The organism is Vibrio sp. Vb1166 (assembly GCF_033338695.1).
In the GTDB taxonomy this organism is placed as follows: domain Bacteria; phylum Pseudomonadota; class Gammaproteobacteria; order Enterobacterales; family Vibrionaceae; genus Vibrio; species Vibrio alginolyticus.
In genome coordinates, this window is sequence record NZ_JAWOTE010000011.1 from 57,246 (window position 1) to 160,145 (window position 102,900).

The window sequence follows — 102,900 nt, forward strand, 5'->3', positions numbered from 1 at the left end:
CTTCTGGGTTAACGAACTCTGGCTTAGAAGCAGCAACGTGCATTGCAACGTGCTTAAGAGTTTCTGCGTCGCCTTCACCAGCAACAACAACACCGATTTTCTCACCGTGACGGTAAGAAGCGATTGCAGTGCCTTGAACGTATTCTACGCGACGGATAGTGATGTTTTCACCGATTTTAGCTACTAGAGCTACACGTGCGTCTTCGAATTGTGCTTGTAGTTCTTCAACAGAAGCTTTTGAAGCTAGAGCTGCAGCTGCAACTTCTTCTGCGAATGCAGTGAAGTTACCGTCTTTAGCAACGAAGTCAGTTTGGCAGTTAACTTCAAGAAGAACAGCAACGCCGTTTTCTTCTTTGATGATGATTGCGCCTTCAGCTGCAACGTTACCAGCTTTCTTAGCTGCTTTCGCTGCGCCAGATTTACGCATGTTTTCAATTGCTAGTTCGATGTCAGCGTTTGCTTCTACAAGCGCTTTCTTACATTCCATCATGCCAGCGCCAGTACGCTCGCGAAGTTCTTTAACTAGAGCAGCAGTTACAGTTGCCATTCTGTCTTCCTCGTTTGATTCGAAATAAGGTAAAAAACAGGGGCCTAACATTGTCGGCCCCCATTGCTAACTATAACTTAGTTTATGCTACACAAAGGTTTCACATAGACCAAGTGTGACACAGAGCCGCTATTATTCAGCTTCTACGAAACCGTCTTTTTCAGCAACTGCAGCTACGTCTTTGTTACGACCTTCAGATACTGCTGAAGCAGCAGCGTTCAGGTATAGCTGTACAGCGCGGATCGCGTCGTCGTTACCTGGGATTACGTAGTCAACGCCGTCTGGGTTAGAGTTAGTATCTACCACAGCGTATACTGGAATACCTAGGTTGTTAGCTTCTTTAATTGCAATGTGTTCGTGATCAGCGTCGATTACGAATAGAGCGTCTGGTAGGCCGCCCATGTCTTTGATACCACCAAGAGATTTCTCTAGCTTCTCCATTTCGCGAGTACGCATTAGAGCTTCTTTCTTAGTTAGTTTGTCAAAAGTACCGTCTTGAGATTGAGTCTCTAGTTCTTTTAGACGCTTGATAGACTGACGAACTGTTTTGTAGTTTGTAAGCATACCGCCTAACCAGCGGTTGTTTACGTAAAACTGGTTGCTTGCGATTGCAGCTTCTTTAACAGCTTCAGATGCAGCGCGCTTAGTACCTACGAATAGAACCTTACCTTTCTTCTCGCCAACTTTAGCTAGTTCAGCTAGAGCGTCGTTGAACATTGGTACAGTTTTTTCTAGGTTGATGATATGAACTTTGTTACGAGCGCCAAAGATGAATGGCTTCATTTTTGGGTTCCAGTAACGAGTCTGGTGACCGAAGTGAACACCAGCTTTTAGCATATCGCGCATTGATACAGTTGCCATTTTAAAATCCTCTATGGGGTTAGGCCTCCACATTCCCCATAACTCCGACCAAGCTTCTGCTCAGCACCCCGGAATATGTGACGGAATGTGTGTGATTTAAAGATAAAAGGTTATTCGGATGAAGCTTGCTTCGCCGCTTAACTTTGCTAAACGAAGAGAACAGTCCTCTATTCCGGCGCGCTTTATACCATATTTTAGCTCACTGTGGCTAGTAAAAATTATTTCTTCACCGAGCCACTTTCTCCTATTTATAAGCAAAACTTTAAACATATGATCGAATTAAGAATGATGCATATTCCTATCTAACTTGGGTTAACGCCCCGATGTCTGATAGAATGCGGCCATTCGCACGTTTACGTGCTTAGGAATAAGTAGAGAAAGCCAATGTCAATCAAGATTAAAACTGCTGAAGAAATAGAACGCATGCGCATTGCGGGCAAGCTAGCCGCAGAGATTCTAGAAATGATCGAACCACACATCAAAGTTGGTGTGACGACAGAAGAGTTAAACAAAATCTGTCATGAGTACGCTCTAGAAAAAGGCGCATACTCTGCTCCGCTTGATTACCATGGTTTCCCTAAGTCGATCTGTACTTCAATCAACCATATCGTATGCCACGGTATTCCAGCGGAAAAAGACGAAATCGGTAGCAACGGCCAAATGAAGCCGGCGGTACTAAAAGATGGCGACATCTTAAACGTTGATATTACCGTAATCGTTCCAAATGATGAGAATGCCGATCTGAGCGTGCGTCCTCAGGGGTACCATGGTGACACTTCTAAGATGTTCCTAGTCGGTGATGTTTCGCCTGCAAACAAACGTCTGTGCATGGTAGCTCAAGAAGCACTGTATGTTGGTATGCGCACCGTTAAGCCAGGTTCAACGGTTGGTGACATCGGTACAGCTATCGAGAAGTACATCAAAGAGAACAACAAGAACAATCCTCGCAACAAGTTTTCTATTGTGAAAGACTTCTGTGGTCACGGTATCGGCGATGAGTTCCATGAAGAACCACAAGTGGTTCATTACAAGAACAAAGACCGCCGCGTATTAAAAGAAGGCATGTGCTTTACTATTGAGCCGATGATTAACGCTGGTAAATTTGGTTGCTCTGTTGATGCACAAGATGACTGGACTGTTTACACGGGCGACGGCAAGAACTCTGCGCAATGGGAACATACCATTGTAGTAACAAAAGAAGGTTGTGAAGTACTAACGCTTCGTAGCGACGATACGATTCCTCGCCTAATGAAAAACGCGTAAAGCTGACGACCACTCGTTGTTTACTATATCCCTGCTTCGGCGGGGATATTTTTTATCTGCCGCAAATTTGTTAGATTGTTATTAGATTAGCTTGCACGGATGGCAAATATGACACTTCAGTCCCCTCTTACCTTTTCCGATGAACAAATCAATATCGGTGAACTCAAACAAGAATTAGAGAAGCTTAGCTCTAATCAAAACCAAGAGTTTCTCAATCATCATCCGGTAACAAGCTTGGTTTTAGCCAGAGCTGAATATATGGATCTGCTTCTCAATCGTTTGTGGCAACATTTTGGTTTCAAGGATATTTACAACATTTCCCTAGTTGCCGTTGGTGGCTACGGACGAGGCGAGCTGCATCCGCTCTCCGATATCGATATTTTGATTCTGTCGAACAATAAACTGCCAACCGCGTTAGAAGCAAAAATCAGCGAATTCATTACGCTGTTGTGGGATTTAAAACTCGAGGTCGGACACGCTGTTCGCACCGTTACTGAATGTGCTGAAATTGGTAAAGCCGATCTAACGGTCGCGACAAACCTGCAAGAAGCGCGACTGCTGTGTGGAAGCGAGGACACCTTTCAGGCACTGAAGAAAGTCGTGTTATCAGACTCCTTCTGGCCAAGTGAGACGTTTTACCGCGCTAAAATTCAAGAGCAGCGCGAACGCCATGCGCGTTACCACGACACGACCTACAACTTAGAACCGGACATTAAATCAACCCCTGGCGGGCTACGCGATATTCATACATTAAGCTGGGTCGCTCGACGTCACTTTGGTGCGACTTCATTGTTGGAAATGAGCCGATACGGATTTTTAACTGACGCAGAATACCGAGAATTGGTTGAATGTCAGGACTTCCTTTGGCGAGTACGTTTCGCTCTGCACATGGAGCTTCGCCGCTATGACAACCGCTTGACCTTTGCTCATCAAGCACAAGTTGCGGAAAACCTAGGCTACGTCGGAGAAGGCAACCGAGGCGTAGAAATGATGATGAAAGAGTTCTACCGCACGCTTCGTCGTGTGGCAGAGCTCAATAAAATGCTACTCAAACTCTTTGACCAAGCGATCATTAATGGTGGGGCGACAGAAAGTGCCGAGATTCTCGATACGGACTTTCAACGTCGCGGTTCTTTAATTGAAGCGCGGAAACCCGCATTGTTCCAAGCTCGCCCAGAAACTATTCTGGATATGTTCTTACATATTGCTAACGACTCAACTATTGAAGGGGTGAGCCCACCAACGCTGCGTCAACTGCGCACCGCTCGCCGTCGGCTCAACAAGTTTTTGCACACTATTCCTGCTGCACGTGAAAAGTTCATGGCGTTATGTCGTCACCCTAATGCTCTGCACAAAGCATTCAGCCTCATGCACCGATTAGGGGTTATGGCGGCCTATTTACCGCAATGGAGTCAGATTGTTGGTCAAATGCAGTTTGACTTATTCCATGCCTACACAGTTGATGAACACAGTATTCGCTTACTTAAACACATCAACACTTTTAGTGACCCAGAAAATCATGCGAAGCACCCAATTTGCTGTGACGTCTACCCACGGATGCAAAAGAAAGAGCTGCTGATTATTGCCGCTATTTTCCATGACATCGGAAAAGGTCGTGGCGGCGATCACTCGATTATCGGTGAAGGAGAAGCGTACGACTTCTGCATTGAGCATGGCTTATCGAAGCCCGAGGCCAAACTTGTCGCTTGGTTGGTAAGACATCATCTATTAATGTCTGTCACCGCACAGCGCCGAGACATTTATGATCCCGATGTCATTACCGAATTTGCCAAAAAAGTCAGAGACGAAGAATCTCTCGATTATCTTGTATGCCTGACAGTTGCAGATATTTGTGCAACCAACCCAGAACTTTGGAATGCTTGGAAACGAACTTTACTTGCGGAGCTGTATTACTCCACACAACGTGCTTTACGCAGAGGGCTAGAGAATCCTGTCGATGTGCGTGAGAGAATTCGCCACAATCAACAAATGGCCTCCGCAATGCTGCGCAAAGAGGGGTTTGCAGCGCGCGAAATTGAAGTATTGTGGCAACGCTTCAAAGCTGACTACTTCCTTCGTCATACCCATACGCAAATCGCGTGGCACTGCGAACACTTACTTCGCATGGAAGATCCGACTAAGCCTTTGGTGTTGATCAGTAAAAAAGCCACTCGTGGCGGCACTGAGGTGTTTGTATATACGAAAGACCAGCCTGCTTTATTTGCGACGGTCGTGGCGGAGTTAGATAGGCGTAATTTTAATGTACACGACGCGCAAATCATGACCAGCAAAGATGGGCACGTGATTGATACCTTTATGGTACTCGATCAACATGGCGAAGCGATCGATGAGTCTCGTCACGCCGCGGTGATTAAACACCTCACTCATGTACTGGAGGCAGGCCGACCAACCAAGATTAAAACGCGCCGTACTCCGAACAAACTTCAGCACTTTAACGTGAAAACCAAAGTCGACTTCTTACCAACCAAAGGTAAAAAACACACTTTAATGGAGTTTGTCGCGCTAGACACACCTGGGCTGTTGGCCAAAGTAGGCCGTACTTTTGCTGATTTAAATATCAACCTTCACGGTGCCAAAATCACCACCATTGGTGAGCGAGCAGAAGACTTGTTTATTTTAACCAGTGATGCAGGGGGAAGATTAAGTGAAGAACAGCAAGATGAGCTAAGAGAGAGATTGATCGAAAAGTTATCTGATGAGGTCGCAGCTTAGATCAAACCTGCCAATCTTTTCGGTTCAGGGCGAGAGCGATCTTGCCCACAAGTTAAGCATTTTGGCTAAATATCAGCTATCTAGCTCATACATAGGCTGCTACAGTTATATCAATATCAATTCGATGTAATAGAGGTAGCCTATGTATCCCCACCTCACTGGTTTGGGTATTCACGACCCTAAGCAGATTGAACGTTATTCCCTACGCCAAGAAGCACACAAAGACGTACTCAAGATCTATTTCCACAAGCAAAAAGGCGAACTGTTCGCTAAAAGCGTTAAATTCAAATACCCGCGCCAAATCAAAAATGTTCTTGTGGACAGTGGCAGTCACAAATATAAAGAAGTAACGGAAATCAACCGTAACCTCACATTAGTCATTGATGAACTGAATAAAATCACTAAGCCAACGAAACAACCTGAGGTTGATGTAAAAGAGAAAATTCTTTCAGACCTTCGTCATTTAGAAAAAGTCGTTTCGAGCAAGATCGCAGAGATCGAAGCGGATCTTGAAAAACTAAAGTAAAACGTTAAGTCTTAAATATTAAAAAGGGTTAGCATTGATGCTAACCCTTTTTATTTGTACTCAATCATTATCTAGATCTAACTGCGCCGATTATCGGTTCATCCCACTCAAATCGAGTAAACAATTGCTGCCAAGTTTCATCAAGATTGGCCGTCATGACAATCTCTTGATCGGTAAATGGATGGACAAACCGTAACTCTGAAGCATGCAGTAGCAAACGATGAGAATCAAACTCTGTGCGATACAGCTTGTTGTGCTTTCCATCCCCGTGCGTTGTATCACCCACGATCGGATGGCGTAGATGTGCCATATGACGACGAAGTTGGTGCTTACGCCCCGTTTTAGGTTTCATCTCAACTAAGCAATAACGCGTTGTAGGAAATTTACCCGTCGAATAGGGAACCTCCACTTTAGCCAACGGCTTATATTCCGTCACCGCTTCTTGCGCTTCTTTTTCTTGTGAAGCGAACTTATCAGCAATCTTGTCTAACTCCACTTTGAGTGCGTAATCCAAGACGCCCTCTTCCTCAATCCAACCGCGTACTATCGCGTGGTATGTCTTTTCCATTTTATGTTCAGCAAACATCGGCATGACTTGTGATGCGACTTCACTCGACAAAGCAAACACGAGCACACCAGATGTTGGACGATCCAGACGATGCAATGGGAACACATGCTGACCAATTTGGTCGCGCAAAGTTTGCATGACAAATTGAGTTTCGTGTTTATCTAACCAACTGCGATGCACTAACATGCCGGCAGGCTTGTTGACCGCTACAAAATATTCATCCTGATAAACGATCTCCAGCTCAACTGGTTCTGAAGATCGCGCTATTTCTTGTTCTAGCATTCGTTTACTTACACAGTTCGTCAATGGTTCGGATTGTAACAAGCAGCTCTGCGAACTGCGGTTCCTGCTTCCACGCTTCTGAAAAATAGGGCTCGAGAGAAAACCCTCTTGGCAATGGTTGGTTGTTTTCCACTAGCACGTGCATTCTGTCTATAAAGATCCACTGCAACCACTCATGAGGATGCAATGTATCAATCGCAAATGGCTCCACGCTTTGTAAGGCTTGCTCTGAAGGCCTAGTGTGTTGCCACAACTTATGTTCTTTAAGCTGCGTTTCAAGTTGGTGAAGTAAGTCGACCAATTGAGTATTTGTTACCATTAATTCTATCTCGAACCTTGAATTAGCCGAGAATGATACCATTTCTTGTGAAAAGAACGTTAGGACGTCGTATTTAATGGAAAACATTCAAACCCTCACTCAACTGTTGAACAACAGCCGCTGTGATTATCAAATCTTCGATCTTGGTCGTCGTATCAAAACCATCGCTAAGAAAGAGTTTGCCGATGTAGAAAAAGGTCAAGCACCGTACCCATTCCCAATGCAGCGTAAAGCACACCTTGCCATCGCGTACTGGAATGAACAAAAGCAACCTTGGATTTGGTTTCTAAAGTTTGAATTGGACGAGCGCGGTTTGTTAAAGCAATCAGATATCGGCAATTTCATTAAATACGTAGTGGAAGCCATGGGAACACGCCTCAATGGTGATATCTCTGAAGAGCAACAGCAAAAGCTGTCTAATAACCCATATACGTTCAAACCTTCCGAAGACAAAATGGCCGTGTTTCATAGCCAGGTCCGCGCGAACCTCGATCTTCCTACCAGCCAATATTATGAGCACACTCAGCATTACTTTTCAGGTGGTTTAGGCTGGGATAATTGGCAAACCGTAGGTCTGCAAGGGATCACCGACATGGCCGCTCGTTTGGACAAAGAGCAAAACGGGGTAATGATACGCAAAGCGTTGAACCACCTACCAAATGAGCCACTTTATGCCCTATTAGGTGCGCTTGAGCATGTAGAGCTTCAAGAGCGTTTAGCAGAACGTATCGCGGAAAAGGCACAGCAAGAAATCGCAAGTAGCGAACCTGATCTCTTCCTACTTTCAGCACTTATCCGAGCCCTTGCTGGTGCGCCAACAGAAGTCGCCTCTCCAGTATTAGATGCGATATTGCATAGCCCTCGTTTAAGCCATCAGGAGGTATTGATTGGTGTGGCGGGTCGCGCTTGGCACTTACTCGCCAATGAAAAGGTAGCAGAACAGTTTTTGCTGCGTTTAGCTCAAACCGGTAATCAAGCCCTATTTAATCAGTTATTTGCCGATTTAGTGATGCTGCCAGAGTTAAGAATGGTGTTATTGCCTTTGCTGCATTCAAACCCATCAGAGGAACTAGCAAATGCGCTAGTAAGCTTACAACAAGCAACAAAAAGCTAAGAAAGGTTCAGGAATGATTGGTGATCTTTTAGCAATTTTAGGGCTCTGCTTTTTCTGTTACCTGTTTTGGCAACAGCGTCGCCAAGCCGAACTCGCAAAAGCGGCCATCACGCGTAAATGTGAGCAATTGGATCTCCAATTAATCAGCATCGCCTTTGGTGCCCATAAACTAAAAACGCCAGACGGAGTCTGGCGTTGGCATACGGTGTATCAATTTGAGTTTTCATCTCTTGGTGACGATTGCTACCAAGGAGAGTTAACCATGGTCGGTTTCAGGCCGCAGAACTTTCACCTACCACCGCATCGCTTGTAAATTCCATTTCAAAGTAAGGACCATATACATCCTTACTTTCTTTTGTTTTAACAAATCCCAGCTTTTTCAGTACCGCCATAGAAGCTTGATGATTGCTATTCACGTTAGCTTTCACCTTATTCAAGCCCAACTCCCGGTACGCTTTGGGGAAAAATGCTTTTAGTGCTTCTGTTGCTAACCCTTTACCCCAATATGATTTATCAAAAATAAACCCTAATTCAGGTTCGGAATCGAGATTAGCAATGAACACGTGCCCCATATAGTCACGACTGGTGCTCTCTAGCACTGCCATACTATAAATGTTCTCATCATCCAGTATTTTCTCAAACATCTGTTTGGCAGACGCAACTGTATACGGACCATTCAATTCAGCACGGTTTTTCGCACAGCAATTCAGCATGACGAATTCTAGTTGCAACGACTCATTGTAGGGTAGAAGAAGCATTCTTCTGGTTACTATGGCCACATCTGTTCCTTGATTACAACAAACTTAATCTATCCGCAGATCACAAACTCGATGAGCTGAACATGCTCAATGATTGCGGGCATAACACCTTGTAGAGAAGCCGAAAGTTAAACCAACTGGTTGGAAAGGATATTGATCTGAGTTGTTTTTTATTAAGTGTTATTAGGAATTTATATATTTTGTGATATTGATATCCCCAAGTAACATCGAGATGCTTAATTCAATGAGAACACTGGATATCGTTTTTATATAAGAAAGACCCCGACACATAAGTATCGGGGTCATGGTCTTACTCGCAGCAGTCCGGCTACTAAAAGTGCTCCATGCATCATCCATAATAGTGGCTGATTCCGTCAGCTTATTCCTTACGTCGCCGTCCTAGCGGTGTCCTTATCATCCTGACTGCTAACATTCCTCGTTAGCACACGTCACTTGTTCCTTGAGCGGTGTCCCTTGCATCTTCCTGATGCTGTCCATAACCTCAATCCTAGAGGGGTCCATTGTCTATCCTTAGTCATCAACATCCTATTGATGATCGTATCCTTACAATGTCCTACGCTCCATGCTTGATTAATCATCCTGACCAACCAAATCGTCTTCCTGACGATAACCAAATCCTTGGTGCTTTCCTGTTCCATGTCTGCTTCCTGCTGACAACTCTCAATTTACGCCTTTTCCAAAAATAGACAATCTATCCAAGATAAATATTTGGCTCTCACATTGGTTAACAAGTTGTTAAATCATTATTTATCAGAAACTTAAGCTCTTCAGCTTCTCTTTTTCCGCTTACGAAATCGTTTTCTCTCACAACCTATGTAAGAGATCTCTCACACTACACTCTCCAAAATGCCATTCGCCAAATCAGCGCACTCAACGTATGATGATAGATATATCGTTGTTAAGGATTAAAAATGTTAACTCAAGACGTTACTAAAGAATTAGAAGCGGCAATGGAACAGTTGCAACAACAAGGAAAAGAGCCAACCGTAGCGTTAGTGAAAGCACGATTGAAAACGCCAGTTCCAATGCCAGCGTTAATCACCGCAATAAAAAGTTGGAAGAGTGCTCAACGCGTACCCAAGGTTGAAATCGCAGCACAGCACCACACCGATAATGATCGTCTTGAAGCCCTAGAACGCACCGTAAAAATGCTAGTCATTCGTATTGAAGAGTTAGAAGCGAAACTCAGTGAGAAATCATCATGAAGTTATGGGTAGATGCAGACGCGTGTCCGAAAGTTATTCGCGAAACCATTGTGCGTGCCGCCGAGCGTACAGGGATTGAATGTACGTTTGTCGCTAACCACGTTGTCCCTGTGCCGAAAAGAGACAACATCCACTCGCTACAAGTCCCTGCGGGATTTGACATCGCAGACAACGAAATCGTCAAGCGTGTAGAAGCCAACGATTTGGTGATCACGTCAGATATTCCGCTTGCAGATGAGGTTATCTCTAAAGGCGCTCAAGCCCTCAGTTCTCGTGGTGAGCTCTATACAAAAGACACCATCAAAGCTCGCCTAAATATCCGCGACTTTATGGAAACCATGCGTTCAAGCGGAATTCAGACTGGTGGGCCCGCCGCGCTTTCTCAAACCGATCGACGCGAATTTGCAAACCATTTGGATCGTATTTTGGCGAAATTTAAGAAGTAACCCTCACTCTATTCAAATTGAGCCAGCAAATCAAAGCCTGGCTCATTCCTGAAAATTCATTCTCAGCATTGCACCCAAAGCGTGCTCTTACTCCCATTTGTTTTGTTCTGTTTGTTTTTCATCTCGCTCGCCATAGCTTCAATATGCAACGTGGTTTATTTTGAACGACGTTTTTAATAAGTGTATAGAGAATAATGGGCTTTAACATCGTTTCCAGTGGAAGCTACCTGCCAACGAATCAATGGTCTGATCGAGAGATGGATCGCTTCCTAAAATTAGCGCCAGGGACCTGCCGAAATAAATTCGACGTTGAATATCGTCATGTAGCCAATACAAAAGAGACCGCTATTTACATGGCAATGCAGGCAATAGAGCAGTGTTTAGGAAACACACATACCTTAAGCTCCGTTGATCTTCTTATCTACGCTAGCGGCACACACCACCAGTCTCTACCCTACGACGCCTCAGCGGTTCTCGCCGCGTTAGACGCTCCAACATGGCTAGAAAGCTTTGATTTGAACAGCACCTGTTTATCCTTTCTCTCTGCGCTTGATCTTGCTCAGAGTCTATTCTTAGCAAAACGGTACCGTCGGATTCTTATTGTCACCAGCGAACTCGCCACTGGCATCACACTGAATCGAAATTTTACGCTCAAACCAGAAGTTGCAACCTTATTCGCGGACGGTGCCGCCGCATTTTTGCTCGAAGAACACGACGATGATGGATTGCTCACCAGTCACTTTGAAACGCATCATACCGGGTATTCATTTTGTCAAATTAAGGGCGGAGGTAGTCATATCAACCCGCATACCTCCGAGCATCAAGCCTATTTAAAAAGTTGCCAGTTTGAAATGGAGGGCAAAGCACTCTTTAAACATGTGCGTAAAGCCTTACCAGCGTTTCTAAAAAAAGGGTTTGACGCCTCTCCGGTAACACTCAGCGATATTGATTATTTTCTTCCTCATCAAGCCAGCGCGCATGGATTAAAAAAACTGCCTTCACTCACCGGGCTACCAACAGAGAAAACCGTTAATCACTTTTCGACTTTGGGAAACCAAGTCGCCGCCTCACTCCCAATTAACTTACACTGGCTGCGTAATCAGCCAGAAACCGCAGGAAAACATGTGTTATTAGCTGGCACCGCCGCAGGGTTGTCACTAGGGATGGGAGTGCTAAAACTATGAAGATATTGGTCACTGGTGGCAGCGGGATGTTGGGTAGCGCAATTCTGAGAATGTTTCACCAGCAGCATGAACTGCATTTTACAGCACGAAACACAGTCATCGCTAAACAACTCGCCGAGCAATTCGATGTTATCCCACATATAGTCGATTTAAGAGACCACTCAGCAGTTCATGCGGTATGCCAAGGTATGGATGCAATCATCCATTGTGCCGCTCTCTCAAGCCCATGGGGAAAGTGGCAGGCGTTTTATCAAGCCAATGTAGATGCCACCAAAAACCTCGTCAATGCGGCTAATACGCATCAAATCTCGCGTTTTATCCATATTTCGTCCACCAGCGTCTACTTTGACCATCAAGACCGTTGGAATATTAGAGAAACCGACGCCATAGCTTCATACTGGTGTAATGATTACGCACACACAAAATATCTATCAGAAATTGAAGCCGTAAAAGGTCGAAGTAAAGCGATCATTTTAAGACCGCGTGGCATTTTTGGACCCAATGATCGCGCGATTATCCCAAGAGTGCTTAAGGCGATAAAAAACAACACTCTGCTTCTGCCATCGGGTAGAAATCCTGTGGTTGATCTGACCTATGTCGACAACGTTGCCCATGCAGCGATGCTCGCTTGCACTCAGGCAGACCGACTTCAGCATGGTGATGTGTTCAACATTTCCAACAACGAACCAATGCCAATTGAGACTGTTCTGCAAGCTTTATGTGAGGGGTTAAACCTAAAAGTAACGTTACAATCATTACCATACGGTGTGGTATCACCATTATTAAAGCTCAGTGAGCAAATACGAAGGCACTTACCACATCAGCCAGAACCAAGGCTCACCTCATACAGCGCAGGATTGTTTAACTATCATCAAACTCTGGATATCAGCAAGGCTAAACAAACACTGAATTACCAACCGCTTTTTTCAATTCAAGAAGGAATACAGCAGTATGCAAACTGGTCTAAAAATAAAAATCTTTGAGGCTGGACACTGCGTACACCCAGGCTTTGTTGTCAAACCAGGTTCTGGTATCAAGCCTAGAGCATTTCCGGCAGCCGTTGCGTTAATTCAGCACCCAACACAAGGCAACATCCTGTTTGACACGGGATATCACGAGCATTTTTTTAGCGCGACTCGCCCCTTCCCTGAACGTTTTTATGCTTGGACAACACCTTGTCGCTATAAAAAAGAACACGGAATTGTTGCGCAGTTAGCAAAAGAAAGTCTCAAACCTCATGATATTGAACACTTAGTACTCTCCCACTTCCATGCTGATCACATTGCTGCCGTGTCTGAGTTTTCCCACTCTCAATTGCATTGCCAACAAAAAGGGGTGGATGCAATTACTAAAAGTGGTCGAATTGGAGGCGTAAGAAAAGGATACCTAAAAGCTCTACTTCCTCCACAACTTGAATCTAACTTATTCATTCATAGTGATTTTTCTGTACCAATCAGCCAAATTCTTCCTCAGTGCCAAGGTGTTAATTTGCTCTGTAAAGACATGTTCGACGATGGATTTATTTATATGGTTAGCTTGCCAGGCCATGCAGCTGGCCAAGTGGGCTTGCTGGTTAAAAGAGACCAAGGTTGGCTATTCTTACTCGCCGATGCATGCTGGTTAATCGAGAGCTTGAGTGAAAATATTGATCAGCATTGGCTGGCGAACATGCTTTGCGATGACACAAAGGCCTATAAAAACACCCTCTCCGAGTTGAGAAGTTGCTACCAACAAACCCACCACTTTGTTCGCTTCGTGCCTTCACATTGTCAGGAAACTATCCAGCAGCTAATCAAAGAAGGGTGGATGAAGTGATAACGCTTATCTCAGAATTCTGGCGAACCCGCTACCGCCCTTTCGGTTCAAGGGAACAAGTCGAAGCGTGGCAGCAACAACATTTAACGCAGCACCTGGATTGGGTATGCTGTCATTCACCGTATTACCGCTCACTTCAAGGTGCAGCACTTAGTGATTTCCCTATCATGAATAAGCAAACCATGATGGAGAACCTCTCGGAGTTGAATACTAAAGGCTTAGATGCTGAACAGCTAATGCAACAAGCACTCGACGCAGAACAGTCACGCAACTTCGCCGCTTCGAAAGTTGGCGATGTTACTGTTGGGCTTTCCTCGGGCACATCAGGCATGCGCGGGTTGTTTCTTGCTGACAAACAGGAAACGCAACTATGGGCTGGCAATATATTGGCTCGCCTGTTGCCCAATCTATGGCAAAAACACCGAATTGCGCTAGCCTTGCGCGCCAACAGCCCACTGTATAAATCCGTCGCGAAAGGGCCTGTAACATTTTTTTATGCCGATTTAACCAAACCTTACCAAGAATGGATAAAAGAGCTGGATGAGTTCCAACCCACGCTTTTGGTTGGTAGTGCGCAAGCTCTTCAGCTCTGCGCCCAGTTCAGCGGTCAATTTGGTCAACCCGCAATTCAACCACAGCGGATCATTTCTGGTGCAGAAGTCCTAACTGAGAGTGACCGTCACTTTATTTCTCAACGGTTCGACAGCGAACTCCATGAAGTCTATCAATGTACTGAAGGTTTTCTTGCATGTACTGATCAGCATGGACAAATGCGCTGGAATCAGGATGTTGTTTACATCGAAAAACATTGGCTGAATACCGAACGTACTCATTACAGCCCAATTATCACCGATTTTCGTCGTAAAACTCAGCCCATTATTCGTTATCAGCTCGACGATATTATTGAGAATAAACAGGATAATGGCGTATTTGAACCTCTTGGCGCGATTGCCGGACGATGTGGTGATCGCCTCACGCTAAACGCAAACCACGTCCCAGTGACGGTGTTACCAGATCTCATCTACCGCGCTATAACACTATCTGCCAAAGGTCGCGTGGATTACCGAATCACCCAAACAGGGTCACAAGCCATTCAAATTGAAGCGGATGTTCACCACCATCGGGTTATACACCAAGCCTTGATAAAGTTGTTTGACCAATTGCGGCTTGATCCTGTCAGATTTAGTTACCGCCCTGCGCCTATTTGGACGCCAATGAATAAACAACGACGTGTGGTGAACATATGCGGGTCTTAATCACCGGAGCCCGAGCACCAGTTGCACTAGAGTGGGCAACCATGTGTATGCATCATGGGCATGAAGTAATTCTCACCGATTCGCTAAAAAAGCCTCTGGGATCGTTTTTGCGAGGTATCGAGTCTTATATACCCACCGCTTCACCTCGATTTGCGTTTCCCAACTATCAACAGCAGATCCTAAAAATCATTACTCAGATGCGTATTGATATGGTGATACCCACTTGTGAAGAAGTGTATTACTTGGCTCATGTTGCCAAACAATGCCCAGAAGTAGATTTTTTTCTGCCCAATGTGGGACTACTCAATGCCCTGCACAACAAGTTGACCGTCTTTGAACAGCTTCAAGGTTTGCCAGAAATCACACTTCCAAAAACTCGTTTGGTCGCTGATAAAAGTGAGATTGAAATTAATAAGAGAACCGTTCTAAAGCCCGTTTACTCTCGGTTTGGCGGGCAAGTCATAAGAGATGTGACGACTCAGTCTATTTCTGCCGCCACGATATCGCCCCTTTACCCTTGGGTTCAGCAACAAAAAATCCATGGGACTCCGGTGTGTAACTATGCCATTTTTGAACATGGTGACCTTAAAGCACACCAAGCTTATGTGCCGAAATACTGTGTAAACGGCTCGGCCGCCAGTGCTTTTCAGCCGATCTCGTGCGAACGACTAGATAGATTTATCGCAGCTTTTGGTAAACGTCATACTTATCGTGGGCAAGTGTCGTTTGACTTCATCAAATCACAAGATGAGCTCTACGTGATTGAATGTAACCCAAGAGCCACCAGTGGTTTGCACCTACTCTCGTCTCGATGCAACCAACGGCTTCCTAATATGGAGTTTACCAGTCCTTCCGAGCAGCGATTGCATCATTTAGGTCCAATAACACTCATCGCGGAAGGTGGATTATCCCTATTTAAGGCTCGAACTTGGCAAGATTGGTGGTCTGGAGTAAATGTAATGCAACAGCATAACTTGCCGGTAGGGAGCCAAATCCAGAGTGTGTTTGAATTACTCCGGTTGGCTAGGCAGAACAAGACGAAGTGGAGCGACGCTTCTACCGTTGATATTGAGTGGAATGGAGAGGCATTGAACTCATGACGCTTTCCTCTCAAGAATGGCATCAAACCTTTATCATTCTTATGCAGTCAAATCCTATTGATGAATGCACCGCAAGCTTTGGTTGCTACTATATCGATGACGTTGCCATTCCCTACTCCGTAACACCAAAAATACCAAACAACTGTTATGCCGTGTCCCCTATGACACTGCTTAGTGGCTACGCCGAAGAAGAGCTTCACAAAGTCAAAAATATGGCTGTTCGATGGGTATGTAAGCGACTTATTAATATGACTAAGCCAGTCTTATCATTGGCTGGATTGGATCAAGTCCAAACGCTCAACAATCAGTGCTTGTCCACCAATATGTATAACGAACAATGGAAATCCTTAAATCTCGATGAACTGCGTCGCGTCGCACTCGATAAACATCCCACCTTTCCCTTGGTGCTTCGCTCCCTCAACCAGCGTCAACAATCACGCTTTATTCAGCGATTAGAGCAGCAGCAATGGCAAAGCTTGGTAACACGACAAGTGTATTTACTTGATGATTGGCAAGCGTTCAGCTTCAACCGAGATTTAACGAAAGACTTCAAACTGCTTAATGATAAAGATTGGCAGTTTAGGCCACTGACCACTGATGAAGAGTTTCAGCGTGCCAAAGAGTTATATGACATGCTTTACCTTGATAAATACAGCCTCAATAACATACAGTTTTCAACCCAATATTTAAAACAGGCGAGCCAGAACAAATTAGTACAGTTAGTGGGACTGTTTTATCAAGAAGAGATGCTGGCTACGTTAGGCATTGTAGAAATTGATAATGATATGACTTGCCCAATTTTTGGCTACGATACCAATAAGCCACAACGCCTCGCATTGTATCGTCGAATATCGGCCTATACCATCCGCCACGCAATGATATTCCAGCGTCGCTTTAATATGAGCTCAGGTGCTCCGGCTTTTAAACGCAACAGAAAAGCCCGGCCAGAAATTGAATTTAGCTATGTTTATATTGCGCACTTACCTTGGTACAAACGCATAATTTGGAAAAGCTTATGCTGGCTCACTCAGCACTTTTATCGCCCTTTGTTGATGCGTTTTCAGCTATAAACCGACATCTATAATCAGGTAAGCCTGCGTACACAGTCTCAATCGATAAAAAAGCCTGCGACGTTCGCAGGCTTTTTATAATGGAGCTGTGTGAGGTAACCGTTTTCTACGGTGTGTAGTATGTTGCTGCGCCAGGGCCTACTGGTAAACCAAATACGAATACCCATAGGTAGAACAGCACACTCCAACCTACAATGAAGCAGATTGAGTAAGGTAGCATGGTCGCGATCAGCGTACCGATACCTAAGTTCTTCATGTAACGAGTCGCTACGGCAAGAATCAAACCAAAGTAGCTCATCATTGGAGTAATGATGTTTGTCGTCGAGTCACCAATTCGGTAAGCAGCCTGAATCGTTTCCGGTGCATAACCAACAAGCATCAACATAGGAACAAAAATCGGAGCCGTTACTGCCCACTGTGCCGATGCCGAACCAATCATTAGGTTGATAAATCCACACATCAGGATGAAGGCAAAGAACAACATTGGGCCAGTTAAGCCAATTTCTTGCAGGAAGCTAGCGCCAGCAACCGCGAATACCTGACCGAAGTTAGTCCATTTAAAGAAAGCAACGAACTGAGCCGCAAAGAAAACTAATACAATGTACATGCCCATAGAAGACATAGATTTCGCCATTGCATCAATTACATCGCGATCCGTCTTCATCGTGCCAACAACTTTACCAAACACAAAGCCTGGAATAGCAAAGAACACAAAGATGAATGCCACGATACTTTTCAGGAATGGTGAACCTGCAATTGTACCTGCATCAGAACGTAGAATGCCGTCTTCTGGAACAACCGTCCAAGCAAGCAGCGCTGAAACAACCAGTACAGCAACACCTGCTAGTTTTAGGCCTTTCTTCTCAATGTCTGTTAAGCCACCCATTTTGTCGTTCGACAAATCTTCTGAGGCTTCTTCTTCACTGTATTTGCCAAGCTTTGGCTCAACAATTTTTTCAGTAACAAACGCACCTGTGATTGCAATGAAGAATGTCGACACAAACATGAAGTACCAGTTAACTTCTGGACCAACAGTGTAAGTTGGGTCAATCATTTGCGCCGCCGTTTCAGTAATGCCTGACAACAGCGGGTCAACCGTACCAATAAGTAGGTTTGCTGAGTAACCACCAGATACACCAGCGAACGCCGCAGCAAGACCGGCAAGTGGGTGACGACCTAAAGAATGGAACAGCATTGCAGCCAGTGGAATAAGTACCACATAGCCAAGCTCTGATGCCGTATTTGAAATGATACCCGCGAAAACGACCGTCACTGTTACCATGCGTTGTGATGCACCCATGACTAAGCCACGCATTGCTGCAGATAGCAAGCCTGAGTATTCAGCAATAGCAACACCCAACATCGCAACCAATACCGTACCCAAAGGTGCAAAGCCGACAAAGTTTTTCACTAGATTGGTAACGATTAGTTCAAGGCCATCAGCGTTAAGCAAGCTAACGACATGAATCATGCCATCCGCGGCACGACCTTTTGCACCCTCAGGACGAGGATCAACTACGGAAACTTCGAAGTATCCTGCAATACCCGACATCACCAGAATGGCTAAACAGAAAATGGCAAATAGTGTGATCGGGTGGGGTAATAAGTTCCCCAAATATTCGACAGTATCCAAAAAGCGCGTAAACAGCGGCTTCTTAGGCGAGTTTTGCTTAATTGAATCAGATGAACTCATCTGTTCCCTCCTTGTTTTTATTCCTATGCAAATGTGACAAAAATGTCAAAAAGCGTGCGAAGGGTACTTGAGTAGAAGGTCAAATAAAAGCCCTAAATGTTACAAACTGTGACGAACGGAGGAATTTATAACCAACATTGAATAAAAATGTAGATATTTCATCCATGTAAGATAATTAACTCAACATTATCAATTAAACAAAACCATAAGTTAGATATATGCAGGCTGATTACTTTTGCACAGCTTTGAATCTCGGGTTCGTTTTACAAATGACATAAAGACGCCCTCTCCGTTTTACAATCTGGCAATCCGGATGACGACTTTTTGCACTTTTTAATGATTTTACTACCTTCATGATTTATTCCTTTTCGCTCTTAAATTGACCAAAACGACGGTTGAAGTTCGCAATGCGACCTTCGGTTTGTACAACGCGCTGTTTACCGGTGTAGTACGGGTGAGAAGCTGACGACACATCTAACGTAAAGTAAGGGTAAGTTTTGCCATCTTTCCATTCGATGGTTCTCTCCGTTTTCAACGTAGAACCAACGACAAAGTACTTATCTGCACTGGTGTCGTGGAACACCACAGGACGATATTCAGGGTGGATTCCTGGTTTCATAATACTTTTCCTTTCAATTAAATTGTTATGTTATAACATTTTAATTAATAATCATTATCAACAAGAAAAGCAAGAGAAATTTGTGATACTTTTCATCTCAATGAATTCTTAGAGATGTCCACCATGTATTCCATCGAACCCATCGGCGTCATTGAGACACCGTACAAAGAAAAGTTTGCAGTTCCGCGCCAACCACGCTTAGTACCAGAGGCTAAAGCACGCGTAAAACTGTTAGGTGCAGCAAATAGCCCTGAAGCAGTGCGTGGGCTAGAACAGTTCTCTCACGTTTGGTTGTTGTTTCTATTTGATCAGAATCTGGAAGCTGGTTGGAAACCAACTGTACGTCCGCCACGATTAGGCGGCAATGAACGAATTGGTGTCTTTGCCTCGCGCTCGACTTTCCGTCCAAACGGAATCGGAATGTCAGCCGTTGAAGTGAAAGGAGTCACTAAGCAAGGCGATCATATCTATCTTGATTTAGGCAGTGTAGATCTCGTGGATGGGACACCGATTGTGGATATTAAGCCTTATATCCCCTATTCGGATTCTATTTCGGAAGCACAAGGCGGATACGCAGACCAAGAGCCAGAAAAGTCACAAGTCACCTTTTCTGCTCAAGCATTAGCAACGATAGAAAATCGATCCGATACTGACTATGTAAGATCAGTCATTGAACAAGTTCTGGCACAAGATCCTCGCCCTGCATATAAGAAAAACAAGCCGGACGACAAAGAATATGCGGTAAATTTGTTCGACTTGAACGTAAAGTTCACAGCAACAAGCAACTTAATAACGGTTACCGCTATTGAAAGCTTTTGACAAACGCAATTGGCTGATATTATAGACGGCTAACAAATTTCCCTTTCGGGAACTCCCATACTCCTGCTTATTCAAGCTTGAGTATCTAACTTAAATAAACGGATAAATTTAATGCGTACCAGTAATTATCTTCTTTCTACTCTGAAGGAGACTCCAAACGACGCAGAAGTAGTGAGCCACCAGCTCATGCTACGTGCAGGTATGATCCGTAAGCTGGCTTCAGGTTTATACACCTGGCTACCTACTGGTCTACGTGTACTGCGTAAAGTCGAAAACATCGTTCGTCAAGAAATCGACAATGCAGGCGCAGTCGAAACTTTGATGCCCGTTGTTCAGCCGTTTGAACTATGGGAAGAGACAGGCCGCAGCGAAAAGATGGGCCCTGAGCTACTTCGCTTTACTGACCGTCATGTTCGTCCGTTTGTACTTAGCCCAACCGCTGAAGAAGTGATCACTAGCCTTGTTCGCAATGAAGTGAGCTCTTACAAACAGCTTCCGCTAAACCTGTACCAAATCCAAACTAAATTTCGTGACGAACGACGCCCACGTTTTGGCGTAATGCGTTCACGTGAATTCTCAATGATGGATGCATACAGCTTTGACATTGATAAAGACGGACTACAAAAGTCATACGACGCAATGCACGATGCTTACTGTAAAGCATTCGATCGCATGGGTCTGGATTACCGTCCTGTACTTGCAGATAGCGGTGCTATCGGTGGTAGCGGCTCTCAAGAGTTCCACGTACTGGCTGAAAGCGGCGAAGATATCATCGCATTTTCTAGCGAGTCAGATTACGCGGCAAACATTGAAAAAGCAGAAGCACTAGCTCCAGCCTCTGAGGCTGCGGCACCAACACAAGAAATGACGTTGGTTGATACGCCAAACGCGAAAACAATCGCTGAATTGGTTGAGCAGTTCGAACTACCAATTGAAAAAACAGTGAAAACACTGTTTGTGAAAGCATCTGACGAAGTTGATGCGCCAATCATCGCGCTTATTATTCGTGGTGATCATGAACTGAACGAAGTGAAAGCAGAAACCCTTCCTCAGGTTGCAGCTCCACTGGAAATGGCATCTGAAGAAGAAATTCGTGCGCTTATCGGTGCAGGCCCTGGTTCACTAGGCCCTGTTGGCCTTAAACTGCCGTTCATTGTTGACCGCAGCGTTGCGGTAATGAGCGACTTCGGTGCGGGCGCGAACATCGATGGCAAACACTACTTCGGTATTAACTGGGGTCGTGATGTAGAGCTTGGCCAAGTTGAAGACCTACGTAACGTTGTGGAAGGTGACCCAAGCCCATGTGGCAAGGGCATTATCCAGCTTAAGCGTGGTATCGAAGTTGGCCATATCTTCCAACTAGGTAACGCTTACTCCGCAGCGATGAACTGTGGTGTACTGGGTCCTGATGGTAAGAACGTCATCCTAGAAATGGGTTGTTACGGTATCGGTATCACTCGCGTAGTAGCGGCTGCTATTGAACAAAACCACGACAAATACGGCATCATCTGGCCAGATGCAATCGCACCATTCCAGGTAGCGATCGTTCCAATGAACATGCACAAGTCAGAAGAAGTGAAAGAAGCCGCTGAGAAATTGTACGCTGAGCTAACGGCAATGGGCATCGAAGTGCTATTTGACGACCGAAAAGAACGCCCAGGCGTAATGTTCTCTGACATGGAGCTTATTGGTGTACCGCATACCATTATTATCGGTGACCGCTCAATGAAAGAAGGCAACTTCGAATACAAGAACCGTGCTACTGGTGAGAAAACAGCAGTCGCAATGACTGACATTGTTGAGCACGTAAAAGCTCAACTAAAGTAAGCACTCGACGAGTTCGCATTTGAAGTAGTTTCAAATAGTTAAAAAGGGTTGGCTTCGGTCAGCCCTTTTTTATTACAGCTCAACGCCCTCCCTCGACCTTTTTCGAACTATTCACTTTGTTAATCTTTGGTTCAGCTTCTTGCTATTAAACTGATTTCATCATCTAAAGGAGGTCAGTTATGGATTTAAAAAGTCTTCTAAACCAAGCACTCAAATCAGACTTACTTAAGCAAGGTGCAGATGCATTGGGCAAACAAACCAACAACATCAAATCCTCATCAAATTCAAGTAGCCTAAAAACGCTAGGAGCAGGTGCTGTAGGCGGAGGCCTCATCGGTATGCTGATGGGCTCAAAGAAAAGTAAAAAAATGACTAAAAAAATAGGGTCAAGCGCATTAAAAGTCGGTGGCGCAGCTGCGCTTGGAGCCTTGGCCTACAAAGTGTATAACGACTGGCAAGCCAAGCAATCCGGTCAAGGTGTTCAAGAAACCTTTGACCCCGATGACAGTAAACACAGTGTCTTAATTTTAAAAGCAATGATTGGAGCTGCAAAAGCTGATGGTCACGTTGATGAAGAGGAAATGGCGCGCATTGAACAAGCTCTCGCGGATATGGGCGCAGATGAGCACGTTCGTCACCTCGTTCAGCAAGAGTTAAACAAACCGCTTGATCCTGCTGAAATTGCTAATCAGGCGACCTCTCCTCAACAAGCGTCAGAAATTTACCTGGCGTCTTTGATCGTCGCTGATGAACAAAACTTTATGGAAAAAGCGTATCTGCAAGAACTAGCGAAACAACTTCAACTTTCACCAGAAGTCACTCAGCAGTTAGAAGCACAAATGCAGTGATTAAATCTCGCTCAAGCAAACCTTCAACTTGAGCCAAAACAACTCTGTACTTTGAGTTTCAAATCCGCTGTGTGTATATTGAGATAAGTTATCATTTAGTGGAAAGAAAACATGCAAGTATACGGCTGTTGTGAACTGGTTCGTGAGCTTTATGCTCAGATTGGTAGTGGCGATCAAGCTTATATTCCCCAAGCAATTTCATGTGCAGTTAAAGCACTGAACGATGTTGCGGCGGATGAGTCTCTGCCTAAAGAAGTGCGTGAAAAAGCGGCATTTGCTGCGGCAAACCTACTGATTTCAGATTTTGAGGATAAGTAATGAATCTAGCGAACTTTGAATCCATGGACCCTGTCATGCTGATGAGCATTGTGAATATGAAGCTACGCGATGACTTCGGAGGTGATCTGGACAAACTGGTGGCTTTCTTCGATATCGAGCGCACAGCACTGGAGACAAAACTGGCTTCTGCTGGTTTTGACTTTCTTCCAGAAGCAGGACAATTCCGTTAATCAACACCATTCTTGGCGGATAACCGAAACGAGAATAACCAATATGAAAAAGGGCTTGATGAGTTACCATCAAGCCCTTTTCTTTTATTCGATAGGCGTCTCGGTTAGCCAAATGAAGCCCAGATGACTGTCGCCACAAGAATTGGACATACAAACTTCACATACGCAGGCCATAACTTACCAAACCAACCTTGCGTAAACTCCGGGCAACCTTGCTCAAGCTCTTTGATTTTTGAGTTGCGATTCCATACCCAACCACCAAATAAGCAGAATAAGAGCGCAGCGGTTGGTTGTAGATATTGAGTAGCAACCGTCGCGACCATACCAAACAGAGCGCCAAAGTTATAAACAATCACCACACTGAATAAGGCAATGAGACCACCTAAAACCCAGCTCGTTGCGCTGCGCTTAGTATTGAAGCGCTCACTCACTAAAGCCACTGGACACTCTAACATTGAAATGGAGGACGTTAGCGCCGCAATCGTCAGTAATAAGAAGAACACAATAGAGAACAATTGACCAAGCAAACCTAAGCTATCAAACATCAATGGCAATACGGTAAATACCAACGTATCAGAGCTTAATAGAGAGCCATCTTCTGCATAGATTTGAACGCCCTTTTGCATTGCTACAAACATCGCTGGCATCACCACTAACCCTGCAATGAAAGCAACGGCAGTATCTACCATGGTCACGTTCATCGCCATCTTTGGTAGGTTCTCTTTCTTACTCAAGTAAGAGCCATAAATCAGCATTGAACAGCCACCGATCGTAAGCGAGAAGAAGCCCTGCCCCATTGCGGCAAGAATCAACTTGCGGTCCCATACCTTTTCGAAATCCGGCACTAGGTAATGTTTCAGACCTTCCATCGCACCGTTTTGCGTCATGATGTAAGCAAATAGCAGAGCAAACAAAACAAACAATGCTGGCATCAAACGTGTGGACCACTTCTCAATACCTTGTTTTACGCCACCTTGTACGATGAGAATCGTCAGTACATAAAAAGTAATGGTTCCGAACAAGTTACGTTCAACACTAAAGCCCTTTAGCCATTGAGTTGCAGCTTCTAACCCCATTAGATCTGTGATTGCACCCAGTAAAAAGCAGATCAACCAACCACCAACAATTGAATAAAACGCTAAGACAGCGCTTGGTACGCTTAAACCAATCCAACCCACAATGCCGCCGAGCTTTTTACCGGTAGGGTTATCAGTGATTGCACGCATACTGTCTACAGGGTTGGCTTGACCATGGCGACCAATCGCCATTTCAACCACCAGCATCGGAAATGCGACGATAAGAATCATCACCAAATAAACTAACAGGAAAGCACCGCCACCATTACTGGCTGCTTGAGTTGGGAAGCCCCAAATATTGCCAAGGCCAACCGCGGCACCTGCGGCAGCTAAGATGAACCCGAGACGAGAGCCAAAATGCTCGCGAGGCTGAGAAGAGGTTTGCTGTGTCATACTACTCACACAAAAATATCATTGAACTAGCTAACTAGTACACTATAGCAATATCCACTATTCAACAAGAGCACCTCGGTTAAATCCTCGACAGTTGAAACAATTTGTAGTCATTCAGCTTGTAAATTTTAACGTACATCTCATATTCATCACTCAAAAGCCTCGCGACTGTTGCTCGTTTTACGTGGCTGAATTTTACCAATCCTTCTGCCGTGAAGTGAGCCGAAAAATAATGAGCTCTGGTGTAAGGGACGAACTGTTCCTCGTGATACTGTGTCGAAAAGCAGAATATTGTGCTTCGCTTTTTCCCCCTAATGTCTATTTATCAGCTAGTTATTACTCTGTTCTCATTTATACCCATGATTCAAGGAGAGGAAAATGAAGGTCACCCTACTTCACGGAGCGATGGTTGTAGCACTCAGCGCCAGCTACCAAGCTCAAGCCTATAACTGTCAAAGTCTACCCGACTGGGACAGCACTGCGACTTATACATCGGGCGCTTTAGTAAAAACGCAAGGAGCCGCTTATGAGGCTGCATATTGGACGCAAGGCAATGACCCCGTGACCAACTCAGGATCTTGGGAAGCATGGAAAGCGTTAGGGCAATGTGATGGTGGAAGCAACAATTTATCACCAACGGTGTCGTTCTCCTCTCCAATAAACAACGCACAAATTCCCGAAGGCAGTGCGATCACTTTGTTAGCCAACGCAGCTGACGAAGATGGCCAAATCACACAAATTGAGTTTGTTGCAGGCAACCAAACCGTTGCTGTGGTAACTCAAGCACCATTCGAAGCTTCTTGGACAGCTATTGAAGGGATCTCGCAATTGACCGCAATTGCGACAGATAATGAGGGAGCTGTTAGCACCACGACGATTTCTATCCAAGTTCAACCACAAGTCGAATTACCGCCACCAAGCATTTCATTGACAAGCCCAGTAGGCACAGAAGTGCTTAATGTAGGCGATAACCTAACCGTAGCCGCTCAAGCTGACGATATTGATGGTGTGGTCACACAAGTTGAGTTCTTCGTAAACAATCAATCTGTCGCCATTGATACTAGCGCACCTTACGAATATCAATGGACCGCTAGTCCAGGTACATACTCGTTCAAAGCACAAGCGACTGATGATACAAACCTCGCAACGATGAGCCAAGAAGTAGCGCTGGTTATTAGTAATTCAGAAACCGGAACGGGCGGATGTGCAGATGCAGTACCTTATGTGGCAGGCACAAGTTATCAAGCTGGCGACCTGGTTTCTCACTTCAACCAAAAATATCGTTGTGATGTTGCTGGTTGGTGCTCCTCGGATGCGACATGGGCTTACGAGCCTGGTGAAGGGCTATACTGGCAAGATGCTTGGAGTGGCCTAGGTGCTTGTTCGACACCACCGCAAGTTACCATTACGGCACCAACGGATGGACAAGTCGTGCTCGCTGGCAGCAATAACGAAATCACGGCAAACGCAAGCGATGCTGATGGCACAGTCACGCAAGTTGAGTTTTTTGCGAACAACACCAGCTTAGGGGTCACCACTCAAGCGCCATATTCCGTTACTTGGAACGCCACACTTATTGGCGCTAACCAGCTTAAAGCCGTCGCAACCGATAATGATAACAACACGTCAGAGTCCCTGGTTGGTGTGGAAGTCAGCGATAAAGATTTGGTCGTCTCTCTAACTTCACCAAGCAGCGGTCAGACCACCGGATTAGGCAAAAGCCTCGCATTAAGCGCCGATGCAACGTCTTTAACTTCAGGCATTAAACACGTTGATTTCATGATCAACGGCTCTATTGTTGCAACCGATACCACGGCACCTTACACAGCCAACTGGACACCAACTGCACTTGGTAACTTTACAGTTAGCGCCCAAGCTGTGGATTTGTCAGGAAGCAATGCATTGTCTGACGCCGCAGCAATAACGGTGGTTGAACAAGTAGATAAACACCATAAACTCATCGGTTACTGGCACAATTTTGTAAATGGAGCGGGCTGTCCAATTCGTCTAGCAGATATGGCAGATGCTTGGGATGTGATTGATATTGCCTTTGCTGAAAATGATCGCAACAGTGATGGCACCGTGCACTTTAATCTATATTCAGGCGATATTTACAGCGATTGTCCAGCACTCGATCCAACACAATTCAAGCAGGACATGGCAGCGCTTCAAGCTAAAGGTAAGAAGTTTGTTCTCTCTCTTGGCGGCGCAGAAGGCACGATTACGCTGAATACCGACCAAGATGAAGCCAACTTTGTCTCTAGCCTAACAGGTCTTATCGCTGAGTGGGGCTTTGATGGTCTAGATGTGGATTTAGAGAGTGGTTCTAACTTAGTTCATGGCTCGCAAATTCAAGCTCGCCTTGGTCGTGCTTTGCTTCAAATAGAGCAAAACATGGGTGGAGATATGTACCTAACCATGGCGCCTGAGCACCCTTATGTTCAAGGTGGTTATGTGGCTTACAGCGGTATTTGGGGGGCGTACATCCCTGTGATTAACGAGACACGCAGCACGCTCGACTTGCTTCACGTCCAGTTATATAACAACGGTGGTTTGCCAAACCCATACTTGCCAAGCAGTGCACCAGAAGGCTCTGTGGATATGATGGTAGCGCAATCTAAAATGCTTATCGAAGGCTTTGAATTGGCCGACGGCACTCAGTTTGCACCACTACGTGATGATCAAGTCGCAATCGGTTTACCTTCAGGTCCTAGCTCGGCAAATTCAGGGCAGGCTCCGACACAGAATATTATCAGCGCACTAGATTGTTTAACCAAAGGCACTTCATGTGGCACCGTTAAGCCAGCGTTCAATTACCCGAATTATGCAGGAGTAATGACATGGTCTATCAACTGGGATCAGCATGATGGTTTTAACTTCTCAAAACCTGTCGGCGATAAGCTCACCGAGATGAACGCGCAATAAGCAACCAAAGAACAAGCGAGTAAAACGCAAAGAGAGCACAATAGTGCTCTCTTTCTTTATCTCATCGAGTTTTTACTTTTTAATGAGTAATTAAATCGTAAATACTCGGTAATCTTTTAGCTCAGGGATTTTCTTCAACAAATCGTCTTCTTGCCCTGCCATGTCATCCAACGAGTTACACAAGTCTTCTGCTTGTTGCTCTACCTCTTTCGAATGCTCAGCTAAACGCTCTTCTACTTTCGCGCTGAGTTCAGCCATACTCTCCGATAATGCAGTGAGGTTTATTCCCCCCTCTTCCTTCATTTTTTTCGATAAAGCATCCAACGAACTCGCTAAAAACTCTTTATTGAAGATCTCTTGTGCTTTTGCAAAGTCTTCAGTCCACCCTTGTGTCATGGACTCAAAACTTTCCGCTGGTAGAATGAAATCGCCATCTTTGTAGTAACGTGATTCAACATCAGCGAAAAAGTCCTGTACTGCGACTTTGACGTTATCAAACGCGCCAGGTGCGTCTAGGCTTTCCGCGACATCATCGATGATGTCATTTGCAAGCGCTAAACCATCACTCGCCAACTGCTTTGCTTGTGGAATATACGCGTTCATTTTTTCGCGATAGTCTTCAATTGCCGCTTTTTGGTCGGCATTGAGTTCAATTAACTCACCTTTGATGAATAGATTGTTATCTTCATCCACGACAGCTTTATCACCTGTCGTTTGGCGAATTTCCAAGCTTTGCCCATCCATACGGACTTCATTATTGATGTCCACACGACACTGCGCTGCATAACCAGTAGCACTGACCATCAGCAATGAGAGTGTAAAAAGCTTTTTCATGTCATTCTCTTTTATTTAACATTACTCGTGTTAAACATAACACTGAGTGATACATGAGATGTCAGCAAACCGTCACGACTTCGTAACAAGTTGTTTTATCTCCTATTTTCACGTCAACCTCATCACCTTCTTCTTTTCCGAACAACGCTCGACCCAGAGGAGATTTAGCTGTTAAGACAAAGACTTCCTGAGCCTGATATTGAACAGTCAAACCACCAGAGCAAGGGCCTACAAAGAAGTGCTTTTCGATCAAATTCTCATCTTCGAGAACAACGTAAGCACCAACACCAACAGGCGCATTCTTAAAGTCGCGAGTCACTAAAGAACGATATTGACGTAATTCCTCTTCACTCTCTTGGATTCGCATGGCTTGTCCATGAGCAAGATACGCGGCTTCAAGTGCTAACGTATCGTACTTATGCTCGGGAACAGTTTCTTCATCTGTCGCGGCATCGATCGCTCGCTGAGCCGATGCATGGGCAACTTGAAGTTTTTCTTCCAGATGTTGGATGATAATTTGGACTAAGTCAGCTTTGTTCATACTTTTAGGACGCGCGTTTAGTATTCGGGGTGTGTTAATGTAGCCAAGTTTACCATCAAAGAAAGGTTTCCCTATTATGCAAAGTGACTCGCTGCATCAAACACTTCAATCTGTATTTGGTTTTGACTCATTACGCCAAGGTCAGCAACCCGTTATTGAAGCCGTTATGAATGGTTACTCTGCTGCGGCAATCTTTCCTACAGGCTCGGGGAAGTCACTCTGTTATCAACTACCTGCAACCATATTACCCAACCTTACGTTGGTGATCTCTCCGTTGTTGGCGTTAATGAAGGATCAACTGAGCTTTTTACAAAGTAAAGGAATCGCTGCCGCTTCTATCGATAGCAGTCAAAGTAGAGAAGAAGCACAAAAGGTCATGGCTGGCGTGAAGAATGGACAAATCAAAATCTTGATGATTTCTGTTGAGCGACTAAAAAATGAGCGTTTTCGTGAATTCATTCGCCAAGTACCGATTTCTTTGATGGTCATTGATGAAGCGCACTGTATTTCCGAATGGGGGCATAACTTTCGTCCAGATTATCTCAAACTACCGCAATATCAACGTGAACTGAACATCCCACAGTCTTTACTTCTCACCGCAACGGCAACGCCTGCAGTTATTGAAGACATGCAAAAAAAGTTCGATATTGCCAGTGAACATATTACCGTTACAGGCTTCTACCGCTCTAATCTGGATATCTCGGTCATCCCGTGTGAGGAAACAAAGAAACAAGAACAGCTCAGTGAGATCATCGCCTCTTCACCTAAGCTTCCGACCATCGTATACGTGACGCAGCAGCAAACAGCAGAACGAGTAGCAAAGTCATTAATCCATATTGGCATTAACGCTCACGCATACCACGCTGGCATGAAAAGCGACGTTCGTGAACAAATCCAACAGCAGTTCATGGATGGCCAAATTGACTGTATTGTTGCAACGATTGCATTTGGTATGGGGGTCGATAAATCTGATATTCGACGCGTCATTCACTTCGACTTACCCAAATCAATCGAGAACTACGCACAAGAGATTGGACGTGCAGGCAGGGACGGGCAACGCTCGGAGTGCATTCTGCTAGGCAATACGTCCGGCTTAACGGTGTTGGAGAATTTTGTCTATGGTGACACACCAGAATTTACGTCAATTAACTATGTAGTCGAGCAAGCGAAAGAACATGCTCCACAATGGGAGGTAGTGCCACTGCGTTTGTCGCGTGAAAGTAATATCCGCCAATTGCCACTCAAAACCTTGTTGGTTTATTTGGAGCTACATAACGTCATTGAAGCAAAGTACAGTTACTTTGCGGAATATCGGTTTAAGTTTTTGCACGATCAGCAATTTATTGTGAATCAATTTCAAGGCGAGCGACGTCAATTTGTGGAGGCTATTTTTTCCTGCTCACAAAAAGCCAAAGTGTGGTGCCAAGTTGATCTAGAAGCGCTATGGATGAACTATCAATCGGAACGCAGCCGAGTTGTCGCAGCGCTCGACTATTTTCACCAGAACGGCTGGATAGAACTAGAGAGCAAACAACTGACGGACGTGTACTCAGTTATGCCAACCAAACAGAGCTCGGATGTTTTAATCCAACAACTGTCTGAACTGTTCCAATCCAAAGAAAGCAAAGATATCGAAAGAATCCACACCATGCTGCACTTGTTCCAGTCCGAGCACTGTTTGAGCTCACAATTGGCGAACTACTTTGCGGATCACGATGCACCAAAGCAATGTGGTCACTGCTCCGTGTGTCGTGGTCACGTCGCCACATTCACAGCACCAGAACCTGAAGATATTGAACAATCTCAAGTATCGATATGGGCGCAGGAGTTTATTCAGCTTTCCCCATCGGCCATCAGTAATGATGCCGTTGCTCGCTTCTTGTGCGGAATCAGCACTCCTTTGATTAGCCAGCTAAAAGCCTCAAAGCTAGCAGGTTATGGTGCAATGGCAAACGTAAGTTTTGAGCAGGTATTAACGCAGGTAGAAACGGTAAGGGCCTAAAAAAAGCTCAATTGACGCGCTTGGTCTTCGGGCTTGAGCATCACGTTTAAGCCTAAAAGGCGAATTTCCCGTCCATTTTGGCGTTTAAGAATATCTCTTAGCAAGATCTTGAAGTCCTCAAGCTCTAATTGCGGATGGATGTGCTCAATTGTTGTCAGTTGAAAGTCGGCAAATTTGACTTTAATACCTTGTTTAATAATCGACTTATCTGGGCTTGCACGCTCTAAACGTTTCTCGAGTTCAGGATAAAGTTTCTCCTCAATCACTTGCCAACATTCATCATAGGTTGCGATGTTCTGGCTGAATGTCCTTTCCACACCGACGGACTTTCTCTCGCGCTCAACAACGACTTCTCGATTATCAATTCCATGGCTTCGCTGCCATAAGGAGGCACCCTGACGACCAAACTGCCTCAACAACTCTCGATAGTCACTGTTTTTAATGTCCTCACATCGATAAAAACCGGCTTGGTGGAGCTTCTCAAGACTCACCTTCCCCACACCAGGAATGTTCTCTAGCGGAAGACTATCGATAACCTCTTGGACTTTCTCTGGCGGAATCACAAACTGACCGTTGGGCTTGTTCATGTCTGACGCGACCTTGGCAAGAAACTTTATCGGAGCAATGCCCGCCGATGCCGTCAACCCAAGTTCACTCCAGATATCGCGGCGAATTGACTCTGCGATCAACGTAGCGGAGCCACGGCAAGCTGTCGAGTCCGTGACATCGAGGTATGCTTCATCCAATGAGAGAGGTTCAATGATAGGCGTATAACGCTCAAAAATAGCACGAATCTGCTGAGAGACTTGCTTATATACATGCATTCTACCGGGCACAACCAACAAATGAGGACAGAGTTGCAGCGCGCGCGCCGTTGACATTGCACTGCGAACACCATATTTACGCGCATCATAATTACAGGTGCTAATCACTCCACGCTGCTTTTCATGTCCGCCAACAGCGAGTGCAATGCCACGGTAACTGGGGTTATCTCTCATCTCTACGGCAGCATAAAAACAATCCATATCGACATGAATAATTTTTCTAATTCGATCTGACATAGCCATCAAAGCACTGTTCAAAAAAACAGTATAAATCAAATCTACCTGAAGAGAAATGGGCGTGTTTAAGCGAACGTCAATCTCGAAGCATTACGTCCAATTGATCGACTAATTCGGCCCAATCTGCATCTTCTTCGATGGCTTGTTTTAGAAAGTTCGCCTGTGACATCGTCCAAAAGCTAGCTTCATGTAAAGGCGCAGAATCTCTTTTGTGTCGATGTTGATTAATAAAATCTTTCATTTCTTGAGGAGAGCTACCGAGGCCCAGTTGTTGAAATAGCTCAGCCATACCATGTTGATGCATTTCCATACTACTTTCTCCCTACGTTAGCTAAACATAATTATATAACTAAGACAGGAATAATGATGTGATGTTAACGGATGCGTGTCAAACATTTGAGTAGTTGTTCTACTTTTGGTTGACATGTGTTTTTTGATGGCGATAAGTTTAATTTTAGTTATCATTGATTTTAAACAATTAATTTTGGGGACTGCGCTTGAGTAATAAGATTCTGGTTGTTGAAGATAGTCGTGCATTTAAAAACTTTCTTTGCCAAACAATAAGCCAAGCTGGTTATGAGGTCATCGCAGCGGAAAGCTACGCGGAGGCAAAGAACTTGTTATCTTCAGCACAGGACCTCTTCTGTGCGGTTTTAGACTATTGTTTACCGGATGCTCAAGATGGCGAGATTATTGACCTCGTTTTGGAACATGGTCATCGTGTCATTGTTTTAACGGCTCGATTTCAAGAAGACACTCGCGAAAAGATGCTTGCAAAAGGCGTCCTCGACTATATTTTGAAAGACAGCATGGCGTCCGTTTCCTATCTATTACCACTCCTCAAGCGACTAACCAACAATCAACAACACAAATGTTTAGTCGTTGATGATTCACACACCGTAAGAAGACACATTGCCCAACTTTTGGAGCATCAATATATTCAGACGTTGGAAGCTGACAATGGGCAAAAAGCCCTAGAGCTTGTCGAGCAAAATCCAGATATCACTCTCGTTTTAACCGACCATGATATGCCCGTTAAAGATGGCATTACTATGGTGCGTGAATTACGTCGGAAGTGGGATAAAAATCAATTAGCCATTCTCGGCTTGTCGGGTAGTAACTCTAAGACCATGACGGCTAGGTTTCTAAAAGCAGGGGCCAATGACTTTTTATACAAGCCATTTAATCAAGAAGAATTTTTTTGCCGTATTCACCAACTGTTAGATATCAAAGACGCAACATCTGAACTGTTTAAAATGGCAAATCAAGATGCGCTAACGGGCTTATGGAACCGCCGCTTTCTGTTTGAGCAACCCCATGTAGAAAACGCTCAAAGAAACATCGCGATGCTTGATATCGATTTCTTTAAGCAAGTAAATGATACACACGGACATGAGGGCGGCGATGCAGTGTTAGTCATGATAGCGAATATTCTAAAAATCTATTTTCCAAATGATATTGTCGCTAGGCTTGGTGGCGAGGAGTTTTGTATTCAAGCCAGTGGCGACTATGACGGCTTTCTAACACGCTTAGAACAAATGAGACAGCGCATAGAAAAAACGCCAATAACTTATTTGGACAAAAACATTCTTGTGACCGCGAGTATTGGTGTAAGCAACATCGAGGGGGAGCTGGAACAACAAATAAAAGTGGCGGATGAGCGACTTTACATGGCCAAAGAGAACGGACGTAACCAAATCATTTCTTCGTCCTAATGACTATCAGTGTGGTCTTGCTCTGTAACATGAGAGAAAGAAACAACAAAACACGGTATTGGGCTCTTTCTCGGACATCTGAGCTTTGGTTAGCTGCCTAAAAATAAAGCTCAGCAGAACGCTGAGCTTTATCACTTTCTTAGTACGATTAACCAATACTAAGCAATTCTATCTTTTTCCCACGCCGCCAATTTCTCAGCACGCGCAGCCTCGCGCGCTTCACGTTTTTTACGCGCATCGCAGGGTTCTGGACAATTACACACTTTTTCGATGCCAACTGCCCCTAAGCCACCACAGCTACCTTTCACGACTTTCTTTTGGAAAATGTATCCGACAGCCATTGCAGTGATTACCGCGACAAACACAGCAAAGGTAATTAGAAATGTATTCATAAAAACATGCTCACTTCTGTTGTTATTTCTTCATGAATGGCTTGTATGCTTCCGAAGCCAACTCTTTAAAACCATCTTCCGTTTTCACAATCATGAAAACAGGAATATTATTTTCGTTCGCAATTGCCATGCCTTTGTCTTCACCTAGCACCATAAGACCAGTTGCAAGACCATCAGCAGTCATCGACGATTTATCTAATACCGTTACAGACACCACTTTATGATGAATTGGTTTGCCTGTTCGTGGATTAATAATATGAGAGTATCTCACACCATTACTCTCAAAGTAATTACGATAGTCACCACTTGTTGCAATTGCCATGTCGCCTGGTTCAATAATTTCTTGAATTGAACGTTCATCAACGGTCGGTTTTTCAATTGCGATACGCCAAGGCACACCTTCACGATTGACACCTTTGAGACGCATTTCACCGCCAACTTCGACCATAAAGTTCTGTACCCCTTCAGATTGAAGGTAGTCAGCAACCACGTCAACCCCCCAACCTTTCGCAATCGTCGATAGGTCGACGTACAAGTTAGGAAGGTCTTTGGACAGTGTATTACCATCAACAGATAGGTGGTGAATACCGGTATTTGCTTTGCGAGCAGCGAGTTCTTCATCGGTTGGAACTACATCTGGACGAGCTTCTGGACCAAACCCCCACAGGTTAACTAGAGGGCCGACCGTCACATCCAATGCACCTAAAGTAAGACCGTTAAGGCGAATTGCTTCTTTCACTACCGTTGCAGTTTGTGTCGAAACTGTAAATGGCTCGCTCGTTTGATGCTGATTAAAACGACTTAACTCTGAGTCGTCACGATAGGTCGACATTTGGTCATTAACCTCTTCCAATAAGCGATCAATTTCTGTCTGCATCGCTTTTGGCGTTGGAATACCATCTTGCTCGATATACTTGATGTTGTAAGAAGTCCCCATGGTAGGGCCACTTAAATGAATTTGATCGGCAGGCTGCTCACAGCCAGCCAAAATCAATAGAGAAGCAAATGCAACAAGCCACTTTTTCACTTGTTAACTCCCAATGTTGTTGAATTGATATGGGAAATAGGATCAATCCTTTCAATCCGATTACCTATATCAACTGTTGAGTATCAGTTTTATGTCTATAAAAAATAATGGCTAGCTCTCTTGGAGAGCTAGCCATAGATTCAATCACTTGGAGGAATTAACCACCGAAGTCATCTAGTAGGATGTTTTCATCCTCTACACCTAGATCTTTTAGCATGCCGATTACAGCAGCGTTCATCATAGGTGGACCACACATGTAGTATTCACAGTCTTCTGGCGCTTCGTGATCACGTAGGTAGTTCTCGTAAAGAACGTTGTGAATAAAGCCAGTGTAACCATCCCAGTTATCTTCTGGAAGTGGATCAGACAGTGCACAGTGCCATACGAAGTTGTCATTCTCAGCTTGTAGCATATCGAAGTCTTCTACGTAGAACATTTCACGCTTAGAACGTGCGCCGTACCAGAAAGACATCTTACGCTTAGAGTGCAGACGCTTAAGTTGGTCGAAGATGTGTGAGCGCATTGGAGCCATACCAGCACCACCACCAACGAATACCATTTCTGCATCTGTATCTTTCGCAAAGAACTCACCAAATGGACCAGAAATAGTACACTTGTCGCCTTCTTTTAGAGACCAGATGTACGAAGACATGATGCCTGGTGGTACGTCTGGGTTGTTCGGCGGCGGAGTTGCGATACGAACGTTAAGCATGATGATACCGTGCTCTTCTGGGTAGTTAGCCATAGAGTATGCACGAATGGTCTCTTCATTAACTTTAGACTCGTAACGGAAAAGGTTGAACTTCTCCCAGTCTTCACGGTATTCCTCAGGAATATCGTAGTCTGCGTATTTCACGTGGTGAGCAGGAGCTTCAATCTGGATGTAACCACCAGCACGGAAAGGTACTGATTCGCCATCTGGAATTTGTAGCTTAAGCTCTTTGATGAATGTCGCTTTGTTATCGTTAGAGATAACAGTACATTCCCACTTCTTAACGCCGAAGATTTCTTCAGGAAGCTCGATATCCATGTCAGTTTTCATTGCAACCTGACACGCTAGACGCTCACCTTCACGCGCTTCACCTTTAGTAATATGGTCAAGCTCGGTTGGTAGGATGTCGCCACCACCTGATTTAACTTTTACGCGACACTGACCACATGAGCCACCGCCACCACAAGCAGAAGATACGAATACGCCAGCACCTGCTAGAGCACTCAGTAGCTTACCACCTGGTTGTGTAACGATCGCCAGAGAAGGGTCATCGTTCACAGAAATTGTAATGTCACCTGTTGGTACAAGCTTAGACTTAGCGAAAAGAATCACTAGTACTAGTGCTAGTACGATCAGAGTAAACATCACTACACCAAGAATAATGTCCATTGACTATTCCTTAATTGTTGCGGTTTACCCGACTTACAGTTGAACACCAGAGAAAGACATAAAGCCTAACGCCATAAGACCTACAGTGATAAATGTGATACCAAGACCACGTAGACCTGGAGGTACGTCAGAGTACTTCATCTTCTCACGGATACCTGCAAGAGCAACGATTGCTAGCATCCAGCCCACACCAGAGCCGAAACCGTAAACGATCGATTCAGCAAAGTTGTAGTCACGTTGTACCATGAAAGATACACCACCGAAGATTGCACAGTTTACTGTGATCAGCGGTAGGAAGATGCCTAGCGCGTTGTACAAAGGTGGGAAGAAACGGTCTAGGACCATCTCTAGAATCTGTACAAGTGCTGCAATTACACCGATAAAGGTGATGAAGTTTAGGAAGCTAAGATCCACGCCCTCAACTAACGCGTTCTCTCTCAGAACTAGGTTGTATACCAGGTTGTTCACAGGAACAGCGATAGTCAGAACTACCACAACTGCAACACCTAGGCCGAAAGAGGTCTTAACCTTCTTAGATACGGCAAGGAAAGTACACATACCTAGGAAGAAAGACAGAGCCATGTTTTCGATGAAAATCGATTTAACTAACAGACTAATGTAATGTTCCATGACGTCCTTACTCCTTCGCTTCTACTTGTTCTGGTTTCAGAATACGGATTACCCAGATAAGGAAGCCGATTAGGAAGAATGCTGATGGTGCTAGTAGCATTAGGCCGTTAGGCTGGTACCAACCACCGTTGCTCACTAGAGGTAGAACTTCTAGACCAAATAGTTTGCCTGAGCCAAATAGCTCACGGAAGAAACCTACAGTGATAAGAACGAAGCCGTAACCTAGACCGTTACCAATACCGTCAATAAGAGATGGTACTGGCGCAGACTTCATTGCGAATGCTTCAGCACGACCCATTACGATACAGTTAGTGATAATCAGACCAACGAATACAGATAGCTGTTTAGAGATATCGTATAGGTAAGCTTTTAGCACTTGGTCTACCACGATTACTAACGATGCGATGATTGCCATCTGAACGATGATACGCACACTGTTAGGAATGTGGTTACGGATCAATGAAACAGAGAAGTTAGACAACGCAGTTACAAATGTTACCGCTAGTGTCATTACAAAAGCTGTTTCTAGTTTAGTTGTTACTGCAAGAGCAGAACATACACCAAGAACTTGTAGCGCGATTGGGTTGTTATCCAACACTGGCGCTAGGATGCTCTTTTTAACGTTTTGTGCACTAGACATTAGTTAAGTTCTCCGTCACGAACTTTTGCTAGGAAAGGACCAAAGCCCATATCACCTAACCAGAAGTCAAATGTGTGTTGAACACCATTACTAGTGAGCGTCGCTCCTGATAGGCCATCAACACCGTGCTCAGAACCTTGCGGTGCGCCGCCTTTCACGACCTTAATCGCTGGCTGGTGATCTTCATTGTACAATTTCTTGCCAATGAATTGATCGCGCCATGAAGGGTTCTCTACTTCACCACCAAGTCCAGGAGTTTCACCTTGCTCGTAGTAAGTAATAGCAGACACAGTGTTACCATCAGTTTCAACGGCTACAAAGGCATACATCATCGACCATAGTCCTTTACCGTGCATAGGCAGGATAACTTTTTGGACTTCATCTTGATCTTTTACAAGGTACACCACTGCTGTATTCGCGCGACGACGGATATCAGCTACGTCTTCTTCTGGTGTCAATGCGATTGAACGTTCTGCATCTTTTGATGCTTCACGTTGATCGTACGTAGATGCATTACCCTCAGTAAAGTTACCTGTTTCAAGGTCTACTAGACGAGGTTCGATGTACTCAGCAAATAGCTCTGGTACTTTCTTACCGTTTGCGTCAATGCCTGCAACTTCAACGATCTTTGATTGCTTATCTAGGACAGCGTTAGCTTTTTGCTTATCACGCAGACCTACTGCTGCTGTTGATACGATGATTGAACAAACAAGGCTCAACCCGATAACAACACCCAGCGTCTTTTTAATGCTGTCGTTATTACTTGCCATAGCGTGCTAGTCTCCGCTTGATGTTCTTCTCAATCACTACATGGTCGAACAGAGGTGCGAATAGGTTCGCGAATAGAATCGCCAGCATCATACCTTCTGGGTACGCTGGGTTAACTACACGGATCATCACACACATTGCACCAATCAGGATGCCGTACCACCATTTACCTTTGCTAGTAAATGACGCTGATACTGGGTCCGTTGCCATGAAGAACATACCGAATGCAAAACCACCTAGAACTAGGTGCCAGTGCCATGGCATATTAAACATTGGATTAGTGTCAGAACCGATCACGTTAAACAGAGTCGATACTGCGATCATACCGATCATCACACCCGCAATGATGCGCCATGAAGCGATTCGCATGTAAACGATCATCGCTGCACCGATCATTAGAGCTAGAGTCGATACTTCACCAATAGAGCCAGGGATGTTACCGATGAACGCGTCCATCCAAGTGATAGGAGCGCCAGTTACTGTGTTAACTAGAGCACCGTTACCACCTTGAGCCCATTGGCTAAGAGCAGTTGCACCAGAGAAGCCGTCAGCTGCAGTCCATACTACGTCACCCGAAATTTGCGCTGGGTAAGCGAAGAATAGAAATGCACGACCTGCAAGTGCAGGGTTAAGGAAGTTACGACCTGTACCACCGAAGATCTCTTTTGCTACAACAACACCAAATGTGATACCTAGTGCCGCTTGCCATAGAGGTAGCGTTGGTGGAACGATAAGTGCGAATAAGATAGAAGTTACAAAGAAACCTTCGTTAACTTCGTGTTTACGCACCATACAGAACAACACTTCCCAGAAGCCACCAACAATAAATACTGTTGCGTAGATTGGCAGGAAGTAAGTCGCACCTAGTAGCATCTTACTGCCAACACCCGCTTCCGCACCGATAGTGCCGCCAAGCATTTCTGTTAGCCAGTAGTGCCAGTTACCTGCGATAACTGTCGCTAGTTGGTCACCAGCGTACATGTGGTTAAGTGCTGCAATAGCTTGGCCACCTGCGTTGTACATACCCCAGAACATTGCTGGGAATACCGCAAACCAAACCATGATCATGATACGTTTTAGGTCAACGCTATCACGAACGTGCGAGCTTTTATTTGTTACGATACCTGGGGTGTAAAAAACTGTTGCTACAGCTTCGTACAGGGCAAACCATTTTTCGTGTTTGCCACCAGGCTCAAAATGATGCTCGATGTCTTCAAGAAACTTTTTAAGAGCCATGAAAATTACCCTTCCTTCTCGATAGTATCTAGGCATTCACGAAGTAACGTACCGTACTCGTACTTACCTGGACATACAAAGGTACACAATGCTAGATCTTCTTCATCCAGTTCAAGCGCACCCAGTGCTTGAGCACTGTCTGTGTCGCCGGCACATAGATCACGAAGCAGCAAAGTAGGCTCCATATCTAGAGGCATTACGCGTTCGTAGTTGCCAATTGGAACCATTGAACGATCACTACCATTGGTCGTCGTTGTCATATTGAACAACTGACCTTTGAATACGTGACCAAGGAAAGAGCGAGTTACCGAGAACTTATTCTTACCAGGCATTGCCCAGCCAAATAGTTCTTTTTCACGGCCTTCACGTAATACAGAAACCTGTTGATGGTAACGGCCAAGGTATGCGTGTGGACCAGTTGCATGTGTACCTGTTAGTACTGAACCAGAGATCACACGAACTTCGCCAGGCATCAGCTCGTTATCTGTTAGGTCATCTAAGCTTGCACCCATTACGGTACGAACTAGACGAGGGTTATTCACAACTGGGCCAGCTAGAGACACAACACGATCTGTGCATAGCTCACCAGTTAGGAACAGCTTACCGAACGCGATAACGTCTTGGTAGTTGATGCTCCATGCCACATTCTCTGCATTTACTGGGTATAGGAAATGCATGTGGGTGCCAGCAAGACCTGCTGGGTGAGGGCCATCGAAGACGTGTTCTTCTACGTTAGACTGTGAAGAGCGTGGCAAGCTAGTGCCAGATTTACATACGTAAACCTTGCCTTCTGTCAGGGCTGAAAGAATGTCTAGACCAGCAATGAATGCTTCTTGTTGCTCATTAATGATCAACTCAGGCTTAGCTGCTAGTGGATTAGTATCCATTGCAGTTACGAAAATAGCCTTAGTAGAAGACTCGATTGCAGGAACCTTGCTAAACGGACGAGTACGTAAAGCGGTCCATAAGCCAGAGTCAACCAACTGAGTCTTGATCACTTCACGATCTAGACCTGAAAGTTGAGCGGCTTCGAACTTATCAAATGTCACCTGCTCTTCACCTGCCACTTCAATCACTACAGATTGAAGGACACGTTTAGCGCCACGGTTAACTTCGATCACTTTACCGGCTGCTGGTGCAGTAAATTTCACGCCTGGGTTCTTTTTATCTTCAAAAAGAACTTGCGCTTTTTTCACTTCATCACCAACGCGGACATGCATGGTAGGTCGCATGCCAACGTACTCTTCGCCAAGCAAGGCGACTTTTTTGATGGTCTTACCATCATTAATCACCTGGGATGGAGTTCCTGCGATAGGAAGATCCAAGCCCTTCTTTATTGTAATCATACGCACTTGCACTACTTTTATCGGGAAAAAGATTCTTTTGATTGCGTAACTTTTAGACACGACATCAGTGTCCGGTTTTGATGTTGTTTTAAACATCAAAATCGCAACATCCTATTAAAAATCTCGTCACAAGGAATACGCGAGATTTATCAGGTGCCGTAGTCTAGCATTTTTTAGGAACTTGATGCCATGATCAATCATTAGAATAGAGGGGTTATTTCGGTAGAATCAGGTCTAAAAGGTCAAAGAATAGTCATAACTTTGACCCATCGCACAAATGCCATATTCCATACATATCTTATGGAAAAGTGATATTCATCGCCTGAAATATTCTGCAATTTCCATTCATTTGTTGAAACACTGTTAACACATTTTTTAACCAGAATTTGTGCCACGTTAACGTCCCTAAAGAATGTAAAACGAAAAAAGATGGCCTTAAGCCACCTTTCTCTGCACCTTTATATCTTGCGTTTTTAGTGACCACCACCCATACACATCGGGCTATCAGGGGCGCCATCTTGTTCACGCTTCCACTCTTCATCAGTATATGTATGAATAGCTAATGCATGAATGTGGTTGTCCAGTTCATCTGCCAAAATTTGATGAACTTGACGATGGCGCCCAATCAAACGCTGTCCCGCGAACGAATCACTCACAACAATCACTTTGAAATGACTCTCTGAGCCTGGTGGCACATTATGCATGTAGCTCTCATTAATGACTTTGAGATAGCTGGGTTGCAGCTCACTGTGTAGTTTCTTCTCTATGATTTCTTGGATCATATTCGTTCCTCATTGATGCGAATTCCATAAGTATATACCTAAGTAAAGCAGACATGCATCACTCAAACGTCACTCTCATTATTGACGCACTTTGTAGACATATTGTCTCAAGGCGCTCGACTCCATGAACATGCCTAGAGAGCAGCCATCACTGAACTCGTAAAATTTGACAGCTTTTTGTATCTCGACACGTCATCATTTGCGACAATAACACTTAATTTCTAAATCAACTTACATTTAGCTATGAAAACCGAACTGAACCTTCACGAGCGAAGCTTAACACTTCATCGTTTCCCAAAACGTAGTAACGAAACGCTACAAGCGTGGGATGCCGGTGATGAGTATCTTATTAATCATGTTGAAGAGCTTGCTTTGCCAGACAATCAAAACATCCTCGTGATTAATGACAGCTTTGGTGCCCTCTCCTGCTGGTTTTCGGAAAAGCACCATGTAACGCTAATGAGTGATTCATTCATCTCACATAAAGGTGCACAGCAAAATCTCGAGCAAAACCAGTGCAATAAAGTAGCGTTTGCCACCACGATGGACCTCGTTCCTGCCAATATTGATCTCGTCTTGCTGCAACTGCCCAAAAGTAACCGCCATCTAGTGTGGATACTAAGCCAATTAAGAAAGGCGCTACCGGCTTCCTGCCCCGTCATTGCAGTCAATAAAGCGAAAGACATTCATACTTCGACGCTAAAACTGTTTGAAAAATACTTAGGCGAAACAAAAACATCTTTGGCCTGGAAAAAGCACAGATTGGTGTTTTCTCAAGCAACAGTTGAGCCTCCGATTGAAGTAATGCCTTTCACGACTTGGCGCGTTGATGGCGAAGATATCGAACTCAAGAACATGCCAAATGTCTATTCAGGAGAAAGTTTAGATTTAGGTGCACGCTTTATGCTGCAGCACCTGCCTCAAGACCCTTCGATAGACAATGTCATCGACCTTGGCTGCGGCAATGGTGTTCTGTCTGTTAAATTTGGTCAGTTGAATCCAAATGCTCAGCTAACATGTGTTGATGAAAGTTTTATGGCGCTTGAATCAGCAAAACAGAACCTACGCGACAACCTTGGTGAAAATAGAGACATACAGTGCATAGCGAACAATTGCTTGGACGGTTTTAAACACAGCAGCAGCTCTATGGTTATGTGTAATCCACCGTTTCATCAACAACAGGCAATCACCGATCATATTGCTTGGCAAATGTTCTGCGATGCTAAACAAGTATTAAGTGAAAATGGCCGTTTACTGGTTATCGGAAATCGTCACCTCGGGTACGACGCAAAACTCAAACGTCTGTTTGGCGATAAAAATGTGAAACTTATCGCTTCCAACAATAAGTTTGTGATTTTACAGGCTACAAAAAATCCTGCTAAATTAAGCGCAAAATAAGCTTTAGCAAAATAGTTAAAAGGAATAATAAAATGAGAAAATTGGTACTTGCGGCTTCGGTTGCGTTGCTTGCTGCGTGTTCAGCCCCTCAACAACCTCAGCTGAACCTGATGCCAGAAAGCACATTGAGCACCAATCCAATTGTTCAAGGCAAGACTTACAGTTTGACCAGCAAAGATGTACGTGCAGCGCAGTACGTGGCGTTGGTGGATAACGGCCGTTCGAACATTCTTCCTCTTCATGCTAAACAGAATTTACGTATTGCGTTAGAAGAAGCATTAGAGAAGCAATTCTCATCTCAAGGTTTCCATGCGGATCTAAACAGCAACAACGCGATTGAATTGAGCGTTCAAGAAGCGTTGGTCAACGTGAAGCATTCGGTGATGGAAAATGAGATGGACGCTAAAGTTGTGCTGGAAATCACAGCAGAGACACCTGAGGGCAAGCTAGTCAAAACTTATACAGGTACAGCAAAGCGCTCTGGCACATTGAGTGCTTCTGATGCCGATATTGAAGAGACATTGAATGATGTGGTGACATTGACGCTTAAAGAGATTGCCAATGACCCTGAGCTTCGTCAATACATGCAGGAGCGTTTCTAATGTTACGCAAAGCGATTCTGTCTTTAGCATTACTCAGCTGCAGCGTTTGGGCTGGACCAAAAGTAGCGTTTGAAACGACACTTGGTTCATTTACGGTTGAGTTAAACGAAGAGAAAGCACCTATCACTGTCGCTAATTTTCTGAAATATGTAGAAGATGGGAGCTACGAAGGTACTATTTTTCATCGTATTATCCCAGGCTTCATGGCACAAGGTGGCGGCTTTAACCAAGATATGCAGATGGTGAAAACATACGCGCCAATCAAAAACGAAGGAAATAATGGTCTAAACAATGACCGTGCTACCATCGCCATGGCACGAACTAATGCACCAAACTCTGCAACTCGTCAGTTTTTCGTCAACTTAGTCGACAATGACTTTCTCAACTATGGCGCTCGACCACCAGGTTATGCTGTATTTGGTGAGGTTACTGAGGGGTTCGACGTTATCCAGAAAATGGCTCAGCAGCCGACCACGACGGTAGGCCGAATGCGTGATGTACCAGAGACGCAAATCGTCATCACCAAAGCTACACTACTTAAATAGCCAAAACGATAAGCCCTTTGAATAATCGAAGGGCTTTCTCTTTCAACGGCTTCATTTTATTGGATTGATTTATGTCTTCATTACCTTCCATCACTTGGTTGGAAACGGTAAAAAGTTACCTCGATAAACGACTCATGTGGGTTTTCATGCTGGGCTGCTCTAGCGGCTTTCCGTGGGTTCTTATCGGCTCAAACATGTCAGGTTGGCTAAAAGATGCCGGCTTGACCCTCTCCGCAATTGGCTATTTTGGTAGCGTTTTTGCGGTCTATGCGATCAACTTTCTGTGGGCACCTCTGGTTGACCGCGTGAAGCTGCCAGTCCTCTTTAGACTGCTGGGGCAAAGACGTAGCTGGATTTTCTTTTGTCAAAGTATCGTACTCGTCGCTACCCTATTTATTGCCGGCGTAAATCCAGCGGAAAACTTGGTGTTTGCGTCACTACTCGCCTTGTGTATTGCAACGGCTTCAGCGACACAAGACATCGCAATTGATGCTTTTCGTATTGATACTTTCCCAAAGTCAGAAGAGTCTAAACTGCCTCAAGCTTCTGCAATGGCGGTCATTGGCTGGTGGACAGGTTATTCACTACCGGGTTATTTAGCGTTTGTTAATGCTGATAGCGTCGGTTGGAATGGTGTGTATTACGGGATGGCGGTGATAGTCGGCATTCTAATGGTCTTTACGATTTTAGTCGGTGAACCGAAGACTCAACGCGAACAACTTCAGTCTGCCGCTGAACAACGACACAAAGAAGTGGTTGGTTCAAAAGTCGTAGCTTGGTTTACCGTGACTGTTGTAGAACCTTTCCTTGATTTCTTTAATCGCAATGGCGTCCGTGTCGCGATTACTCTGTTGCTGTTCGTTTTCCTATTTAAAATTGGCGAAGCGTTTTTGGGCAGGATGTCGATCGCGTTCTATAAAGATATTGGTTTTAGCAATGAACAAATTGGCTATTACTCCAAACTGATTGGTTGGGGAGCCACCATCTTCTTTACTTTTGTCGGAAGCATGTTCAACGTTAGGTTTGGTATTGTACGTGGATTAATGATCGGCGGTATTGCTATGTCTGCCAGTAACTTGATGTTTGCATGGATTGCTTCGGTAGGCCCAAACGAGCACTTGTACTTAGCCACGATTATTGTCGATAACTTTACGACTGCTTTCTCAACCGTCGCTTTTGTTTCATTTTTGACGATTCTAACCGGGCAAGCATTTTCGGCAACTCAGTATGCGTTGCTTGCCTCTCTAGGAAACTTCGGACGGACGACTCTTGCTTCTTTCAGTGGCGAGCTAGTGGATTATCTTAATGATTGGAGCACATTCTTCGTGCTTACCGCTGTCATGGTCGTGCCAAGCTTGATTATGTTGTACTCGCTACGACATTACTTTGATGCTCTATTGGAAAAAGCACGTCACAAGCATTAACGAAGCATATAAAAAACCACCGAATTCGGTGGTTTTTGTTTTGCGATATATAAGATAAGAGGTCTATGGGTATAACCCTTTACCAAACATATTAAATATACGTGCCACGCCTTGAGTAAAGATCATCGGCTCAGTCAATACGGTTAAACACAAGCAGTCTTCTCCGGCCTTAGTGTAAGGGCTATGCTTCACTGATGCGTCTCTAATCATCAAATCGCCTTCTTCATATTGGCCATCCTCGTCACTAAATCCGCCATGTAGGATCAATGTAGACTCCAGGCCTTTGTGCGTATGTTGAGGAATTTGCACATCTTCCCCGATGTACATTAAGCTGACACGAGCGTCTTCCCCTAGGTCAATCTGAGCACTGAAAACCTTGCCTCCGTAACTTCTCCATGACCCTACGAGGTCAGAGAAACGCGCTAGAGTTTTAGGAAGAGCGAAACTTTTTCCTGCCACATTAACAGCAGCAGGGTCGCGGATCACGATATTATCAGTCGCTGGCTCCGCATTGATGATGTCATTAAACATGTCGTCAAATTCAGAAACATACTCAGAAGGTATGTCACTTACGATGTTCGCTTGACTTGCTTCGACTTGGTTCACATAAGCTCGGCACTTGGTGCATGTTTCTAAATGGGTTGCGACCACAAGACCAGAAACTGCATCAATGCTTCCCGAAGCGTATGCTTCTAACAAGCTGTTATCTGGGTGTTTGTTCATAGTTGCTCCGTATGCATTGAATGCCTTAGCTTTTCTACTGCAAGCCTCAGCCTGGATTTTACAGTACCGAGGGGTATATCAAATAATTCCGCGACCTGTTGATGAGGTAGCTCTTCAAGATATACCGCTTGTAAAACATCTCTCTGGTTTTTCGGTAATATATCTAAAAACTTAACCACCTGTTCTTTCAACATATCTTGCTCTGGTGAATAGTGATCAACAAGATCAGGTGGATAATACTCTGACGGCCAAATGTCATCAGAATGAATGTGTAATTCCTTACCTTTCTGTTTTCTCAGCAAATCAAAACAAAGGTTTCGGATTATGGTATATATCCAAGTCGATAACGCGCTCTTTTCACCATCATAGAGGTGCGCTTTCTGCCAAACTGTCGCCATGGTCTCTTGCACCATCTCCATAGCAACTTGCTCATTACCAACATGTTTGTAAGCGAATTGCTTCAGCTTGGGTGCGTAAAAACGGAATACAAAAGCGAACGCGTCTTTGTCTCGAGCCTTCACTTTATCCATGTAATCGTTCCAATCACTGCGCCCCAGTTTTTTCGGGCTATCACTCATCATAATCGGCCTTAATTTGTGGGAGGAGTTTCCTCCTCCCATTCTTCCTAATCGGTCACGTCATCGACCAACAAGTTGAAACCACCGTTGTTCCCATCATCAATGGCAACGACTTGGTACACAACACCGTTCATTACATTGACTGGTGCTGAGTCAACCGCAACAATACTTGGGTTACCAGCCACTGTTACCGTTACATAATATGTACCTTCAGCGACATATAATCCTTGTACACTGTTTTTATACGCAAAATTAGCAATAGTTGGATCACTTCCATCTATTCCTGCACTAGTAGTGAGGTAAATATCCACCATTTCCGCTATAGGATTAGCCGCGGCGTGTGTCACATTCAATGTCGCGCTAGTCGCCACAGCGCGTCTCATATCTTCAACAACCAGAGCTTCGATATCAATCGCTGGGCTAACAACACCGACTGCATAAACACTGTAATCCATTCCACCTGCAACCATTAACCCGCCAACATCTATGATCGGATTGGTTGTTGTGCCATCCACGTAAACGTCAATATCGTAAGCGCTAGCAGCAAGATCCAAATAACCACGAATCTCTTTGAACGCTAAGTCGGCAAGAGGAGCGAAGGCCGCCCCGTTAACGTTAACATCGACGACTGGCGCTCCATCGACAAGGTGTCCGACTCTTACTTCAGCTTGGCTGCCCATATCTTCAATTATAGAAGAGCCCGAACCGTCCAACACCAAGAGTTTGACAGGTGACGTGCTATTCGAATCTCCTGTGCCGATAGCGGCAATCGTCAAGTTGGAGTTAGCCGCAAGAGATACTTTGCCCGAGTCAAAAGCAACGCTGTCTCCTACGGCAAGTCGAACTTGATACTCACCAGCTGGGATGTTCAATACGTCGGTAGAAGCTTTGTAAGCAAGGTTAGTTATTGGAGTCGCGCTAGCAAGAGCAACACCTGGCTCAGTGACATAAAGATCAACAGCAGGAACGCCTGAAGCTGCATGAACAACTTGAACATCTAGACTATTGGCATCAGCCATTGAATCGGCGCTGCGAGTCACAACTAAAGGCTCAACTGGGTTTGGCGAACCATCGGCATCGCCAACAACGAACACGTTATAATTGAGGTCGGAATCAAGATCTAGTTCTGTTTTAGGTACTACGGTCGCGGTTTCATTACCTGGGAGCTGTACATCGACCTGAATCGAATTCATCCCCTCTCGCAATTTAACGTAGCCAGATCCCACACCATAATCAACATTCGTTAAAGATGGTTTATCGTTGATCCACACATTTGCAAGCGGCGCATCAGAAGAAGCGTGCACTGCTTGTAAATTGGAATACTCGATAGTGTCACTGTCGGAGCCACACGCCGCCAGTCCTAATGTCGCAACAATAGTTAGCGCAGCTTTATTAAATCCTTTCATATCCTTGCCTCTTTGTTAGTCGGGGCTTCTATGGCTTCTGTCAGAAATTGCAACGCAGGAATACAGTCCTCTGCGCCGACTAGCTGTTCGAACAGATTGCAGTCTAGGGGTAGTAACTCAAGCCAACGCTGAGTAACCCAAGCAGAGTCATCGTAAAAACGATGCTGGTAGAGGCTTCCAAGTTGAGGAAACTCTTCATAAACATGGGATAACTGCTGGCTTAAAAAGAAGAAATCTGGTGAGTTGTCTAGATGTTGCCAATTGTCTAACCATTCAACCTCTGCATGACGTAAGCCATCCGCATCTGCACGGACGCGTTTGACAATAAAGCGTTGCTCACCAGCAACTGTAATACCAAGAAGGCCATCACTGAGTGTTTCAAAATCAACGATCCTGACCAAAGTTCCGATAGATGAAACGTTACCCACGTCTTTAGGGTCACCTTCACTTCCTACCAGGCAAACTCCAAAGCCCACATTTTGTAGGCTGCATTCCTTTACCATTCGCTTATATCGTGGCTCAAAAATGCGCAGATTCATTTTACCCTCAGGGAGTACAACTGAAGTGAGTGGGAATAACATGACTTCTTTCATTCAAACGTCCTCTTTGATTCACGGATACATACGAATCCCTTATCACTCCGATCACTAACGATTTATGTTGGTTAATCGACTGGCTTAAAAAGTCATAAAATCGCTTACGCAAACGATCCAAATCACACATTTATTGCAATCAAATGCAACAAACAAAAAGTTCCGTAAATAAAGATAATTTCGTGACACAACTCACCAAAAACGTTCAGTTTTGCACCCTTTATCACTTTCATTTGGGATTTTTATCGCTATTATTCCCGCCAATTGGAAAGCGCAGCATAGATTGCGTGTTCTGAATCATTACAAACATAGAGAGTCCCCTTATGCGTAAATCACTTTTAGCTCTTAGCCTTCTAGCGGCTACTTCAGCTCCAGTTATGGCGGCAGATTACTCTGACGGCGATATCCACAAAAACGATTACAAGTGGATGCAGTTCAACTACATGTACTCAATTGATGAAATGCCACGAGTTAAAGGCGCTGACGACAACGCTCACGATTACCTAGAAATGGAATTTGGCGGTCGCTCTGGTATTTTCGACCTATACGGTTACGTAGACGTATTTAACCTAGCGACTAAAGATAACCAAGATAAGTCAATTGAGAACGGCGCTCCTGACAAGATGTTCATGAAATTTGCACCACGTATGTCTCTAGATGCCGTAACTGGTAAAGACCTATCTTTCGGTCCAGTTCAAGAGCTATACATTGCATCTCTAATGGAATGGGGCGGTAACAACGGTGGTGTAAACAACCAGAAAATCGGTTTAGGTTCTGATGTAATGGTTCCTTGGTTAGGTAAAATCGGCCTAAACCTGTACAGCACTTACGATGGCAACAACAAAGGTTGGAACGGTTTCCAAATCTCGACTAACTGGTTCAAACCATTCTACTTCTTCGACAATGGTTCATTCATTTCTTACCAAGGTTACATTGATTACCAATTCGGTATGGATGATGATGCTGGTAACAAATTTGGTACTACCGCGTCAAACGGTGGTGCAATGTTCAACGGCATTTACTGGCACTCAGATCGCTTCGCGGTTGGTTACGGCCTGAAGGCATACAAAGAAGTATATGGCGTAAAAGACGGTCTACAAGTTGCTCCAGGTGTTGAGCTAGAATCGACTGGTGTAAGCCACTACCTAGCTGTAACTTACAAGTTCTAATTGAACCACTAAGTTTGCTCAAAAATGGCGCCTTTCGGCGCCATTTTTATTTGCTTTCCTTTTTTCCCTCATTATCCTTGCAGCAAACCTTTTTAATGAGAGCGTTTGGTGAATATCCTTATCCTCGGTCCAGGTGCGGTGGGCTCACTCTGGGCAACAAAATTTAAGCTTGCCGGGCACAATGTTTCATTGTGGGGAAGAAGTTCAGAGAGACAACAACCACTTCAGTTGGATGACACACCCGCAATCGTATTCAGTAATCAAGATATTTCCTCCGTAAATCAAGCGGACCTCATTTTGATCACGGTAAAAGCTTGGCAAGTGGAAGACGCCATTCAGCCTTTGCTCCCTCATATCAATACAGACACGATTATCATGCTGATGCACAATGGTATGGGTACTGCCTCTGCCTTGGAGAAGGTTGTGCCAAACAATCCGATAGTGCTCGCAACAACGACGCACGGCGCATACAAACCAGATAACCAACACGTATTGCATACCGGTCACGGAACAACGCAAGCGGGTGGTTATAATGACAAAGGAATGCAGTGCACTTTTCTGAAAGATGTTATGCATAATGCCCTTCCAGAGGCCATTTGGAATCCACACATCCAATCTGCGTTATGGACTAAGTTAGCGATCAACTGCGCGATTAACCCACTGACTGCGATTCTCCAGTGTAAGAATGGTGAACTTGCGAAGCCCGAGTTTAAGATACAACTCGAAAGCATCACTCAAGAACTGGTTGAAGTAATGAGTAAAGAAGGTATTGCTATCGAGTTTCGCTCTCTTTTCGATACGGTAATGCAAGTGGTGAACGCCACAGCTGAGAACTATTCTTCAATGAGACAAGACGTATTCCATCAGCGTCGAACGGAAATTGATTTTATAACCGGATACTTGTTAAAGGCTGCCGAGAAACATCGCATCAATACGCCTGAGAATTTAAAACTTTACCAACGCATCAAACAAATAGAACAAAGCTGGACAGAACAATGAGTAAGAAAATCTTAGTGCCAATCGCTCCGGGCACCGAAGAAATGGAAGCCGTCACCGTTATCGACATGATGGTTCGCGCGGGTTATGACGTTACGGTAGCGAGTGCTGCTTTTGATGGCTCATTGACGATGAAAGCTTCTCGCGGAGTCACACTAACAGCCGATTGTAAACTGGTCGATATTGCTGATGATGAGTTTGACGCCATAGCGCTTTCTGGTGGTGTTGGCGGTGCAGAAATTTTTCGTGATAGCACGGTGATGATAGAAATCCTTAAGCAGCACATCTACGAGGGAAAATTGGTCGCTGCTATCTGCGCAGCACCGGCGTTGGTATTGCAACACCATGATCTTTTCCCACAATCACTGATGACCTGTCACCCGAGCTTTCAGTCACATATCCCGGAAGAGAAGTGGCGCAGCAAACGCGTGACCTTTGATATCAACCACAACCTGATCACCAGTCAAGGTCCGGGTACAGCTTTAGAGTTCGCGATGGAAGTAATCATTCAACTCTCAGGTAAAAAACACGCATGGTCAGTTGCTGAACCAATGATCCCTCTGCCTACTCTGCACTACCACAAGCTTGGTGAAGAATAATGTTTGACGTAAATGCTGTACGCGAGCAATTTCCTGCTCTAAACCAATCCGTCAACGATACGCCCTTAGTGTATCTAGATAGCGCAGCGACAACGCAAAAACCGCAATGTGTGATTAATGTCATCAGTCATTACTACAGTGCGCAAAATGCCAATGTTCACCGTGGCAGCCATAGTTTAACGGCTAATGCCACCAGCCAATTTGAAGCGGCACGAGAACGAGTGGCAAGCTTTATTGGTGCAAACAGCTCTAAAGAGATCATTTGGACACGGGGCGCAACCGAAGCACTGAACTTAATTGCTCAAACCTACGCCCGTAGCACGTTACAACCAGGTGATGAGATCTTGATTAGCGAGATGGAGCACCACGCCAACATCGTGCCCTGGCAAATCGTGGCAGAGCAAACGGGTGCTAAAGTCATTAAAGTTCCGATGACATCAGATTGCCAGTTCGACATCAGTGCATTTGAGGCGCTTCTGTCTGACCGCTGTAAAATTGTTGCTTGCGCGCAAATAACCAACGTAACAGGCACACGCCAACCTATAGAAAAAATCACTGAACTGGCGCACAACGTTGGCGCGGTTATTGTAGTTGATGGCGCGCAAGGCATCGTACATGAGCAACTTGATTTATCGGCATCAGATATCGATTTCTACGTTTTCTCAGGTCACAAACTTTATGCACCAGCAGGCATTGGGGTTTTATACGGCAAGCTTGAACTTTTGGAAGCCATGCCACCATGGCACGGCGGCGGTAAAATGGTTGAACGCGTTTCTTTCGAAAAAACGACGTTTTCTGCACTTCCTGGAAAATTTGAAGCGGGCACACCAAACGTTGCGGGCGCGATTGCTCTAGCGAAAGCCATTGAGTGGTACCAAGGTTTTGACCATCACGAAGTAGAGACTCATCTCCATGCGCTTCAGGATAAGGCCTACCAAGCACTAAGCGCTTTGGATGACATCCATATTCTAGGCTATCAACCGAATGCCTCTGTACTGACCTTCGTAATGGACGGCGTTCATCACCAAGATATTGCGACGCTGCTCGATCAACAAGGCATTGCGGTACGAGCAGGACACCACTGCGCTCACCCATTGATGGATGCGCTAAATGTGAAAGGCACGGTACGCGTCTCTTTTGGTATTTATAACACGACGAGCGATGTGGAAAGACTCATCGCCGCCGTAGAAAAAGCCGTCGACATGCTATAACGCCAACGGTTTGATTTGGAGTAACCAACAAGGTTACTCCATCTGCCTATCCAGAGTCGCCACGCAATTTCTGCCATTTCTTTTCGCAGCATAAAGCGCTTTATCTGCATGCGCATACAAACGTTTGGTGGTTTCATTTCTGCCTATTTCCACCACGCCTACACTCACCGTGACCGGAATTTCAATCTTTTCAAATTCGAACTGACAATTTTGAATGTGGGAACGTACTTCCTCTCCTACCTCTTTCGCCGCCGACAGAGAAGTTTCTGGCAAAATAATCGCAAACTCCTCCCCTCCGACTCTTGCGAAAATTTCGTCTTTGACGAGTAAGTGAGAAACCAAATCAGCTAACGTCTCTAAGACATAATCCCCCGCATCATGACCACGTTTATCATTGATGACTTTAAAAAAGTCCAAATCAAACAATAACAACGCGGAGTGATAATCTGGAGCTTGGGATTTAATAACTTCTTCTGTGAGCTTTTCGAAAAAAACACGTCGGTTGTAGATATTGGTGAGAGCATCTATTTGGCTTTGATGGCGAAGAAGGGTTTCAACTCGGTGGCGATTGGAGATGTTGCGTGTAAGAATAAGGACAACGCGACGACCCCGGTATTTTATAGCGAGTGGGCAGATCTTGCCTTCGTAGTATAGCTCGCCTCTTGGCCCACTGTTAGCATCTATTCCCTGAATGCTGTCGGCGCACATCTTGTACTCGATCGTCACAATACTGTCTTGTTTCAGTGACCGATTTATCTGTTCGATAAACCAGTCAGCTTTATCTTTCTCGAGTACGCTGTGCAGCGTCTCACCTATCAAATTACTTCCATCGTGATAGGCTTTTTTATCTGTTCCTCCAAAAACATCAATATAGATACCATCTTCACTCAGAATAAAAGTGGGGTCTGGCATTCCGGATAACACGTCTTGCGCATGTTCCAAGGTGAATTGCATATAGGGAGGTTCCTAGCATTTGTATCTAAGTAACCCAATCGCTTCCAAGTGTGTTTCCACATTGGGGAATAGGAGCGAATGGGGCATATGTCTATTATCTAATATAGACAAATTTTAAATACAATTGAGTTTATAAAAACCAAGTGGGCAATATAATGAACCAGGATCAATAGAATGGTTAATTAACGCTAAAATAGTCGACCATTTGCATACTTTTTATCCATATGCAAAAAATATCTCAACTCAGATACAAAAAACGCCAAACAGTTAGGCTATTCGGCGTTTTTTAAGAGTTGGGAAAATGACTCGTTACACGGCGATTTGCTTAATCTGCTCTACAATAGCTTTCAAGCCATTACCACGTGACGGGCTTAAATGGGAGACAAGCCCCAGCTGATCAAAATAAGCATCAATATCAAATGCTTGAATTTGATCGGCCGTTTTACCGTCATAAGCTGCCATTACCAAGGCAATCAATCCACGGACGATACGCGCATCGGAGTCCGCACAAAAATGCCAAACGCCATCTTGCTCTTTGCTCACTAACCACACCAAGCTTTCACAACCCGAAACGGTAACTTGTTCTGATTTCAGCTCTTCTGGCATTTGTGGCAGCTTTTTACCCCACTGAATAACCTGACGGTAGCGATCTTCCCAGCCTTGAAATTGCTGCATAGTCGCTACAATGTCTTCGCTGGTGATATCTGTACCAAATGGAGAAACGGGAAAATCTGTCATGATGCGCTCTTCTTCTAGTTTACTTCTTATATTTTGAAATCAACTTCTCAACGATTCGCGATACCGCGACAAAGCCAAACGTTGCAGTTACAACAGTCGCCGCACCAAAACCGCTAGCACAATCCATACGTTTTGGGCCTTCCGCTGTCGACTTCACACCACACACTGAACCGTCTGCTTGAGGATACTTCAGCTGCTCGGTTGAAAACACGCAATCAATACCAAACTTACGAGCCGGATTCTTAGGGAAGTTATGATGACGACGCAAGGTGTCTTTGATTTTCTTCGCTAGAGGATCTTGGATCGTTTTCGTTAAATCAGCGACCATGATCTGCGTTGGGTCAACCTGACCACCAGCACCACCCGTGGTGATCACTTTGATCTTGTTGCTGCGGCAATACGCCAACAAAGACGCCTTCGCTTTTACGCTGTCAATCGCATCTAGCACGTAATCAAACTCTTTGCTTAAGTACTCATGTTGATTGCCTGGCGTGATGAAATCATCAATCAGGTTGACTTTACACTCTGGGTTGATCAATTTGACACGCTCGGCCATCACTTCAATTTTGCTTTGGCCAACGGTGCCCGTCATCGCATGAATTTGGCGGTTAATATTCGTGACACAAACATCGTCCATATCAATCAGAGTCAACTCACCGATCCCCGTACGAGCCAGCGCTTCCACCGCCCATGAACCTACGCCACCAATACCAATCACACAAACGTGTGCAGCGCGAAGAATGTCTACTTCACTGTTGCCATAAAGACGACGAGTGCCGCCAAAGCGTTGATTGTAGCTGTCAGATGCTGGGGTATCGAGTTCACGCATATTGAAGTCCAGATGATCGATAGAAAAACAAAGAGTGCGATTTATACGCACTCTTTGATGAAATGTCTAGATAAGAGAGTGTTCCTCTTTCTTGGGTCGCTATTGTAGCTTTTCTGGCGGTAAAGCCCAAGGCGCTTGAGTTGGTGAGTTTTCCAGCCCAAGTTTCCAAACTCGACCAAAATGCTTGTAGTGCCCTGCTTCCGTTCCTGCTCTCGCACCAATGCCATGATACAGATCCAAATGGTTCTGTTTTACCGCACCACCAGTGTCTAAAACGATCAGCATTCTCAGTTGATGAGCACCGCTCCACGTACCATCCGCATTCAGCAATGGTACTTCCGCCAAGATTGGTGTGCCCATTGGTAAGATAGAACGGTCACCCGCGACCGCGGCCATTGGCAACAAAGGAATACCAGCCGATCCCGTTACTGGCGCTTCCGCTTTTGGCGCAAAGAAGACGTAAGAAGGGTTTTGCTCCAACAACTCGCGTACTGTTGCGTCGTCGTTGTCCATTACCCACTCTTTAATCGCTTTGAGAGACATTTTTTCACGCGGCACTTCACCACGTTCAATCAAAATGCGGCCAATACTAACGTAAGCTTTATTATTTTTCCCTGCGTACGCGAAGTACTCCAACGTATCATCATCTTCAAAATGCACATAGCCACTGCCCTGCACTTCCATCATAAACGAGTCAATACGGTTAGGCGCATAACCTAGCACTAAACCTTGGCCATCTAATGCCCCGTTGTAGATCTCCGCACGAGTCGGACAATCTGATGAGCAGTTTGGCTTGCCATAAACTGGGTACTTAAAAATGTCGTTTGGTGTATGACGCAGCTCCATCACGGGAGAAAAGTATCCGGTAAACAGCACATTACCTTTTTTATCACCACCACCCAATTGCGCGGCTTGAATGCCAAACGCACTCAACGCACTGGTATCTCCGCTCTGTTGCGCCCACTCACTTAATCGTTGATATAGCGGTTGGTATATCTTCGCCATGGATGGTGACTTTATCACCACTTGCTCAGCTTGCTTGTTAAATTCAGTAAAATCGCGTGGTTTGTTAGACTCAACCACATCCACTTGATTGAGGATCTGAGGAAACTCACCATCAAGATATTGCTGAGCACGATCATTTTGTTGAGCACAGCCAAAGAGTAGGCTCAAAGAGATAATAGGAAGGAGTTTTTTTAACACGTGTCTTTTCCGTAAAAGAGAATAGCAAAAGGATGGCAAACAAATGCATACGGTGCAATTGAAAAGCAACGACAAAATGTTTCAACGCTAAGCCAATCCGTTTACTCGTTGTGAATTCATTCAGTTAATACAACATGATAGCAGCGGAAGAATTACGGAATTGTCCGGATTATGTTTGAAAGTAAGATTTACTGATTGAGAGATGAAATTGTGATCATCCATGTGACTCACAGACGCAAGAGATCTCTGCTTAACAGACAAAGATAAAAACGACTATCTTACCGCAATCCTTGCACGCCCCTCTAAACGGAATACAGGTAGATAATGTGCATTGGCATCCAGCTTCATTTCTGCATGCTGCTTACCCACAAAATTGAAGTGCCGCTCATTTGAACCCACTCGATACGAAAACGAATCCCCATCGAATTCAAAACTGGTCGCCACTGTAGAACCATTTACGGTAACACCGCGCTCACTCAACACAAATTCTTCACGAGCATAAGGCGCAACATCTTGCTCAACCCAGCGACCATAAATTGTCGATTTGGGAATGGGCGGATTAATGGTTCGAGTAATCAAATCACTATACAGCATGCACACGACAACGGTTCCAACTATCGCTATAAGCATGAGAGAACGCTCTAGCCACTTACGAAGCATTGATTTAGATGACGTTTTTGACAGATTTGAAGCAGTGATCGCAGCATTCTTATTAACAGCAGAAGACATGAGGTTCACGTATTGAGGAAAGACGCCACCATTGTAACCTTCCCTCTTAACGGGACCAAGAACCTACCTCAATATGTTTGTGCTTTATTCCAAAATTTCACCTTGCCACCAAGTGAATAAAAAGGCATTATTTTAACATAATTAAACAAAGGAATGGCTGTAGTGAAAATTCGTAGTACTGCTCTCGTAAAAGGATTCCGTCAATCAACACCTTATGTCAATGCTCACCGCGGAAAAACCATGGTGATCATGCTGGGCGGAGAAGCCGTCGCACACAAAAATTTTGGCAATATTATTAATGATATCGCACTCATGCACAGCCTCGGAATCAAAGTCGTGGTGGTGTATGGTGCACGTCCTCAAATTAATCAGCTGCTAGAAAAACAAGACCTCACTACGCCTTACCACAAAAATATCCGCATTACGGATGAATCAGCTTTATCTGTTGTTATGCAAGCTGCCGGACAACTTCAGCTTGCGATTACTGCGCGCCTATCAATGAGCCTCAACAACACTCCGATGGCAGGTACCCAGCTCAATGTTGTTAGCGGAAACTACATCATTGCTCAACCACTCGGCGTTGATGATGGTGTGGACTATTGCCATAGTGGACGCATTCGCCGCATTGACACCGATGCTATCAACCGCACTCTTGATCAAGGTTCAATTGTTCTGCTAGGTCCCATTGCTAGCTCTGTGACTGGCGAGTGCTTCAATTTATTATCGGAAGAAGTCGCCACCCAACTAGCGATAAAGCTGGGTGCGGATAAGCTGATTGGTTTTTGCTCCGAACAAGGTGTCATTGATGACAACGGCAATGCTGTCGCCGAGTTACTACCAATTGAGGCGGAGCATGTCATCAAAACGCTTTCTGAAAATACGTATCCTGACCTAGATTACAACACTGGGACACTGCGCTTTCTTAAAGGCTCTATTGCCGCTTGCCGTGCCGGAGTACCTCGTAGCCACTTGATCAGTTATAAAGTAGATGGCGCCTTAATTCAGGAGTTGTTCTCTTTCGATGGCATCGGAACCCAAGTTGTTATGGCGAGTGCTGAACAAGTGAGGCAAGCTAATATTGACGATATTGGCGGTATCTTAGACCTCATTCGTCCTTTAGAAGAACAAGGTGTACTCGTTAGACGCTCTCGAGAGCAGCTAGAGCAAGAGATTGGAAAATTTACCATCATCGAAAAAGACGGCTTGATTATTGGCTGTGCTGCCCTTTATCCATACCCAGAAGAGCGCAAAGCTGAGATGGCTTGCGTAGCGATTCACCCTGACTATCGTGATGGAAACCGAGGTTTGTTACTGCTCAACTACATGAAACATCGTTCTAAATCCGAAACCATTGATCAGATTTTTGTCCTCACGACACATAGTTTGCATTGGTTTAGAGAGCAAGGTTTTTACGAAGTCAGTGTCGACTATTTGCCTGGAGCCAAACAAGGGTTATATAACTTCCAGCGTAAGTCAAAAATCTTAGCGTTAGATTTATAGCTTAACCTTAAATCAGGGAGCGAAACTTAACGTTCCGCTATACCAAAACCTCAAGGTGCGGGATTCAGCTCATTAACGCTCAACCCTGCACATCGAGCTTGTTTAGGAACGAGTTTGTTTAGGAGTAAGGCCACACATAAACCCTACTCCGGACTAGCGGGTCATCATGTAAACCCAACTTAGAAATGCGCAAACCATTGCTTGATTTTTGTTCCAATTTTATCTTTTAAATATACATTTGGTTGGCTATACTCTGCTCGCTAGTGATTGGTTTTTAACCAATACGAATGGATCTAGGTGATGTAATGTAGCCTTCACCCTAAAATACTGGGCAATTGAAAAACTAGTTAGCTCCGTATTGCACACCAAGGACAGTTGTTAATCTGACTTTAAATAAGCCGAGACGAGCACTGTTATGAGAACAATCATTTGTAATTCGCTTCAAAGCTTCTGGGATATGGCTGACAATCAGTTTTTAGAAGGCCTAGACGTCCACTGTGTTTTCCCCGTAAATGACGCTATCCGAGATTTTATTCTTGCTTATCAACAGCAATACAAAATACGCAGCGTGTCTTTTACCAACGCGTTTGCAAAACATGCATAAAAGAAGACCGAGCCATAAGCTCGGTCTTCTTGTTTTAGTTAGTAAGCCGCTGTACTAACCCACTCGCACGAGTGGTTTTCACCTTAATGCCTCGCTTCAGAACATTAAGTTCGGCGTAAAGAGCTAAACGCTTTTTCGCGCGGGTAATGCCTGTGTAAATCAACTCACGGGTTAATATCGTGCTAAAGTCTGGTGGCAAAATCATCAGGGTGTAATCAAATTCACTGCCTTGCGATTTATGGATGGTCATAGCGTAAGCCGTTTCATGTTCAGGTACTCGGCTTGGCAAGACCGATTTCACACTGCCGTCAGGTAACTCGAAAAAGACTTTCAAACGCGGTTCTTCTTCACTGTCATCTCGCATGCAAATACCAATATCACCGTTATACAAACCTAAACCGTGATCATTACGCGTAACCATGACGGGTCTGCCGTGATACCAAATTTCATCCTGAACTTGAATGAACTTGCGCGCCGCGAGCGCTTTCTCGATGCGTTGGTTTAGCCCAGCCACACCGAAGTCACCTTCACGGATCGCGCACAGCAATCGGCATTGGTTGAAGGTATCTAACACTGCTTTGGCTTTGTGCGTTAGCGACTCTAGCTCTCCGGTTTTAGGATCGGTTTCCTGTTGTCCAATGCGTTTGAGGTAACGACCGTATTCCTGCACCAACGTCTGCATCATTTGGTTGTAATGTTGACTACTTAGCGCGAAATGTTCGATGTCAGAAAAGTCACGCGCCCAGACGTTATCTACGCTCGCAGCAGAACCTGAGTTAACCGCTTTTGCCAACTGACCAATGCCTGAGTGAGTGTCAAATCGGTAGCTCTTTTGCAGCATACATAAACTATCGGCAATGCTAGATGCACTGTTACCCGTATGGGCTAAAGTATCGAAACCCGTCAGTTTTGCGATGGCTGACGCCTGCTCTTTGCCATAACCCAATGCATGGAACGAACAGATATCACCCAACACAGCCCCAGCTTCAACTGAGGCAAGTTGATCTTTATCACCTAACAAAATCAGCCGCGCATGTTTCGGTAAGGCATCGACCACTTTGTACATCATTGGTAAATCGACCATCGACGCTTCGTCGATAACTAAAATATCCAAATGCAGTGGATTTTGCTTGTTGTGACGAAATTCTGCACTATTAGGAATCGCGCCCAGCAACCGATGTAAAGTGCTCGATTCAGTCGGAATTTTGGCTTTTAGCTCCGGAGAAACTGGCAGTTCTTGCACCGCTTTACCAATGGACTCGGTTAATCGCGCCGCCGCTTTCCCCGTCGGGGCCACCAGCTTGATGGTTAGATTTTTCTCTTGCGTCGCCTGTTCAATCAAAGCAGCAAGCAATTTGGTTACTGTCGTCGTTTTACCCGTACCAGGGCCACCAGAAATCACAGCAAATCGACGAGTTAACGCAACCGCCGCCGCGACTTTTTGCCAGTTCACACAAGCTGAGAGTGGCACGAGTTCATCCAGTGTTTGCAAATCTTGAACCTTGCGCGCATTGCTAAGCACGGAATCAATCGCGTGCCAATCCAACGATTCGCTTGCGACCACATCAAGGTGATCACACACCAATTGTTGACGCAACACTTGGTTGCTGCTTCCCGCTTCTACTGCTTTGCCCAACGCGTTAAACAGAAAATGGTATTGGCGTGCGAACAGATGGTTGAGCAACTCCGATAATCGCGCAAACTCTTGTGGTTGCAAGTTAACTGCGGCGCCCAGCTGATTGAGCTTTTCCGCCAGTGTCACTTCATAATGCCAATAGCGATGCAGATACAGACGCTCACCATCGAACATTAAAGGCAAGGCTTCTCCTTGCGCGCCGACCACGCTGGAATTTTGTAATACTTGAATCCAGTCTATGCCTTGCAACTGTGTGTTAAGCGCCAATGCCGACTCACCAAACAGCCCTAGCTTACTGGCTAAATCCGTAGTTTGCCCTTGTGCATCGCACAGAGACAGACAGATATGTCCTTTACCAAGCTCACTACTGACAACACCAGCGATAAACGCCAGTGCTTGGCTGTCCGACTGTTCATCATGCGTTTGAGAATCAATAAAACAGGCGAATTGGTAGTCGAGCTGACGAATAGCACCTTTGTGCGCCAAGCGTTCCAACACTACCAATAGGCTATCTTGGTCAGAATGAAGATTGTGATTTGTCGTCATTAAAGTAGCTCCATCTGCCCGGCTTGAGTTGAGCGCGTTTCAAGTACTTGACCATCAATCAAACGATCCATCTCTTGTAAGAACTCGAAAGTTGGTTTCGCGGCAAAAATGCCGTGGTCACTCTGCCCATCCATGCCGCGCAAGAACAAGTAATACACGCCACCAAAGTGCTGTTCATAATCATAATTGGCCAATCGGCTGCGTAGGAAACGATGCAGGGCTAACGCATAAATCTGGTACTGCAAATCGTAGCGGTGATCTGCCATCGCCGATTTCAGAGCCTCACCATGATAGTGCGTCACATCGTCGCCAAGATGATTCGATTTCCAGTCAAGCACGTAGTATTTACCTTGATGTTCAAACACCAAGTCGATAAAACCTTTGAGCATGCCTTGCACGGTTTGGAAACCTAAATCCCCCGCTTTCGCCGACAACGGATCGTGACGTTGAATGACTCGGTTTAACGCCGGTGCAGACAAAACTTCAATCGGCAGCAAAAATTCCATCTCCACCAAACGTTGCGACGGTGCTTTTTGATTCAGCAGCAAAGACTTACCATCCAACGGCGTTGCGAGTACGGTATCAATCAATTGCTGTAAAATAGGTAGCCACTCTTCATCGAGCTGTTCGCTTTCCATCAAGCCAAGGATGATTTGTGTATTCTCTTCCGTAGTGGCTGGCTGAGTAAATTCAACTTCCTCAAACAAGCTGTGCAGGAACGTACCCGGACGCGCACCACGAGGGAAGGTAAAAATAGAGCGCTCTGGCTCCACCAAATCCGCTTCGTCTTGCTCTTCAGATGAGTCGATATCAAAACCCGTAATCTCAATCGTGGCATCATGCTCGGCGTGATGAGAGCCTTGCTTGACCAAGCCAGAATAACTGGTGATGCGCCAGTTTCTATCGATAGGGTTTTGCAGCTCTTTCGCGCTAAGATCGTGTATTTCTTCTTGTGGCGCTACGTACTTCTCTTCGAGTTGCTGCGGCGGATCGGCCACAACGACACAATCAAGCTCGTCTTGTTGCTTTGTTAAACCTTGTTGTAAATCGTTAATGCCACCTTCTTGACCATTTTGAATCAAATAGCCAATCGCACTGCGGTGTACACCAGTTGGCTCTTTGGTCGAACGGCCATTGCGCAAAGGTGAGGCACCGATAAAACACGCATACACAGCTCGCGTTAGTGCTACGTATATCAAGCGTAAGTCTTCCGCCAAACGCTCTTTATCCGCTTGCTTCATGGACGCATCGTTGCCAGTAATATCCAGTACCGTGCGGTCATTGGCTGCATCGTAATATTTGGCTTCACTGGCTTCTCGATAGCTGAACACAAACGGCAGAAATACGAGGTCATACTCCAAGCCTTTTGATTTGTGAATAGTTACGATCTGCACTAAGTTACGTTCCGATTCTAAACGTTGGATTTGGTCATCACTGCCACCCAAACCGTTTTCCGCATCACTGATAGACTGAGCGAGCCAACGCAGTAGACCGTGATCGCTGTCCAGTTCATTACTGGCTTGTTGAAGCAGTTCACCGATGTGCATTAAATCGGTAAGCACTCGCTCACCATTTTCACCCTGTGAACTCGCGCCTTCTTCTAGTAATCGCTCGGCAATATGGCGTTTGCTGATCACCGCCCGCAGCATCGGCAGCACACCACGCTGAACCCAAAGTTTGCGATATTCTTTGAATTCGTTTACGGCGTTTTCCCACACAATTTCATCGTTATTAAGTGCATCCAAACTTGCTGCATCAAGGGCAAACAGCTCAGAGGCAAGACTTGCACGCAGCGCACGGTCATTTTCTGGAGTCAGCACCGCTTGCAGCAAACGCTGTAGATCCTGCGCCACTGAACTGGTAAACACACTGTCTCGGTTAGACAGGTACACGCTGGCAATGCCTTGTTCAGCCAGCGCTTGTTTGATCATTCGACCTTCACTACCTGTTCGAACCAACACCGCGATATCGCCCGCTTGAACCGCTTTCTGTTTTTCGCCATTCACCAGACACGCTTGCCCCTGTTGAGCCTGCGTCAAAATAGTTTGGATTTGGCTTGCAGTCGCCTCTGCCATTCGAGTCAAATACTCGCCTTTTGGTAGCGGTTTATCGTCCGCTTCTTGCAACCAATAAGTCAGCGCCGGTTGCTTTTGGCCACCCATAGTCCAAATGCGTTTTTCGGCATTGGGACTGTACTTAACGGGTAAGAACGGAATATCTGAATCATAGATAAATGGACTGTCTGGCAAAGCAAATACTTGGTTTACCGCCTGCACCATATCTGCGCTAGAACGCCAGTTGGTTCCTAACGTATAGTGGGCACTTACTTGGTTACGCGCTTTGATATAAGTGAAAATGTCTGCGCCACGAAAGCCATAAATCGCCTGCTTGGGATCACCGATCATAAACAAACCACATTCCGGATTATTCAGATAAATACGGCTGAAAATACTGTATTGAAGCGGGTCGGTATCTTGGAACTCGTCAATCATTGCGACGGGATACAAAGTACGAATACGCGCCGCTAAAAGCTCGCTTTCGTCCGTATCGATAGAAGCAGAAAGTTGCGTCAGCAAATCATCGAAAGAGAGCCACTGTTTTTGATTTTTCGCGTTGGCCAGCATTGCACGACAATGCTCAATCGCATGAGCAAGCAGTGGCGCTTTTAAGCTGATTGGATTGGCAAGAAATGTTTCAATGGCTTCAAATACCGCATGCTGCGGCGCACTGCCTTTCGGTGTTTTTTCCAACAAGACGTTTTGCGCGAATTTCTCCAGCTTGTCTGGATAATCGTAACCTGTAGTTTCCGTTGCAGCCCAAGCGCTTACCGCCTCCAACCACGTCGGCAGAGACTTTTTGTTGTAACTTCTCGGATTTACATCTGAAGACGAAATCAGCGTTAAGAAGTCATCTTGGCTTTCTCGCCACTGTGCTTTTAATTCATCAATTTTTTTCAAATTTTCAGTATGAAGATCAGCCAAACTGCCTTTCATTGCTGGAACAGAAAGGCTTAACGGCGCACCAGTTAAGTAATTGCTGATGTCAGACAACAACGCAGATGGAGAGCTCCATAGCTGGCGAATTTCTCCAGCCAAGGTAAATGGCAACGGGTAGAAATTGCGGCGCCAGTAATCGGCTACAACTTGCGCTTTTAGGTGACTTTCATCGGTCACAAACTCGTTATTAAATCGGCTGCCAGATTCAAACGCATTTTGCGTTAGCATACGTTGGCAAAAACCGTGAATGGTGTAGACCGCCGCCTCGTCCATCTGACGCTCTGCCTGCAATAAAATTTCTGCGGCTTGCTTGTGATCGTCAAACTCATTAAGCAAAGGTTGGATCACCGGGTCGGAACTCTGTCCACGCGCAAACGCGATTCGCGCATCATGGATTCTTGCCCTGATACGATCGCGTAATTCCGCAGTTGCCGCTTCGGTAAAGGTTACAACCAGAATTTGGTCGACCGTAAGCGGTACGCGATGTCGAGTTTCCGCGCTGCCATGACCAAGCAAAAGACGCAGATATAAACCTGCAATAGTGAAGGTTTTACCTGTACCTGCTGATGCCTCGATTAACCTCGCACCGTGCAGAGGAAACGTCATCGGTTCTAGTGGCGTTGGTTGAGGTTGCTCTGTGCGGTCTAACGTATGTAGAGGACACTCTGCACCTGACATTTGATCCATAACGCTGAATCTCTCCGGATTATTTACTAGGACGTATCACCTAATAAATGTGATCTATAGTTAAAAATTCTATTAATATGTTTAACAAGTTGGATAATTTAGAGCTTTGTGAGATCTTTCTCACGGTTATCCATAAGACGTACCGTTAGTATGCGCCCCACGAGATAAGCCAAACCTTTTTGGCGGCACAACTCAAATGAATTAAACAAAAGTATCATGGTCCCTCTGACCTTGTGGCCGTACAGCGAACGCCCTACAAAAAATAATGATTTTCTGGCGGCCACCCTACTCTTCCTTCTCTTTATCCAGCTGTCTTTATTACGCTTTTACATCATCAGCGTCTTGAACCGCTAAGCGCGCACCTTGCAGTACTAATGCTGTCAGCAAACGAACTTCTGAGGCCAACTCATCATTCCAAGCAGGCCAAATTCGAGAGATGTACGCATTACTGCCTTCGCCCGGGCTCATGAAGCCATCATTGAATGCGTCAGCCATTTTCTTCAAAGATTTCTCTTCGTCATCGACCCACTGACCGCGGCTAAAGCCCGCTTCAACACAAGCCAACGCCGTTTTCGGGAAATAAGGCAAAGGCTTAGTCATGCCTTCGAAAAATAAGCGAACTAATTCAGTCAGTAGCTGTTTGGCATACTGCGCATCGGCAATTTCTGGGTAGATCAAATGCAGCGCGCCTTCTTTACGATCGTAACCAATGATGTGAGTTTTCTTAGCATGACCCGACGCCGACATGGCAAGGTGATCGATCCACGCTGCAAGGTAATCCTGCGATCGAATCTTACCGCTTCGATAGCGAATCAAACCGGATTGGTAGCATTGAGTTAGCCAACCTGTTAGGCGAACGTTTTTCTCTTCGCCTTCATTTCGCTCAAACAAGGAATCAAACGTCAGGTCGATTTCCAAATCGTCTTGAGGCGCACCAGATAAAAACGCCAGTTTATCCACCAGCTCTTCCGCCTGAACTCGGTTGGTTTCAAATTCGATATCACCAAACGCCCCCACCGGCAGTTTGCCTTGCGCGCGCTGTTGACTCATAAAGTGTTTAAGCACCTCTGTTTTTTTCTCTGGCGGCATCAATGTCGCTTCAAGCAAGGTTTCTAACAGCTCATCACGCATTTGATAGCTTTCCAAACCACCTAAAACAAAGGGTTCGTCGTCTTCCATCACCGGTAGTGGCGGTTCAAAGATTACTTTTAAACGACGATTGAAAAAATACTGCACTGGTAAACGCCAGAAACGTTGCAACTCGACTAAGTCGAGCTCAAGCGGGAACGTCGCTCCTAACAGATAGTCGTCTAATGCCCGATTAAAATCACGACGAACATAGCCTTGCGATTGACTACTTTGAGTCAATGCCGCTGGAATCCACTCTTTCGCGTAGCTGGCGTGCATGCCTTGGAACGCCCTTGGGCTAAACGGCACCATGGCGTGGGTATTCACCAACGCATTTAATAAGTTGTCGCCAGACTCATCAACGGGCAACGCTTCATCACCACTTAAACAATAGTTTTGGTGACAGTATTCCATCAGCTCAGAAACCAGAACCGAAGGCACTCGCTCGGTGTTGTCTTGGATTGAACGGCCAACATAACTGATGTAGAGCGTTTGCTGTGCAGACAACATCGCTTCGAGGAATAGGTAACGGTCATCATCTCGGCGCGAACGGTCGCCCGGCTTGGTTCTTCCCGTCATCAAGTCAAAGCCTTCTGGTGGCATGGAGCGTGGGTACACGCTGTCATTCATCCCCAGTAGACAAACGGTTCTAAACGGAATAGAGCGCATCGGCATCAGAGTACAAAAGTTCACTTGACCAGCAAGGAAGCGCTGGCTGACTCGTGTGCCAGATAATTTGTTTTGAAGGTATTGGCTGATGATCGACGGCGATAACGCATCATCAAATGCGGCATCAGCTAATTGCTCTTTGAGTTGGCTGAGCGTATCGCGAATGGATTTGAGCGCCATTTCGCCTTCTAACTCAACAGAGAAGAAATCATCCAGCAGTGAAACCAAAGTCTCTCGCCAACCATCGATAGTTTGAACATGAGAAAGTTTGCTTCGATAAGTGCTAATTTGTTGGATAAAGTGTGCCAACTTGCCCGCCAGCTCTGCGCCCATGCCTTGCACTTCGTTGTACGGAGACAAACTGCCTTGCTCGGTTTCAAACAAACCAGCGGATTCTGGCATCGCGTAGCCAAGCAACATGCGTTGAATACCAAATTGCCATGTGTTTTGACGAGTTTCCGGCAGTTCAAATTCGCGTCCGGTATTGGCATCCAACCCCCAGCGAATTCCCGATTCCTCAACCCATTGTTTGGCTTGTAAGAAATCATCTTCGCTGAGTTCAAAACGCTTTAATATCGCTGGAGTTTCCAGAAGTTCGAGTAGTTCTGATGCCAAACAGCGCGTATTGGGTAAGTTCACCAACTGCATAAATGCAGCCAGAATTGGGCTCTCTTGATCGGCGGTTCGGTCAGAAATCGAATATGGAATAAAACGCTCACCCGGCGCGTTACCAAAGACCGCCTGAATCGCAGGGCTGTAAGCGTTGATGTCCGCGACCATCACGATAATATCGCGCGGTTTTAACGTTGGGTCAGCATCGAACATCGCCAACAGTTGATCATGCAGCACTTCAACTTCGCGCATCGGGCTGTGACAAGCGTGTAGGCTCAGTGATTTATCACCCAAGCTAACCACTTGTTTGTGATGACTGTTTTCAATCTGTTGATCATCTTGATGTTCTTCAAGATTGAGAATATCCGCTTGCAATTGATGGAGCAGACTGTCGCGCTCAACATCAACAAAGGCTTCGATTTCATGAGATTCCAGCTGAGACAACAGATACATATTGTCGCGCCCGAGTTTACCCATGGATGCCAACAGACTGTTTCCGACCACATCGGTGTGCAGCTCATCGATCACATTATCTTCCAGTGATCCTTTCAGTTGCTCAGTTTCACCTTGCACTTCCGAGTGATCGTCCTGCCACACAACGTGCTGACGATGTTTCGCCGCCAAACGAGCCAGATATTTGCGATCTCGAACTTCACCCCAGTAATAACGACACGGGTTGGTGAACATCAGATGCACGTCGATGTGTTCACCAATTGCTTTTAGCGCATCCATATAGCGAGGCGGCAACGAAGAAATGCCAAAAACAAACAAACGCTTGGGTAAATGGTCAAAATTGCCGTTAAAACTCTCTAACGTGTCGATAAAGTGCTCATAAAGGTTGGCACGGTGATATGGAGACTGTCCTAATGACACAGTGTGATCATACAACGCTTGCCATAAGATCGGCTGCCACGGATGCTCATCTTCCAGCTCTGGCACACTCTGCCCAGCTTCCCAACTTGCGATCCATTCCGGACGATACACCAAGTAACCATCGAAAATATCGGCAATTTTCTCAGCCAGCTGATACAGCTTAGAGTGGTCAATGTCATCTTTGAGGTACTGCGCTAACGGCGAAAACACCTCTTGGTTGAGAAGCCCCGGAAGCAAATGCATCAACTTCCACGTCATCGCTTCTTTGTTAAACGCACTGCGTTTTGGCACGTCTGGCAATACCTGCGTAAACATTTCCCAAATGAAAGTCGCAGGGAGCGGAAAATCAATGTTCGCGGCAACACCAAACTCTTTGGCCAATTCCATTTTTAGCCACTGGGACATGCCTGGACTTTGAACCAGAATTTGTTCTTTTTCGAACGGGTTTTCCAGCGGACTGATTCGAATCAGTTCGACAAGGAGTGATTTAAGAACGTCAACTTGGTTGGAGTGATAAACAGTAAACAAATTGGGAATACCGAGCGCCGATTGAAACTGTTAGCTAGCTTAGCACAGCCCCATTTAAACCCGCAGTGATCTCGCGTTCGGAAAAAACAAAAGGTTATATATCACTCAAATAGAGTATGAATCTTCTGAATTTTCATATGTCAATCAAGTCTGACATTTCCATACAAAATGTGACATTCGTCGCAACTATTCCATAATAAAAAACACTGTTTTATACTCCCTCTACCCATAATTTATAAACAAACAAAAAGTATGTTTCGCAAACTGTCTTCCAACAGCGCTTGGCTGATTGCTTTTTTTGCTTGCTTTGCAGTGTACCTGTCGATCGCTTGTTATCCTTTTGTGTTGTCTAACAATCAGAATGAACCGCTAACCTTGTTGCAAGGTTACTATTTGGTTTCGACTCAATATGGCTGGCTGGGCTTGATCGCTCTTCCATTTATGTTGTTGAGTTTATTGCTCTCTTTTCTACCGACTCGAGCATTCAAAGGTATCGTGATCGCTATCGCGATCTGTCTATTGATCATGTTTAAAGTCGATATCCTCGTTTTTCAGCAATACAAACTTCACATCAACGCCCTATTAATCCGTATGTTTTTCGAAGGTGGCGGTGATGTCTTCGATATTTCTTGGATGAGTTGGCTTATCTTCGTCAGTGAAGTTGCCGTTCTGGTGATCGGGCTCGCCTTTACCGTTTGGGTAAGTAATAAACTGGCACAAAGCCGAGCTAAGTTCGTTTTGATCAGCGTTTGGTTTGCTGTATTGCTTAGCACGCAGATGATTCATGCGTACAAAAACGCACTTTACGACGATGAAGTCAGTCAGTTTTCGAATAACTGGCCACTTTACTACCCGCTGACGGCTCGTAAATTTATTTACAAACACAACCTAGTGGATGAGAACATTGCATCGAAGAACCGCGTAGAGTTAACCAACATTGAACGTAGCTCACTCAACTATCCGCTTGCGCCGATTCAAGTGCAAAGCAAAGAGAAACAACCCAATGTTTTGTTTATCTTGGTTGACGCGTGGCGCTACAGTGATGCGACGCCGGAAGTCATGCCAAATGTCAGTAAGTTCGCTGAAAAGACAGTGAATTTCACACAACACATGAGCGGCGGCAACTCAACTCAAGCGGGTATTTTCAGCCTGTTTTACAGCTTGCCAGCGACCTACTGGGAAAGCTTTTACGCAAGTCAACGCTCTCCTGTTTTTATGGATACGCTGCAAGCAGAAGGCTACCGCATGGGCATTTTTGGCTCAGCACCGCTCACCAGTCCGCCACTCTCTCGCACGGTATTCAAAAAAGTGTCGGATTTGACCCTGAAACAAACTGGGGAAACAGCTGTCGAGCGCGATCAGCAGATAACAGACAAGTTCATCGAGTTCCAAAAGCAGGAAAGCGACAAGCCGTACTTTGGTTTTCTGTTCTACGATGCCGCCCACGGCACGGTGTTTCCTGAACCTGAATTTGCGAAATTCAAACCATACTGGGAACGCGTTGACCACATTTTGCTCAACAACGATTTTGACGCTTCGCTTTACCACAATCGATACAAGAACTCGTTGTACTACATCGACAGCTTGATTGGTGATGTGCTGAAAAACGTCGACTTAGACAACACCATTGTGGTGATTTCATCAGATCATGGTGAAGAGTTTAATGACCATAAGATGAACTATTGGGGCCACACGGGTAATTACAGTGACGTTCAAGTGCATGTGCCTCTTTACGTGTACATGCCAAATCGTCAGCCAGAGCAAGTTGATTACCGCACGACCCATTTTGACGTCGTGCCAACCATGATGAATACGCTGTTTGACGTTCAAGGCACAACGAGTTCATACAGCGTTGGTCATAACTTGTTTGATAGCTCTGCCTCTCGCGATTGGTATATTGCAGGCAGCTACTACAACTATGCATTGGTCGGCAAAGAACTGATGCTTGTGGTCAACCCTGGCGGGCACTCTCAGCAACTGAATCGCCAGTTAAAAGTCGAGAAAGAACAGAAAGTTCCTGTCGATATCATTCGTCATTCTCTGGATGAGATGTCGCGATTTTACAAAAAAGGCTAGCGTCCAACATCGACGCCGATTGAAATAAAAAAGCCTCTTGGTTGTAAGACCAAGAGGCTTTTTCCTATCTGTTATTTAAGCGTGATGAGCGTGCATCAAGCGTGGCTGAATCAACAAGTTGTTGATGTATTGTAAGGCCACATAAGAGACAACAAATGTTGCCACAATCAACTCAAGACCAGCTAAGCCTCGCACTTGTTGAACATAGTGCGCAGCCAATCCTTGCAACTCCATCCAATTCGCCATTTTAAACAGCGCCGTCGCACCGATCACCATCGGGAAGGTAAACGCTGCATAGCCAGGGCTGAATGGCAGTCTTAACAATTTAAAGAAGGCTAAGTAGATGATGGCTGTCATCAATACCGCGATACCAAATAGCATAGCGATGATCACTGGTGATGGTGTCGCAGTGACCGTTAAGTACCCTGCCAATGATAGACTTGCTGGCGCTGCCATGATTGCCATTGTTGGTTTCGCTGCATCCGGAATTTCATGGGTGAACATGAAACGGTAAATCATCATCGGCAACATGATCGCGTACGCCACCATACCAAACATCAATGCACCTTGTGCCACTGGTGCTAACATCGGGTTGCAAGAGAAAGACACATCCGCAACGATGATACCCACAGGCGGTACAAACCAACTAGGAACCATGTGGTGCAATTCAAAATCTTTGGCGCGATGGTAAACAAAGCTCACCAAGAACACGATGTGCAAAACCACCGCAATCAGCCAAAGCGCATCGCCAGCTAATGGGTAAAAATGGCCGAGAGAGTTCGATACCACCATAGTGCCCATCGCAAATGTCGGAACCACGCTGCCCACAACCGGATGAGCAAGATCTTGTCTCAACAGATGATTATGTAGCAAAAACTTGGTTGCCAATATAGCCAACAATATGCTTGCGATACCCGCACTAATCCACTGTCCGTAGCCATGTAATTCGGCGAAGTTTTCCCAACTCCAGCCCAAGCTTGCAATACCAAGAGCCAAACCCGCCATTGGAGTTGGCGCTCCCATTACTTTTGCTTTTGTTCTTTGAATCATGATGACCTCAACCAGACTCACTCTTGATGGGACGTATAATACGCTTGCACTTCGTTCCGATATATCTAATTATTTAAAACAAACGTTCAGAATTACTTAACGGTGGGGTATGGCAAGTCACATTTCTCTTAAACAACTGAAAGTGTTTACGACGATCACGCAGCACAAAACGCTCACAGCGGCTTCTGATAGTCTCTTTTTATCGAAAGCCGCAGTGAGCATGGCACTCTCAGAATTAGAAAAACAGATCGGCCATCACTTGTTTGATCGTGTTAATAACCGACTGATTTTGAACCAAGAAGGTCAAAAACTGCTACCACTGGCGGATGAGTTACTCAACCGAGCCAAAGACATCGAGAGCATTTTCGATGGTGACCAAGCGCTATCGGGCCAACTTCGCATTGGTGCCAGCGACACCATTGGCAACCAAGTCGCGCCCTATTTGCTTAGCGAATTTCGTCAGCAAACGAACCATCGTTCTCAAAGCCTGTTCATTTCTAACTCCGCACAAATCTGCGACATGCTGACCGATTACGAGTTAGACATAGCCCTCATTGAGGGCAAAACACTTCACCCTGAATTGCAGTCTACCCAGTTTAGCGAAGATGAAATGTGCGTGATTTGCGCGCCCGATTACCCAGCCGCGCACGAAGGGCCAGTAAACTTAACCGAGCTAGAAAACAGTGAATGGATATTGCGAGAGGCAGGATCTGGTTCACGCGAATTTTTTATGCGCGTTGTCGCACCGCGCTTGGAACATTGGCATGAAGCTTTTCAGCTCAATACCACCGAAGCGTTGATCAACTCAGTATCGGCAGGGTTAGGCTTAGGTTGCTTGTCACGTTTGTCTGCAGAACCTGCTATTCGTGACGGCCGCGTAAAACTGCTCGACATGCCTTTAGATATGAAACGTCGCTTCTGGTTACTGGTTCATAAAGAGAAATATCAAAGCCCATTGCTCAAAACGTTTATCGAATTTTGCCAAGATTGGGAGCGACCAACAAACCTTCCTTTGGCGGACAAATCCGCAAAGTGAAACCAAGATAGTTTAAATGCTAGTCAGTTAGTTGTACGTGTCTCTCATTCTGAGGCTTGTCGCTAGACTTGATTGGTCAAAAACTGTATAAAAAGCCAGTATCAATACACCAAATTAGGGGACCAACCATGGCTGTAATCGTCAAGTACGTGGTAGAACGCAATGGAGAAGAGAAAATGACTTTTACCTCTAAAGCGGAAGCTGACGCATACGACAAAATGCTGGATATGGCAGACGAGTTATTCTCACTGCTGGGTAAAAGTGAACTTCTAGAAGACGAAGGTAAGCAAGAAGATCTTGCAATGTTCCTTGCGCAAAACAAAGAAGAAGTGCTTTACGCTCTTGGTGCAAAACGTAAACCTGCACCAAAAAAAGCAAAGAAGCTTGAAGCTGTTGAAGAAGATAGCGAGCAAGAAGACGCTGCATAAGCCTCTTATTTGTTTAGAAAAAACGTCGCATTATGCGGCGTTTTTTTATTCCTTCCGTTTATCTCCATATATCTCTGAGAATATAAAGAACCGATTTAATATCCCAAATTGCTCTAAATTTCATGTTGCGGATTAGTGTGACTTAGATCTAGTCTAAATGGGTCCGGTGATGGGGTGCCACCGGAATCGAAAGATTCGAACCGCTGTTAAAGCTAATGACTCCTACAGAAACGAAAACAGGTCAGCCCTGTTGGAAGTGCTTTCGCTTATGTTGTGAAAGCGAGAGTTCTGTAGTGAGCAATTCAACTCTTCTCCAACCCCGCTCCTGTTTTCTCAAAAATTAAAAAGATATCCAAAATAGTTGTTAACTCAACAAGGCGACAAACGCATGAACCTCCTGAACATAGTTTTCTATTTGATGGAGCGAATAAGAGCAGTCAACGCCGTTGAGACTGACAAATAGGCTGGATATCGTACACTGGGAAAACATTATGCAATATTCACACGAAATCCAATCAATGTGCCCGATTCAACGCGGCGAGCTTCATGCATCTGCACCGATCCCTGTTGAAGGCGCAATGATCAATCCAAAAGACGTTATCGCGATTTCTGGTCTTAGCCACGGAGTTGGCGCTTGTGCTCCTCAACAAGGCGCAGCAAAACTGACCCTTAACGTCAAAAACGGCATCATCGAAGAAGCTTTGATCGAAACGATCGGCTGTTCAGGCATGACTCAATCAGCAGCGATGGCCGCAGAAATCCTAACAGGCAAAACCATTCTTGAAGCACTGAATACCGACTTGGTATGTGATGCTATTAACGTCGCGATGCGCGAAATCTTCCTTCAATTTGTTTACGGTCGTACGCAATCTGCTTTCTCTGAAGGCGGCTTAGAAATTGGTGCGGTATTGGAAGATCTTGGTCAAACTCAACGCAGCCAAGTGGGTACTAGCTACTCAACCAAAGCAAAAGGCGTGCGTTACATGGAGTTGGCTGAAGGCTATGTAACAAAACTCGCGCTAGACGAAAACAAAGAAGTGATTGGTTACCAATATCTCAACCTCGGCAAGATGATGAAAGCCATCAACGAAGGCGTATCTGCTGCAGAAGCCGCAGACAAAGCGACGGGGACTTACGGTCGTTTTGACGAAGCCGTAACTACCATCAACCCACGCCAACAATAATTGCCACCAAGAGGAAAGAGATTATGAACACTCCAATTACTGAATCTGTACGTCGCACATTAGACGAAATGCAACTTTCTTCTCTGGAAGAGGCTTACCAATACTGTATGGATCGTGGTATCGACCCTAAAGCACTAGTGATGGACACTCAACCTATCGCGTTTGAAAGCGCTGCCGATGCCTACACGCTAGGCACTGCTTTGGCGATTTTCCGCGTAGCAAAAACAGCTGAAGAAGCTGCAAACATCATCGGTGAAGGCCTTCAAGCCTGCACAAAACCAGGCAGCGTCGCAGAACAACGCCGAGTGGGTATCGGTCACGGTGCATTGGCGGCTCGTCTATTGAATGAAGAAAGTGGCTGTTTCGCTTTCCTTGCGGGCCATGAGTCATTCGCAGCGGCAGAAGGCGCTATCAAAATCGCATTGAACGTGAACAAGTCACGAAAAAATCCGTTGAAAGTTATCCTAAATGGCTTGGGTAAAGACGCCGCTTACCTAATCTCACGCATCAATGGTTTCACTTACGTACGCACTCAGTACAACTACCAAACTGGTGAGTTAGTGGAAGTAGAACGTCGCCGTTTCTCCCAAGGTCCACGTGGTGAGATCCTTTGCTACGGGGCAGACGATGTACGTGAAGGCGTGGCTATCATGCATAAAGAACAAGTGGATGTGAGCATCACAGGTAACTCAACAAACCCGACTCGTTTCCAACACCCAGTTGCCGGTATCTACAAAGCAGAGCGTAACCGTGAAGGCATGCCTTACTTCTCTGTGGCATCAGGTGGTGGTACTGGTCGTACTCTACACCCAGATAACGTGGCGGCAGGTCCTGCATCCTACGGTATCACCGATACCATGGGTCGCATGCACGCCGATGCGCAATTCGCGGGTAGCTCTTCAGTACCAGCACACGTAGCGATGATGGGCTTCATCGGTATGGGCAACAATCCAATGGTAGGGGCAACGGTTGCACTTGCAGTAGAGGTCGGTGAGCTAAGCCTCTAAGTTGATTTATCGCTTTACTATCCAAAGCCAGTAAATCCAACAAACCCAGTGTAGGGGGAGTGACTTCGGTCCTCCCCTTATTTTTTGCGATGCCCCCTTCTCCAACTTCACTGTGTCTCTGCCCAAAATCGGTCTGATAAGGCTTTTGCGACACATTTCTCATCAGACAAACATATCTATAAAAAGACAAAAGGTATCCATCTACAGACTTTCTCCATTTCCCCTCTTTAAACTCCTCAGCACTCTCTTTATGATGACTGACAACTTAATTATTTCTTGTCAGTGAACAGACGAGACACAAGACTCAACACATGGAGATCAACTATGGCTTTCTTCTCTCTAGCCTTTGGTACGGCAACTAAAAACCGCGACGGCAAAATCATCGAAGCGTTTTTCCCAAACCCAGTTCTTAACCCAAGCGAAGCGCTTGTTAACGCACTAGCAGCAGTAGCAGGTTACGAGCAAGGCAACCAAGCTATCGAGATCTCTGCAGCACAAAGCGCAGAACTGGCTGCAGCATTTGAAGCAAACGGCGATGCAGCAAACGCATCTATCGCAGCAAAAGCAGCAGAATCAGCACAACCACTTGTACTGGTTATTCTTGCAACTGACGAGCAGCCACAAAGCGTTGCTGAAGGTTTCTTAAAACTTCAACTTATCTCTAACCGCCTAGTTCAACCACACGGTACGGTACTAGACGGCATCTTCGGTCTACTGCACAACATCGCATGGACTAACGAAGGTCCAATCGACCTACCTGAACTAGCAGAGCGTCAAATCGAAGCTCGCCTAGCGGGTCGTGCACTAAGCGTAGATTGCGTAGACAAGTTCCCTAAAATGGTGGACTACGTGGTACCAACTGGTGTTCGTATCGCTGACACTTCTCGCGTACGTCTTGGCGCACACGTTGGCGAAGGCACAACAGTAATGCACGAAGGCTTCATCAACTTCAACGCGGGTACAACAGGCGTGAGCATGGTTGAAGGTCGTATCTCTGCTGGCGTAGTGGTTGGTAACGGCTCTGACATCGGCGGCGGCGCATCTATCATGGGCACACTATCTGGCGGCGGTAAAGTTGTAGTTTCTATCGGTGAAAACTCTCTACTAGGCGCGAACGCAGGTCTTGGCTTCCCAATGGGTGACCGTTGTACTATCGAATCAGGTCTGTACGTAACTGCTGGTTCTAAAGTACGCATGCTAGATTCTGCTGGCCAAGAAGTAGAAGTAGTGAAAGCACGCGATCTTGCAGGTGTTTCTGACCTACTGTTCCGTCGTAACTCTGTAACAGGTCAAATCGAGTGTCTTGCTAACAAGAGCGCGGTTGAACTGAACAGCGAACTGCATAAAAACAACTAATTCATTCGTGAATTAGCCCTACGAAAAATCCCCCAGCAGGAAACTGTTGGGGGATTTTTTAGCTTACAGCAAAATGCGTGATTACTGATTTAAAAAGCTGACCGCTTTATCTGGGAAATCAGTAAACAAACCATCCACTTTTACTTGGTTGTAGTACACATCCATCATGCCTTCAAAGCTGTCAGTGTACGCTGGAATGCGTCCTGGATCGGCGCGGAACGTGTATGGATGCACTTGCAAGCCAGCGTCTTTTGCAGCCTTCATCAACGGCTTGATGATGATATTGTCTTTGGTTGACTTATCATCCACCAGCATCGGCTTCCAAGGTCCAATTCCTTCCGCGTAACTCGCTACTTTCTTCATTCCGTCGGCTTCGAACATCCAGTCATAACTGTATGGTGTTGCCTTGTCGCCTTTGTACACCATAGTTTCGTTCCAGTCCGTGTAAGCCATAAGCTGAACGAGCTTTAAGTCCATATCCATTGCAGGCATGAGTTCACTGTTGATGCGTTGAAGTTCATTCGCATCAAAACACTGAAGGTAGACTTTGTCGTCTTGAGAGCCGTAACCGTACTGCTTCAAGACTTTAAGTACTGCTTTAGAAATCTCCTTACCTTCATGACGATGGAACCAAGGCGCTTTAATTTCTGGGTAAATACCGATGTCATAACCCAGCGTTTTGTTTAAGCCTTGGATCAGCTCAATCTCTTCAGCAAACGTCGGCACTGTGAAATCAGATTTCCACATAGGGAATCGGGTTGGATAGCCCGCTACTTTGTTGCCTTTGTCATCGATATTAAAGCCTTCGGTAACTCGCAAGGATTTGATTTCCGCCAGAGTGAAATCAATCGCGTAATAACGACCATCTTTACGTGCACGATCAGGAAAACGCTCCGCAACATCCGTTACGCGATCGAGATAATGGTCATGCAACACGACCAACTGGTCGTCTTTCGTCATTACCACATCTTGCTCTATGTAGTCAGGTTTCATTGCGTAAGCAAGTGCTTTGGCTTCTAGCGTGTGCTCAGGCAAGTAGCCCGATGCACCACGGTGCGCAATGACAAGCGGCTTCGCAATCGCACCAGCAGAAAGGCTAAGTGCTAAAAAAGTAAGACATACTGACTTTGTTTTCATTGTTATTTCCTTGATAAAGCGAAGAGGCAGTATTCCACTGCCTCTTTAAATAAATATTACGCTAGCGCTTCCTTCTCGCGCTCTTTTTGCTCGTGGTGCGCACGCTCACCTAAGAAGGCGTACATCAAACACACGATAGAAGTAATACAAGAACCCACTAAGATGATAAAGCCACCATCCCAGCCAAAGTGGTCTACGGTGTAGCCCAAAATCGCGTTTGCGGCAACTGCCCCACCCAGGTATCCAAACAAACCAGTAAGACCAGCGGCAGTACCTGCGGCTTTCTTCGGAGCGAGTTCAAGTGCGTACAAACCGATCAGCATAACCGGACCATAGATTAGGAAGCCAATTGCAATAAGCGCCATCATATCTACTGTTGGGTTGCCCGCAGGGTTAAACCAATAAACCATCACTGCAACTGTCACTAACACCATAAATAAGATACCAGCAGGTGCACGACGACCTTTGAACAATTTGTCAGAGATCCAACCACACAATAGTGTTCCTGGAATGCCAGCCCATTCGTATAAGAAATAAGCCCATGACGATTTATCTACCGAGAAATCCTTCGCTTCTTTTAGGTAAACAGGTGCCCAGTCCAGTACGCCGTAACGAATTAGGTAAACAAATGCGTTTGCAATTGCAATCGACCAAAGAAGTTTGTTGTTGAAGACGTATTTGAAGAAGATTTCCTTCGCTGTCATTTCTTGTTCATGGGACTTGTCATAGTCATCTGGGTAATCGTCTTTGTATTCTTCAATAGGAGGCAGACCACAAGACTGAGGGGTATCGCGAACCGTCATCCAAACAAACACAGCAACTAACGTGGCGAAAAATGCAGGAACATAAAATGCAGTGCGCCAATCATCATTAAATGCCCACAGGCCAAGAATAAATAGTGGACCAATCAAACCGCCACCCACGTTGTGCGCCACGTTCCAAACCGAAACGATCTCACCACGCTCTTTACGTGACCACCAGTGCACCATGGTTCGGCCACAAGCAGGCCACCCCATCCCTTGGAACCAACCGTTTAAGAAAAGCAAAATGAACATCGCAGTGACGCTACCAGTCGCCCATGGCATAAAGCCAAAGCAAAACATCACTAATGCAGACATCAATAGGCCGCCACTAAGGAAATAGCGAGGGTTGGAGCGGTCTGAAACGCTGCCCATTAGAAACTTAGAGAGACCATATGCAATGGAAACAGCTGCCAAGGCGACACCTAAGTCTCCGCGGCTAAAGCCTTGCTCGATAAGATAAGGCATCGCCAAACTGAAGTTTTTACGGACTAGATAGTAACCGGCGTAGCCAACAAAGATACCGATAAAGAGTTGCCAACGGAGGCGAGAGTAGGTGCTATCGATGCTGCCAGGGGACAGACGATCAATGTGCGCCTTAGGTTTGAATATTCCAAACATAGGAACCTCATTATTTTGTATGCGATGGTAAAAACACAAAAGGAGCGAACGAAACAAAATAAATCTTCGTTCGAAAGTTCATGAATTGTATGGAGTTAGGATTTTATTTCTGTGACAAATGTTGCACATGGATTAAATATAAGTAAATACAGTAAATTATATGAGCATTAATTAGATCATCGTTCAACTTTACTCAAGATTCGTTAATATGAAACTGATATTCAAACCTCTCACTTGAGCATTCCAATTCGAAACCTTTGAAACAAAGGCTCGAATTAGAACATAAACTAACCGTAAAAAGGGCGATTTACGCCTGCCCTACTCGCTCCGAACCAACTAATAACTAAAAAGCTGAAAAACGATCACGTTTAGCATCAAACGAAATAAAAAAAACAATTTTTATTTGAATACAAGCCGAAGCAATGATTCACAAACACAAGACATTAACAGCGTTTATTCTCTTCTCAACTCATCCTATTGGTACCAATGGGATGACGATTTTTTCTAAAAGTCCAAACATGACAGCGTATTTTTTATATCACTGCTATCCCTTGATACATTTGACATTCCGCTACTCCTTTAGGGTTAATTGCTACACAAGTTCTGTGCAATAAGTCTCCAAGCACGTAGCAGCTTCACAAAACTCCTCTTACCAGTTGTGCATTCTTTTTCACATCGGTAATTTGAGCGCTCTCAACACTGGCCTCGTGACAAATAAATTATTTTCGTTGTGTTCTTTTCCGGTTAAAAGATGCGCCATTTAACAAAAACGAAGACTTTGATTAACAAATTCATGCTCAAACGCTCACTTTTAGCGCTCGTTTATTTTCGTAAACGTTTATATATGCACAATAGTATCGTGCTAGACAGGCAAAAATGATCAAAGGACTTTTAACATGACAACGAACAAACACCCCTCTCTGCTCGGAGAATGTTTGGCCGAGTTTATCGGTACAGGACTACTTATTTTCTTCGGCGTAGGCTGTGTTGCAGCCTTAGTTCTAACAGGCGCATCATTTGGACAATGGGAAATCAGTATTGTATGGGGCTTCGGTGTCGCCATCGCTATTTACTGTACGGCTGGCGTCTCTGGTGCACACATCAACCCTGCCGTTACCATCGCACTTGCTATGTTCCATGGTTTTGATAAGGCGAAAGTGGTGCCATACATTATCGCTCAAATGCTTGGGGCATTCTGTTCTGCTGCATTGGTATACAGCTTATACAGCAACCTTTTCACCGACTACGAAATCGCTCATAACTTCGTTCGCAGCAGCCAAGATGCACTAGCAACTGCTGGTATCTTCTCAACCTATCCGCATGCCTCCCTCTCTTTCTTTGGTGCTTTTGCTGTGGAATTCGTTATCACTGCTGTGCTGATGTTTGCGATTCTGGCTCTGGGCGATGAAAATAACGGCGCAGCACGTGGCGCAATGAACCCTCTATTGATCGGTATTTTGATTGCCGTCATCGGTGGTTCACTTGGCCCACTAACAGGCTTTGCGATGAACCCTGCTCGTGACTTTGGACCGAAGCTGTTCGCTTACTTCGCAGGTTGGGATTACGCTCTGACAGGTGCTAAAGACATTCCTTACTTTATCGTGCCTTTACTTGCTCCGATTGCAGGTGCGTGTTTTGGTGGTTGGTTGTATCCAAAAGCGATTGCCGCTTACCTTCCACAACAAGGCCACGGTTGTACGATTCCAAACCAATGTGAGACGGAAGAAGAAACAGAAGAAGCTAGAGCTTAAAACTGACGTAACTCGAACATTTACTAAAATATAAATAACGAAACAAAAGGATTCTTACCATGACTGAGCAAAAATACATTGTTGCCCTGGACCAAGGTACAACAAGCTCTCGCGCAGTGATTCTTGATCACGATGCGAACATCGTAAGCGTCGCGCAACGCGAATTTACTCAGATTTATCCAGAAGCTGGTTGGGTTGAACATGATCCAATGGAGATCTGGGCAACACAAAGCTCTACCTTAGTAGAAGCTCTAGCTAAGTCTGGCATCCGTAGCGACCAATTAGCGGCTATCGGTATTACTAACCAGCGTGAAACGACCATCGTCTGGAATAAAGAAACAGGTAAACCCGTTTACAATGCGATCGTATGGCAATGTCGCCGTACTGCTGATATCTGTGAAGATTTAAAAGCACGCGGTCTCGAAAACTATGTACGTGACAACACTGGTTTGGTGCTTGACCCTTACTTCTCCGGTACCAAAGTTAAATGGATTCTGGACAATGTTGAAGGCGCACGAGAAGACGCAGAAGCAGGCAAGCTGTTGTTTGGTACTGTCGATACTTGGTTAGTTTGGAAGATGACTCAAGGTCGCGTTCACGTAACCGACTACACCAACGCATCACGTACCATGCTGTTTAACATCAACGATCTATGTTGGGATCAAAAAATGTTAGATGAGCTTGGCATCCCAGCATCTATGATGCCAGAAGTGAAGCGCTCATCGGAAATTTACGGTAAAACCAACATCGGTGGTAAAGGCGGTACTCGTATTCCTATTTCTGGAATCGCAGGTGACCAACAAGCGGCGCTTTACGGCCAAATGTGTGTTGAAGCGGGTCAAGCGAAAAACACTTACGGTACGGGTTGTTTCTTGCTAATGAATACTGGCCAAGAAAAAGTCACTTCGACACATGGTCTTCTAACAACTTTGGCTTGTGGTCCTGCAGGCGAACCAGCTTATGCACTTGAAGGTGCCGTATTCATGGGTGGAGCTTCTATCCAATGGCTACGTGATGAATTAAAAATCCTAAACGGTGCAGAAGACTCTGAATACTTCGCGACAAAAGTGGATACATCAAACGGCGTTTATGTCGTGCCTGCATTTACTGGTTTAGGCGCACCATACTGGGATGCCTACGCACGTGGCACGATTGTCGGCCTTACTCGCGGCGTGAATTCAAACCATATCATCCGTGCAACATTAGAAGGCATCGCTTATCAAACTCGTGACGTACTGGATGCGATGCAAGCTGACTCAGGCATTAAGCTTGCGAACCTTCGCGTCGATGGTGGTGCAGTAGCGAACAACTTCCTCATGCAATTCCAATCCGATGTATTGAACACAGAAGTACACCGCCCTCAAGTAACTGAGGTTACCGCTCTTGGTGCAGCCTACCTTGCCGGCCTTGCCGTTGGTTACTGGGATAGCATTGATGAGTTGCAGAATAAAGCGGTACTTGATCGCACCTTTGAGCCACACGATGATGAAGAAAAACGCAATCGTCGTTACAAGGGCTGGAAACGTGCAGTGAAATGTGCACAAACCTGGTCTGAACTTCACGACGAAGAAGATTAATCTCATCTCCATAAGAAAAAAAGAGCGCCATTTGTGCGCTCTTTTTGCGCTTTATCCCCGATTCCTGAACTCGCTTACTTCTCACAACGAGCAAATTCGAGCACAATAGAGCTTCGAATTTGAAGCATTGGCCGTTACCAATGCACAAGGGAGTGGTAAGTGAAGCAAATACCTCGACACCAGCAGATTGTTGAGCTGGTGAAAAAACAAGGCTATGTCAGCACGGATGAGTTGGTAGAAAGATTCAATGTCAGCCCACAAACCATCCGACGCGATCTCAATGAACTCGCCGATGACAACAAAATTCGTCGTTATCACGGTGGAGCCACTATTCCTCTCAGTTCTGAAAACACATCTTACAACACGCGTAAAGCGCTCAACTTCAATGAAAAAGATGTCATTGCAGACGAGGTAGTCAAACACATTCCAGATGGTGCCACACTATTCATCGATATTGGCACTACACCAGAAGCAGTTGCGCGAGCGCTCAATAAACACCATAAACAGTTGCGTGTTGTCACCAACAACATCAATGTTGCGACCATTCTTTTCCCTAACCCTGAAATCAAAGTCATCTTAGCGGGTGGAGAAGTCCGCAGCAGAGACGGCGGTATTGTTGGCGAGGCTACCCTCGATTTCGTTAAACAGTTCCGTCTCGACTTTGGTATTCTCGGCATTAGCGGTATCGACTTCGATGGCTCGCTATTAGACTTTGATTACCACGAAGTCCGGGTAAAACAAGCGATCATTGACAATAGCCGTAGTGTATTTCTGGCCGTAGACCACACCAAGTTCGGGCGCAATGCTATGGTGAAACTAGGCAATATTGCACAGCTCAACATGATCTTTACCAATAAGCAGCCACCAGAAGAAATCTTGTCAATTTTGAAGGAAGCTTCTATCCCACTTGAAGTGGTTGAAGCTAACGAATCAAACTCCGAAAACGAGTAACGTCAATCGTATAATTCCCCCTCAAATGACCTCTGTCTTAATTAGACAGAGGTTTTTTTGTGTCTAAATCACACAAAACGCTCACAAACGAAAATAATAGATGATCACAAACGAAACCTGAGCTAGGATTACATTATGTTCTAAAATGCTCGTTCGCTCACCAAGAGGTCAAATTTATGAGTATACAAAATAATGCTTCCACTACTAGCTCATCCACTACCTTAGACTTGATCGTAATCGGTGGCGGCATTAACGGAGCTGGTATTGCGGCAGACGCAGCAGGCCGAGGTTTGAGTGTTGGCTTATATGAAGCAAATGACTTCGCATCTGCGACTTCTTCAGCAAGTTCTAAACTGATACACGGCGGTTTACGCTACCTTGAACACTACGAGTTTCGTTTAGTTTCGGAAGCGCTCGCAGAGCGTGAGGTTATTCTTCGTAAAGCACCACACGTCGCATTACCAATGCGTTTCCGTTTACCGCATCGCCCATTCCTACGCCCAGCTTGGATGATTCGTTGTGGCCTTTTCCTTTACGATAACTTGGGTAAACGTACGACGCTGCAAGGCAGTAAAACCGTCAACCTTGCGAAATCTGGCTTGCTAAAACCAGAAATGAAAACGGGTTTCGAATACTCTGACTGTTGGGTTGATGATGCACGTTTAGTATTACTGAACGTTCTTGCGGCTCGCGAAAACCATGCTGAAGTACGTAACTACTGCCGCGTGGAAAAAGCACACCGTGAAGGTGGTATCTGGCACGTTACTATTCACGATGTGATGACAGACCAACGTTTCGAACGTAAAGCGAAAGCGTTAGTCAATGCTGCGGGGCCTTGGGTAAAACAGTTCTTTGATGATGGATTAGAGCAAGCCTCTCCTCGTAACATTCGCTTAATCAAAGGCTCGCACATCGTTGTTCCTCGTATCCACAACGAACCGCAAGCCTACATCCTTCAAAACAAAGACAATCGCATCGTGTTTATGATTCCTTACTTAGATAAGTTCTCAATCATTGGTACAACAGATGTGGAATACAAAGGTGACCCACGTGAAGTGTCGATCTCAGATGACGAAGTCGATTACCTCATTGATATCGTAAACCAACACTTTGTCCACCAGTTGACTCGCGAAGATGTAGTTTGGACATACAGCGGTGTTCGTCCTTTATGTGACGATGAATCTGACTCTCCGCAAGCAATCACACGAGACTACACGCTAGAGCTCGATGCGGAATACGACCATGCACCTCTGCTTTCTGTTTTTGGTGGTAAGTTAACGACCTACCGTAAGTTAGGTGAAGCAGCAATGAAGAAACTTGCTCCGTTCCTACCTGAAATGGGTAAAGACTGGACGGCCAACCAAACCCTTCCTGGTGGTAACTTCAGCTGTAGTCGTGAACAATTAGCTAAACAAATTCACGCTAAATACACTTGGGCGCCAGAAGCATTGATTCTTCGTTATGTCACACAGTTTGGTACCCAAACCTGGAACTTAATGGAAGGCACAACAAGTGAAGCTGACTTAGGACAAACGTTCTCGGCACAAGCAGGTGGTGTTTACCAACGTGAGATCGATTACTTAATGAACCATGAAATGGCAATGACCGATGAAGACATTTTATGGCGCCGTACTAAGCTTGGTCTTTACATGAACGAGGAAGAAAAACAGGCCTTAACGGACTATTTAAAGAAAAAGCTACAACAGAAAGTGGTTAATCTTTCTCAAGTTGGCTAACAGCTCCCCTCCCTCCCCCACAATAAAGCCTGCTTAGTTGCAGGCTTTTTGTTTTGTTGTTTAAGCACAACACCTTGGTGCGCTCCACTCGATTGCAAATAAGAACAACTATTCATAGACATTTGGCGTTAAATACAATCATACTCATTTGAAAAATAATGCATCAATGACTTCAGAGTACCGTACTCAGAGTATTGCCTCTGTATGGCAATGCAATTCTCGCGAAAGAAGTATCTTGAGGTTATTTTGGTATCGGCTCAAACAAGGAAAAGAAAATGGGTTTTATGATTGAACATTGGGACTTCTCAACCCCAGAAGCAACTCAACAATCCACCACGGCAGAGCAAATTCAAGCTAAGCATTGGTACCATTGCGAACGGCTGCATCCTGATATTCGTGGTTGGCTGGAGCAGAACCAAGTACCTCGAGCTACGGTTGATCATCTATTAGCCGACGAAAGCCGACCATCTTTCCATCCTTTGGATGACGAGAACTTCATGTTGATTTTACGAGGCGTCAATATGAACGGCAATGCATCACCAGAAGATATGCTTAGTATTCGAATTCTCTACTTTCAAGGCGCACTCATTTCAACTCGTAAAATTCCATCACGCGCGATCATGGAGATTCGCCAAGCATTAGCGGAACACAAAGGCCCAAAAAGTCTTGCCAGTTTACTTCATCAGATCATTGAAGGATTAAACAGTAAAATAGACATTTACCTTGATACGATTGAAGAAACACTAAACCAGTTCGACGTGAATGATGAGTCGACGTACAAACATATGGCGACTCAAAAAGCACTGATTTCTATCAAGCGTTTTATTCGCCCTCAGCAGTACGCTATCCGTGATCTTGTGGAGTCAGAATCAGAATTGATTGCTTTGAGACCTCATCAATATCGCTTCGCACACAATAATATTACGCGCATAAATGAAACACTTGAGTTTTATCTTGGAGAAGTGGCGCTTTTCCAAGAAGAGATCAAACATCATCGTGATGAGAAAACCAATAAAAACAGTTACCTGTTTACTTTGGTAGCAACGATTTTTCTACCAACCAGCTTCTTAACAGGTTTACTCGGTATCAATGTTGGTGGAATGCCAGGCGTGGATTCCACCATGGCATTCACCTGGTTCTGCATCGCCTTAATTGTCATTTTTGGTCTAGAGTGGTGGCTATTTAAACGCTTGGGGCTCACGAATAAAGCGGACGACGAAGACGAATAAACACTAAACCTATAAAGAACAAAAACCAAAAGAGGAGCACGCGGCTCCTCTTTTCTCTACTCACATTAGAATCTTATCCGGGGTGACCATCCACACGAGGGGTCACAAGCATCACACCAAAGCGCCACACAAATAGCCCAAACGCAACAATCCATAATCCACCGCTGATATCAATCCACAGTATCATGTTCGCTGGATCAAAGATCACGGCGAAACTGCGAACCAAAGCTGCCGCGGTAATCGCTGCAAACGCAAGGCTCATGTTTGGCCCTTTGTAGATCATGCGACCAGTATGTCCCATCGTCACCCGTGTAATCATCGCTAAAATCAAACCGCCTAACGCACCTATCGCAAACAGGTGAATGAGGTTATGGCTGGCAAATGCATCTCCCCAGACGCCTCGCAAAATTAAGCTTAGTGGTAAACACAAATACGCAGCATGCAGCGACCATACTAAAGGCTCGTTCAGGGTTAACCAAGGTTTCCAGCGAACAAAACGCACCAACTGAGCAACACCTGCAAATAGCATCAAACGACTACCTAGTTCTGCAAACGTCACAGGGAAAAAGCTCAGCACAAATAGCATTACCAATGGCAAGTTCGCGAACCACTCTAACCAAGCCAATGGTTGCGCTTTTTCGAAATTAAATCGACGCGCAGTAAAAAATGGAATTACACGTCCGCCCATCACTGACAACAGCAAGGTAAACCACCACAGCATTGCTTGCCACACCGCTGAAGAGCTAAAGGGCGGCATACCTTTTATCGTTGCGTAGCTTGCAAAGTTCGCAAAGATGGCTAAAAGAAACAGTGGAACGAAAAACAAATTACGCCAACCTTTGGCTCGATACACACGAATGCCCACCTCATAGGCGACAAACAGTAAAAATACCGCTTCGATACTGCTGGTTAACCATAACGGTGCTGGTGTCCAAAGCAATATGCGGGGCACTAACCACAAGCCAAATAAAGCCAGAAGCATGTAATGCTTGGTACCATTAATGCCAGTCCAGTTTTGTACCGCGGTCAGTACAAAGCCAACTACAATGGCCATCGAAAAACCGAACAACATTTCATGTACGTGCCACCACAATGCAGGCACGGCTAATGCGTTTGGCTGTCCGCCTTGGAACATCCACACCCACAACGCAATCGCAACAATGGCGTAAATCGACCCAAACAGAAAAAACGGCCGAAAGCCTAATCGCAGCCATGCGGGGATTTTTTCTTCTACTTTTTTATCGGTGATATTCAGCATTATCTTGCCCTCAAGCGTCTCTCGATGCTGGTTAACTCAACTACATATTGATGCTACCATAAACATGTATAAAAAATACATGTTTATAATTAAGATTATACTTAAGAGGTAAAGTTGTGCTTCAGAGGCGGGTTAGGTATAAACATGAGAGGCACAACTATCAGTTAAGGGATGCAACGACAATGTACATATTTGGCTATGGCAGTTTGATTAATTCTGCGTCGCGTAAGTTAACCGGACAAACGGGAGAAGCCATTCCCGTCATAGCACATGGGTTGGTTCGCTACTGGGGGAAGATTGACGACAGCTACAGCCTCTCTCCATTAGTGGTGAACCAAGGCGATGGACAGGTTAATGGCGTTTTACTCGAAGTAAATGAAGAAGCGCTCGCAGAATTCGACCGCCGTGAGCGAGGTTATCATCGTATTCAACTTCAGCCAGATCAAATCGAAACAGATGCGAGTTTTAACCAAGAACATGACATTTGGGTTTACGTAAAAGACGAGCCACTACCACCATGCGAAAAGAGCCCAATCATGCAAAGTTATGTTGATACCGTACTGGCAGGTTGCTTGGAAGTTTCCCACGCGTTTGCAGAGCATTTTGTGCGTCACACCATTGGCTGGCAACACGCGAAAGAAAATGACCGCCACCAACCCAAATATGGCAACCTTGCAGGCGTACAAGATCACCATTATGAGTTGATTGATAATCTAATAAAAAAAGGAGCCTAACGGCTCCTTTTTAGTATCTATGTTTTGCTTACGCGAGCTTAAAACTTGTAATCAACACCAACGTACAGGCTGTCAAAATCAAAATCTTCGCTGCCACCGTTTTCGGCATCAATACTTACCGAAGAAGCACGGTAGCCACCAGATACAACCAAACCTGAAGCGAACTCATAACCAGCCTCAACACCGTAGTTAAAGCCTACATCACGACCATCATCGGTAACAGTGCTAGATGATTTCACTTCATAAGAAACACTCATTACACCAAGGCCAGCAATCGCACCAACATAGAAGCCTGTACCTGCAAATTGGTATTTAGGCTTCGCATTGAAATTGAACGCAGAAGCATCAACACTAAATTTAACCGGCCACCCCATGTAAGAAAATGTTTCTTCAAAGTCGCCAAAGTATATGTACTCACCTTCAAAAGCTAGTTTGAAGTTTTCTGAATATTGAAGCTCTTTACCTACAGCAAGGCTAAGACCTGTCGCAGAAAGATCTTTTGACAAGCTTTTAACTTTAAGATCTGAATTTACCAAATCAGCACCAACATACCAGTTACCTTTTGCTTGAACTGATGCTGAAGCAACCACTGCACCTAAAGCCAATAATGGCAATACTTTTTTCATTATAATTTCCTAATTTTTCATACTGTTAGACAGCTTTTAAAAGCGCGGAGATTATAAATAGAGTTGAATACTTTCCTATTGATTTGTTTATAAAATGAGACACAAAACATAAACATGAACAATAAAACGTTTGCTTGATTAAACTCTAAACAGCTCGAGTCCTATTAAGTACTAGAGTTACCACAAGTAGCAAGTTTCCAAACCAGTCGCGTTTTTCAGTATTTTTACAGCAATATAATCCTTACGTTTACGGCTTTATTTATTACTCAATAGAGTCTATTTCATGAAAACAATTTGGCTTGATATGATGATTTAAAGTGTTTAGGACTGTCTTACTAAAGGTTTGTGCATATCTAAGTAGCTGTTTAAAATAGTCAGATTATTGAGCTCACACTTGGGCAGTGCCAACGGGAAATTTACATGGCAAAGCTAAAAGATATCGCCATTGAAGCAGGCGTCTCACTTGCAACCGTATCGCGGGTTTTGAACAACGACCCAACGTTGAGCGTTAAAGAAGAAACCAAATACCGCATTTTGGAAATTGCAGAAAAACTGGAGTACCGCACCAGTAGCTCGAAGAAAGGCATCAAAGAAGCTAAGCAAAAACATCACTTTTTAGCCTTATATAACTACAAACAAGAAACAGAGGTGAATGACCCTTACTACTTATCAATTCGTCATGGGATTGAAACGCAATGCGACAAATTAGGTATTACGCTAACCAATTGCTATAACAGTGAAATTGATGTTGAAACGAAAAAGATAACAGGTGTCCTTTTAGTCGGAAATGTCGACCAAAAGGTAGTAGATAAATTACCTAAACGTCTAGCCGATAGCATTTGCTACATAAACTTTTCAGATCCAACCTGCCCTTATGATTGCGTTGATGTCGACCTTATTCGAATCAGTAGGCAAGTAGTTGATTTCTTTGTACAACGAGGCCACCGCCGCATCGGTTATATTGGCGGTCAAGACAAGCACGACGCAGCTGACACTCGTGAAAATGTGTTTTTGGACTATGGCTATCTAAAAGGCGTGGTCGCAGAACATGATATACACTATTGTGCCTGCTCTAGTTTGTCCGGTTATAACTTAGCGAAAGAGATGCTAGCCAAAGGTGACTTCCCGAAAGCAGTATTCATTGATTCAGACTCCATCGCGATTGGCATAGTACGTGCAATCCATGAATTTGGCTTAAAGATACCAGAGGATATTACGCTGATTAGTATGAATGATATTCCTACTGCTCGCTTTACCTTTCCGCCGTTGTCTACAATTCGTATTCACTCTGAGTTGATGGGAACTCAGGGAGTGAACTTACTAGTGGAAAAATACCGAGATGGACGCTTACTCCCTCTTCATGTATACGTTCAAACAGAGCTTAAACTACGTGGTACAACTCAATGATACCTTTTCCATTAATCTCTTTTATGAATTAAATCTGGAACATCCCCCCCTAACCCAAGATATTCATTTTGCACAATCAGTACTGTTTCGGCGTAACGCCGATAACTCAGCGGGTAGTAAGAAGTTCAACAACAAATCACTCTAAGCACCATGAGTGCCCCAAATGTTTATCATTTAGAGGTGATGGTCGAAGAAACCAACTCGCGTAGCCAAATGCCTTTGTCTTCATTGTTTCGGCTGGAATGCCACAGCATGGCAATATCAAAATCCGCAACGGCGATCGGCGGCTTAACAGTAATGAGATCGTCCGAAAAGCCCTCCGCCAACGCCATTTTTTCTGGCACGATGGCAATGAGATCGCGCTTTTTCAATAGATGCCGAATAGTGAGAAAGTTGCGCGACGCCACGGTGACTTTGCGGCTCAAGCCATGTTCTGCGAGCTTTTGGTCTACTTGTGTCTTTAAGCTCCCATCGGGACTTACCAGAGCTTGCTCGATGTTCGCGAACGCTTCCAGAGACAGCTGTGTTTCCCCTTTCAACACCTGTTTATCACACATGCACACGTGTTTTTCGGTGTACAAGTACAAGCTCTCAAAGTTGTCATCCAACACCGGCATGCTGCCAATAATGACATCGAGCTTTTCGTGCTCAGTTAATGCCACGTAGTTGCTACGATTGACGTTAATAAAACTGATCTGCGCCTCTGGGGCGCGCTGGCGTATTTCGTCATAAAGCCGAGGAGCAAAGATAAACTCGGCATAATCCGTTAACCCGATGCGACATACACCCGCGTAATTTTCAGGTTGGAAGGCAGACTTAGTGAGCAAGTCTTTGGCGATAGAATCCAACAAGTGATGCACCGTTGGCGCGATGTGGTGAGCGTGCTCGGTGGGCTCCATATTGTGCCCTTTTCGCTCAAAAAGCGGGTCGTCAAACAACAACCTTAAACGAGACAAACTATGACTCATCGCCGACTGGCTAACGTAACTTTTCTCTGCCGCGACGCTAACGCTTCGATAGCGATACAAGTAGGAAAACGTCACCAATAAGTTCAAGTCAATGTTGCGCCACTGAATGTCCTCTTTCACTCCAACATCCTCATCCCATTTCATTCATAGATGAAATTAAAATCATCAATTTGAGTCATTTTAGAGCATTCGATAAATTAGCAACAATGCTTTTTAGATAAACAGGCTCGACATGTTCACCATATTCAAAACTTTTTTCTGGCTGGGTTGGTTCAGCTTCGGCGGCCCGGCGGCTCATATTGGTTATTTTCGCCAAACATTTGTTGAGAAACTGAAATGGCTTGATGACAGCGAGTACGCGCAAATTGTCGCGCTCAGTCAGTTTTTGCCGGGACCGGGCTCAAGCCAAGTTGGCTTTGCTTTAGGCTATAAACGTGGCGGTTTAGGTGGCGCATGCGCAGCATTTGTCGGATTCACGCTTCCTTCAGTGGTCATCATGTTGGCGCTGGCGATGGTGAGCAGCCAAATCACCGACACCGCAGTGTTCCAAAACATCGTTCACGGCCTAAAACTGCTCGCAGTCGTCGTCGTGGCGGATGCGACTTGGGGCATGTACAAAAACTTCTGCCAAAGCAAACTGACCGCGGGTTTGTGCATCGCGACTGCGATTGCGTTGCTGGTGGCACCAAGCATCATGACGCAAATGTTCGTGTTGATCGCAGCAGGTTTTGTCGGAATGCGATATCTGAAGAAAGACTCCGCGCCATCAGCCGAGTCGTTTAAACCGTCTATCGCGGCATTGGCTCTATTTGCGATGCTTTTACTCGGCTTACCGTTAGTGGCTCATACGTTACCTTTGCTTGGGCTGTTTAGTGATTTTTTCCAAGCTGGTAGCTTAGTGTTTGGTGGCGGTCATGTGGTTCTGCCGCTTCTGCAAAACATTGTTGGCGACCAGCTCAGCCAAGATGCATTTTTAACAGGCTACGCCGCTGCACAAGCTGTACCAGGGCCAATGTTCACCTTTGCGACTTTTATCGGTTATGAGCTTTCGGATACGCCAATTTTAGGTGCGCTGATCGCAACGCTTGGCGTATTCCTCCCAGGGTTTCTTTTACTACTTGGCGTTCTTAAGAACTGGCAAGCACTGGCAGGAAAACCGCTGGTCTCCGGCGCCATCAACGGTGTAAATGCCTCGGTAGTAGGGTTACTACTCGCGGCACTTTACCAGCCAGTATTTAGCAGCGCAGTTGTTGCTCCCATCGACATGGCGTTAGTGGTTGCAGGTTTTTATCTACACAAAAAGATCAACCTATCGGTGCTATGGATGATCGTGTTTTTTGTGGCAGCAGGCCTTGTCACGGGCATGATTTAGCCTGCTGATACACCAACTATTGAATCTAGATAAACCACGGGCACTCAAATACGAGTGCCCTTGCTTAGATTAGATAGTGAAAACGGAACAGACCCCGATAAAAAGAGCATCACAAATTGTGACTTAACTTCTCTCGGTTAAGCCATTGTTCATTCTTACCAACTTAACTGCATCATGACGAGAATGGACATCGAGTTTTTTGTACAACTTGTATATATGGCTTTTCACTGTACTTTCAGATAAAAAAAGTCTTGAAGCAATTTGTTGATTTGAAATGCCGTACACAAGTAGCTCTAGAATCTGTTTTTCTCTGCATGTTAACTCATCATGCTGCTGTTCTTCGGACAAATTTGCATGCCGATAATTGAGGACTAACTTCTCTAGGTACATTCTTGGTAGCCACAACCCACCTTTCAGTACGTATTCCGCGCCATCACATATATGTGTCACTGATGCACTTCGGAGCAAAATTCCTTTTAACAACTTCCAATGCAGTAAGTCCGTTTGTACTTTTTCACAAGGGACGTTGTGAAGCATAAAGGACCACCCAAATAGATCAAAATCTGGTAACTTTCCTTGCACTTCAAGCTGACGCATAAAATCGTAATCAATAAACATCAAATCGATACTGAGTGAGTGACTTCTGAACACCACTTCATCTGGTTGCATTATCTTTACATCGACATCATGAATGGAAGATAGTTGTTTTTTTATTAAGTTACTTTGTAAATTACTCTCAGCTAGCAGTATCAAGTGCTTCTTTTCCATAGTCCCACCACATTAACTTACCTGTTTCACCAACCCCCGTTAGAAAATTAATTGGGGATAGCAAAGAGAATTTATCTTCATTTTAAGTAGAAAATATAGCACTTCAGAATGATATCGCATTGCTTTTCAGCACCGAAAAAGACTTAAAAAGTATGAACCTGTTGTGTTTTTATCCATACTTTTCAACCTGTGTTAGCATAAGGATATGATTTATAATATTAAATAATAAAGATAATAATTGGATAAAATACCATTTATAAAAAATGGATGACTGCTCCGCTCAGTGCAATAGAACGAATTACTTCTTTATATTGGCTTCATTTCATACTTGATGAGTACTTAAAGTAAATACAAAAAATAACATTATGATTATGTTATTTTTTTCTTTAACACCTTAAAGAGACGCACCTAAATACTCCCTTCCAGCCTGAATCATTCTCAATAATGAGAACAGCTTTCACTGATCCTTTCTTATAATTTCATCGCTTCCCACAACATTTGAAGGAAGCAGCAAGAAGTTAAGTGCAGTCATTTTTAATCAGGAATAACAGGAAATGGAGTAATCGTTATGACTCTAAACAAAACAGGGCTTGCTTTAGCAATGTCAGCAATTTTATTTAGTGGCTCTCTAATCGCGAATGAGATCGATGATGGAGACGACAACATGCAATGGACTGACAGCGCTAATACCGATATCGGTTTATCTGGCAGCTTCAATGATAACAGTGACAATAGCGCATCTCTCGGTGTTGGTGATAGCTTCAACGACAACAGCGATAATAGTGCGTCACTAGGTATTGGTCATAGCTTCAACGACAACAGCGACACTGACAACAGTGCAACTCTTGGTGTTGATGACAGCTTTAATAACAACAGCGACAACTCAAACTCGAGCACTAACACAGCTCAAAGCCACAACGACAATAGTACGTCTAACGCTAACGACAACAGTACCAGTGCTGATCTTGATGTGAGCCTAAATAGTGATAGTAGTGATTCAAGTACTAACACAAATAGAAGCCACAACGACAACAGCGACTCTAGTACTACTGTAAGACGTAGCAACAACGACAACAGTGACTCTAGTATCAACAGTAGCTTTAACGATAACAGCGATAATCGTAATCAAAGCGACAACCGTAACCAGAGTGATAACCGTAGCTACGCTGATTCAAGCACAACAAACTCGAACAGCTTTAACGACAATAGTAACTATCAAAGTGACTCGAGCTCAACAAATGTTGATAGCTTCAATCAAGTCCATATGGATACAGATATGGTTGTTGCGAGCTCAAGCCTAATGGGTGGTGTTACAGGTGCATCAGTTATTTATGCAACTAACGCGGATGATACTCGAGTTCGAGTTGAAAACATGAACACCCTTGGTGGTCTTGGTGGTGCAGCTGGTATTACTACCGTTGGTCAGAATGCTGGTTCAAATTCACTTGTACAACAATCTGTTACAACTAATGCAAGTGTGTTTACTGGGGGTGAGTAACCGACTAGTAGGAGAAAGCGATGCGTTTGGCAATCTGTACTTTGAGTATGATAGTTGCCTGCACTGCACTCGCTGATGACATTGCATTATCTGGCGGAGAAGTTAGCTTGGATATCATGAATGAATCAAGAGGTGGACAAAATGTTGAACTCGACTTGGTTTATGCAGAATCAGATATCAATGGTATTTCGTCAGATAATGTCGCGTCAAACACCGTGAGTGGTAACAATATACTATCAAGTGGAGCGTTCGCAGACAGTTCGGGTATATCCAACGTAATTCAGAACAGCGGAAACAACGTTTTAATCCAGAACTCTACCGTCGTTAACCTGACACTCAAGTAAACAATATGAAAGTATTAAATAACTTAATTTGGCTGATGCTCGTTTATTCAGCATCAGCCATTTCATTAGAACTGCTACCTTACCGAGCACATTACTCTGTTCCTGTTAAAAGCTACAAAGAAATAGTGTTCGGTGATGTTTTTCGCCAACAGTATGACTTCAGCTGTGGCTCTGCCGCCCTGGCTTCTCTTCTCACTTTTCATTATGCAACAGAGTCATCTGAACAAGATATCTTCAAAAGCATGTTTGAAAAAGGTGATAAAGAAAAAATCAAAGAGAAAGGTTTTTCTTTGTTGGATATGAAGTTTTACTTGGATTCCATAGGGTTACGTTCTGACGGCTTTCAAGTAGGACTGGAGAAAATTAAAGAAGTCGGCGTCCCTGGGATTACTCTCGTTAATTTCGACGGGTATATGCATTTTGTTGTCATCAGAGGTATAAACAATCACTCAGTTATTCTAGGAGACCCTTCTAGAGGAACCATGATAATGAAACTGGATGAGTTTGAAAAATATTACCAAGGAATTGTGTTACTGGTCCGTAACGAAGCGGAAATGGGACGGTCTAGCTTTATAACCAATGATAATTTCACCGTATATCAAAGATCACCATTAAAAACAGGAGTGTCTAGAGATTCCTTAGGGGTATTTAGCATTACTCTCCCAGTTTCCGGTGAAAATTAATATAACATTGTTTTAAATAACTTTAAGAACTTAACAACCTGAAAGGCCTACATTATGAACTACAATAAATTTTTGTTAGTGCTTTGTATGCTAATACCTCATTTTAATGTGAATGCTAAAGATGTTGGCCTGCAAGAACTTACCCCTCTTTCAAATTCATCTTTAGAAGAATATCGAGGTGGTTTCCAAATTACGGACGAGTATATTATTAATATTGGATTAAGCATTACTACGACTATAAATGGCGATGATATTTTGAACACAAACATTGCCAACTTAGTAATTGAAAATGGTAATTTAAAAAACATTAGCGCAAATAGTGAAAATCAAAGTGGAGATGTTTTCAACCAGGGTATTGTTAACATCATACAATTTGGTGAAGGCAATATTATTGGAGATGATTCTATAGATTCACCCAAAATGCCTTCGTCTCAAAATCCTAATATAATAAGTTCAGACTTTATAAATTCAAGTATTATCAATATTATTCAAAACACGAAAGATAACAGTATTATTGGACTTAGCACGCTCGTAGACATTGATGCTCAAGTAAATGGGGTAATACGGGAAATCAAAGCAAACCAACAATTAGAAGACGCCTTATTGAACCACCTTCAATGAGCATTTCCATTTTTATCTGAAAAATTGTCACGTTAAGCTTCTTTGATATTAGAAACGACTGATATCTATGATTACATACCAAAAGAAAGTTCGATATATCAATCGGCCACCATCATTTAAAGAATATATACCTACTTTATCCAATATAATCCAATCAATTTATAATGCGAACACTAGGCGCTAACGATAAATTAGGCCCAAGACTCAAGGGCCTAATATCCATTTTACAAATTAAAAGGTACTCGTACTGTTAATTGAAAGTCGGGAGTATCTTCTGTAAGACCAGCTTGAGCACTAACATTGATAGATGAGCGTTCACTAAAGGCATAGTTTATACCAAAAGTTAATGCATCTAATTGAAGCAACTTAGCATCATCTGCCGATCTGCCATTTACTTTGCTTTTTAAAATAGTTTTATGGCTAAGTCCTAAAGAGAATGAAAGATCAGGATTCACCGCAAACCCCATTCCCCCTGAAAGAGAAATAGTGTCTCCAAGTTCAACATCAGCTTTTGTGTCGCCAACTGTAACAGTATCCTCTAAGTTATAAATATAACTTAGACTAGCGAACAAGACCGCAGGATCAACAGGGTGAATAAGAGATAGATTAGGCTCAAAACTCCAAAAACCCGAACCTGTAGGGACATCACTAAATGAGTTGCTTCCATCTTCAATAGAAACATCATAAGGCGATCGTCCTGTATCCGACTTTACTCTAAGGCCACCTACCCAGTATGGCGCAGACTCAAAGTTAAACTGGTGCCTCAATGCGAACTCTACATCACCAAGCCCTCCGCCATCCACCGTTGTGTTTACTACTTCACTGTTTGAACCATCTTGAATGGGGCGCGTAGAAACTTGGTCATTACGATACACATACGGCACTCTAACTTCTAACTCTGTGGCGTTTGTTAAACCGTACCGAGCAGTTAATCCAACGGTTACTGTAGTCCTATCCGAATCACTCACTTCAATTCGCCCAACAATCAGAGTTGGTAAGACTGTATATCCAACAACAGATACTTTGTTTGAAGAGTTTTGTGTATAGCTCAAAGACGAATCAAATGACCATTTACCTTTAGGTGTGAGAACGCCTGGGCGCTCAATAACATCACCAACCGTTTGGGCGCGCTGAGGAATATCATCTCCTTCAGCACCATATGCATTCCCCGCAATGAATAAACTACAAAGATAGGTACCCAGTAAAGTCTTCCGTAACATCACATCTTTCCTTTTGCTGATGATCGTACCCAAGTAATCTCAGGCAATAGCTTGAGGTGAAGCTCCTAACTTTCCAAAGTAAGATTAGTATAGCTACTTCAAAACCACGACATACCTTTAAGTTTGGCGCTTTGAAGAAATTAGGAGACATTTATACTTATCTTCAACACTAAGCCACTAGTTAATAAATAATTAGGATAGATTCTATGTTTTCGCAATATTATTAATAAAATAAATTGCTTACCTGTGCTCTTAGTATGAAGTCGGTATGACATAACAGCTGAAAAGCCTGTTCTCTTTTGCGTAGCATCAATCACATTGCTTTTTAGATCGAGTCGCTCCGACTTCAACCATAACTAACGCTATCTTCCCCACATATTTCATCAAAATGCATTCCCGTGTCGCGATTTAACATGCTAAAGTTAACAATGCGTTAACAATTATAAATACAATGAGAAGACATGGAGTCACTTAAAATGAATCAGCCGAATCTAAATAGCGCTGCTGGTTGCGCTCTCCCACCACCAAATGAAATGATCCTCAAATGGGCTCAAGAGCGTCCAAATGAGGTCTACCTAAAACAAATTATTAACCGACAGTTTGTTGAGTACACATTCTCTGATGTTGCAGATCAAGCCTTAAAACTTGTCAGCGCACTACGCACGCTTGGTGTAAAGCCTGGCGACAAAGTCGCGTTAGTATCTAAAAACTGTGCAGAATGGTTTATTTGCGATCTTGCTATGATGCTTGGTGACTATGTCAGTGTGCCAATCTTTCCTACCGCCGGTGCAGACACCATCGAATACTGTGTGACTCATAGTGAAAGTAAAGCGATCATTGGCGGAAAACTCGATGATCCCAAAGCAACTCAGCAAGCCATTGATGCTATGCCTGAACTCATTAGCATCGCTCTACCTTATGACACGGCACCAAAGTGTAAGCACGAATACCAAGCGCTCATTGCTGATGCAGTGCCAAGTGAAGAGCGTCCGCAGCATTACGATGACAAGCTAATGTCGTTGGTGTATACCTCAGGCACATCAGGGTTACCGAAAGGCGCGATGCTAACTTACGGCGCATTCAGTTGGTCTGTTCAGCAACTGATCAATCATATTGGTATCCAAGAAAACGACCGATTGTTCTCTTATTTACCGCTCGCTCATATTACAGAGCGTGTTTATATCTTCGGTTCATCGATTATGGGTGGCGTGCCAACAGCATTTCCAGAGTCACTGGACACTTTTATCGAAGATGTGAAGATGCACCGACCAACTCTGTTTATCTCCGTCCCACGATTATGGACGCTATTCCAGCAACGTATTCAAGACAAACTTCCACAGAAGAAGCTCAATATTCTGTTGAAAATCCCATTCGTCAATTCTTTGATCAAGAAAAAGCTAGCAGATGGTCTAGGTTTAGATCAGGCTCGAGTATTAGGCTGTGGCTCCGCACCTGTATCGCCAGCGCTGTTGGAATGGTACCACTCAGTGGGCCTTGATATCACAGAGGCTTGGGGGATGACGGAATCATTTGCCTACAGCACGCTCAACTACCCATTTAGAGCTGACAAAATTGGTAGTGTCGGTAATGCAGGGCCAGGCATTGAGTTAAAAATCGCAGCTGATGATGAAATCATGGTGCGTGGCAAAGGGCTATTTTCTGGCTACTACAAAAATGACATTGCCACCCAAGAGTCTTTTGATTCAGAGGGCTGGCTACACACAGGCGATATCGGCGCTATCGATTCAGATGGTTATCTAACGATTCAAGGCCGTAAAAAAGATAACTTCAAAACCGCCAAAGGTAAATTTGTCTCTCCGGTTCCTATCGAGAAAAAGCTTTTCGAGTACAGTCGCGTAGAGATGATGTGTCTCATCGGTTTAGGGCTACCCGCTCCGATTCTTTTGGTTGTGCCACATGACTTCCCTAACTTTGATCGAGAGCGATACGCACGTACCACACGTAAAGTTATTGCCAGGATGAATCAAGAACTCGCCTCTCATGAGCAAATCAAAGGCGTGTTAATGATTAAAGAACCTTGGAGTATAGAAAATGGCGTACTGACGCCAACACTTAAAATTAAACGTCATGTGCTCGAACAAAAGTATCATGAGATAGGCCACAATTGGCCAAAAGATGAATTGGTCGTGTGGGAAGAAGACTTGTAATTTTGCTTGCACTCCTCAACACCATTGGGGAGTGCAGCTTAACTTTGAGCTTGAATCAAACTCATAGACTACTCTCTCCAGAATGGCTTACTCACTTCACAACTAATCTCCCTTTCACCTAATCCAATATCGTCCCAAAGGTGCTTTGGTAACTCTCTCAAGTGACGACGTGTCTTATAGTTCCTTCTCCAAGCCGCCAGTTTAGAATAAATTAACTGTAACCCGCTCTGATGGGCAGTAGGTATAGTACGCTCACAAGTGTGTGTCATGTTTTCCATTTCAGAGATTCCTATACAATGTTGACCACTTAATAATCAGCGACTACGCTGATATCCTCAAACGATAGAATCTGCCATAGAGTTAAGGAAAACTAATGTGAAAGATCGAATGCCTCCCTTACAGGGCTTGTATTACTTTTTCGTTGCAGCAAAGGAAGGAAGCTTTAAAACGGCAGCAAAAGAACTGTTTGTTACGCCAGCGGCCATTAGTCAGCAAATTCGTCATTTAGAAGAGTTCTTAGGCACGGACCTATTTGTTCGTCAGCACAGAAAAATCGTGCTCACACCTGAGGGAGAGCTACTGTTTACTCAGGCAGAAAGAGGGTTTGCTCATTTGCAGCAAGGGGTTAGATTAGTCAATCAAGATCCAAACCCGAACCACCTTTCGATATCAACACTCCCCTCTTTCGCTCATCATTGGTTGGTCCCGAAGATTACGGCTTTTCGCCAGCGTCACCCTGATATCGCCTTGCTATTAGAACCAACCAATGATTTGGTGTCTTTTCAAGATAGCCAGATAGATTTATGTGTTCGTTACGGTTTAGGAAAATATCCCAATTTAGAATCACAATGGCTGATGGACGAAGCTTTTTATCCTGCTTGTCATCCGGTGTATCAGAAAGAGCACGGGATCTATAACATCGAGGATTTAAGCAAAGCTGAGCTGATTGAAGATGTTTGGCCTGATCTTGATTGGAATATGTGGTTAGCAACCTTGGGTCACTGCGCAGCAAAGCCTACCTTAAAATACAGTGGATCACATCTCGTGCTTGAGGCTGCACTATCACTTCAAGGCGTCGCATTGGTAAAACACAGTTTAGCTCATCAATATTTTCGTTCTGGCAAATTGGTCCGAATTGGAGATATCGCCATCAAGCCCAATTTTGCGTATTACTTATGCGCGCCAAAAGGCTACTTAAAAAGACCTAAAGCTCAATTGTTTGCGCAATGGTTGAAGGAAGAAATAGAAATATTTGAAAAGTCAGTGGTACCAGACTTTAGGACCATTGACCTAAAAGGCAACAGTACTAGAACGGCATCATAACAATCATCAAAACAAACACGCTCTGCGTATAAGACTGCTAAATACAAAAAGCCCCGCACTAAGCGGGGCTTTCAAGTTATAGAGTTAACTTAAGAATTACTTCTTAGCGTTACGCTCTTTAACGTCAGCAATTACTTGCTCTGCAACGTTTGTTGGACATGGTGCGTAGTGTGAGAACTCCATAGAGAACTGACCACGACCAGAAGTCATAGTACGTAGAGTACCGATGTAACCAAACATTTCTGATAGAGGTACATCACCCTTGATACGTACGCCAGTAGACGCTGCTTGTTGGTCTTTGATCATACCACGACGACGGTTAAGGTCACCGATTACGTCACCAACGTGATCTTCTGGAGTGAA

The 102,900-nt window shown here is 44.7% G+C and carries 94 protein-coding genes, 1 pseudogene and 1 riboswitch (1 of these 96 cut by a window edge); of the genes and pseudogenes, 51 read left to right on the forward strand and 44 right to left on the reverse strand.

From position 1 onward, the window contains the following. Nucleotides 1–547, reverse strand: the 5' portion of a protein-coding gene (tsf, locus tag R7E51_RS12960) for a translation elongation factor Ts (RefSeq protein ID WP_005380328.1). Its footprint begins 299 nt before the window's first position; 547 of the gene's 846 nt are visible here — the first part of the coding sequence; it begins with the start codon at nt 545–547; its stop codon lies beyond the left edge, outside the window. A 132-nt stretch (nt 548–679) separates the two neighbouring features. After that, nucleotides 680–1,408, reverse strand: coding sequence for a 30S ribosomal protein S2 (rpsB, locus tag R7E51_RS12965; protein ID WP_005380327.1), 729 nt, complete (start codon nt 1,406–1,408; stop codon nt 680–682). A 384-nt stretch (nt 1,409–1,792) separates the two neighbouring features. Between rpsB and map the strand changes: the two genes are divergently transcribed. From map to R7E51_RS12980, 3 genes are all read left to right on the forward strand, one after another. Beyond that, entirely contained in the window at nt 1,793–2,671 is an 879-nt protein-coding gene (map, locus tag R7E51_RS12970; protein WP_005380326.1) for a type I methionyl aminopeptidase, read from the forward strand. 108 nt (nt 2,672–2,779) lie between these two features. Continuing rightward, nucleotides 2,780–5,404 carry a bifunctional uridylyltransferase/uridylyl-removing protein GlnD gene (gene glnD / locus R7E51_RS12975; RefSeq protein ID WP_130545984.1) on the forward strand — a complete coding sequence of 875 codons (2,625 nt, stop codon included), beginning with the start codon at nt 2,780–2,782 and terminating at the stop codon, nt 5,402–5,404. Nucleotides 5,405–5,546: 142 nt separating this feature from the next. Further along, entirely contained in the window at nt 5,547–5,930 is a 384-nt protein-coding gene (locus R7E51_RS12980; protein ID WP_005380322.1) for a DUF3461 family protein, read from the forward strand. 67 nt (nt 5,931–5,997) lie between these two features. Here the strand turns inward: R7E51_RS12980 and truC are convergent, their stop codons facing one another. Continuing rightward, complete coding sequence (gene truC, locus R7E51_RS12985; RefSeq protein ID WP_017820755.1) at nt 5,998–6,780, reverse strand: tRNA pseudouridine(65) synthase TruC; 783 nt, start codon at nt 6,778–6,780, stop codon at nt 5,998–6,000. Nucleotides 6,781–6,784: 4 nt separating this feature from the next. Next, nucleotides 6,785–7,099 carry a YqcC family protein gene (locus R7E51_RS12990; protein WP_005391784.1) on the reverse strand — a complete coding sequence of 105 codons (315 nt, stop codon included), beginning with the start codon at nt 7,097–7,099 and terminating at the stop codon, nt 6,785–6,787. Nucleotides 7,100–7,175: 76 nt separating this feature from the next. On the opposite strand from R7E51_RS12990, the gene R7E51_RS12995 reads away from it, so the two are divergent. Further along, nucleotides 7,176–8,213 carry a DUF3549 family protein gene (locus tag R7E51_RS12995; RefSeq protein ID WP_017636035.1) on the forward strand — a complete coding sequence of 346 codons (1,038 nt, stop codon included), beginning with the start codon at nt 7,176–7,178 and terminating at the stop codon, nt 8,211–8,213. Nucleotides 8,214–8,226: 13 nt separating this feature from the next. After that, nucleotides 8,227–8,526 (forward strand): DUF3301 domain-containing protein, encoded by a 300-nt coding sequence (locus tag R7E51_RS13000; RefSeq protein ID WP_005380315.1) that lies wholly within the window; start codon nt 8,227–8,229, stop codon nt 8,524–8,526. Here the strand turns inward: R7E51_RS13000 and R7E51_RS13005 are convergent. Then, on the reverse strand, nt 8,486–8,971 hold the full coding sequence (locus tag R7E51_RS13005; RefSeq protein WP_080996154.1) for a GNAT family N-acetyltransferase: 486 nt from the start codon (nt 8,969–8,971) through the stop codon (nt 8,486–8,488). The two genes, R7E51_RS13000 and R7E51_RS13005, sit on opposite strands and share 41 nt — an antisense overlap. Nucleotides 8,972–9,903: 932 nt before the next feature. On the opposite strand from R7E51_RS13005, the gene R7E51_RS13010 reads away from it, so the two are divergent. The 8 genes from R7E51_RS13010 to R7E51_RS13045 all read left to right on the forward strand — a co-directional run bounded on the left by R7E51_RS13010 (nt 9,904) and on the right by R7E51_RS13045 (nt 17,068). Beyond that, complete coding sequence (locus R7E51_RS13010; RefSeq protein WP_053306721.1) at nt 9,904–10,197, forward strand: hypothetical protein; 294 nt, start codon at nt 9,904–9,906, stop codon at nt 10,195–10,197. Further along, on the forward strand, nt 10,194–10,643 hold the full coding sequence (locus tag R7E51_RS13015) for a YaiI/YqxD family protein (protein WP_005380310.1): 450 nt from the start codon (nt 10,194–10,196) through the stop codon (nt 10,641–10,643). The genes R7E51_RS13010 and R7E51_RS13015 overlap by 4 nt, the downstream gene beginning before the upstream one ends. A 194-nt stretch (nt 10,644–10,837) precedes the next feature. Beyond that, entirely contained in the window at nt 10,838–11,827 is a 990-nt protein-coding gene (locus R7E51_RS13020; RefSeq protein WP_196334424.1) for a ketoacyl-ACP synthase III, read from the forward strand. Beyond that, complete coding sequence (locus R7E51_RS13025) at nt 11,824–12,810, forward strand: NAD-dependent epimerase/dehydratase family protein (protein WP_053306722.1); 987 nt, start codon at nt 11,824–11,826, stop codon at nt 12,808–12,810. Before R7E51_RS13020 ends, R7E51_RS13025 begins: the two co-directional genes overlap by 4 nt. Next, nucleotides 12,779–13,642: an MBL fold metallo-hydrolase gene (locus tag R7E51_RS13030; protein ID WP_053306723.1), complete on the forward strand. Its 864-nt coding sequence runs from the start codon at nt 12,779–12,781 to the stop codon at nt 13,640–13,642. The genes R7E51_RS13025 and R7E51_RS13030 overlap by 32 nt, the downstream gene beginning before the upstream one ends. After that, nucleotides 13,630–14,898, forward strand: a complete 1,269-nt coding sequence (locus tag R7E51_RS13035; RefSeq protein WP_439334138.1) for a F390 synthetase-related protein — start codon at nt 13,630–13,632, stop codon at nt 14,896–14,898. Before R7E51_RS13030 ends, R7E51_RS13035 begins: the two co-directional genes overlap by 13 nt. Continuing rightward, complete coding sequence (locus R7E51_RS13040; RefSeq protein ID WP_206957670.1) at nt 14,886–15,998, forward strand: ATP-grasp domain-containing protein; 1,113 nt, start codon at nt 14,886–14,888, stop codon at nt 15,996–15,998. Before R7E51_RS13035 ends, R7E51_RS13040 begins: the two co-directional genes overlap by 13 nt. Next, the gene (locus tag R7E51_RS13045; protein ID WP_005380304.1) at nt 15,995–17,068 is read left to right on the forward strand and encodes a hypothetical protein; all 1,074 of its coding nucleotides are present in this window, start codon (nt 15,995–15,997) and stop codon (nt 17,066–17,068) included. The genes R7E51_RS13040 and R7E51_RS13045 overlap by 4 nt, the downstream gene beginning before the upstream one ends. Nucleotides 17,069–17,174: 106 nt before the next feature. On the opposite strand, the gene R7E51_RS13050 is transcribed toward R7E51_RS13045, so the two are convergent. From R7E51_RS13050 to R7E51_RS13060, 3 genes are all read right to left on the reverse strand, one after another. Further along, a complete protein-coding gene (locus R7E51_RS13050) occupies nt 17,175–18,761 on the reverse strand; it encodes an AbgT family transporter (protein WP_005380301.1) in 1,587 nt (528 codons plus the stop codon). 229 nt (nt 18,762–18,990) lie between these two features. After that, entirely contained in the window at nt 18,991–19,116 is a 126-nt protein-coding gene (gene ykgO / locus R7E51_RS13055; protein ID WP_005380299.1) for a type B 50S ribosomal protein L36, read from the reverse strand. Between the two features lie 3 nt (nt 19,117–19,119). Further along, a complete protein-coding gene (locus R7E51_RS13060) occupies nt 19,120–19,380 on the reverse strand; it encodes a type B 50S ribosomal protein L31 (RefSeq protein ID WP_206957671.1) in 261 nt (86 codons plus the stop codon). A 123-nt stretch (nt 19,381–19,503) separates the two neighbouring features. On the opposite strand from R7E51_RS13060, the gene tsaA reads away from it, so the two are divergent. The 5 genes from tsaA (at nt 19,504) to R7E51_RS13085 (ending at nt 23,383) form a co-directional block, all read left to right on the forward strand. Further along, nucleotides 19,504–20,199 (forward strand): tRNA (N6-threonylcarbamoyladenosine(37)-N6)-methyltransferase TrmO, encoded by a 696-nt coding sequence (gene tsaA / locus R7E51_RS13065; protein ID WP_206957672.1) that lies wholly within the window; start codon nt 19,504–19,506, stop codon nt 20,197–20,199. A gap of 111 nt (nt 20,200–20,310) precedes the next feature. Beyond that, complete coding sequence (locus R7E51_RS13070; RefSeq protein ID WP_206957673.1) at nt 20,311–22,026, forward strand: proline--tRNA ligase; 1,716 nt, start codon at nt 20,311–20,313, stop codon at nt 22,024–22,026. 179 nt (nt 22,027–22,205) lie between these two features. Further along, nucleotides 22,206–22,874 carry a tellurite resistance TerB family protein gene (locus tag R7E51_RS13075; RefSeq protein ID WP_005380291.1) on the forward strand — a complete coding sequence of 223 codons (669 nt, stop codon included), beginning with the start codon at nt 22,206–22,208 and terminating at the stop codon, nt 22,872–22,874. A 111-nt stretch (nt 22,875–22,985) separates the two neighbouring features. Beyond that, nucleotides 22,986–23,192: a YaeP family protein gene (locus tag R7E51_RS13080; RefSeq protein ID WP_005391765.1), complete on the forward strand. Its 207-nt coding sequence runs from the start codon at nt 22,986–22,988 to the stop codon at nt 23,190–23,192. Continuing rightward, nucleotides 23,192–23,383: a DUF4250 domain-containing protein gene (locus tag R7E51_RS13085; protein ID WP_005380289.1), complete on the forward strand. Its 192-nt coding sequence runs from the start codon at nt 23,192–23,194 to the stop codon at nt 23,381–23,383. Before R7E51_RS13080 ends, R7E51_RS13085 begins: the two co-directional genes overlap by 1 nt. Before the next feature lie 104 nt (nt 23,384–23,487). Here R7E51_RS13085 and R7E51_RS13090 read toward each other — a convergent pair whose 3' ends face one another. Continuing rightward, a complete protein-coding gene (locus R7E51_RS13090; RefSeq protein WP_033905531.1) occupies nt 23,488–24,852 on the reverse strand; it encodes a sodium-dependent transporter in 1,365 nt (454 codons plus the stop codon). A gap of 378 nt (nt 24,853–25,230) precedes the next feature. Between R7E51_RS13090 and R7E51_RS13095 the strand changes: the two genes are divergently transcribed. Further along, nucleotides 25,231–27,777 carry an Ig-like domain-containing protein gene (locus R7E51_RS13095; protein WP_206957674.1) on the forward strand — a complete coding sequence of 849 codons (2,547 nt, stop codon included), beginning with the start codon at nt 25,231–25,233 and terminating at the stop codon, nt 27,775–27,777. Nucleotides 27,778–27,867: 90 nt separating this feature from the next. Here R7E51_RS13095 and R7E51_RS13100 read toward each other — a convergent pair whose 3' ends face one another. After that, on the reverse strand, nt 27,868–28,611 hold the full coding sequence (locus R7E51_RS13100) for a YggN family protein (RefSeq protein ID WP_206957675.1): 744 nt from the start codon (nt 28,609–28,611) through the stop codon (nt 27,868–27,870). Nucleotides 28,612–28,672: 61 nt separating this feature from the next. Beyond that, a complete protein-coding gene (locus R7E51_RS13105) occupies nt 28,673–29,152 on the reverse strand; it encodes a GreA/GreB family elongation factor (RefSeq protein ID WP_206957677.1) in 480 nt (159 codons plus the stop codon). A gap of 76 nt (nt 29,153–29,228) precedes the next feature. Between R7E51_RS13105 and R7E51_RS13110 the strand changes: the two genes are divergently transcribed. Continuing rightward, a complete protein-coding gene (locus tag R7E51_RS13110; protein ID WP_206957679.1) occupies nt 29,229–31,154 on the forward strand; it encodes a RecQ family ATP-dependent DNA helicase in 1,926 nt (641 codons plus the stop codon). Here the strand turns inward: R7E51_RS13110 and dinB are convergent. Both dinB and R7E51_RS13120 read right to left on the reverse strand, forming a co-directional pair. Beyond that, entirely contained in the window at nt 31,151–32,215 is a 1,065-nt protein-coding gene (gene dinB, locus R7E51_RS13115; protein WP_025768236.1) for a DNA polymerase IV, read from the reverse strand. The two genes, R7E51_RS13110 and dinB, sit on opposite strands and share 4 nt — an antisense overlap. 76 nt (nt 32,216–32,291) lie before the next feature. Continuing rightward, the gene (locus R7E51_RS13120) at nt 32,292–32,525 is read right to left on the reverse strand and encodes a DUF2789 domain-containing protein (protein ID WP_005380277.1); all 234 of its coding nucleotides are present in this window, start codon (nt 32,523–32,525) and stop codon (nt 32,292–32,294) included. 187 nt (nt 32,526–32,712) lie between these two features. On the opposite strand from R7E51_RS13120, the gene R7E51_RS13125 reads away from it, so the two are divergent. Further along, nucleotides 32,713–33,930 carry a response regulator gene (locus R7E51_RS13125; protein WP_005380276.1) on the forward strand — a complete coding sequence of 406 codons (1,218 nt, stop codon included), beginning with the start codon at nt 32,713–32,715 and terminating at the stop codon, nt 33,928–33,930. 158 nt (nt 33,931–34,088) lie between these two features. On the opposite strand, the gene nqrM is transcribed toward R7E51_RS13125, so the two are convergent. From nqrM to bolA, 9 genes are all read right to left on the reverse strand, one after another. Continuing rightward, on the reverse strand, nt 34,089–34,322 hold the full coding sequence (gene nqrM, locus R7E51_RS13130) for a (Na+)-NQR maturation NqrM (protein ID WP_005380273.1): 234 nt from the start codon (nt 34,320–34,322) through the stop codon (nt 34,089–34,091). 22 nt (nt 34,323–34,344) lie between these two features. Then, nucleotides 34,345–35,349 carry an FAD:protein FMN transferase gene (locus tag R7E51_RS13135; protein WP_005380272.1) on the reverse strand — a complete coding sequence of 335 codons (1,005 nt, stop codon included), beginning with the start codon at nt 35,347–35,349 and terminating at the stop codon, nt 34,345–34,347. A gap of 157 nt (nt 35,350–35,506) precedes the next feature. Beyond that, a complete protein-coding gene (gene nqrF, locus R7E51_RS13140; protein ID WP_005380271.1) occupies nt 35,507–36,730 on the reverse strand; it encodes an NADH:ubiquinone reductase (Na(+)-transporting) subunit F in 1,224 nt (407 codons plus the stop codon). A gap of 33 nt (nt 36,731–36,763) precedes the next feature. Continuing rightward, a complete protein-coding gene (gene nqrE / locus R7E51_RS13145; protein WP_005380270.1) occupies nt 36,764–37,360 on the reverse strand; it encodes an NADH:ubiquinone reductase (Na(+)-transporting) subunit E in 597 nt (198 codons plus the stop codon). Nucleotides 37,361–37,367: 7 nt separating this feature from the next. After that, nucleotides 37,368–38,000, reverse strand: a complete 633-nt coding sequence (locus tag R7E51_RS13150; protein WP_005380269.1) for an NADH:ubiquinone reductase (Na(+)-transporting) subunit D — start codon at nt 37,998–38,000, stop codon at nt 37,368–37,370. Then, entirely contained in the window at nt 38,000–38,770 is a 771-nt protein-coding gene (locus R7E51_RS13155) for a Na(+)-translocating NADH-quinone reductase subunit C (protein WP_005380267.1), read from the reverse strand. Before R7E51_RS13155 ends, R7E51_RS13150 begins: the two co-directional genes overlap by 1 nt. Beyond that, nucleotides 38,760–40,004: an NADH:ubiquinone reductase (Na(+)-transporting) subunit B gene (locus R7E51_RS13160; RefSeq protein WP_005380265.1), complete on the reverse strand. Its 1,245-nt coding sequence runs from the start codon at nt 40,002–40,004 to the stop codon at nt 38,760–38,762. The genes R7E51_RS13155 and R7E51_RS13160 overlap by 11 nt, the downstream gene beginning before the upstream one ends. 5 nt (nt 40,005–40,009) lie before the next feature. Next, nucleotides 40,010–41,350 (reverse strand): Na(+)-translocating NADH-quinone reductase subunit A, encoded by a 1,341-nt coding sequence (locus tag R7E51_RS13165; protein ID WP_005380264.1) that lies wholly within the window; start codon nt 41,348–41,350, stop codon nt 40,010–40,012. 473 nt (nt 41,351–41,823) lie between these two features. Continuing rightward, the gene (gene bolA / locus R7E51_RS13170) at nt 41,824–42,132 is read right to left on the reverse strand and encodes a transcriptional regulator BolA (RefSeq protein ID WP_005380262.1); all 309 of its coding nucleotides are present in this window, start codon (nt 42,130–42,132) and stop codon (nt 41,824–41,826) included. Between the two features lie 243 nt (nt 42,133–42,375). Here bolA and R7E51_RS13175 point away from each other — a divergent pair, with 243 nt between their 5' ends. The 4 genes from R7E51_RS13175 to R7E51_RS13190 all read left to right on the forward strand — a co-directional run bounded on the left by R7E51_RS13175 (nt 42,376) and on the right by R7E51_RS13190 (nt 46,101). Continuing rightward, a complete protein-coding gene (locus R7E51_RS13175; protein WP_047102624.1) occupies nt 42,376–43,530 on the forward strand; it encodes a methyltransferase in 1,155 nt (384 codons plus the stop codon). A gap of 32 nt (nt 43,531–43,562) precedes the next feature. Then, on the forward strand, nt 43,563–44,132 hold the full coding sequence (locus R7E51_RS13180; RefSeq protein ID WP_005380259.1) for a YajG family lipoprotein: 570 nt from the start codon (nt 43,563–43,565) through the stop codon (nt 44,130–44,132). Then, on the forward strand, nt 44,132–44,677 hold the full coding sequence (locus R7E51_RS13185) for a peptidylprolyl isomerase (RefSeq protein WP_005380258.1): 546 nt from the start codon (nt 44,132–44,134) through the stop codon (nt 44,675–44,677). Before R7E51_RS13180 ends, R7E51_RS13185 begins: the two co-directional genes overlap by 1 nt. Nucleotides 44,678–44,748: 71 nt before the next feature. After that, nucleotides 44,749–46,101 carry an AmpG family muropeptide MFS transporter gene (locus R7E51_RS13190; RefSeq protein WP_005380257.1) on the forward strand — a complete coding sequence of 451 codons (1,353 nt, stop codon included), beginning with the start codon at nt 44,749–44,751 and terminating at the stop codon, nt 46,099–46,101. 63 nt (nt 46,102–46,164) lie between these two features. Here the strand turns inward: R7E51_RS13190 and R7E51_RS13195 are convergent, their stop codons facing one another. The 4 genes from R7E51_RS13195 to R7E51_RS13210 are packed head-to-tail and all read right to left on the reverse strand — an operon-like array spanning nt 46,165 to nt 49,401. Next, nucleotides 46,165–46,824, reverse strand: a complete 660-nt coding sequence (locus R7E51_RS13195) for a ChrR family anti-sigma-E factor (protein WP_033905538.1) — start codon at nt 46,822–46,824, stop codon at nt 46,165–46,167. Beyond that, nucleotides 46,821–47,405 (reverse strand): RNA polymerase sigma factor, encoded by a 585-nt coding sequence (locus R7E51_RS13200; protein ID WP_005380255.1) that lies wholly within the window; start codon nt 47,403–47,405, stop codon nt 46,821–46,823. The genes R7E51_RS13195 and R7E51_RS13200 overlap by 4 nt, the downstream gene beginning before the upstream one ends. Before the next feature lie 44 nt (nt 47,406–47,449). Beyond that, a complete protein-coding gene (locus R7E51_RS13205; RefSeq protein WP_053306734.1) occupies nt 47,450–48,808 on the reverse strand; it encodes a DUF4397 domain-containing protein in 1,359 nt (452 codons plus the stop codon). Next, a complete protein-coding gene (locus R7E51_RS13210; RefSeq protein ID WP_053304081.1) occupies nt 48,805–49,401 on the reverse strand; it encodes an LON peptidase substrate-binding domain-containing protein in 597 nt (198 codons plus the stop codon). Before R7E51_RS13210 ends, R7E51_RS13205 begins: the two co-directional genes overlap by 4 nt. Before the next feature lie 323 nt (nt 49,402–49,724). On the opposite strand from R7E51_RS13210, the gene R7E51_RS13215 reads away from it, so the two are divergent. From R7E51_RS13215 to csdA, 4 genes are all read left to right on the forward strand, one after another. Beyond that, a complete protein-coding gene (locus R7E51_RS13215) occupies nt 49,725–50,570 on the forward strand; it encodes a nucleoside-specific channel-forming Tsx family protein (RefSeq protein WP_005391741.1) in 846 nt (281 codons plus the stop codon). Between the two features lie 108 nt (nt 50,571–50,678). Next, on the forward strand, nt 50,679–51,569 hold the full coding sequence (gene panE, locus R7E51_RS13220; RefSeq protein WP_053306735.1) for a 2-dehydropantoate 2-reductase: 891 nt from the start codon (nt 50,679–50,681) through the stop codon (nt 51,567–51,569). Continuing rightward, complete coding sequence (locus R7E51_RS13225) at nt 51,566–52,165, forward strand: DJ-1 family glyoxalase III (RefSeq protein WP_006742560.1); 600 nt, start codon at nt 51,566–51,568, stop codon at nt 52,163–52,165. Before panE ends, R7E51_RS13225 begins: the two co-directional genes overlap by 4 nt. Beyond that, nucleotides 52,165–53,376, forward strand: a complete 1,212-nt coding sequence (gene csdA / locus R7E51_RS13230) for a cysteine desulfurase CsdA (RefSeq protein ID WP_025768229.1) — start codon at nt 52,165–52,167, stop codon at nt 53,374–53,376. The genes R7E51_RS13225 and csdA overlap by 1 nt, the downstream gene beginning before the upstream one ends. Before the next feature lie 33 nt (nt 53,377–53,409). On the opposite strand, the gene R7E51_RS13235 is transcribed toward csdA, so the two are convergent. The 5 genes from R7E51_RS13235 to R7E51_RS13255 form a co-directional block, all read right to left on the reverse strand. Beyond that, nucleotides 53,410–54,330, reverse strand: a complete 921-nt coding sequence (locus R7E51_RS13235) for a GGDEF domain-containing protein (protein WP_206957681.1) — start codon at nt 54,328–54,330, stop codon at nt 53,410–53,412. Nucleotides 54,331–54,639: 309 nt separating this feature from the next. After that, nucleotides 54,640–55,068 (reverse strand): cysteine desulfurase sulfur acceptor subunit CsdE, encoded by a 429-nt coding sequence (gene csdE / locus R7E51_RS13240; RefSeq protein WP_005380244.1) that lies wholly within the window; start codon nt 55,066–55,068, stop codon nt 54,640–54,642. 19 nt (nt 55,069–55,087) lie between these two features. Next, complete coding sequence (gene tcdA, locus R7E51_RS13245; protein ID WP_206957683.1) at nt 55,088–55,897, reverse strand: tRNA cyclic N6-threonylcarbamoyladenosine(37) synthase TcdA; 810 nt, start codon at nt 55,895–55,897, stop codon at nt 55,088–55,090. A 99-nt stretch (nt 55,898–55,996) separates the two neighbouring features. Then, nucleotides 55,997–57,100: a murein transglycosylase A gene (gene mltA / locus R7E51_RS13250; RefSeq protein WP_017636015.1), complete on the reverse strand. Its 1,104-nt coding sequence runs from the start codon at nt 57,098–57,100 to the stop codon at nt 55,997–55,999. Between the two features lie 273 nt (nt 57,101–57,373). Further along, a complete protein-coding gene (locus R7E51_RS13255) occupies nt 57,374–57,829 on the reverse strand; it encodes a DUF2850 domain-containing protein (RefSeq protein ID WP_005380234.1) in 456 nt (151 codons plus the stop codon). Between the two features lie 162 nt (nt 57,830–57,991). Between R7E51_RS13255 and argA the strand changes: the two genes are divergently transcribed. Then, nucleotides 57,992–59,329, forward strand: coding sequence for an amino-acid N-acetyltransferase (gene argA, locus R7E51_RS13260; protein ID WP_042521373.1), 1,338 nt, complete (start codon nt 57,992–57,994; stop codon nt 59,327–59,329). A gap of 415 nt (nt 59,330–59,744) precedes the next feature. Beyond that, on the forward strand, nt 59,745–59,933 hold the full coding sequence (locus R7E51_RS13265) for a hypothetical protein (RefSeq protein WP_005380230.1): 189 nt from the start codon (nt 59,745–59,747) through the stop codon (nt 59,931–59,933). A 34-nt stretch (nt 59,934–59,967) separates the two neighbouring features. On the opposite strand, the gene recD is transcribed toward R7E51_RS13265, so the two are convergent. The 3 genes from recD to recC all read right to left on the reverse strand — a co-directional run bounded on the left by recD (nt 59,968) and on the right by recC (nt 69,608). Continuing rightward, on the reverse strand, nt 59,968–62,115 hold the full coding sequence (recD, locus tag R7E51_RS13270; RefSeq protein WP_206957685.1) for an exodeoxyribonuclease V subunit alpha: 2,148 nt from the start codon (nt 62,113–62,115) through the stop codon (nt 59,968–59,970). Continuing rightward, nucleotides 62,115–65,789 carry an exodeoxyribonuclease V subunit beta gene (recB, locus tag R7E51_RS13275; protein ID WP_201273790.1) on the reverse strand — a complete coding sequence of 1,225 codons (3,675 nt, stop codon included), beginning with the start codon at nt 65,787–65,789 and terminating at the stop codon, nt 62,115–62,117. The genes recD and recB overlap by 1 nt, the downstream gene beginning before the upstream one ends. 327 nt (nt 65,790–66,116) lie before the next feature. Then, complete coding sequence (gene recC, locus R7E51_RS13280) at nt 66,117–69,608, reverse strand: exodeoxyribonuclease V subunit gamma (RefSeq protein WP_206957686.1); 3,492 nt, start codon at nt 69,606–69,608, stop codon at nt 66,117–66,119. A 252-nt stretch (nt 69,609–69,860) separates the two neighbouring features. Here recC and R7E51_RS13285 point away from each other — a divergent pair, with 252 nt between their 5' ends. Then, nucleotides 69,861–71,684 (forward strand): DUF3413 domain-containing protein, encoded by a 1,824-nt coding sequence (locus R7E51_RS13285; protein WP_206957688.1) that lies wholly within the window; start codon nt 69,861–69,863, stop codon nt 71,682–71,684. A 75-nt stretch (nt 71,685–71,759) separates the two neighbouring features. Here R7E51_RS13285 and R7E51_RS13290 read toward each other — a convergent pair whose 3' ends face one another. After that, nucleotides 71,760–72,734 (reverse strand): TDT family transporter, encoded by a 975-nt coding sequence (locus R7E51_RS13290; protein WP_206957690.1) that lies wholly within the window; start codon nt 72,732–72,734, stop codon nt 71,760–71,762. A gap of 109 nt (nt 72,735–72,843) precedes the next feature. Here R7E51_RS13290 and R7E51_RS13295 point away from each other — a divergent pair, with 109 nt between their 5' ends. The 5 genes from R7E51_RS13295 to dapD all read left to right on the forward strand — a co-directional run bounded on the left by R7E51_RS13295 (nt 72,844) and on the right by dapD (nt 77,745). Continuing rightward, nucleotides 72,844–73,770 (forward strand): LysR substrate-binding domain-containing protein, encoded by a 927-nt coding sequence (locus R7E51_RS13295; RefSeq protein WP_025768221.1) that lies wholly within the window; start codon nt 72,844–72,846, stop codon nt 73,768–73,770. Between the two features lie 128 nt (nt 73,771–73,898). Continuing rightward, complete coding sequence (locus tag R7E51_RS13300) at nt 73,899–74,198, forward strand: YebG family protein (protein WP_005380208.1); 300 nt, start codon at nt 73,899–73,901, stop codon at nt 74,196–74,198. Between the two features lie 156 nt (nt 74,199–74,354). After that, nucleotides 74,355–74,430, forward strand: a riboswitch (Fluoride riboswitch). Nucleotides 74,431–74,689: 259 nt separating this feature from the next. Then, nucleotides 74,690–75,382, forward strand: a complete 693-nt coding sequence (locus R7E51_RS13305; protein ID WP_206957692.1) for an iron-sulfur cluster assembly scaffold protein — start codon at nt 74,690–74,692, stop codon at nt 75,380–75,382. A gap of 23 nt (nt 75,383–75,405) precedes the next feature. Then, the gene (locus R7E51_RS13310; RefSeq protein ID WP_206949394.1) at nt 75,406–76,389 is read left to right on the forward strand and encodes a GGGtGRT protein; all 984 of its coding nucleotides are present in this window, start codon (nt 75,406–75,408) and stop codon (nt 76,387–76,389) included. Nucleotides 76,390–76,713: 324 nt separating this feature from the next. Further along, nucleotides 76,714–77,745 (forward strand): 2,3,4,5-tetrahydropyridine-2,6-dicarboxylate N-succinyltransferase, encoded by a 1,032-nt coding sequence (gene dapD, locus R7E51_RS13315; protein ID WP_206949395.1) that lies wholly within the window; start codon nt 76,714–76,716, stop codon nt 77,743–77,745. Nucleotides 77,746–77,826: 81 nt separating this feature from the next. Here dapD and glpQ read toward each other — a convergent pair whose 3' ends face one another. Both glpQ and glpT read right to left on the reverse strand, forming a co-directional pair. Further along, nucleotides 77,827–78,882: a glycerophosphodiester phosphodiesterase gene (gene glpQ, locus R7E51_RS13320; RefSeq protein ID WP_054865661.1), complete on the reverse strand. Its 1,056-nt coding sequence runs from the start codon at nt 78,880–78,882 to the stop codon at nt 77,827–77,829. Nucleotides 78,883–78,938: 56 nt separating this feature from the next. Continuing rightward, a complete protein-coding gene (gene glpT / locus R7E51_RS13325; RefSeq protein ID WP_005380199.1) occupies nt 78,939–80,303 on the reverse strand; it encodes a glycerol-3-phosphate transporter in 1,365 nt (454 codons plus the stop codon). Nucleotides 80,304–81,199: 896 nt separating this feature from the next. Between glpT and R7E51_RS13330 the strand changes: the two genes are divergently transcribed. From R7E51_RS13330 to R7E51_RS13350, 5 genes are all read left to right on the forward strand, one after another. Then, the gene (locus R7E51_RS13330) at nt 81,200–82,054 is read left to right on the forward strand and encodes an MIP/aquaporin family protein (protein WP_005380195.1); all 855 of its coding nucleotides are present in this window, start codon (nt 81,200–81,202) and stop codon (nt 82,052–82,054) included. Between the two features lie 59 nt (nt 82,055–82,113). Further along, entirely contained in the window at nt 82,114–83,631 is a 1,518-nt protein-coding gene (gene glpK / locus R7E51_RS13335; protein WP_005380193.1) for a glycerol kinase GlpK, read from the forward strand. A gap of 159 nt (nt 83,632–83,790) precedes the next feature. Further along, a complete protein-coding gene (locus R7E51_RS13340) occupies nt 83,791–84,582 on the forward strand; it encodes a DeoR/GlpR family transcriptional regulator (RefSeq protein WP_025768216.1) in 792 nt (263 codons plus the stop codon). Nucleotides 84,583–84,758: 176 nt separating this feature from the next. Further along, complete coding sequence (glpD, locus tag R7E51_RS13345) at nt 84,759–86,318, forward strand: glycerol-3-phosphate dehydrogenase (RefSeq protein WP_017636005.1); 1,560 nt, start codon at nt 84,759–84,761, stop codon at nt 86,316–86,318. Between the two features lie 275 nt (nt 86,319–86,593). Beyond that, entirely contained in the window at nt 86,594–87,547 is a 954-nt protein-coding gene (locus R7E51_RS13350; RefSeq protein WP_005380188.1) for a CorA family divalent cation transporter, read from the forward strand. A 73-nt stretch (nt 87,548–87,620) separates the two neighbouring features. Here the strand turns inward: R7E51_RS13350 and R7E51_RS13355 are convergent, their stop codons facing one another. Further along, nucleotides 87,621–88,805, reverse strand: a complete 1,185-nt coding sequence (locus tag R7E51_RS13355; protein WP_025768215.1) for an NnrS family protein — start codon at nt 88,803–88,805, stop codon at nt 87,621–87,623. Between the two features lie 182 nt (nt 88,806–88,987). On the opposite strand from R7E51_RS13355, the gene R7E51_RS13360 reads away from it, so the two are divergent. Further along, nucleotides 88,988–89,539: a gamma-glutamylcyclotransferase family protein gene (locus R7E51_RS13360; protein ID WP_025768214.1), complete on the forward strand. Its 552-nt coding sequence runs from the start codon at nt 88,988–88,990 to the stop codon at nt 89,537–89,539. A gap of 38 nt (nt 89,540–89,577) precedes the next feature. Here R7E51_RS13360 and R7E51_RS13365 read toward each other — a convergent pair whose 3' ends face one another. Further along, complete coding sequence (locus R7E51_RS13365) at nt 89,578–90,165, reverse strand: outer membrane beta-barrel protein (RefSeq protein WP_017820436.1); 588 nt, start codon at nt 90,163–90,165, stop codon at nt 89,578–89,580. A 420-nt stretch (nt 90,166–90,585) separates the two neighbouring features. Between R7E51_RS13365 and ebgR the strand changes: the two genes are divergently transcribed. Continuing rightward, entirely contained in the window at nt 90,586–91,572 is a 987-nt protein-coding gene (gene ebgR, locus R7E51_RS13370; RefSeq protein ID WP_025768213.1) for a transcriptional regulator EbgR, read from the forward strand. Nucleotides 91,573–91,742: 170 nt separating this feature from the next. Here the strand turns inward: ebgR and R7E51_RS13375 are convergent, their stop codons facing one another. Next, nucleotides 91,743–92,660, reverse strand: a complete 918-nt coding sequence (locus R7E51_RS13375) for a LysR family transcriptional regulator (RefSeq protein ID WP_021034022.1) — start codon at nt 92,658–92,660, stop codon at nt 91,743–91,745. A 112-nt stretch (nt 92,661–92,772) separates the two neighbouring features. Between R7E51_RS13375 and chrA the strand changes: the two genes are divergently transcribed. Continuing rightward, nucleotides 92,773–93,912, forward strand: coding sequence for a chromate efflux transporter (chrA, locus tag R7E51_RS13380; RefSeq protein WP_206957694.1), 1,140 nt, complete (start codon nt 92,773–92,775; stop codon nt 93,910–93,912). Between the two features lie 123 nt (nt 93,913–94,035). Here the strand turns inward: chrA and R7E51_RS13385 are convergent, their stop codons facing one another. Continuing rightward, complete coding sequence (locus R7E51_RS13385) at nt 94,036–94,680, reverse strand: helix-turn-helix transcriptional regulator (RefSeq protein WP_005380169.1); 645 nt, start codon at nt 94,678–94,680, stop codon at nt 94,036–94,038. A 568-nt stretch (nt 94,681–95,248) separates the two neighbouring features. Here R7E51_RS13385 and R7E51_RS13390 point away from each other — a divergent pair. From R7E51_RS13390 to R7E51_RS13405, 4 genes are read left to right on the forward strand one after another with little or no spacing between them, the layout of a single operon-like run. Next, nucleotides 95,249–96,178: a hypothetical protein gene (locus tag R7E51_RS13390; RefSeq protein WP_005391691.1), complete on the forward strand. Its 930-nt coding sequence runs from the start codon at nt 95,249–95,251 to the stop codon at nt 96,176–96,178. Between the two features lie 20 nt (nt 96,179–96,198). After that, nucleotides 96,199–96,522, forward strand: coding sequence for a hypothetical protein (locus R7E51_RS13395; RefSeq protein WP_005380167.1), 324 nt, complete (start codon nt 96,199–96,201; stop codon nt 96,520–96,522). Between the two features lie 5 nt (nt 96,523–96,527). Further along, a complete protein-coding gene (locus R7E51_RS13400; protein ID WP_005380165.1) occupies nt 96,528–97,205 on the forward strand; it encodes a C39 family peptidase in 678 nt (225 codons plus the stop codon). 54 nt (nt 97,206–97,259) lie between these two features. Further along, a complete protein-coding gene (locus R7E51_RS13405) occupies nt 97,260–97,826 on the forward strand; it encodes a hypothetical protein (protein ID WP_064376472.1) in 567 nt (188 codons plus the stop codon). A gap of 224 nt (nt 97,827–98,050) precedes the next feature. On the opposite strand, the gene R7E51_RS13410 is transcribed toward R7E51_RS13405, so the two are convergent. Continuing rightward, nucleotides 98,051–99,046 carry a transporter gene (locus R7E51_RS13410; RefSeq protein WP_005380160.1) on the reverse strand — a complete coding sequence of 332 codons (996 nt, stop codon included), beginning with the start codon at nt 99,044–99,046 and terminating at the stop codon, nt 98,051–98,053. 476 nt (nt 99,047–99,522) lie between these two features. Between R7E51_RS13410 and R7E51_RS13415 the strand changes: the two genes are divergently transcribed. Continuing rightward, on the forward strand, nt 99,523–101,214 hold the full coding sequence (locus R7E51_RS13415; protein ID WP_206957696.1) for an AMP-binding protein: 1,692 nt from the start codon (nt 99,523–99,525) through the stop codon (nt 101,212–101,214). A gap of 68 nt (nt 101,215–101,282) precedes the next feature. Here R7E51_RS13415 and R7E51_RS13420 read toward each other — a convergent pair whose 3' ends face one another. Further along, complete coding sequence (locus R7E51_RS13420) at nt 101,283–101,492, reverse strand: DUF1127 domain-containing protein (RefSeq protein ID WP_005380156.1); 210 nt, start codon at nt 101,490–101,492, stop codon at nt 101,283–101,285. A 97-nt stretch (nt 101,493–101,589) separates the two neighbouring features. Between R7E51_RS13420 and R7E51_RS13425 the strand changes: the two genes are divergently transcribed. Further along, a complete protein-coding gene (locus R7E51_RS13425; protein ID WP_170893994.1) occupies nt 101,590–102,537 on the forward strand; it encodes a LysR substrate-binding domain-containing protein in 948 nt (315 codons plus the stop codon). 96 nt (nt 102,538–102,633) lie between these two features. Here R7E51_RS13425 and R7E51_RS13430 read toward each other — a convergent pair. Then, nucleotides 102,634–102,900, reverse strand: a pseudogene (locus R7E51_RS13430) (elongation factor G); the annotation flags it as partial.

Bases quoted from the DNA above. Each gene is read 5' to 3' on its own strand.
- R7E51_RS13205 (WP_053306734.1), bottom strand. From the start codon at position 48,808: ATGAAAGGATTTAATAAAGCTGCGCTAACTATTGTTGCGACATTAGGA.
- R7E51_RS13385 (WP_005380169.1), bottom strand. From the start codon at position 94,680: ATGGAAAAGAAGCACTTGATACTGCTAGCTGAGAGTAATTTACAAAGT.
- R7E51_RS13005 (WP_080996154.1), bottom strand. From the start codon at position 8,971: ATGCTTCTTCTACCCTACAATGAGTCGTTGCAACTAGAATTCGTCATG.
- R7E51_RS13010 (WP_053306721.1), top strand. From the start codon at position 9,904: ATGTTAACTCAAGACGTTACTAAAGAATTAGAAGCGGCAATGGAACAG.
- R7E51_RS13215 (WP_005391741.1), top strand. From the start codon at position 49,725: ATGCGTAAATCACTTTTAGCTCTTAGCCTTCTAGCGGCTACTTCAGCT.
- R7E51_RS13165 (WP_005380264.1), bottom strand. From the start codon at position 41,350: ATGATTACAATAAAGAAGGGCTTGGATCTTCCTATCGCAGGAACTCCA.
- dinB (WP_025768236.1), bottom strand. From the start codon at position 32,215: ATGTCAGATCGAATTAGAAAAATTATTCATGTCGATATGGATTGTTTT.
- R7E51_RS13175 (WP_047102624.1), top strand. From the start codon at position 42,376: ATGAAAACCGAACTGAACCTTCACGAGCGAAGCTTAACACTTCATCGT.
- R7E51_RS13120 (WP_005380277.1), bottom strand. From the start codon at position 32,525: ATGGAAATGCATCAACATGGTATGGCTGAGCTATTTCAACAACTGGGC.
- R7E51_RS13090 (WP_033905531.1), bottom strand. From the start codon at position 24,852: ATGACACAGCAAACCTCTTCTCAGCCTCGCGAGCATTTTGGCTCTCGT.
- R7E51_RS13160 (WP_005380265.1), bottom strand. From the start codon at position 40,004: ATGGCTCTTAAAAAGTTTCTTGAAGACATCGAGCATCATTTTGAGCCT.
- R7E51_RS13350 (WP_005380188.1), top strand. From the start codon at position 86,594: ATGGGTTTTATGATTGAACATTGGGACTTCTCAACCCCAGAAGCAACT.
- glpK (WP_005380193.1), top strand. From the start codon at position 82,114: ATGACTGAGCAAAAATACATTGTTGCCCTGGACCAAGGTACAACAAGC.
- R7E51_RS13295 (WP_025768221.1), top strand. From the start codon at position 72,844: ATGGCAAGTCACATTTCTCTTAAACAACTGAAAGTGTTTACGACGATC.
- R7E51_RS13030 (WP_053306723.1), top strand. From the start codon at position 12,779: ATGCAAACTGGTCTAAAAATAAAAATCTTTGAGGCTGGACACTGCGTA.
- R7E51_RS13015 (WP_005380310.1), top strand. From the start codon at position 10,194: ATGAAGTTATGGGTAGATGCAGACGCGTGTCCGAAAGTTATTCGCGAA.
- R7E51_RS13400 (WP_005380165.1), top strand. From the start codon at position 96,528: ATGAAAGTATTAAATAACTTAATTTGGCTGATGCTCGTTTATTCAGCA.
- tsaA (WP_206957672.1), top strand. From the start codon at position 19,504: ATGTATTCCATCGAACCCATCGGCGTCATTGAGACACCGTACAAAGAA.
- R7E51_RS13405 (WP_064376472.1), top strand. From the start codon at position 97,260: ATGAACTACAATAAATTTTTGTTAGTGCTTTGTATGCTAATACCTCAT.
- R7E51_RS13390 (WP_005391691.1), top strand. From the start codon at position 95,249: ATGACTCTAAACAAAACAGGGCTTGCTTTAGCAATGTCAGCAATTTTA.
- R7E51_RS13075 (WP_005380291.1), top strand. From the start codon at position 22,206: ATGGATTTAAAAAGTCTTCTAAACCAAGCACTCAAATCAGACTTACTT.
- R7E51_RS12990 (WP_005391784.1), bottom strand. From the start codon at position 7,099: ATGGTAACAAATACTCAATTGGTCGACTTACTTCACCAACTTGAAACG.
- dapD (WP_206949395.1), top strand. From the start codon at position 76,714: ATGGCTTTCTTCTCTCTAGCCTTTGGTACGGCAACTAAAAACCGCGAC.
- R7E51_RS13285 (WP_206957688.1), top strand. From the start codon at position 69,861: ATGTTTCGCAAACTGTCTTCCAACAGCGCTTGGCTGATTGCTTTTTTT.
- R7E51_RS13020 (WP_196334424.1), top strand. From the start codon at position 10,838: ATGGGCTTTAACATCGTTTCCAGTGGAAGCTACCTGCCAACGAATCAA.
- R7E51_RS13095 (WP_206957674.1), top strand. From the start codon at position 25,231: ATGAAGGTCACCCTACTTCACGGAGCGATGGTTGTAGCACTCAGCGCC.
- R7E51_RS13200 (WP_005380255.1), bottom strand. From the start codon at position 47,405: ATGATGAGTGATAGCCCGAAAAAACTGGGGCGCAGTGATTGGAACGAT.
- ykgO (WP_005380299.1), bottom strand. From the start codon at position 19,116: ATGAAGGTAGTAAAATCATTAAAAAGTGCAAAAAGTCGTCATCCGGAT.
- R7E51_RS13355 (WP_025768215.1), bottom strand. From the start codon at position 88,805: ATGCTGAATATCACCGATAAAAAAGTAGAAGAAAAAATCCCCGCATGG.
- R7E51_RS13050 (WP_005380301.1), bottom strand. From the start codon at position 18,761: ATGAGTTCATCTGATTCAATTAAGCAAAACTCGCCTAAGAAGCCGCTG.
- R7E51_RS13420 (WP_005380156.1), bottom strand. From the start codon at position 101,492: ATGGAAAACATGACACACACTTGTGAGCGTACTATACCTACTGCCCAT.
- R7E51_RS13040 (WP_206957670.1), top strand. From the start codon at position 14,886: ATGCGGGTCTTAATCACCGGAGCCCGAGCACCAGTTGCACTAGAGTGG.
- R7E51_RS12995 (WP_017636035.1), top strand. From the start codon at position 7,176: ATGGAAAACATTCAAACCCTCACTCAACTGTTGAACAACAGCCGCTGT.
- bolA (WP_005380262.1), bottom strand. From the start codon at position 42,132: ATGATCCAAGAAATCATAGAGAAGAAACTACACAGTGAGCTGCAACCC.
- R7E51_RS13070 (WP_206957673.1), top strand. From the start codon at position 20,311: ATGCGTACCAGTAATTATCTTCTTTCTACTCTGAAGGAGACTCCAAAC.
- csdA (WP_025768229.1), top strand. From the start codon at position 52,165: ATGTTTGACGTAAATGCTGTACGCGAGCAATTTCCTGCTCTAAACCAA.
- R7E51_RS13330 (WP_005380195.1), top strand. From the start codon at position 81,200: ATGACAACGAACAAACACCCCTCTCTGCTCGGAGAATGTTTGGCCGAG.
- R7E51_RS13185 (WP_005380258.1), top strand. From the start codon at position 44,132: ATGTTACGCAAAGCGATTCTGTCTTTAGCATTACTCAGCTGCAGCGTT.
- csdE (WP_005380244.1), bottom strand. From the start codon at position 55,068: ATGACAGATTTTCCCGTTTCTCCATTTGGTACAGATATCACCAGCGAA.
- R7E51_RS13210 (WP_053304081.1), bottom strand. From the start codon at position 49,401: ATGAAAGAAGTCATGTTATTCCCACTCACTTCAGTTGTACTCCCTGAG.
- R7E51_RS13265 (WP_005380230.1), top strand. From the start codon at position 59,745: ATGAGAACAATCATTTGTAATTCGCTTCAAAGCTTCTGGGATATGGCT.
- R7E51_RS13395 (WP_005380167.1), top strand. From the start codon at position 96,199: ATGCGTTTGGCAATCTGTACTTTGAGTATGATAGTTGCCTGCACTGCA.
- recB (WP_201273790.1), bottom strand. From the start codon at position 65,789: ATGTCAGGTGCAGAGTGTCCTCTACATACGTTAGACCGCACAGAGCAA.
- R7E51_RS13310 (WP_206949394.1), top strand. From the start codon at position 75,406: ATGAACACTCCAATTACTGAATCTGTACGTCGCACATTAGACGAAATG.
- R7E51_RS13080 (WP_005391765.1), top strand. From the start codon at position 22,986: ATGCAAGTATACGGCTGTTGTGAACTGGTTCGTGAGCTTTATGCTCAG.
- R7E51_RS13410 (WP_005380160.1), bottom strand. From the start codon at position 99,046: ATGTTACGGAAGACTTTACTGGGTACCTATCTTTGTAGTTTATTCATT.
- R7E51_RS13025 (WP_053306722.1), top strand. From the start codon at position 11,824: ATGAAGATATTGGTCACTGGTGGCAGCGGGATGTTGGGTAGCGCAATT.
- R7E51_RS13235 (WP_206957681.1), bottom strand. From the start codon at position 54,330: ATGCAATTCACCTTGGAACATGCGCAAGACGTGTTATCCGGAATGCCA.
- R7E51_RS13060 (WP_206957671.1), bottom strand. From the start codon at position 19,380: ATGAAACCAGGAATCCACCCTGAATATCGTCCTGTGGTGTTCCACGAC.
- tcdA (WP_206957683.1), bottom strand. From the start codon at position 55,897: ATGCGTGAACTCGATACCCCAGCATCTGACAGCTACAATCAACGCTTT.
- truC (WP_017820755.1), bottom strand. From the start codon at position 6,780: ATGCTAGAACAAGAAATAGCGCGATCTTCAGAACCAGTTGAGCTGGAG.
- R7E51_RS13360 (WP_025768214.1), top strand. From the start codon at position 88,988: ATGTACATATTTGGCTATGGCAGTTTGATTAATTCTGCGTCGCGTAAG.
- recD (WP_206957685.1), bottom strand. From the start codon at position 62,115: ATGACGACAAATCACAATCTTCATTCTGACCAAGATAGCCTATTGGTA.
- glpD (WP_017636005.1), top strand. From the start codon at position 84,759: ATGAGTATACAAAATAATGCTTCCACTACTAGCTCATCCACTACCTTA.
- R7E51_RS13110 (WP_206957679.1), top strand. From the start codon at position 29,229: ATGCAAAGTGACTCGCTGCATCAAACACTTCAATCTGTATTTGGTTTT.
- R7E51_RS13100 (WP_206957675.1), bottom strand. From the start codon at position 28,611: ATGAAAAAGCTTTTTACACTCTCATTGCTGATGGTCAGTGCTACTGGT.
- R7E51_RS13415 (WP_206957696.1), top strand. From the start codon at position 99,523: ATGAATCAGCCGAATCTAAATAGCGCTGCTGGTTGCGCTCTCCCACCA.
- R7E51_RS13000 (WP_005380315.1), top strand. From the start codon at position 8,227: ATGATTGGTGATCTTTTAGCAATTTTAGGGCTCTGCTTTTTCTGTTAC.
- chrA (WP_206957694.1), top strand. From the start codon at position 92,773: ATGTTCACCATATTCAAAACTTTTTTCTGGCTGGGTTGGTTCAGCTTC.
- glpT (WP_005380199.1), bottom strand. From the start codon at position 80,303: ATGTTTGGAATATTCAAACCTAAGGCGCACATTGATCGTCTGTCCCCT.
- nqrF (WP_005380271.1), bottom strand. From the start codon at position 36,730: ATGGACATTATTCTTGGTGTAGTGATGTTTACTCTGATCGTACTAGCA.
- R7E51_RS13300 (WP_005380208.1), top strand. From the start codon at position 73,899: ATGGCTGTAATCGTCAAGTACGTGGTAGAACGCAATGGAGAAGAGAAA.
- R7E51_RS13305 (WP_206957692.1), top strand. From the start codon at position 74,690: ATGCAATATTCACACGAAATCCAATCAATGTGCCCGATTCAACGCGGC.
- R7E51_RS13255 (WP_005380234.1), bottom strand. From the start codon at position 57,829: ATGTCTTCTGCTGTTAATAAGAATGCTGCGATCACTGCTTCAAATCTG.
- R7E51_RS13045 (WP_005380304.1), top strand. From the start codon at position 15,995: ATGACGCTTTCCTCTCAAGAATGGCATCAAACCTTTATCATTCTTATG.
- map (WP_005380326.1), top strand. From the start codon at position 1,793: ATGTCAATCAAGATTAAAACTGCTGAAGAAATAGAACGCATGCGCATT.
- R7E51_RS13180 (WP_005380259.1), top strand. From the start codon at position 43,563: ATGAGAAAATTGGTACTTGCGGCTTCGGTTGCGTTGCTTGCTGCGTGT.
- ebgR (WP_025768213.1), top strand. From the start codon at position 90,586: ATGGCAAAGCTAAAAGATATCGCCATTGAAGCAGGCGTCTCACTTGCA.
- R7E51_RS13225 (WP_006742560.1), top strand. From the start codon at position 51,566: ATGAGTAAGAAAATCTTAGTGCCAATCGCTCCGGGCACCGAAGAAATG.
- R7E51_RS13105 (WP_206957677.1), bottom strand. From the start codon at position 29,152: ATGAACAAAGCTGACTTAGTCCAAATTATCATCCAACATCTGGAAGAA.
- R7E51_RS13365 (WP_017820436.1), bottom strand. From the start codon at position 90,165: ATGAAAAAAGTATTGCCATTATTGGCTTTAGGTGCAGTGGTTGCTTCA.
- nqrM (WP_005380273.1), bottom strand. From the start codon at position 34,322: ATGAATACATTTCTAATTACCTTTGCTGTGTTTGTCGCGGTAATCACT.
- R7E51_RS13155 (WP_005380267.1), bottom strand. From the start codon at position 38,770: ATGGCAAGTAATAACGACAGCATTAAAAAGACGCTGGGTGTTGTTATC.
- rpsB (WP_005380327.1), bottom strand. From the start codon at position 1,408: ATGGCAACTGTATCAATGCGCGATATGCTAAAAGCTGGTGTTCACTTC.
- glpQ (WP_054865661.1), bottom strand. From the start codon at position 78,882: ATGAAAACAAAGTCAGTATGTCTTACTTTTTTAGCACTTAGCCTTTCT.
- nqrE (WP_005380270.1), bottom strand. From the start codon at position 37,360: ATGGAACATTACATTAGTCTGTTAGTTAAATCGATTTTCATCGAAAAC.
- R7E51_RS13290 (WP_206957690.1), bottom strand. From the start codon at position 72,734: ATGATTCAAAGAACAAAAGCAAAAGTAATGGGAGCGCCAACTCCAATG.
- R7E51_RS13190 (WP_005380257.1), top strand. From the start codon at position 44,749: ATGTCTTCATTACCTTCCATCACTTGGTTGGAAACGGTAAAAAGTTAC.
- glnD (WP_130545984.1), top strand. From the start codon at position 2,780: ATGACACTTCAGTCCCCTCTTACCTTTTCCGATGAACAAATCAATATC.
- R7E51_RS13085 (WP_005380289.1), top strand. From the start codon at position 23,192: ATGAATCTAGCGAACTTTGAATCCATGGACCCTGTCATGCTGATGAGC.
- R7E51_RS12980 (WP_005380322.1), top strand. From the start codon at position 5,547: ATGTATCCCCACCTCACTGGTTTGGGTATTCACGACCCTAAGCAGATT.
- R7E51_RS13195 (WP_033905538.1), bottom strand. From the start codon at position 46,824: ATGAACAAACACCCAGATAACAGCTTGTTAGAAGCATACGCTTCGGGA.
- R7E51_RS13150 (WP_005380269.1), bottom strand. From the start codon at position 38,000: ATGTCTAGTGCACAAAACGTTAAAAAGAGCATCCTAGCGCCAGTGTTG.